This window comes from Colwellia sp. MB3u-55, from assembly GCF_014076785.1.
Classification (GTDB): Bacteria; Pseudomonadota; Gammaproteobacteria; order Enterobacterales; family Alteromonadaceae; genus Colwellia_A.
On the sequence record NZ_JACGUS010000077.1, the window covers coordinates 1 to 115343 of the forward strand.

The 115343-nt window shown below is 37.1% G+C and carries 101 protein-coding genes, 1 tRNA gene and 1 riboswitch (1 of these 103 running past the window's edge); of the genes, 48 read left to right on the forward strand and 54 right to left on the reverse strand.

From position 1 onward, the window contains the following. Nucleotides 1-14: 14 nt before the first annotated feature. Nucleotides 15-629, forward strand: coding sequence for a NapC/NirT family cytochrome c (locus H4J66_RS04175; RefSeq protein ID WP_182171360.1), 615 nt, complete (start codon nucleotides 15-17; stop codon nucleotides 627-629). Between the two features lie 176 nt (nucleotides 630-805). Here the strand turns inward: H4J66_RS04175 and rimI are convergent, their stop codons facing one another. The 10 genes from rimI to aceK all read right to left on the reverse strand — a co-directional run bounded on the left by rimI (nucleotide 806) and on the right by aceK (nucleotide 7089). Further along, nucleotides 806-1255, reverse strand: coding sequence for a ribosomal protein S18-alanine N-acetyltransferase (rimI, locus tag H4J66_RS04180; RefSeq protein WP_182170995.1), 450 nt, complete (start codon nucleotides 1253-1255; stop codon nucleotides 806-808). Nucleotide 1256: 1 nt separating this feature from the next. Further along, nucleotides 1257-1607 carry a DNA polymerase III subunit psi gene (locus H4J66_RS04185; RefSeq protein WP_182170998.1) on the reverse strand — a complete coding sequence of 117 codons (351 nt, stop codon included), beginning with the start codon at nucleotides 1605-1607 and terminating at the stop codon, nucleotides 1257-1259. 152 nt (nucleotides 1608-1759) lie between these two features. Then, nucleotides 1760-2212: an EAL domain-containing protein gene (locus H4J66_RS04190; protein WP_182171000.1), complete on the reverse strand. Its 453-nt coding sequence runs from the start codon at nucleotides 2210-2212 to the stop codon at nucleotides 1760-1762. A gap of 2 nt (nucleotides 2213-2214) precedes the next feature. Continuing rightward, complete coding sequence (locus H4J66_RS04195) at nucleotides 2215-2994, reverse strand: diguanylate cyclase domain-containing protein (RefSeq protein WP_182171010.1); 780 nt, start codon at nucleotides 2992-2994, stop codon at nucleotides 2215-2217. A 19-nt stretch (nucleotides 2995-3013) separates the two neighbouring features. Beyond that, nucleotides 3014-3241: a PAS domain S-box protein gene (locus H4J66_RS04200; RefSeq protein ID WP_182171363.1), complete on the reverse strand. Its 228-nt coding sequence runs from the start codon at nucleotides 3239-3241 to the stop codon at nucleotides 3014-3016. Between the two features lie 3 nt (nucleotides 3242-3244). Continuing rightward, nucleotides 3245-3970: a hypothetical protein gene (locus H4J66_RS04205; RefSeq protein WP_182171013.1), complete on the reverse strand. Its 726-nt coding sequence runs from the start codon at nucleotides 3968-3970 to the stop codon at nucleotides 3245-3247. A gap of 12 nt (nucleotides 3971-3982) precedes the next feature. After that, complete coding sequence (locus tag H4J66_RS04210; protein WP_182171016.1) at nucleotides 3983-4483, reverse strand: tetratricopeptide repeat protein; 501 nt, start codon at nucleotides 4481-4483, stop codon at nucleotides 3983-3985. A 175-nt stretch (nucleotides 4484-4658) separates the two neighbouring features. Further along, nucleotides 4659-4931, reverse strand: coding sequence for a hypothetical protein (locus H4J66_RS04215; RefSeq protein ID WP_182171019.1), 273 nt, complete (start codon nucleotides 4929-4931; stop codon nucleotides 4659-4661). 195 nt (nucleotides 4932-5126) lie between these two features. Continuing rightward, a tRNA-Trp gene (locus H4J66_RS04220) sits at nucleotides 5127-5203 on the reverse strand. A 152-nt stretch (nucleotides 5204-5355) separates the two neighbouring features. Then, the gene (gene aceK, locus H4J66_RS04225) at nucleotides 5356-7089 is read right to left on the reverse strand and encodes a bifunctional isocitrate dehydrogenase kinase/phosphatase (protein ID WP_182171022.1); all 1734 of its coding nucleotides are present in this window, start codon (nucleotides 7087-7089) and stop codon (nucleotides 5356-5358) included. A 238-nt stretch (nucleotides 7090-7327) separates the two neighbouring features. Here aceK and queA point away from each other — a divergent pair, with 238 nt between their 5' ends. The 5 genes from queA to secF all read left to right on the forward strand — a co-directional run bounded on the left by queA (nucleotide 7328) and on the right by secF (nucleotide 12921). After that, the gene (queA, locus tag H4J66_RS04230) at nucleotides 7328-8380 is read left to right on the forward strand and encodes a tRNA preQ1(34) S-adenosylmethionine ribosyltransferase-isomerase QueA (RefSeq protein WP_182171025.1); all 1053 of its coding nucleotides are present in this window, start codon (nucleotides 7328-7330) and stop codon (nucleotides 8378-8380) included. 126 nt (nucleotides 8381-8506) lie between these two features. Beyond that, nucleotides 8507-9622, forward strand: a complete 1116-nt coding sequence (gene tgt, locus H4J66_RS04235) for a tRNA guanosine(34) transglycosylase Tgt (RefSeq protein ID WP_182171367.1) — start codon at nucleotides 8507-8509, stop codon at nucleotides 9620-9622. Nucleotides 9623-9680: 58 nt separating this feature from the next. Continuing rightward, on the forward strand, nucleotides 9681-10016 hold the full coding sequence (gene yajC, locus H4J66_RS04240; protein WP_182171028.1) for a preprotein translocase subunit YajC: 336 nt from the start codon (nucleotides 9681-9683) through the stop codon (nucleotides 10014-10016). A gap of 96 nt (nucleotides 10017-10112) precedes the next feature. Continuing rightward, nucleotides 10113-11960 (forward strand): protein translocase subunit SecD, encoded by a 1848-nt coding sequence (gene secD, locus H4J66_RS04245; RefSeq protein ID WP_182171030.1) that lies wholly within the window; start codon nucleotides 10113-10115, stop codon nucleotides 11958-11960. 13 nt (nucleotides 11961-11973) lie between these two features. Continuing rightward, nucleotides 11974-12921, forward strand: coding sequence for a protein translocase subunit SecF (gene secF / locus H4J66_RS04250; protein ID WP_182171033.1), 948 nt, complete (start codon nucleotides 11974-11976; stop codon nucleotides 12919-12921). A gap of 321 nt (nucleotides 12922-13242) precedes the next feature. Here secF and H4J66_RS04255 read toward each other — a convergent pair whose 3' ends face one another. Further along, complete coding sequence (locus H4J66_RS04255; protein WP_182171036.1) at nucleotides 13243-14442, reverse strand: HD-GYP domain-containing protein; 1200 nt, start codon at nucleotides 14440-14442, stop codon at nucleotides 13243-13245. A gap of 139 nt (nucleotides 14443-14581) precedes the next feature. On the opposite strand from H4J66_RS04255, the gene H4J66_RS04260 reads away from it, so the two are divergent. Next, nucleotides 14582-14953: a DUF2750 domain-containing protein gene (locus H4J66_RS04260; RefSeq protein WP_182171039.1), complete on the forward strand. Its 372-nt coding sequence runs from the start codon at nucleotides 14582-14584 to the stop codon at nucleotides 14951-14953. Nucleotides 14954-15004: 51 nt separating this feature from the next. Here the strand turns inward: H4J66_RS04260 and H4J66_RS04265 are convergent, their stop codons facing one another. From H4J66_RS04265 to can, 5 genes are all read right to left on the reverse strand, one after another. Further along, entirely contained in the window at nucleotides 15005-15655 is a 651-nt protein-coding gene (locus tag H4J66_RS04265; RefSeq protein WP_182171042.1) for a sulfotransferase, read from the reverse strand. A gap of 7 nt (nucleotides 15656-15662) precedes the next feature. Next, a complete protein-coding gene (locus H4J66_RS04270) occupies nucleotides 15663-17261 on the reverse strand; it encodes a PH domain-containing protein (protein ID WP_259369056.1) in 1599 nt (532 codons plus the stop codon). Beyond that, entirely contained in the window at nucleotides 17254-17817 is a 564-nt protein-coding gene (locus H4J66_RS04275) for a PH domain-containing protein (protein ID WP_070376041.1), read from the reverse strand. Before H4J66_RS04275 ends, H4J66_RS04270 begins: the two co-directional genes overlap by 8 nt. 138 nt (nucleotides 17818-17955) lie before the next feature. Further along, nucleotides 17956-18762: a uroporphyrinogen-III C-methyltransferase gene (gene cobA / locus H4J66_RS04280; protein ID WP_182171049.1), complete on the reverse strand. Its 807-nt coding sequence runs from the start codon at nucleotides 18760-18762 to the stop codon at nucleotides 17956-17958. Between the two features lie 3 nt (nucleotides 18763-18765). Further along, nucleotides 18766-19365 carry a carbonate dehydratase gene (gene can / locus H4J66_RS04285; RefSeq protein ID WP_182171052.1) on the reverse strand — a complete coding sequence of 200 codons (600 nt, stop codon included), beginning with the start codon at nucleotides 19363-19365 and terminating at the stop codon, nucleotides 18766-18768. Nucleotides 19366-20045: 680 nt separating this feature from the next. Between can and H4J66_RS04290 the strand changes: the two genes are divergently transcribed. Both H4J66_RS04290 and H4J66_RS04295 read left to right on the forward strand, forming a co-directional pair. Next, complete coding sequence (locus H4J66_RS04290) at nucleotides 20046-21212, forward strand: methyl-accepting chemotaxis protein (RefSeq protein ID WP_182171053.1); 1167 nt, start codon at nucleotides 20046-20048, stop codon at nucleotides 21210-21212. A gap of 728 nt (nucleotides 21213-21940) precedes the next feature. Beyond that, nucleotides 21941-24136, forward strand: a complete 2196-nt coding sequence (locus H4J66_RS04295; protein ID WP_182171055.1) for a penicillin acylase family protein — start codon at nucleotides 21941-21943, stop codon at nucleotides 24134-24136. A gap of 388 nt (nucleotides 24137-24524) precedes the next feature. Here the strand turns inward: H4J66_RS04295 and cobO (H4J66_RS04300) are convergent, their stop codons facing one another. Continuing rightward, on the reverse strand, nucleotides 24525-25130 hold the full coding sequence (cobO, locus tag H4J66_RS04300) for a cob(I)yrinic acid a,c-diamide adenosyltransferase (RefSeq protein ID WP_070376046.1): 606 nt from the start codon (nucleotides 25128-25130) through the stop codon (nucleotides 24525-24527). Between the two features lie 122 nt (nucleotides 25131-25252). Then, a riboswitch (cobalamin riboswitch) is annotated at nucleotides 25253-25397 on the reverse strand. 152 nt (nucleotides 25398-25549) lie between these two features. Beyond that, nucleotides 25550-27622, reverse strand: coding sequence for a M13 family metallopeptidase (locus tag H4J66_RS04305; protein WP_070376047.1), 2073 nt, complete (start codon nucleotides 27620-27622; stop codon nucleotides 25550-25552). A gap of 330 nt (nucleotides 27623-27952) precedes the next feature. Between H4J66_RS04305 and H4J66_RS04310 the strand changes: the two genes are divergently transcribed. Genes H4J66_RS04310 through lolE form a run of 3 tightly spaced genes read left to right on the forward strand, consistent with a single transcriptional unit; the run spans nucleotide 27953 to nucleotide 31167 of the window. Continuing rightward, nucleotides 27953-29191, forward strand: coding sequence for a lipoprotein-releasing ABC transporter permease subunit (locus H4J66_RS04310; protein WP_182171057.1), 1239 nt, complete (start codon nucleotides 27953-27955; stop codon nucleotides 29189-29191). Continuing rightward, entirely contained in the window at nucleotides 29184-29867 is a 684-nt protein-coding gene (gene lolD / locus H4J66_RS04315) for a lipoprotein-releasing ABC transporter ATP-binding protein LolD (RefSeq protein ID WP_070376049.1), read from the forward strand. Before H4J66_RS04310 ends, lolD begins: the two co-directional genes overlap by 8 nt. Before the next feature lie 10 nt (nucleotides 29868-29877). Further along, nucleotides 29878-31167, forward strand: a complete 1290-nt coding sequence (lolE, locus tag H4J66_RS04320) for a lipoprotein-releasing ABC transporter permease subunit LolE (RefSeq protein ID WP_182171059.1) — start codon at nucleotides 29878-29880, stop codon at nucleotides 31165-31167. A 64-nt stretch (nucleotides 31168-31231) separates the two neighbouring features. Here lolE and H4J66_RS04325 read toward each other — a convergent pair whose 3' ends face one another. Beyond that, nucleotides 31232-31744 carry a DUF2062 domain-containing protein gene (locus H4J66_RS04325; protein ID WP_182171061.1) on the reverse strand — a complete coding sequence of 171 codons (513 nt, stop codon included), beginning with the start codon at nucleotides 31742-31744 and terminating at the stop codon, nucleotides 31232-31234. A 61-nt stretch (nucleotides 31745-31805) separates the two neighbouring features. Between H4J66_RS04325 and H4J66_RS04330 the strand changes: the two genes are divergently transcribed. The 5 genes from H4J66_RS04330 to kdsB all read left to right on the forward strand — a co-directional run bounded on the left by H4J66_RS04330 (nucleotide 31806) and on the right by kdsB (nucleotide 38249). After that, nucleotides 31806-34271 carry a DNA internalization-related competence protein ComEC/Rec2 gene (locus H4J66_RS04330; RefSeq protein WP_182171063.1) on the forward strand — a complete coding sequence of 822 codons (2466 nt, stop codon included), beginning with the start codon at nucleotides 31806-31808 and terminating at the stop codon, nucleotides 34269-34271. Nucleotides 34272-34363: 92 nt separating this feature from the next. Next, the gene (msbA, locus tag H4J66_RS04335) at nucleotides 34364-36124 is read left to right on the forward strand and encodes a lipid A export permease/ATP-binding protein MsbA (protein ID WP_182171065.1); all 1761 of its coding nucleotides are present in this window, start codon (nucleotides 34364-34366) and stop codon (nucleotides 36122-36124) included. A gap of 21 nt (nucleotides 36125-36145) precedes the next feature. Beyond that, entirely contained in the window at nucleotides 36146-37234 is a 1089-nt protein-coding gene (gene lpxK, locus H4J66_RS04340; protein WP_182171068.1) for a tetraacyldisaccharide 4'-kinase, read from the forward strand. Between the two features lie 33 nt (nucleotides 37235-37267). Further along, entirely contained in the window at nucleotides 37268-37447 is a 180-nt protein-coding gene (locus H4J66_RS04345; protein ID WP_070376055.1) for a Trm112 family protein, read from the forward strand. A gap of 22 nt (nucleotides 37448-37469) precedes the next feature. After that, on the forward strand, nucleotides 37470-38249 hold the full coding sequence (gene kdsB / locus H4J66_RS04350; protein WP_182171071.1) for a 3-deoxy-manno-octulosonate cytidylyltransferase: 780 nt from the start codon (nucleotides 37470-37472) through the stop codon (nucleotides 38247-38249). 80 nt (nucleotides 38250-38329) lie between these two features. On the opposite strand, the gene pepN is transcribed toward kdsB, so the two are convergent. Then, nucleotides 38330-41029 (reverse strand): aminopeptidase N, encoded by a 2700-nt coding sequence (pepN, locus tag H4J66_RS04355; protein ID WP_182171074.1) that lies wholly within the window; start codon nucleotides 41027-41029, stop codon nucleotides 38330-38332. Between the two features lie 465 nt (nucleotides 41030-41494). Between pepN and H4J66_RS04360 the strand changes: the two genes are divergently transcribed. Then, nucleotides 41495-42934, forward strand: a complete 1440-nt coding sequence (locus H4J66_RS04360) for a hypothetical protein (RefSeq protein ID WP_220463201.1) — start codon at nucleotides 41495-41497, stop codon at nucleotides 42932-42934. A 181-nt stretch (nucleotides 42935-43115) separates the two neighbouring features. Further along, nucleotides 43116-44513, forward strand: coding sequence for a hypothetical protein (locus H4J66_RS04365; RefSeq protein WP_182171076.1), 1398 nt, complete (start codon nucleotides 43116-43118; stop codon nucleotides 44511-44513). Nucleotides 44514-44580: 67 nt separating this feature from the next. Here H4J66_RS04365 and H4J66_RS04370 read toward each other — a convergent pair whose 3' ends face one another. Continuing rightward, a complete protein-coding gene (locus H4J66_RS04370; protein WP_182171079.1) occupies nucleotides 44581-45684 on the reverse strand; it encodes a 1-acyl-sn-glycerol-3-phosphate acyltransferase in 1104 nt (367 codons plus the stop codon). 313 nt (nucleotides 45685-45997) lie between these two features. Here H4J66_RS04370 and hpf point away from each other — a divergent pair, with 313 nt between their 5' ends. Together hpf and arfB are read left to right on the forward strand one after the other, a co-directional pair. Beyond that, nucleotides 45998-46354, forward strand: a complete 357-nt coding sequence (gene hpf, locus H4J66_RS04375) for a ribosome hibernation-promoting factor, HPF/YfiA family (RefSeq protein ID WP_070376060.1) — start codon at nucleotides 45998-46000, stop codon at nucleotides 46352-46354. Between the two features lie 123 nt (nucleotides 46355-46477). Continuing rightward, on the forward strand, nucleotides 46478-46891 hold the full coding sequence (arfB, locus tag H4J66_RS04380) for an alternative ribosome rescue aminoacyl-tRNA hydrolase ArfB (protein ID WP_070376061.1): 414 nt from the start codon (nucleotides 46478-46480) through the stop codon (nucleotides 46889-46891). Between the two features lie 10 nt (nucleotides 46892-46901). Here the strand turns inward: arfB and H4J66_RS04385 are convergent, their stop codons facing one another. Beyond that, nucleotides 46902-47678: a peptidylprolyl isomerase gene (locus tag H4J66_RS04385; protein ID WP_182171082.1), complete on the reverse strand. Its 777-nt coding sequence runs from the start codon at nucleotides 47676-47678 to the stop codon at nucleotides 46902-46904. A 298-nt stretch (nucleotides 47679-47976) separates the two neighbouring features. Continuing rightward, on the reverse strand, nucleotides 47977-48639 hold the full coding sequence (gene lepB, locus H4J66_RS04390; protein WP_182171085.1) for a signal peptidase I: 663 nt from the start codon (nucleotides 48637-48639) through the stop codon (nucleotides 47977-47979). A 432-nt stretch (nucleotides 48640-49071) separates the two neighbouring features. Between lepB and H4J66_RS04395 the strand changes: the two genes are divergently transcribed. The 4 genes from H4J66_RS04395 (at nucleotide 49072) to H4J66_RS04410 (ending at nucleotide 52327) form a co-directional block, all read left to right on the forward strand. After that, a complete protein-coding gene (locus H4J66_RS04395) occupies nucleotides 49072-49620 on the forward strand; it encodes an RNA methyltransferase (RefSeq protein WP_182171088.1) in 549 nt (182 codons plus the stop codon). Nucleotides 49621-49902: 282 nt separating this feature from the next. Then, entirely contained in the window at nucleotides 49903-50109 is a 207-nt protein-coding gene (locus tag H4J66_RS04400; protein WP_070376065.1) for a cold-shock protein, read from the forward strand. Nucleotides 50110-50428: 319 nt separating this feature from the next. Further along, nucleotides 50429-51352 carry a cell division protein ZapE gene (gene zapE, locus H4J66_RS04405; RefSeq protein WP_259369058.1) on the forward strand — a complete coding sequence of 308 codons (924 nt, stop codon included), beginning with the start codon at nucleotides 50429-50431 and terminating at the stop codon, nucleotides 51350-51352. A gap of 165 nt (nucleotides 51353-51517) precedes the next feature. Next, complete coding sequence (locus tag H4J66_RS04410) at nucleotides 51518-52327, forward strand: DUF2884 family protein (protein ID WP_182171091.1); 810 nt, start codon at nucleotides 51518-51520, stop codon at nucleotides 52325-52327. A 131-nt stretch (nucleotides 52328-52458) separates the two neighbouring features. Here H4J66_RS04410 and H4J66_RS04415 read toward each other — a convergent pair whose 3' ends face one another. Continuing rightward, complete coding sequence (locus tag H4J66_RS04415) at nucleotides 52459-53685, reverse strand: EAL and HDOD domain-containing protein (RefSeq protein ID WP_182171094.1); 1227 nt, start codon at nucleotides 53683-53685, stop codon at nucleotides 52459-52461. A 255-nt stretch (nucleotides 53686-53940) separates the two neighbouring features. Here H4J66_RS04415 and putP point away from each other — a divergent pair, with 255 nt between their 5' ends. Beyond that, nucleotides 53941-55434, forward strand: a complete 1494-nt coding sequence (gene putP / locus H4J66_RS04420) for a sodium/proline symporter PutP (RefSeq protein ID WP_182171097.1) — start codon at nucleotides 53941-53943, stop codon at nucleotides 55432-55434. Nucleotides 55435-55991: 557 nt separating this feature from the next. Here putP and H4J66_RS04425 read toward each other — a convergent pair. From H4J66_RS04425 to H4J66_RS04460, 8 genes are read right to left on the reverse strand one after another with little or no spacing between them, the layout of a single operon-like run. After that, complete coding sequence (locus H4J66_RS04425; protein ID WP_182171100.1) at nucleotides 55992-56705, reverse strand: DUF3379 family protein; 714 nt, start codon at nucleotides 56703-56705, stop codon at nucleotides 55992-55994. Continuing rightward, nucleotides 56698-57213 carry a sigma-70 family RNA polymerase sigma factor gene (locus H4J66_RS04430; RefSeq protein ID WP_310650621.1) on the reverse strand — a complete coding sequence of 172 codons (516 nt, stop codon included), beginning with the start codon at nucleotides 57211-57213 and terminating at the stop codon, nucleotides 56698-56700. The genes H4J66_RS04425 and H4J66_RS04430 overlap by 8 nt, the downstream gene beginning before the upstream one ends. 58 nt (nucleotides 57214-57271) lie before the next feature. Beyond that, on the reverse strand, nucleotides 57272-58948 hold the full coding sequence (locus H4J66_RS04435) for a BatD family protein (RefSeq protein WP_182171106.1): 1677 nt from the start codon (nucleotides 58946-58948) through the stop codon (nucleotides 57272-57274). Between the two features lie 5 nt (nucleotides 58949-58953). Further along, on the reverse strand, nucleotides 58954-60867 hold the full coding sequence (locus H4J66_RS04440; RefSeq protein ID WP_182171109.1) for a VWA domain-containing protein: 1914 nt from the start codon (nucleotides 60865-60867) through the stop codon (nucleotides 58954-58956). A 1-nt stretch (nucleotide 60868) separates the two neighbouring features. After that, nucleotides 60869-61867 carry a VWA domain-containing protein gene (locus tag H4J66_RS04445; protein ID WP_182171112.1) on the reverse strand — a complete coding sequence of 333 codons (999 nt, stop codon included), beginning with the start codon at nucleotides 61865-61867 and terminating at the stop codon, nucleotides 60869-60871. Next, nucleotides 61864-62373 (reverse strand): DUF4381 domain-containing protein, encoded by a 510-nt coding sequence (locus H4J66_RS04450; RefSeq protein WP_182171115.1) that lies wholly within the window; start codon nucleotides 62371-62373, stop codon nucleotides 61864-61866. The genes H4J66_RS04445 and H4J66_RS04450 overlap by 4 nt, the downstream gene beginning before the upstream one ends. Then, complete coding sequence (locus tag H4J66_RS04455) at nucleotides 62361-63389, reverse strand: DUF58 domain-containing protein (protein WP_182171118.1); 1029 nt, start codon at nucleotides 63387-63389, stop codon at nucleotides 62361-62363. The genes H4J66_RS04450 and H4J66_RS04455 overlap by 13 nt, the downstream gene beginning before the upstream one ends. A 59-nt stretch (nucleotides 63390-63448) precedes the next feature. Next, nucleotides 63449-64414: a MoxR family ATPase gene (locus H4J66_RS04460; RefSeq protein ID WP_182171120.1), complete on the reverse strand. Its 966-nt coding sequence runs from the start codon at nucleotides 64412-64414 to the stop codon at nucleotides 63449-63451. 246 nt (nucleotides 64415-64660) lie between these two features. Between H4J66_RS04460 and fadI the strand changes: the two genes are divergently transcribed. The 3 genes from fadI (at nucleotide 64661) to H4J66_RS04475 (ending at nucleotide 68544) form a co-directional block, all read left to right on the forward strand. Then, a complete protein-coding gene (gene fadI / locus H4J66_RS04465; protein ID WP_182171123.1) occupies nucleotides 64661-65968 on the forward strand; it encodes an acetyl-CoA C-acyltransferase FadI in 1308 nt (435 codons plus the stop codon). Nucleotides 65969-66027: 59 nt separating this feature from the next. Continuing rightward, complete coding sequence (gene fadJ / locus H4J66_RS04470) at nucleotides 66028-68169, forward strand: fatty acid oxidation complex subunit alpha FadJ (protein WP_259369060.1); 2142 nt, start codon at nucleotides 66028-66030, stop codon at nucleotides 68167-68169. A 174-nt stretch (nucleotides 68170-68343) separates the two neighbouring features. Further along, nucleotides 68344-68544, forward strand: a complete 201-nt coding sequence (locus H4J66_RS04475) for a hypothetical protein (protein WP_083278040.1) — start codon at nucleotides 68344-68346, stop codon at nucleotides 68542-68544. Between the two features lie 226 nt (nucleotides 68545-68770). On the opposite strand, the gene H4J66_RS04480 is transcribed toward H4J66_RS04475, so the two are convergent. The 3 genes from H4J66_RS04480 to H4J66_RS04490 all read right to left on the reverse strand — a co-directional run bounded on the left by H4J66_RS04480 (nucleotide 68771) and on the right by H4J66_RS04490 (nucleotide 76741). After that, complete coding sequence (locus tag H4J66_RS04480; protein ID WP_182171127.1) at nucleotides 68771-68914, reverse strand: hypothetical protein; 144 nt, start codon at nucleotides 68912-68914, stop codon at nucleotides 68771-68773. A gap of 177 nt (nucleotides 68915-69091) precedes the next feature. Continuing rightward, entirely contained in the window at nucleotides 69092-73597 is a 4506-nt protein-coding gene (locus H4J66_RS04485; protein WP_182171130.1) for an EAL domain-containing protein, read from the reverse strand. 360 nt (nucleotides 73598-73957) lie between these two features. Continuing rightward, entirely contained in the window at nucleotides 73958-76741 is a 2784-nt protein-coding gene (locus tag H4J66_RS04490; RefSeq protein WP_182171133.1) for an insulinase family protein, read from the reverse strand. A 218-nt stretch (nucleotides 76742-76959) separates the two neighbouring features. On the opposite strand from H4J66_RS04490, the gene sixA reads away from it, so the two are divergent. After that, a complete protein-coding gene (sixA, locus tag H4J66_RS04495; RefSeq protein WP_182171136.1) occupies nucleotides 76960-77433 on the forward strand; it encodes a phosphohistidine phosphatase SixA in 474 nt (157 codons plus the stop codon). 8 nt (nucleotides 77434-77441) lie between these two features. On the opposite strand, the gene smrB is transcribed toward sixA, so the two are convergent. After that, a complete protein-coding gene (smrB, locus tag H4J66_RS04500) occupies nucleotides 77442-77999 on the reverse strand; it encodes an endonuclease SmrB (RefSeq protein ID WP_182171139.1) in 558 nt (185 codons plus the stop codon). Nucleotides 78000-78281: 282 nt separating this feature from the next. Between smrB and prmB the strand changes: the two genes are divergently transcribed. Genes prmB through H4J66_RS04515 form a run of 3 tightly spaced genes read left to right on the forward strand, consistent with a single transcriptional unit; the run spans nucleotide 78282 to nucleotide 81564 of the window. Continuing rightward, nucleotides 78282-79226: a 50S ribosomal protein L3 N(5)-glutamine methyltransferase gene (gene prmB / locus H4J66_RS04505; protein WP_182171143.1), complete on the forward strand. Its 945-nt coding sequence runs from the start codon at nucleotides 78282-78284 to the stop codon at nucleotides 79224-79226. Between the two features lie 53 nt (nucleotides 79227-79279). Further along, nucleotides 79280-80371 carry a chorismate synthase gene (gene aroC, locus H4J66_RS04510; protein WP_182171146.1) on the forward strand — a complete coding sequence of 364 codons (1092 nt, stop codon included), beginning with the start codon at nucleotides 79280-79282 and terminating at the stop codon, nucleotides 80369-80371. Nucleotides 80372-80400: 29 nt separating this feature from the next. Continuing rightward, complete coding sequence (locus H4J66_RS04515) at nucleotides 80401-81564, forward strand: MFS transporter (RefSeq protein WP_182171149.1); 1164 nt, start codon at nucleotides 80401-80403, stop codon at nucleotides 81562-81564. 94 nt (nucleotides 81565-81658) lie between these two features. Here H4J66_RS04515 and H4J66_RS04520 read toward each other — a convergent pair whose 3' ends face one another. Both H4J66_RS04520 and suhB read right to left on the reverse strand, forming a co-directional pair. Beyond that, nucleotides 81659-84526, reverse strand: a complete 2868-nt coding sequence (locus H4J66_RS04520) for a pitrilysin family protein (RefSeq protein WP_182171152.1) — start codon at nucleotides 84524-84526, stop codon at nucleotides 81659-81661. A 172-nt stretch (nucleotides 84527-84698) separates the two neighbouring features. Beyond that, a complete protein-coding gene (gene suhB, locus H4J66_RS04525; RefSeq protein ID WP_070376083.1) occupies nucleotides 84699-85502 on the reverse strand; it encodes an inositol-1-monophosphatase in 804 nt (267 codons plus the stop codon). A gap of 351 nt (nucleotides 85503-85853) precedes the next feature. Here suhB and trmJ point away from each other — a divergent pair, with 351 nt between their 5' ends. The 13 genes from trmJ to H4J66_RS04590 all read left to right on the forward strand — a co-directional run bounded on the left by trmJ (nucleotide 85854) and on the right by H4J66_RS04590 (nucleotide 98002). Next, entirely contained in the window at nucleotides 85854-86660 is an 807-nt protein-coding gene (gene trmJ / locus H4J66_RS04530; RefSeq protein ID WP_182171155.1) for a tRNA (cytosine(32)/uridine(32)-2'-O)-methyltransferase TrmJ, read from the forward strand. A gap of 114 nt (nucleotides 86661-86774) precedes the next feature. Further along, complete coding sequence (cysE, locus tag H4J66_RS04535; protein ID WP_182171158.1) at nucleotides 86775-87581, forward strand: serine O-acetyltransferase; 807 nt, start codon at nucleotides 86775-86777, stop codon at nucleotides 87579-87581. A gap of 172 nt (nucleotides 87582-87753) precedes the next feature. Further along, a complete protein-coding gene (gene iscR / locus H4J66_RS04540; RefSeq protein ID WP_182171161.1) occupies nucleotides 87754-88266 on the forward strand; it encodes a Fe-S cluster assembly transcriptional regulator IscR in 513 nt (170 codons plus the stop codon). Nucleotides 88267-88298: 32 nt separating this feature from the next. Further along, complete coding sequence (locus H4J66_RS04545) at nucleotides 88299-89513, forward strand: IscS subfamily cysteine desulfurase (RefSeq protein ID WP_182171164.1); 1215 nt, start codon at nucleotides 88299-88301, stop codon at nucleotides 89511-89513. 69 nt (nucleotides 89514-89582) lie between these two features. Continuing rightward, complete coding sequence (iscU, locus tag H4J66_RS04550) at nucleotides 89583-89963, forward strand: Fe-S cluster assembly scaffold IscU (protein ID WP_182171167.1); 381 nt, start codon at nucleotides 89583-89585, stop codon at nucleotides 89961-89963. Nucleotides 89964-89978: 15 nt separating this feature from the next. Continuing rightward, nucleotides 89979-90302 (forward strand): iron-sulfur cluster assembly protein IscA, encoded by a 324-nt coding sequence (iscA, locus tag H4J66_RS04555; RefSeq protein WP_070376089.1) that lies wholly within the window; start codon nucleotides 89979-89981, stop codon nucleotides 90300-90302. Between the two features lie 106 nt (nucleotides 90303-90408). Further along, complete coding sequence (hscB, locus tag H4J66_RS04560; protein WP_182171170.1) at nucleotides 90409-90939, forward strand: Fe-S protein assembly co-chaperone HscB; 531 nt, start codon at nucleotides 90409-90411, stop codon at nucleotides 90937-90939. Between the two features lie 115 nt (nucleotides 90940-91054). Beyond that, nucleotides 91055-92917, forward strand: a complete 1863-nt coding sequence (gene hscA / locus H4J66_RS04565) for a Fe-S protein assembly chaperone HscA (RefSeq protein ID WP_182171173.1) — start codon at nucleotides 91055-91057, stop codon at nucleotides 92915-92917. A 21-nt stretch (nucleotides 92918-92938) separates the two neighbouring features. Beyond that, nucleotides 92939-93277 carry an ISC system 2Fe-2S type ferredoxin gene (gene fdx / locus H4J66_RS04570; protein WP_070376092.1) on the forward strand — a complete coding sequence of 113 codons (339 nt, stop codon included), beginning with the start codon at nucleotides 92939-92941 and terminating at the stop codon, nucleotides 93275-93277. Nucleotides 93278-93524: 247 nt separating this feature from the next. Further along, entirely contained in the window at nucleotides 93525-95912 is a 2388-nt protein-coding gene (locus tag H4J66_RS04575; protein ID WP_182171176.1) for an EAL domain-containing protein, read from the forward strand. Nucleotides 95913-96028: 116 nt separating this feature from the next. Continuing rightward, nucleotides 96029-96658, forward strand: a complete 630-nt coding sequence (gene cobO, locus H4J66_RS04580) for a cob(I)yrinic acid a,c-diamide adenosyltransferase (RefSeq protein ID WP_182171179.1) — start codon at nucleotides 96029-96031, stop codon at nucleotides 96656-96658. Between the two features lie 160 nt (nucleotides 96659-96818). After that, nucleotides 96819-97382, forward strand: coding sequence for a cytochrome b (locus H4J66_RS04585; RefSeq protein WP_182171376.1), 564 nt, complete (start codon nucleotides 96819-96821; stop codon nucleotides 97380-97382). Nucleotides 97383-97417: 35 nt separating this feature from the next. Then, nucleotides 97418-98002: a YceI family protein gene (locus tag H4J66_RS04590; RefSeq protein WP_182171182.1), complete on the forward strand. Its 585-nt coding sequence runs from the start codon at nucleotides 97418-97420 to the stop codon at nucleotides 98000-98002. A 210-nt stretch (nucleotides 98003-98212) separates the two neighbouring features. On the opposite strand, the gene H4J66_RS04595 is transcribed toward H4J66_RS04590, so the two are convergent. Next, complete coding sequence (locus tag H4J66_RS04595; protein ID WP_182171184.1) at nucleotides 98213-98947, reverse strand: EAL domain-containing protein; 735 nt, start codon at nucleotides 98945-98947, stop codon at nucleotides 98213-98215. A 220-nt stretch (nucleotides 98948-99167) separates the two neighbouring features. Between H4J66_RS04595 and H4J66_RS04600 the strand changes: the two genes are divergently transcribed. Then, on the forward strand, nucleotides 99168-99500 hold the full coding sequence (locus H4J66_RS04600; RefSeq protein WP_182171187.1) for a PBPRA1643 family SWIM/SEC-C metal-binding motif protein: 333 nt from the start codon (nucleotides 99168-99170) through the stop codon (nucleotides 99498-99500). 132 nt (nucleotides 99501-99632) lie between these two features. Continuing rightward, entirely contained in the window at nucleotides 99633-101033 is a 1401-nt protein-coding gene (locus tag H4J66_RS04605; protein ID WP_182171190.1) for a hypothetical protein, read from the forward strand. Nucleotides 101034-101111: 78 nt separating this feature from the next. On the opposite strand, the gene H4J66_RS04610 is transcribed toward H4J66_RS04605, so the two are convergent. The 15 genes from H4J66_RS04610 to leuS form a co-directional block, all read right to left on the reverse strand. Then, nucleotides 101112-101975, reverse strand: a complete 864-nt coding sequence (locus H4J66_RS04610; protein WP_182171192.1) for a hypothetical protein — start codon at nucleotides 101973-101975, stop codon at nucleotides 101112-101114. Between the two features lie 10 nt (nucleotides 101976-101985). Next, nucleotides 101986-102366, reverse strand: a complete 381-nt coding sequence (locus H4J66_RS04615; RefSeq protein WP_070376099.1) for a GntR family transcriptional regulator — start codon at nucleotides 102364-102366, stop codon at nucleotides 101986-101988. 247 nt (nucleotides 102367-102613) lie between these two features. Then, entirely contained in the window at nucleotides 102614-103582 is a 969-nt protein-coding gene (gene lipA, locus H4J66_RS04620) for a lipoyl synthase (protein WP_070376100.1), read from the reverse strand. Then, nucleotides 103572-104195, reverse strand: coding sequence for a lipoyl(octanoyl) transferase LipB (lipB, locus tag H4J66_RS04625; protein WP_220463210.1), 624 nt, complete (start codon nucleotides 104193-104195; stop codon nucleotides 103572-103574). The genes lipA and lipB overlap by 11 nt, the downstream gene beginning before the upstream one ends. A gap of 142 nt (nucleotides 104196-104337) precedes the next feature. Then, nucleotides 104338-104601 (reverse strand): DUF493 family protein YbeD, encoded by a 264-nt coding sequence (gene ybeD / locus H4J66_RS04630; protein WP_070376102.1) that lies wholly within the window; start codon nucleotides 104599-104601, stop codon nucleotides 104338-104340. Nucleotides 104602-104773: 172 nt separating this feature from the next. Beyond that, entirely contained in the window at nucleotides 104774-105961 is a 1188-nt protein-coding gene (locus H4J66_RS04635; RefSeq protein ID WP_182171195.1) for a serine hydrolase, read from the reverse strand. Nucleotides 105962-106063: 102 nt separating this feature from the next. Next, on the reverse strand, nucleotides 106064-106858 hold the full coding sequence (locus H4J66_RS04640) for a septal ring lytic transglycosylase RlpA family protein (protein WP_310650622.1): 795 nt from the start codon (nucleotides 106856-106858) through the stop codon (nucleotides 106064-106066). Nucleotides 106859-106888: 30 nt separating this feature from the next. Then, entirely contained in the window at nucleotides 106889-108004 is a 1116-nt protein-coding gene (gene rodA / locus H4J66_RS04645; RefSeq protein WP_182171198.1) for a rod shape-determining protein RodA, read from the reverse strand. Then, nucleotides 108004-110001 carry a penicillin-binding protein 2 gene (gene mrdA / locus H4J66_RS04650; RefSeq protein WP_182171201.1) on the reverse strand — a complete coding sequence of 666 codons (1998 nt, stop codon included), beginning with the start codon at nucleotides 109999-110001 and terminating at the stop codon, nucleotides 108004-108006. The genes rodA and mrdA overlap by 1 nt, the downstream gene beginning before the upstream one ends. Nucleotides 110002-110003: 2 nt before the next feature. Further along, nucleotides 110004-110474, reverse strand: a complete 471-nt coding sequence (rlmH, locus tag H4J66_RS04655) for a 23S rRNA (pseudouridine(1915)-N(3))-methyltransferase RlmH (RefSeq protein ID WP_182171204.1) — start codon at nucleotides 110472-110474, stop codon at nucleotides 110004-110006. A 28-nt stretch (nucleotides 110475-110502) separates the two neighbouring features. Then, nucleotides 110503-110820 (reverse strand): ribosome silencing factor, encoded by a 318-nt coding sequence (rsfS, locus tag H4J66_RS04660; RefSeq protein ID WP_070376106.1) that lies wholly within the window; start codon nucleotides 110818-110820, stop codon nucleotides 110503-110505. A gap of 70 nt (nucleotides 110821-110890) precedes the next feature. Further along, complete coding sequence (gene nadD / locus H4J66_RS04665; protein ID WP_182171207.1) at nucleotides 110891-111559, reverse strand: nicotinate-nucleotide adenylyltransferase; 669 nt, start codon at nucleotides 111557-111559, stop codon at nucleotides 110891-110893. Beyond that, on the reverse strand, nucleotides 111546-112589 hold the full coding sequence (gene holA / locus H4J66_RS04670; RefSeq protein ID WP_182171210.1) for a DNA polymerase III subunit delta: 1044 nt from the start codon (nucleotides 112587-112589) through the stop codon (nucleotides 111546-111548). Before holA ends, nadD begins: the two co-directional genes overlap by 14 nt. Continuing rightward, complete coding sequence (gene lptE / locus H4J66_RS04675) at nucleotides 112589-113110, reverse strand: LPS assembly lipoprotein LptE (RefSeq protein ID WP_259368541.1); 522 nt, start codon at nucleotides 113108-113110, stop codon at nucleotides 112589-112591. Before lptE ends, holA begins: the two co-directional genes overlap by 1 nt. A gap of 29 nt (nucleotides 113111-113139) precedes the next feature. Beyond that, a protein-coding gene (leuS, locus tag H4J66_RS04680) for a leucine--tRNA ligase (protein ID WP_182171213.1) crosses the window boundary here: on the reverse strand, nucleotides 113140-115343 show its 3' portion. The gene runs 400 nt beyond the window's last position; 2204 of the gene's 2604 nt are visible here — the last part of the coding sequence; its start codon lies off the right edge, out of view; its stop codon occupies nucleotides 113140-113142.

Genomic DNA, 115343 nt, shown 5'->3' on the forward strand with positions numbered 1-115343 from the left:
ATCAAAAATCAAAAATCAAAAATCAAAAATCAAAAATAAAAAGCTTACTTTCGTATTTAAAGTCGCCAAGCAGTGCCGCCTTATGGTTTATTTTAGCTATTGGCTTTGCTGGCGGAGTTATCTTTTGGGGGGGATTTAATACCGCGCTTGAAGTGACCAATACCGAAGAGTTCTGCATTAGTTGTCATGAAATGGAAAATAATGTTTATGAAGAATACAAAGAAACTATCCATTACTCTAATCGTTCGGGCGTTCGTGCTACTTGTCCAGACTGTCATGTTCCCAAAAAATGGACACATAAAATTGTTCGTAAAATTGCGGCGAGTAAAGAAGTTTGGGGCATGCTTACTGGCTTGATCGACACGAGAGAAAAGTTTCAAGATCATCGCCGCGAATTGGCTGAACGTGAATGGAAACGGATGAAAGAGAATGATTCACTGGAATGTCGTAACTGCCATGATTTTGAGTACATGGACTTTTCAGGACAAGGTAATCGCAGTGTTAAAATGCATTCAAGTGCGCTGGCTTCTGGCGAAAAAACCTTTATAGATTGTCATAAGTATATCGCCCATGAATTACCAGACATGAAGGTGTTGAAAACTGGTGGTTTACTGACTTTCTGTGAATAGCTCAAACGCTTGTTCGTGAATCCGTGATATGTAAAAGCCTCTTTAATTGTCATGATTAAAGAGGCTTTATTTTGTTTCGTGTATGATAGTTTTAACTCTTATTGCTCTAATTATTGCAGCAGATTTTTACTGAACTCTATTAATTGAAAACTTATTTATGCCTGTTTTATTAGATATTAGAGCACTTTCTTCATGACGATAGCGTCTTCATAACCGAAACCAGAGGCACTTGGGTAGTAACCTGTTCTTCTGCCAGTTTCAATAAAGCCATTATTGATATACATCATTTGAGCACTGATGTTTTTTGCCCGAACTTCTAACCAAATAACGGTATTGTTTAGTTTTTTTGATTGCATAAAAAAGTGTTCTAGTAATGCTTTACCATAACCTTTGCCCTGCAGTGTAGGTAATACACAAACATCCATTAACGTTGCTTCACCAGCGACATGCTCGCCAATATAAAAACCCACTAACTCATTGTCCACTTGTAAGTAATGACCATAATAGCGCGCGCCAATACAGCCGTTAAAGGTTTTTTCACTCCATGGGTGAGAGTGACAAGCATTCTCTATAGGGATTAATAAGTCTAAGTCGTTGTTTAATATTTTATGGTAGCTAAAAGTCATATCATTGAATTTCTTGTAGTTTTTGCCAAAGTGTTTGTTTTAATAGCGGAGAATTTTTCAAAACGTTAATCGACGGGGTAACCAAGTGATGCTTTGTGAGTGATATATCAGTCTGTTCACTAAATTGCCAAGTTAATAAACCTATCGATAAGGCGTTATTATTGCAACTTACTTCACCAATGGAGCAACCTAAAGAGTGCAGGATGTCGGTAAATATATGAGTATCAACTAATGTAGCAAGTTCAATGTCTAGATAAAGAGGGTGGTCGCTATCGTTCGTTTTATCACTGTTCTTTAACTGCCAAAGTTCAATACCCATAGCCTGCAAGTGCGAAAACTGTCTTTTAGTCATGGTCATAAATTAAGGCGATAAAGCATAGCGTAAGTAAGAAGCACATAATGACAGAATTTTCACTTAATACCAAATATACCCGTTAATATAGACGGTGTATTAATTCTCTGATTCTGAATTAATCGCAAATTTAAAGATAAAGCCACTGTACTTTATAGCGTTTTAATTTGAGTCATGACTAGTTGTTCTAACTCTTTAAAACTAATGGCTTTACTGAAATAATAACCTTGATACTCCTGATACTCCTGATAGTTTAATTGTTGGAGAAACGCTAAATGTTCACTTAATTCCACCCCTTCTGCGATAACACTTAAATTTAAATTATTAGCCAAGTTAATAATAGAGTGAACAATACTTTGATCAATTGAAGACTCATGCATTCCCATAATAAACGAACGGTCAATCTTGAGAATGTCGAAAGGAAATTGTTTTAAGTAATTTAAAGAAGAAAAACCTGTACCAAAATCATCTAATGAAAGCTTAAAGCCAAGTGCCTTAAGTTGTTGCATAGTTAAAATAGCGATATCTATTTTATCCAGTAACATACCTTCAGTAATTTCAATTTTTATCCTGGCGGGAGGGATGCCATATTGGTTTAGTTTCACTTTTAAAAGTGCAATAAGGGCTGCTGAGTCAGAAAAATTTTTGCTGATAAATTAATGGCAATAGGTCCAAAGTATAACGCTTGTTTTTGCCATAAAGCAACTTGAGCGAAGACCTTATTTATTGCGATTTCATCCAGTTGATCTATTAGACCAAGCTTTTCAGAAAAAGGAATAAAACTGTCAGGGTAAATAATATTACCGTCCGCTTCAACCCAGAGAATTAAGGCCTCTGCACCCGAAATTAAGCCAGACTTAGTATCAACAAAGGGTTGATAATAAAATTCAAAGGTCTCATCTTTTATTGCTGTGAGTAGCCTTTGTTCTTGCGCTAATTGTTCTGCAACTTCACTGTTCATGCGCTGTTCAAAAAATTGATAATTATTCTTTTTTTGAGCTTTTATATCAAAGATTGCTAACGCTGCTTTTCTTAATAGCTCTTGAGGAACATCAGCATCTTCAGGGTATCGTGTAATGCCAATGCTTGCGGTAACAGTCAACTGGTGGTCATCAAAGGCATATGCAGTGTCAAAACAAGACAGTATTTTCCGTGCAACAGCGATAGCGCCATAATTAGGGTCAGAAAGCTCAACTAAAATACAAAATTCAGCACCATTAATACGTGCAATAACGTCTTTTGGGTATAATACCGCACTTAAACGATGGGCAATTTCACAGATAACTTCATCACCGGCACTATGACCATAAGTATCATTAATTTTTTTGAAACTATTTACATCAAGTAATAATACGGTTGGTGATTTTTGAGAGCGCTGAGAGTTCAAAGAAGATTGGACAATCAATTCATGCAGTAGGGGTTCTATTAGGCAATTTGGTTAAATCATCGTGGGTAGCAAGCTTACTCAATTGCTGTTGTATTTTTACTTTTTCAGTAATGTCTCTAAAAACACCAAGATAATGGATGATTTCATTATTATCGTTTGATATCACTTCAATCTCTAATTCTAAACTATAAATTTCACCGGTAGATTTTTGATCAAAAAGCTCCCCTAACCAACTACCATGTACTATAGCCTAAGCGCGTAATTTTTCAGATAAATCAGTAGGCTGGCCATTTATTTCTGCAAAAACTACCTTTTGACCTATTACTTCAGATTTATGCTTGTGGGTATGTGTCACGTAAGCATTCTTTACTACTTCAATTTCGAAGTCTTTATTGCTTATCCATACCGCATCAGCCGTATTCCTAAAAGCAATAGACAATAACGCCAACTGTTCTTCATTGGCTCTAATTTCATTATTATGACGTGTTAAACGTACTTTTTCTTTTCGTATATAATGACGATTTACCGTAAGTAATAAAATGACTAAGGAAAATAGACTAATTACAATCGTCACAATACTCTGACTTATTGCTGACTGTAACTCTAATGTTTGTAATTGATTTTCAGCTTGTAATAAGTTGATTTTTTTCTGTTTTACTTCTGCTCTATATTGATTTTGTAGAACCCTGATTGATTTTTGCTGTGCTTCGCCATTAAGTTTATTAATGAATAGGGTATGTTTTTCATAAAAATTAAGGACTTGTTGCCACTTTTTCTGCGCTTGATAAGCTTTGCTGATGCGTTTATAGGTCTCTGGTTCAAGTTGCTGAAGTTTGGTCTCTTGATAGTAAAGTAATGCGCGATTATAAATAGCTAAAGCTCGAAGAGGCTCTCCCTGCAGTAGATAGATATCGCCAATAAAGCCTTCCGCACTAATTTGTGATTTTTTATTCTTGGTTGCTGCAGTTAATTGCAACGCTTCTTCTAATTACTTTTTTGCTAATGTTAATTCATTAATTGTAATGTAGGCATCGGCGAGACCAATAATGGCACCTAATGTCTCTTTAGGAAAATATTTACTGTCAGGGTGATTAATCACTTTTTTATAAGATACGATTGTATTCTCAAACTGTTTAAGATCAGTATAATAGATACCTTGATTTGAAATGTTAATGATATATAGCACACTGTCGTTAAGTTGTTGTGATATATCTATAGGTCTCTCTAAATATTTTAAGGCCGCATGAAAATCTTTTTGTGCCCAGCTAATTAGCGATAAATTATTAAGCGCCGCTGCGAAACCCTGTAAAGCCTGCAAGTCTTCATATAAACGCAAACTAGTAATAAAATACTGTTGTGCTTGGTCATAGTCGCCAATTGAGAAATACGAAATACCGGTTAAATTATTAATTTCAGCAACATCTAAGTTGGTCAGGTGGGCATCATCATTTAAAAGACTGTTATTTCTTTTTATTATTAGGTTGTTCATCTGATTAAATAACAGCAAGGAAATCTTTAATGCTGGCAGATGTTGTTGATCATTTTGTAACTCAAGCAGCTGATTTTTTTAATAGAAGATTTAATGCTAATAAGGATTTTTTTGAAATAATTTGATTAAGGTTTTTTTTATAGCGGTCTAACCATCTTTGAGCATTAATAGTATCTCATTGAAAAATAGCATTGTAATGCAACTGATTAATAATTAGTGCTTCAAAGCGCTTGTTTTTAAACGGCGTTAGTTGCTCAAGCAGTTTAGTGTAGCTACTTTCTTTTTCTTGAAATGAAATCGACGTATTATTACGGTTAGACTGATAATCGGTGTCTAAATTTACTTCGCTGGTTAGCGCTGTTGCAACAGTGCTAAATATTATGAAATATAAAGAAAAAAATAATAAATAGGGTGATTTTATTTGGGGCACAGTACTAAAAAGTGTCAAATTATTCCAGTCAGATATTATTAGAAGTAATAAATATATTATAGGTTATATTTTTATTTCTTCACCTAAAAATAAATTATACTTTAATAAGTATAATGACTGCTCTTATTTTGAGAGAACTGAGTTACTATTAAGTTTTCGGTGATTTATAAAGATAGATATTTTATCATAGCTAGAAATAGCTAAGAAAAGAATTGGCAGGGGTGGAGAGATTCGAACTCCCAACCGTCGGTTTTGGAGACCGCTGTTCTACCAATTGGAACTACACCCCTGCAACGGATTCGAATTATACGCAAGCAATAGCAAAGGTAAAGCGCTAAAGTCAAAAAAAATGAAATAAATGACTGTTTGCTTAAAATAACAACATTGCGTTTGTTTTAAAATCAATTGTTATCAGGTAAAGCAAACAATCACAGATACACTATTAATTATTACAAAAACGAAGTGCCTCTGGGTAGGGGAATACATCTTCAAATTTACCCGTAGCCACACTTTTTTGGCATTGTTGCCAAAAACTGGCTTCTAACAAATCTGCATGATGTAATAAAAAAGCATTGCGGTATTTAGTATTTGCCAACGCAAAAGTCGCAATTTCTTCTGGAAACATGTCGCCAGGTGCTACCGAGTACCAAGGTTCTGCAGCGTAAATTTGTTCCTCGGTAATCGCTTCTGGTTTCACCCTAAAGTTAACTTCATCCATATAGGTTATTTCATCATAATCGTAAAATATGACTCGTCCATGTCGGGTTACGCCGAAGTTTTTGAGTAACATGTCGCCAGGGAAAATATCGGCAGCAATTAACTGTTTGATCGCGCTGCCATAGCCATACATTGCTTCTTCAATTTCCTCATCACTTGCTTTAGCTAAATATAAATTGAGCGGTGTCATACGACGCTCAATATATAAATGTTTGATGATAATTAATTCATCTTCAAAACGAATAATAGATTGAGCAACATTGAGCAGCTCTGTTAATAATTCTTCACTAAAACGGTCTTTGGGAAAAGCAACTTCAGAGTATTCCATGGTGTCAGCCATTCGGCCAACTCGGTCATGTAATTTAACTAAGCGATATTTCCCTTTAACTTCTTGCTTAGTCATGGTCTTACTCGGGGCAAATTTATCTTTTATAATTTTAAAAACATAAGGGTAAGAGGGTAAGGTAAATACTGACATCACCATACCTTTAATACCTGCAGCTAATTCAAACTTGTCATCACTTGCGTCGAGGTGATTAAGAAAATCACGATAAAACTGTGTTTTCCCTTGTTTATGAAAACCAATGGCTGAATATAAATCGGCTAAGGTTTTATGAGGAATTAAGCGTTTTAAAAATTGCACTAAAGCAAAGGGATGCTGACAGTCGACAAAAAAGTAAGCGCGGGCAAAACCGAAAACCACCGCCATATTTGCCCCTTCGGTTAATAACGCATCTATGTATAATCCTGCTGCTTTTCCTTCTTTTTCATTATTAACAATAGGGACAATAAAGGGGGTTTCACCGCCAGGAGAAATAACTCGACCAATAATATAAGCCCCTTTGTTACGATAGAATATAAAATCAAGAATATCGAACTTCAATTCGCTAAGTTTATATCGTGTTTTATGAGCTTGAACGCGAAAAGACTTTATAAGACTTTTCATGTCTCTTTCTAAGTTAACAAAGGGAATGTTGAAGTTGGCATTATTCATAATAGCCGCAATAGTTTGTTCTAGGCCTAACTCACTTGGCAAATAGCGCGTGTATATAATAGGATTGGCAATGTTTTCTATTTTTTCAACGGTACTTTTTACAAAAATAAAAGCATTGTGGTAGTACTTACGTTCAAATAAATGACAAAAGATAGAGTTATAAAAGCTCTCTGCTAGCTCTGGTTGATGGTGTTCTTTTAATAAATCGACGTAACTTACCTTAACGTTTTGCCATAAAAGTTCGTCAAGATTTGAGACAAAAAAATCTTTTTTAATGGTCTCAAGTGTTTCTTCAACACGTTTATCATAAAAGTCTGTTCTACTTTTTGCTGCATCTTGAACCGCTTGCCATTGGCAGAGCTCAAAGCGTTTTTTTGCGGATTGAGTAATTTCACTAAAAAGATAGATATGTCGCTCAAAGCCATTAAGGATGGTTTTAGCGAGAGCAAAAGAAATATTGTTCATGATATTTTCAACTATAAATTTATCGATAATCTCAGCATACGGTAAATTGTCAAAAAGGGGAGATAAAGTTTCCAATATGATGATTATAAACAAGGTAAATACTAAGCTGTTTTATATTTAAGGTCTCTTGACCCTTTATTGCCACCGTATCGGCGTTATTACTTGCTATTGTTGGCGCTGAACACTAAAATTACGCGTTTTTTATTCTCTTAAAATAGATATTCTAATTGGTATTTACATGCGCGTAGCTGACTTTTTTTTTGATTTACCCGAAGAACTTATTGCTCGATATCCGAAAGCGGATCGTACCTCAAGTCGTTTAATGTCTGTTAACGGTAATAGTGGTAAAATCCTTGATCTTGGATTTACCGATATTATTGAACAACTTAATGCTGGTGATCTACTTATCTTTAATAATACCCGCGTAATACCAGCGCGTATGTTTGGACAAAAAGAAAGTGGGGGGAAAATTGAAGTTTTGGTTGAAAGGATCCTCGACGAAAAACGTTTTCTTGCTCATATTCGTGCCAGTAAGTCACCGAAAGTCGGTAACAAACTTATTTTAGAAGGCAAAGTCTCTGCGACTATGCTTGGTCGACATAGTGCTTTATTTGAATTAGAAATACAGGGTGATCAATCAGTTTTATCCGTGCTTGAAGAAATTGGCCATATGCCATTACCTCCTTACATCGACCGTCCTGATGAAGACAGCGATCGTGAAAGATATCAAACTGTTTATAATGAAAAACCTGGTGCGGTTGCTGCACCTACCGCAGGTTTACATTTTGATGAAAATTTATTAGAAAAAATAAAAGCTAAGGGTGTTGATCTCGCTTTTATTACCTTACACGTTGGCGCAGGTACTTTTCAGCCAGTAAAAGTCGATGAAATAGCCGACCACATTATGCATGCTGAGTATGTTGAAGTATCTGACGAGGTTGTTCAACAGATAGCCCTGACAAAAGCGAATGGCGGTCGTGTTATCGCTGTTGGTACAACTTCGGTACGTTCGATAGAAAGTGCTGCTAAGGTGGCTAAAGATAAAGCATTACCGCTTAGCGCTTTTTATGGTGACACGGATATCTTTATTACCCCAGGATATGAATTTCAAGTAATTGATGCCTTAATCACTAATTTTCATTTATCAGAGTCAACCCTGTTAATGCTCGTTAGCGCTTTCTCGGGTTACGAACACATGATGTCTGCGTATCAACATGCAGTGCATGAAAAATATCGTTTTTTCAGTTATGGCGATGCGATGTTTTTAACGAAAAAAGATTACAATATTTAAGATGATGTATAAAGCGTTTAATAATTTATAATAAACAACCGCTAGCCTGTTTCGCTAGAGGGTTTGGAGAAAGTCTATATGACAGATAAAACAGTAGCACCAGTGACTAAACCAGTAAAAAGCAAGATGAAGTACCAATTAATCAATACTGACGGTAAAGCACGTCGAGGCCGTTTAACGTTTGATCGTGGCACAGTAGAAACGCCAGCGTTTATGCCAGTAGGGACTTATGGCACGGTTAAAGGTATGAAAATGGAAGATGTTGAGGCAACAGGTGCTGAAATTATTCTAGGCAACACTTTTCACCTTATGTTACGTCCTGGTACTGAAATTGTTGAACAGTTTGGCGGTTTACATAATTTTATTAATTGGCAAAAGCCAATTCTTACTGACTCTGGTGGTTTTCAGGTGTTCAGTTTAGGTAAAATGCGTAAGATTACCGAAGAAGGGGTTAAGTTTAGTTCTCCTATTAACGGTGATAAAATAATGCTAACTCCTGAACGTTCAATGGAAGTTCAGCGCAGTTTAGATGCCGATGTTGTGATGATTTTTGATGAGTGTACGCCATATCCTGCATCACATGAAGAATCAAAAAGTTCGATGGAATTATCACTACGCTGGGCACAGCGTTCTAAAGTTGCTCATGGCGATAATCAATCAGCTTTGTTTGGCATTGTACAAGGCGGCATGTATGAAGACTTACGTGAAGTTTCTGTTAAAGGTCTAAAAGACATCGAGTTTGATGGTTATGCGATCGGTGGTTTATCGGTAGGTGAACCCAAAGAAGATATGATCCGCATTCTTGATCACACCACCCCCTTGATCCCTGAGAATAAACCCCGATATCTTATGGGTGTTGGAAAGCCTGAGGACTTGGTTGAAGGTGTGCGTCGTGGTATTGATATGTTTGATTGTGTTATGCCAACACGTAATGCCCGAAATGGTCATCTATTTGTGACTAACGGCGTTATTAAAATTCGTAATGCTAGCCACAAAACAGATACAGGGCCATTAGACAGCGAATGTGACTGTTATACCTGTAAAAATTATTCACGCGCTTATTTGCATCATTTAGATAAGTGTAATGAAATTCTAGGCTCACAATTAAATACCTTACATAACTTACATTTTTATCAACGTGTTATGAAAGGATTGCGTGCGGCTATAGAGCAAGGTAAGTTAGACGACTTCGTGAGTGAGTTTTATGCGTTACGCGGATTACCCGTTCCAGAACTAAAATAGCTATTTACACAAATTAAAAGAATTATCCATTTATTAACAATAAAAATCAGAGGAAATTATGAGTTTATTTATCAGTGAAGCACACGCAGCAACCGGCGCACCAGCAGGTGCCGATGGCACATCAATGTTGATCATGCTAGCCGTTTTTGGTTTAGTTTTTTACTTTATGATTTACCGCCCACAAGCTAAGCGTGTAAAAGAGCATAAAGGCCTAATGTCAGCATTATCAAAAGGTGATGAAGTTTTAACACAAGGCGGCATCGTCGGTAAAATTGTGAAAGTTTCAGACGAAAAAGATTATATCGTAGTAAGTGTTGCTGAAGGTACTGAAGTTGTTCTTCAAAAAGCAGCAATCAATGCGGTATTACCTAAAGGCACAATGAAGTCATTGTAATTGTAAGTCGTGGTAGGTTAGTTACTTGCTAAACAAGTTGACCATTGTGACTAACCTGCAACGATTTAAAAGAACGTTAATAAAAAGGATGAACTTGTGCTAAACAAATACCCCTTATGGAAAACACTGATGGTGCTATTTATAGTCGCTTTTGGTGCTTTATATGCTTTACCTAATTTATACCCTGAAGACCCTGCTGTGCAGGTTTCAGGTTTACGTGGCGTTGAAGCCAATGCTACAACGCTTGATAGCGTAAAGAGCGATTTGACTGCAGATAATATTTCATTCTCAAGTATTGTGCTTGAAAATGGCCAATTACTTGTCCGTTTTAGTGATACCGAGCAACAACTTCGTGCCCGTGATTTGCTTGAGGAAAGTTTAGGCGATAAATTTTCGGTGGCGTTAAATCTTACGCCGGCAACACCTGCATGGTTAGCAAGTGTTGGTGGTACACCGATGAAGTTAGGTTTAGATTTAAGTGGTGGTGTTAGCTTTTTAATGGAAGTGAACATGAGTGAAGCGATAGTTAAAGCGCAAGACGCCCTAGTTGATGATTTTCGTACCGATTTACGTGGCGAAAAAATTCGTTACCGTAGTGTCAAAAAATCGAATGATTCCATTAATGTTCAGTTTCGTAATGCAGAAGACTTAACTACAGCCCATGACTTTTTGAAGAAACGCTACCGTGACTTTTTAATGTCAGAAAATGCAGATAATTTAACCTTGTCTGCAAAAATGACCGATGAAAAAATTAAAGAAGTTCGCGAATATGCCTTGCAACAAAACATTACCATTATTCGTAATCGTGTTAATGAATTGGGTGTCTCTGAGCCGCTTGTGCAACGCCAAGGTAAAAAACACATCATCATTGAATTACCCGGTGTGCAAGATACAGCTAAAGCAAAAGAAATTTTAAATGCGACGGCAACTATCGAATTTAGACTCGTTGATACTGATGGCGATTTAAGTGCGGCACTCAATGGCAGAGTGCCAGCGAGCTCTAAGTTATTATATGAACGTGACGGCAAACCTGTTTTATTGAAAAAACGTGTCATGCTAACTGGTGATCATATTGTTGATGCAGGCTCAAGCTTTGACGAATATAGCCGCCCACAAGTCAATATTTCGCTTGATTCTGCCGGCGGTGGAAAAATGTCCAATGGGACTAAAAGCAATATTGGTAAGCCAATGGCGACCGTATTTATTGAATATAAACCCACTGACCGTAAAGATGCTGAAGGGAATACTATTTTTGAAAAAATAGAAGAAGTTATCTCAGTAGCGACTATTCAAGCACGTTTAGGTAAAACCTTCCGCATTACAGGTGCGGGTAGCCAAAGTGAAGCACATAATTTAGCCTTATTATTACGTGCCGGAGCGCTTGTAGCACCGATTCAAATTGTTGAAGAGCGAACGGTTGGCCCTACATTAGGTGCTGAAAATGTTAGGCTTGGTTTTGAAGCTATTTTAATGGGCTTTGGCTTAGTGTTTATTTTTATGATTATTTATTACCGTGCTTTTGGTGTGGTAGCAAATCTAGCGCTTGGTGCTAACTTAATCTTAATTGTTGGGATTATGTCGTTAATTCCTGGGGCAACGTTAACGTTACCCGGTATGGCTGGTATTGTTCTAACAGTTGGTATGGCAGTAGATGCAAACGTACTTATATTCGAACGTATACGAGAAGAAATACGTGAAGGTAAGTCGATTCAACAATCTATTCATCAAGGATATGAGGCAGCATTTTCAACCATTATTGATGCCAATATTACCACGCTTATTGCGGCACTTATTTTGTATGCTATTGGTACAGGTCCGATTAAGGGTTTTGCGATTACCTTATCTATCGGTATTCTTACCTCAATGTTTACAGCGGTTGTGGGTACACGAACCGTAGTTAATGCTGTTTGGGGCGGAAAACGTCTCGACAAACTTTCAATATAGGGCGAAGATATTTATGCAAATTTTACAATTAAAAGAAACTGTCGCCTTTATGAGTTACCGCAAGGGAGCATTGATGTTTAGTGTTATATTGATGCTTGCTTCTGTATTTTCTTTAATGACCAATAAATTAAACTTTGGCCTAGATTTTACGGGTGGAACATTAATTGAAGTGGGTTTTGAAAAAGCGGCTGATTTAAACAAAATTCGTGCGGTAATGGACAGTAATGGCTATCCAGATGCGGTAGTGCAGTTATATGGTACTAGCCGTGATGTGGTTATTCGTTTAGCCGAACGCGAAGGTTTAAACGTTGAAATGCTCGGTAATGAAGTACTTAGTGCCTTACAAGAAGGTACAGGTCAAACCATGGAAATGCGCCGTATTGAATTTGTGGGTGGCAGCGTCGGCGATGAATTAGCAGAGCAGGGCGGCTTAGCTATGTTAACTGCGCTAATTTGTATTCTCGTTTACGTAGCATTCCGCTTTGAATGGCGTTTCGCTTTAGGTTCGGTGTTTGCTTTATTTCATGATGTATTGTTAACACTGGGTTTGTTCTCGGTATTAAAACTTGAGTTTGACTTGACGGTACTTGCAGCGATATTGGCGGTTATAGGTTACTCACTCAATGATACGATTGTTGTGTCTGACCGTATTCGTGAAAACTTTCGTAAATTACGTGAAGGCGGGCCAGCAGATATTATCAATATTTCGTTAACACAAACCTTAAGTCGTACTTTTATAACGTCAATAACCACGTTATTAGTATTAGCTGCACTGTTTTTTAGAGGTGGTGAGCTTATTCATGGTTTTGCAACCGCGTTATTGTTTGGAGTCTTTGTTGGTACTTATTCATCTATTTATGTAGCAAGCTCTGTTGCACTCGCTTTTGGTATTTCTAAAGAAGACTTAATACCAGAAGTAATTGATAAAGAAGGCGCAGATCAAGAAGAGATGACGCCTTAACGCATCAAGCTGACAATAAAAGTTGTTAACTAAAAGCCGAGTATCCTTATTCGGCTTTTTATTGTCTTATCAAAAAGATTATCTGATACCCCCGTTTAAAAAGGACTTATTAATGACTATTAAGATGATATTTGTAATAAAGTTGCGCTAATGCTGAATTTTATTAGTGTACTGTGTTTACATTAAATCATTTATTAGTATAATTACTCTAGTTCTTAAGGGCGATGCTCTTACCAAACTTTTGTTATTCCATTACAAATGTTTTTATGCCGCGTAACTTACGCGGCTTTTTTTTGCCTAAAAAAGGACATTTAAGGTACGTTAGGCTTTATTGGCAATGTCGTGTATCACTTTAGCAATGTTAATATTATGGTCTTCAGCTCGTGCCGAGCCAACGATGGTAATAGCGACAAGTGAAAGATCGCAATCTTTTGAATTAATATAATTTTGAAGTTTTAAGCTATAAAAAGTTTTTACTTTAGGTTTTAGCGGCTCAGCTCTGTTACCTTCAACCACAATGGCTATTTTATCATTAGACAGTTTAACCAGTGAGCCCACCGGATGGACACCTAAATACTTGATAAACTGTTGAACAAGTAGCTGATCAAACTTGCCTTTTTCGGCTAATAAATAACGTAACGCGTTAATGGGTTGTTGACTTTTTTTATAAGCTTTATCACCTGTTACGGCGTCATAAACATCAATAATTGCTGTAATACGAGCAAGTTTAGAAAGTTTTTCTTTTTTTAAGCCCCTCGGGTAGCCAGAACCATCTAATCGTTCATGGTGATTAATCAACATATCCATAATGATAGGATCATTAAAACCATCTTTTTTACAAAGCTGATGTCCCCATGCAAGGTGTTTTTTAACAATATCCATTTCATTAACTGTCAGTTTATCTGGTTTTTCAATGATGCCTTTGGGTATTTTTGCAACACCAATATCATGTAATAAAGCGCCCAATGTCATTTTTTCAGCGGTTTCTTTATTTAAGCCAAGGAAAAGTGCAAAGCCGCATATTAAGATGGCGCAGTTAGTGGCATGCTCCCATTGATAGGTAGAGTGATGGCGAATACGCGTTAAAATAGTTATGGCATATTGATTACGAATAACCGAGCTGGCTATCTCTGAGGCGAGCAAACTGATTGCCTGCGGTGATAGACTTTTTTGACTTTTCGCTTGGTCGAACAAATCCTGAATTTTTTTATTACTATCATCATAGATTTCACACGAACGTGAAAATTCTTCATTTAATGAGCAAGGTAAAGTCACTGACTCTGCAGTTGATAATTTCTCTTCTTTAGCTGTTAAATTTTTATTTTGTTCCTTATCAGACTCAAGTTTGATAATAACTTGAGTAACGCCTTGTTTTTTTAAAGACATTATTGTGCTTTGAGAATTAACTCTGCCTTGGTTTTTTACTTTTGTTTTACTGTGTTTAAGCATTACGGTGGTAACGAACATACCAATTTCTAGTTCATCAATGCTTAACGTCTTCAATCTAACTTCTTCAGTCATATAGTATTTTTATTATTATTGTTCCATATCCGTTCATACTTGCTTATTTTTTATACTTTTACAATAAATTGTTATATTAGCAAATGAGATGGTGTGAGATAATTGAAGACTGCTCATTAATTAATTGATACCAATAATCATGAATTCAACAATCTTAAGCACCTTTTTAGTCGACGTTAAAAACAATCAATCGTTCTGGGCTCTGCAAGAAAAATCAGCAGAAGATTGGGTAGTACTTGATTCTATTAATTTTGAAAACACTGAAGTTATGCCATTATGGTCAAGCCAAGAACTCGCTCAGAAGCATTGTGTTGATGAATGGCAGGAATATGTTCCGACTAAAATAACCTTAAGTGACTGGTTGGAATTTTGGTTAGAAGACCTTAGTGAAGACGGTGTTATCGTTGGCATTAATTGGCAAGAAGAAACTAGTGATACCAATGATAATACATATGTTGAGTTAGATTTAGCCGAATTTAGTCAAGCACTCGCTGAAATTGAAGCTTTGTAACATTTAGAAAAGCAGTATGTTGACTTTATTATAGAGCTCAACGTGCTGCTATTATTCGCCTGATACATCTAAATAAGTTAGTAAACTTATTCGACCATTCTTGGTAGACGCTATTTTATTTTTATTGATTAAATCCTTCCAGGCGGTCACTTTGCCACCCGTATTGAGCTGCTCAAAGCTTGCCGATTCATTTCCTTGCGCTAAAGATAAAAAATTGAGTAATTTCTGATAACTGTCTGACTCGCTAACATCTATAGTGAGTAAGTCTTTTGGGCGAGCAAGAAAATACTGTCCAACCTCACTCTTATGCCGCTGGTAGCATAATGATAAAAAATTATCATCTTCAATATTATCTAAGGTAAATGGTGAAAATGTACTTTGGTAACAGCGTTTAATAATTGTATTAAAGCCACCATCATCTCGGGTAACATTAATATACATTCGTTGTAGTAATTGCTTAATCGAAGGTAACCATTTTTGTGACTCACGGGACAAATAGATAAATTTACTGTCAGGGTAAAATGTATCTAGACGTTTAAAATCAGCAAAAATGGGCGTATCAGCGATGACTTGTGCATGATCAAAAGTTTTTTGCGTATAAGCTGTGTGTGCGACGGTATAGCCGAGTTCAAGCATAGCGGCACAAATACTGGTGGTGCCGGTGCGAGGTAAGCCGATAATGAATATTTTAGTGCTGTTCATATCTTAGTTACATCCAAGATTTGCGGCTACTTTCTACTTGGTAAAGTGCATTATCAAGTAATTGGTAGGCAAACTCTTGTTTGATAAAAGGAATATCTTGCGCGCCTGCCGCTAATACTATTCTTATTGAACTGAGTTGGTGGCGTTTTTGAAACCAACTTTGTTTAAACTGAACTTGTTGAGTTTTAAAAATAGGAAAACAGTAATAGTCGACGCCAAAATAACCTTTACGGATATAAATAAAATCTTCATCTTTAGCATAGCCCCAACGAAACCAACGCATAAAAATTAACAAACCAACAAATAAATAACCAGGAATTATAGCCATTAATAAATTAGTTTTATCAACAGTGATGAAAAAGACTAACAGTGAAATAAATATTGGGGTGAGGATATAGCCAAGATTACGCAACAGAAAGCGTTTACTAATGCTTTGATAATCAACCGTCATCATTTTATTAGTTGGGTATACGTTGTTAACCAACGCCAAACATTCGCTAGGATTAATTGATGGAACAATAATACGATTATTTTCTGCACTCGCTTGATATTGATTTAAAGCACTATTGCTTTGCTCAAATTTAAGGTTAATTCGTTTGAGTATCACATCAAGCCAATCTTGTTGACGAACTACCATTTGCAGGCGAGATAATCGCATGATCACTTCATACTTGGTTAACAGACCACTACGGCGAATATAACGATCGTCGACTTTACTTAAGGTGAACTGGTAAAAAGTAATAATAGAACCGGCGATAGAAAATAAGGTAAAAGGTAATAAAATAATAAAAGTTAAGGTTAGTGCGTATAAACCAACTTGCCACATGGGTTTATCAGCAAACGTTAAGAATTTTTCGAGGTCGATACCTAAGCCATTAAAAAATTCAACAATATAGCGACCAAAATCATCAAAAAATGGTGCTAAGCCACCAAGGAAAATCCAGATTCTGTTGTTAGTTAAGCCATGAATAATAAGGTCTGTAATACTGCGTGTGTTTAAAATAGTTTCGTTGTTTTGATCCTTTGATGCTAAGTCATTAACTGTTTCTGCATCTGCATCGGCGACTGTTGAACGGGCTATTTTATGCTGAGCTAAAATTTCTACTTTAAGTTGCTCGGCAAAGTCTACTTTTAAAGCGACGACTTTAGCTTCTTGCATAGCGGAACCTGCAGTATCAAGCTGGAGACAGGTAAAACCGAATAGTCGATAATACAACGGCTGCTCTAGTTTTACGTTTTGAATTTTAGCAAAGGGTAAATTAACGTATTTCTTTGAAATTACGCCAGAGCGTATTTCAATATGATCCTGATATAATCGATACTGAAAGAAGTAGAAACTTAAAAAGGTCGAGATCATAATAATGGCGAGTATGGCTAAACCTATTGGTAGCCACAAATGGGGATGTGCAATAAAATTATCGTAACCTAAATATAATGCGGGTAAAAAAACGACGATATTACTTAAAAATCCCATCACAAATTTTGCTAAAAAATAAATAATAGCGATAGGTGATATACGCTGCCAGTCTTTGGTGTTTTGTTTCGAGCCAAGAGGGGGAATTGTTACTTCGCCATCGCTCTCTAGCGTCGGTGTTGATTTATCCATGATGGTTAACATCTTTGTGATCAAGAATAAATTGGCGAATACTCTCTGCTTTCTCTAACGGTAAACCTGGAATTTCAAAAGTGTGCAATGCACCACCAGCGCTGAAAACTTGCAGTTTAGCCAAACCTATTTTTCGGTCAATAGGACCACGCTTTAGCTCTACATGTTGAATACGTAGCATGGGTTGACTAACAGTTTTTAGGAAAATAACGCCACTTTGATAACTAAGATCTTGTTGGCGAAGTGCGTAAAACTTTCTTTTATCGGCAACTATAGTGTAAAGGGTACTCATAAAACCAATCAGTGCTATTACCCAAATAACATAACTTACAAAGTTATTTACTGCAGTAGTTAAGGTAATAAAGTGTTGTAGTTGAACGATGAATAAAATACTTATAATAAACAGGGTGATGAATAAGGTGATATAGCGGTTACTTTTTGCATAAAGCGGCGATAACATTTCAAATTTTAGTGAGTCTAATCTTGGTAAATCGTTACTTGTTAAATCTGTGTTTGAAAAGTTAACCGTTCCTGGGATATTCTCAGTGCCCTGCATAATCGCTATTCCTATTATTTTTATTATCAAAAGAGTGGGTAATTGTTATTATAATTCTTAATATAAACCGAACAATATGATTAATATTGGCGCAGTGCAGAGCTTGATTTTCTTAAACGATTTTTTAGGTGTTTAGTATTATTCTGGTGATAAATAACCTAAATTCATCAAGCGCTTCTCATCAAAGGTGTTAATAACATCACCAATAATGACTAATGTTGGTGGTTTTATATCATGTAATTCAACTAAGTGGTTCAATCCCACTAACGTACCTCGGTAAACTTGTTGTTCTGGATTTGTTCCTTTATAAATCAATGCTGCGGGTGTTGAAGCCTTACGACCCGCCTTAATTAGTTGATCACTGATGATGGGTAAGCTTTTGATCCCCATATAAAAGACAACGGTTTGTTTATTATCGTTAAGCGTGTGCCATGGCAGTGATAATTCACCATTGTCTTGGACGTTACCAGTAATAAATGTGCAACTTTGTGCGACTTGTCTATGCGTTAAAGGGATACCTACATAGCTAGTGCAAGCAGAGGCCGCGGTCATTCCTGGTACAATATGACAAGCGATACCATTTTTTAAGGTATATTGTGCTTCTTCACCTCCTCGACCAAAAACAAAAGGATCGCCGCCTTTTAAGCGTAAAACTTTTTTGTTTTGTTTAGCATAATCAACTAATAACTGATTAATTTTGTCTTGGGGGACTCTGTGTTCTGCTTGTTTTTTACCGACATAAATTCGCTGACAATTTTCGGGTAATAACGCTAATATTTCAGCACTTACTAATCGGTCATAAATGGCGACTTCGGCTTGTTTAATGAAACGAAAAGCTTGTAAGGTGAGTAAATCAGGATCGCCAGGACCCGCGCCAACTAAAGCGACTTCGCCACGAGCAAAAGGTTGTTTACTGTTTGGTGAGTCAGGCATCATTAGGGTCATTGGTTATTTACCATTAGAAGAAACGTTTAAGTTCTTCAAAATACCGTCGTGTATATTATAGACAAAGCCGTGTACGGTGACATCTTGATTGGCATTCCAGGCACTGACTAATGTAGTGGTATGACAAACATTGGCTACCTGCTCAATTACATTGAGTTCACAAAGTAAGTTGACCTTTGTTTGCTGGTCTTCAACGGCATCAAGGCGCTCTTTGTGAAAACGATAAACATCTTTAATATGGCCTAACCAATTATCGATTAGCCCATGACGCTTATTATCAATGGATGCTGTAATACCGCCACAGCCATAGTGACCACATACTATTATATGTTTAACTTTTAGGTTTTCTACAGCAAATTGAATAACAGAAAGGCAATTTAAATCGGTATGGATAACTTGATTAGCAATATTACGATGAACAAACACTTCACCTGGTGACATACCGAGCAATTCATTGGCTGGTACTCTTGAGTCAGAGCAACCTATCCATAAATATTTGGGTTTTTGTTGTTCTGACAAGCGTTTAAAAAAATCGGGGTCTGCTTTTTTTATCTTTTCAGCCCACTGCTGATTATTGTCGAACAAATGTTGAATTGAAGTCACGGAATGCCTTGTTAAATAATCTATTCATTGATTTTATGAGAATACACCAAGAAGTGAAAGATAAATGTGATATCAATTATTTATGATGTATATCCATTTAGTTGGGCACTTAGCCATAACTGGCGATATTATGAAAACTTAACTAGGCAGAGTCATCTCAACCTTATGTGAGCGAAAATTTTAGTAATACAAAAACGAAAGCCGTTGGACGAAAAAGAAAAATAACCAAAGTAGCTGAGTTTGGTGTCCTGACTAAGAAGAAATCAACTTATCTATTAGCTAAAAAAGGGCGATTTAAGTGAATTTAAGCAAAGCAAATAGCTAAGACTTTTAATCATGTCGTTTTAAAGGAAAAATTAAATGGTTTATGTCCCAATAAAAATAAATTTTGGCTTTGATTTTAGCCAAACTCTTTATTGTCATGAATCTACTTTATTATCTTTCTCTTTTTATTTATCCGCCAACACTTAGCATAATATTATAAGTGTTGGCAGATAACATTGAATGTTCCACAATCAATTGTTACTCAGTATCATTAAAATAACAGCTGATTTTTGTTGAATGGCATAAATTAGTAAATATTATTAGCAAAACTGCTAAATAATAGGTAATTTATAAGGAAATAAAGACAAGTAGCTTTAATCTCAGCTATTTTTTTAAACTAACATCATGGATACTCTATGTTTACTCGCTTAAGCGTGAAATTACTTATACCGACTGCTGTTTTTGGATTATTAGCTGTATTATTTATTTTGCTATTTACAGATGAGTTAAGTAAGCCGTTTGTTATCGGTATATTATCTCTATTAGTGATTGCCCAATTAATATCAGGTTATATATTTACTCAAAGTCAGCTGTCGTCTCGATTAACAAACTTACTTCATTACTTAACGCTTGTTGTGAGTACTAAGCAGGCGCCTCCTGGCCCATTAGTCGATGATGGTAATGATGAGCTCGCTCAAGTCACCAATGAGCTTAGTGCTTTTATTGGAGATTTATCCGATGTGCTTGCTGAGTTGCGAACCGAGTCTGAATCGTTAAAAGAGGGGTCATTTTTATTGGCCACACAAATGACAGATTCAGTGAGAGCCGTTGATGATTCTGCCCGTCAAATAGAACTTATGGCTCACTCTATTGATGAAGTCGCGTCAACGTCTAGTATACTTTCAGAGAGTGCTTCACAGGTAAGTGAGACGACTAATCAAGTTATTGACATTTTATCGCACGGGACAACTTCTTCAAATACCAGTCAGCAAACCATTGAAGCTTTTTCTAAAGAAGTGACCGAAATGGCGACAGACTTAGCGCTACTGCAAACAGAGTGTTCTAATATCGGTTCTGTTCTGGATGTTATTCGTGGCATTGCCGACCAAACAAACTTACTCGCATTAAATGCAGCGATAGAAGCAGCGCGAGCGGGTGAGCAAGGACGTGGTTTCGCGGTTGTTGCCGATGAAGTAAGAGCACTTGCGCATAGAACACAAGAAGCAACGGTTGAAATTCATTCAATGGTTGAAGGTTTGCAAGAGAAATCAACGAATGCTGTAACGGCGATTTCGCGTGGTCAAGCATTGACGCAAGACAGTCTGACACATTCAGCCGAAGTGGTTGAAGCGTTAGAGCAAATAGGTCGAGTCTTTAAAGAGGTGAATGCCTTAACCTCTCAAATTGCTAGTGGCACTGAACAGCAACAGCAATCAACTGCAGCGGTTAATACCAATATGGCTGAAGTTGCCTCTTTGAGTCGAGATATCACTAATGGCTTAAGTTCTGTTGCCCAGCATGCAGAGCAACAGCAAAAGGTATCTGTTGATGTTGCTACGACCTTAAATAGGATTTGTGTTTAGAAAGTAGCATGTAAAAGCACCGAGAGTAACGTTTTATCATAAGCCCATTTAAACATGGGCTTTTTTATGTTCAGGATAAACGGTGATGATTTTTTCATAAACATCTTAAGTACATCCTTGCATATCGACATAAAGGCGTGACGATGTTTACACAGCAAGACCATTCCTAGCAATCCATGGCATTATTACTTTCGTGTATGTCGATGCGAGTGAAGCTGCACAGACGTCGCATAATGTTTGATATTGGCATCATTTTCAACAGTTGCCTTTTAAAAGGCGATAAACAGATTAACTTGTTTTTTAGAAATTGCATTTCAGTCAAAATCTCTGATCTTCAGCAAGCAATATTAATGATCACTTTATATGCATTATAGTTAGCAATTCATTAATTTCTAACTCCACTTTAAGTCTATAGCCTCTACAAGCTCTATGAACTAGACGGTGTGTGTGATTTTCCCCGATGATTAAAAGCCTATAGTCCTGAATCATCGGTAGTAAGTCTGATCCAATTAACGCTAAGACTTCATGATAACAATCGAATCAAATTTAGTTGGATCATTTTTGATTTTAGATCTTTCAGGTTGATGTATACCAATATGCGTGGCAAGCTGACTTTGATTTCAACTATTCTCTTTTCGACCTTTTGCAATCAGTTTGCCTAGGTGTTTTGATCAATATATTTTACTTTTATCTTCGTTGGAAATAATCATTTTATTTTAAGGTATCACATGAAGAAAATTATAATCGCTGTCACTATTTTTATTTCAGCCTGTTCTCAAAATCCAAAAGAAACAACAGAAGTAGAACTTTGGCAAGCAACTGCTGATAAAGTTACTATCACGCGAGACAACTGGGGAATACCACATATTTATGGCTCTACAGATGCCGATGCTGTCTTTGGAATGATCTACGCGCAAGCGGAAGATGATTTTAATCGTATAGAAATTAATTTTTTAAACGCTATGGGACGTTTGGCTGAGGCAGAAGGTGAGTCGGAAATTTATCGTGATTTACGGATGAAATTATTTATTCGCCCTGATGAAATTAAAGCCATGTATGAAACAAGCCCGTTATGGTTAAAAAAACTGATGAATGCTTGGGCTGATGGTTTAAATTATTATTTGCACACCCACCCACAGGTTAAACCTAAAGTACTGAAACGTTTTGAACCTTGGATGGCATTAACTTTTTCTGAAGGCAGTATTGGTGGTGACATTGAACGCGCGCGCCTTAACCGCTTAGAAAACTTCTATGGTGATAAAATAATCAATATTCCTGATGAAAAGCTCGACTTAACCAAAGAACCGCAAGGCTCCAATGGTTTTGCTATTGGTCCTAAAAATACAGCCTCGGGTAATGCAATGTTACTTATTAACCCTCATACTTCATTTTACTTTCGTGCAGAATTGCATATGAAAAGTGACGAGGGTCTGAATGCCTATGGTGCTGTTACTTGGGGGCAATTTTTTGTTTATCAGGGCTTTAATGAAAGAAATGGTTGGATGCATACCTCGACAGGCTCTGATTTTATTGATGAATATTTAGAAACTGTAGAAGAGCGTGACGACGGGGTTTATTATTTTTATGATGATAAGTGGCTCAAAATGGCGACATCTGTTATCAGTATACCTTACAAAACCTTTCTAGCGAATGGAGAAGAGGGCATGGCAACCAAGCAAGTCACTGCTTATCATTCCCATCATGGTCCTATTGTACGGGCCGAAGGTGATAAATGGGTGGCTATGGCTATTATGGAAGAGCCAATGAAGGCGCTGATACAATCTTACGAGCGTACTAAAACAGATGGTTTAGCAAGCTATAAGAAAAACATGGAATACCATACTAACTCATCGAATAATACGGTTTATGCTGATGCTGATGGTAATATTGGCTTTTTCCATGGTAATTTCATCCCTAAACGAGATCCTACGTTTGATTGGACTAAGCCTTTAGATGGCAGTACCTCAGCGACAGAGTGGCAAGGAATTCACAGCGTTGATGAATCAATAAATCAGTTTAACCCTAGTGTTGGTTGGCTACAAAATACGAATAACTGGCCATTCTCTATGAGTGGGGCACAAAGTCCTAAAAAAGCAGATTATCCATCATATATGTCTACTTATACTGAGAACCCTCGAGGTCTACATGCCCTTCGCGTTTTAGAAAACAGTAAGGATTTTACCCTTGATAGCCTAATAGCTGCTGCTTACGATAGTTATTTAACCGCTTTCGAACCATTAATTCCGAGCTTATTGAAAGCTTATGACAATGCTAAAGCTGAGGATAAAGTTGATTTAGCCGCTGCCATGAAGAAATTAAAAGCATGGGACTTACGCTATGCTGTTGATAGTGTCGAAACGTCTGTAGCAATTTATTGGGGACGTGAGTTAATGCGAATGTCTTCAGAACCTGCTCGTGCTAATAAAATAAATATTTATGAATATATGGAGAATAAAACCTCAGCAACTGAGAAGCTAGATGCTTTACGTGCAGGTCTTGCTAAATTGACCGCTGATTTTGGTCAATGGGATATGGCGTGGGGGGAAATTAATCGCTTTCAACGAATAACAGGAGACATTGTACAGCCGTTTGATGATAACAAACCTAGTGTTCCTGTGGCATTTACTTCTGCGCGTTGGGGAAGTTTAGCGGCTTATGGTCAGCGTACCTTTAATGACTCAAAGAAAAACTATGGTACACGCGGTAACTCATTTGTCGCAGTTGTTAATTTTGGTAAAAAAATAACGGCAAAAGCCATAACGGCAGGTGGGCAGAGTGGTGATGTAAATTCGCCACATTTTGCTGATCAAGTAGCTGATTATTCCGATGGTGTTTTACGTGACGTTTATTATTATGACACTGACATTAAAGCGAATACTGAGGAATATTATCGCCCTGGAACTAGAAAAAAGGTTAATAAATAACTATATTGAAACACTTAAATTCAAAACATGAGGCAAAACTTTGAATGACTCGCCACATTTGATGAATAAAAACGTCGAGTAAGAATACAGTGTGATATACATTTTTTATTGGTTGCGGATGGTGATAAAAACAATCTGTAAAACGTCATTTATCACTGAAAATGCAACCATCATTTTTAATCTTGTGACTGGCAGCAATGGTGGCTAAGCGGACTACTTATTAAAATAAATTAAGATAGGCCGGCTTTGTGGTAAATGTGATCTGAAGGGATCAATCGGTCGTGATATCGTCATGCTGATACTGAAATAAATTCAGCATGACGGAGTTGGTATCAGCATGACGGAGTTGGTATCAACATGGCTGAACTGCTATCTGGGTGCTGAGTTATTACCAATCAATACCTTTTTGTGCTTTTATATTATTATCAAAAGCATGTTTAATCGATTGCACTTCACTTACTGTATCAGCTAATTCTAAGAGTGAACGGTGTGCGCCACGGCCTGTGGCTATTACATGTTGCATAGGCGGGCGATTAGCGATGGCGTCTAGTACTTCATCAAGATCAAGGTATTTAAACGACAACATATAAGTCAGTTCATCAAGTAGCACAACATCAACGGTTTCGTCAGCTAATAGTTTCTTTGCTTCTTTCCAAACAAGTTGAGCAGCGGCAATATCGGTTGATTTATCTTGTGTATTCCAAGTAAACCCTGTTGCCATCACGTGAAAAGGTACGCCGAGCTTTTCTAGGACATTTCTTTCGCCACAAGCCCAAGTGCCTTTTATAAACTGAATGGCTGCTGCGTTTAGACCGTGTCCTACTGCGCGAGTTAGCGTGCCAAATCCTGATGTTGACTTACCCTTACCGTTACCTGTAATTACAATTAATATACCGCGTTCATCAGTGGCAGCATCAACTCTTGCATCAACTTTGTCTTTTACTTTTTGCATGCGTGCTTGGTGTTTTTCACTTTTTTGTGTTTCGTCAACCATGAGTATTCCTATGGGTAATTATAGTTTTTTTAAAGAGGAGAAAAGGCAAGGCTAACGTTAAGGGGGTCCCTTAAAAAATAGCAATTTACCGTGTATTCCCGCACGATTTTATTGATGTTAATGGTGGTAATCTTATTGTGGATAGGTATGCTGACTCATTGGCAACTCTTAAGTCACTACAATTTACAGTTGCGGGAACAGTCAAGGTTTCTCACCTTATTCCCTAAACACGTTTACGTTGCGTTAGTTTACGAGATTTATAATTATTTACAATATCTAGCGGTATTAAACATCATTGATTTTATGTTTTTGATAAATAGAATCTAAGGCAAGGAATTTTCAGTAATAAAAATGCCAACAATAGTTGTTGGCATTTTAGTATTTTTCTAATAAGAACGTTATTTAACTAAGCCATTGGCTTACCAAATTTTTACACGTTTCTCAGGGGCGATATACATAGCATCACCTTCTTTAACGTTAAACGCTTTGTAGAATTCAGGCATGTTAGATAAAGAACCTAATGCACGGAACTCACCAGGTGAATGAGGGTCAGTTGCTACTTGATTACGTAATGATTTCTCAACCTTTTTTCCACGCCATACTTGAGCAAAGCCCATGAAGAAACGTTGATCGCCAGTTAGTCCGTCAATTACTGGTGCTTCTTTACCATTTAATGAAGCAATATAAGCTTTATACGCGATAGTTACCCCTGATAAATCACCAATATTCTCGCCCAGTGTTAAAGAACCGTTTACATTTAAGTCTTCAAATACTGAATAGCCATCGTATTGTTTTACCAAGTCATCGGTGCGAACTTTAAAGGCCGCTAAATCTGCTTCAGTCCACCAGTTACGCATGTTACCGTCGCCATCATACTTACTCCCTTGGTCGTCAAATCCGTGACCCATTTCATGACCGATAACCGCGCCAATACCGCCATAGTTAACCGCATCGTCAGCAGCTAAGTTGAAAAATGGTGGTTGTAATATGGCTGCAGGGAAAACAATTTCATTCTTAGTTGGATTGTAATAAGCATTAACAGTTTGCGGCGTCATGCCCCATTCTTGCTTATCAATTGGACCACCTAACTTAGCGACTTCTTTTTGATGAGAAACACTACCAGAACGCATTTTATTGCCCACTAAGTCATCACCTTTAATAACAAGTGCGGAGTAGTCTTCCCACTTATTTGGGTAACCAATTTTAGGATCAAAGCTTGCTAGTTTAACATGGGCAGCTTTTTTAGTTGAATCAGACATCCACTCTAGTTCATCAATACTTGCACCATATGCTCCGCGTAAGTTTTCAACAAGTTGTGTCATACGGGTTTTAGCTTCAGGCTTAAAGTGACGGCTCACATAAACTTTACCAATAACCTCACCTAAATTGCTGTTAACTACGCCAACACCACGCTTCCACATTGGACGTTGTTCTTTTTGTCCTCTTAACTGCTGAGAATAAAAGTCAAAGTTTTCATTATCTAAGTCAGCGGTTAAAGAACCAGCAAAGTTACTTAAGGTATGGAAAGTTAAGTAAGTTTGCCAATCAGCTAATGGGGTTGCTGCAAATATTTCGCCAAAACCTTTAACAAATGAAGGTTGGTTAATAATGATGTCTTTTTGCGCTGATACGCCTTGAGCAGCAAGGTAAGCATTCCAGTTAAATGCATCAGTAACTGTATTTAAGTCAGCGACATCGAATTTATTGTAAGTTTTACTGCTGTCACGAGTTTCAATTTTTGTCCAATGAAAACCTGCTAATTTAGTTTCAATTGCCATGACCGTTTGCGCAGCAGCTTTACCGTTCTTCAAACCAGCTAAATTGAACATATTTTCAATATGAGCAACATAACCTTTACGCAATGCGGCAAAGCGTTCGGTTTCATCAAAGTAGTAATCTCTGTCGGGTAAGCCTAAACCTGTTTGCCAAATATGAGTGGCATAGCGAGTTGAGTCTTTACCGTCAACGCTAATATAAAACGCTAACGGACTACCGACACCATTTTTTTGATTTTCACCAAAAAATGTTGCAAGTTCATTCTTGTCTTTTAAACCATTGATGCTATCAAATAATGGTTGAATAGGAGCCGTACCTGCAGTATTACGTGCATCCATGTTCATATATGAACGGAATAAGTCAGCTACTTTTTGTTCGTCGCTGCCCATTTTTAAATTTTCTGTTGCTGCTAATTCTTCAATGATTACTTTTACATTGTCATCAGCTTCGTCACGTAAGTCATAAAAGGCACCAATTGACGTTTTGTCTCCAGGGATTTCATTAGCGTTCAACCAAGCACCGTTTACATAACGATAAAAGTTGTCTTGCGGACGAACGGATAAGTCCATTGTTGCTTTGTCGATACCTGAAGCTAATGCAGTTTTTTGCATGATAGGCATTTCTTGCTTAGTTGTCTCAGTGCTTTCTGGATTGTCGTTGCAAGCGGCAAGCAACAATAACGAAGAACAGACTGCACCTGTTATTATTTTTTTCATGGTAATCTCATTATTATTAAGTAAAGAATATGGTTATAAAATGGTAAACGCATTGATACTAAAGGGTTACAGGGCTTTTTACTAGATTTGGACATGAATTTTTACATAATGTATCAGCAGTGCCGTATTTTATTTTGTACATTAAGCCTGATGACTTTTTTATTTTTTTATTTAACTAATTGAAAATAATCGTAATATTTTTAACTTTGATTTTTATCAATATTAATTATTGGCTTTTTTGCTGCCAAATAAAACATTGACTGTGCTATGCTGTGGCTACTTATAGAGTAATAGTTCTCTTACTGAATAACATAAGATGAAGTTTAATTAATGTTTCAACCCGTCAGTTTTTTCATTGGGCTACGCTATAGTCGTAGCCGTAAAAGTTCTGGATTTGTATCCTTTATCACTTTTTTCTCCATTGTCGGTATCGTCCTGGGTGTCGCATCATTGATCACAGTTGTTTCCGTTATGGACGGTTTAGAAGGTGAACAAAAACGGAGAATATTGGGTCTAGTTCCCCATATTGTCGTCGCCAATCAACCTCTGCAAAACAAAAACAATGCTTTACCTACATGGCAAATCCTACGTGAACAATTATTACTTACGCCTAAAGTTAAAGAAGTTACTCCTTTGTTGGAAAGTGAAGCACTCATACAAGCTAATTCTGGCGCATTACGCGGTGTACTCATTCAAGGAATCATGCCTGAATTCGAGCAGCACAATATTGTTAACAACTCTATGGTATCAGGACATTTAGATAATCTATCGACACAGAGCTTTGCCATTGTTATCGGACAGTCGTTAGCAAGACAACTTGATGTCGATTTGGGTGATAAAATACGTTTAACACTGCCTAATAAAACCGTTTTTACCCCAATGGGGAGAATTCCGGTGCAACGCACTTTTACCATCGCTGGTATTTTTAGTGTTGGCTCACAAGTTGATGAAGGACTGGTCTATATTCACAGTAAAGATGGCGCAAAACTTCATCGACAAAGAGGTGATGGCGTTGAAAAACTTCGTTTGTATCTTGATGATGCTTTTGCTGCTGAGCAAGTGGTCAAACGTTTAAAACAACAATATCCACAGTATGATTTTACGACATGGCGCGATACTCAAGGCGCTTTATTTTCTGCTGTGCGCATGGAGAAAAATATGATGTGGTTGATGTTGAGCTTAATTATTGCCGTTGCCGCGTTTAATATTGTTTCCGCTTTAGTGATGGTTGTTATCGAAAAAAAGGGTGAAATTAGTATTTTACAAACACTTGGGCTAGATCGCCTTGGCGTGGTAAAAATATTTATTACTCAAGGTTTAGTTAATGGTTTTTGGGGCGTCACTATCGGTACTGTGGTTGGCGCCATACTAACCTTAAATTTAAACACTATATTTACCCTTCTCGGTGTTAATTTATTGGGAGCAGGGCAGTCTTTGCCCGTCGAACTATCAGTGAATAATGTGTTTAGTATTGTTTTATCAGCGTTAGCGATGAGTTTTATTGCTACATTATATCCCGCTTATCAGGCTTCTTTAACAGAGCCTGCCGAGGTTTTACGAAATGAGTAAAGGTTTACTTTGTCAGCAATTATCAAAGTCATATTATCAAGGTAGCATTGAAACCAAAGTCTTAGACGGGCTTGATTTGTCAGTAGATGCGGGTGAACTTGTTGCTATAGTGGGCAGCTCTGGTTGTGGTAAAAGTACTTTTTTACATATAGCTGGAGCACTAGATTCTCCGTCTTCAGGGCAGGTCTTTATTAGCGGTGTTGATATCCACCAGTTATCTGACAAGCAACGTGCTAAATTTCGCAATAAACATATTGGTTTTATTTATCAATTCCATCATTTAATGATGGAGTTTTCAGCACAAGAAAACGTGGCAATGCCTTTACTGATTCGCGGGGATTCACCTAAAGCGGCCTTAGCTGCTGCACAAGAAATGCTCACACAGGTTGGGTTAAGTCATCGCTTTGAGCACCGGCCCTCAGCGCTTTCTGGTGGTGAACGTCAACGTGTAGCTATTGCTCGGGCATTAGTGACTAAACCTTCGTTAATATTAGCTGATGAACCAACAGGGAATTTAGACTTTGATACTGCAGAGCAAATATATCAGTTATTACGTGACCTTAATAAAACAGTAAACACCAGTTTTGTTATTGTTACCCATGACTTAATACTTGCTGCCAGAATGGATCGCCAACTACGTTTATCGCACGGCCGGTTAGCGCCCCTTGAAAGTTAAGGCTTTTTAAATGACCCAATCATTAAGTTTATTTTTAGGCTTACGTTATGTGCGTAGCCGAAACGGTAATGGCTTCTCTTCGTTTATTTCAGCATCTTCCACTATCGGTATTGCGCTTGGTGTAATGGTATTGATTATTGTGCTCTCAGCAATGAACGGTTTTGAGCGAGCATTAGCGCAACATTTGCTGTCGGTTATCCCTCACGGCGAGCTAATTGCTATTAATACGCCGATAGATAACTGGCAAAAACACGTGGCGAAAGCACAACAACATCCACAAGTGATAGCCGCTGCACCTGTGATAAAACTTACCGGTATGATGCAACATGGTAGTGAACTCAAAGCCGTTGCTGTGCGTGGTGTCGATGTAAAGTTAGAACAGCAAGTTTCTACTATTGCCGATTATATGATTGCCGGCAGCTGGCAAGCGATCGTCGATAATGAAAATACCGAAACCCCTACGGTCGGTGTTATTATCGGATCCGGAGTTGCAAAAAAATTACAACTTGAGTTAGGTGACTCACTACAATTGTTACTATCGAATGTCATCGCCCAAAAAAGTAACCAGCAAGCGAGTGCTAAATTTCCGGTGCCGGTTAAGCACCAAGTCAACGTTGTTGGCATTTTTAAATTTGGCGGTACGATTGACGAAAACTCTGTATATCTTTCACTTGAGCATGCCGAAAAAATGGTAAATCTCGATAAGGGGCAAGTTCAGGGAATTCGCATAAAAGTAGCTGATGTTTTTCAAGCGCCGCAGGTAACACGTGATGTTGCTTATAGCTTTGATGATACTTATGTTGCCATTTATGATTGGACACGAAGTCACGGGCATATTTTTAATGATATACAGCTTGTGCGCTTAGTGATGTTTATTGTCTTAATATTAGTCATAGCGGTAGCAAGTTTTAATATTGTTTCAACGCTGATCATGGCGGTCAATGAGAAAAAAGGTGATATCGCTATTTTAAAAACTATGGGGGCACCAGCGAGTGTTATAATGATGACCTTTATGTTTCAAGGACTGGTTAATGGAGTCGTGGGTTGTCTAGTGGGGACAGTGTTAGGTATTGTTATCTCATTAAATTTAACTGATATTGTTACCGCAGTAGAAACACTTCTTAATGTAAAAGTGTTATCAGGCGATATCTATTTTATCGACTTTCTTCCCACTCACTTAAGCCAAGCTGATGTTGTAATCACTGTTTGTACGGCTTTACTGATGAGTCTACTGGCGACTATTTACCCCGCATGGCAAGCAACTAAAGTTGAGCCAGCGCAGGTGTTAGGACAAATGTAGCGGGTTTCACTTTTATATTATTAACCGATAATTTTTATAACCAACGCGAGACTAGAGCAGATTTTTACTTTCTACTTTTACGTTTATTCCATTGTTTGATAACAGAATATCGCCATAGACCATGTATGGAAAAATAACCTATTAGCGAGAAAAGTACCGCTAGCACGCCACAGCCAAGTAAAAATGCTGGTCCAATAGTTGATAAACTATCAACCAGCCATTGCCAATTCGCTTCAAATACAAATTCTTTTTCAGATCGGCCTAGTAGCCAGATGCCAACCATATAACAGCCATAAAAAATTGCGGGTATTGTGAGCGGATTAGTTATCCAAACGAGTGCAACAGAAAGTGGCAAATTCGAATGTACTATAATAGCAACACCAGCAGCTAAAACCATTTGAAAAGGTACCGGGATAAAGGCAAAAAATAAACCTACGGCAAAAGCTTTTGCGACAGAATTACGGTTTAAATGCCATAAGTTGGGGTTATGCAATGACGCACCAAAAATTTTTAAATGTTTATTATTTTTTATGGTGTTGTGATCCGGCATATAACGCTTGAAGAGTTTTTTAGGCATATACTTACTTATATTATCTAGGCTTTATTTATCGATTAGACAGATACGGAAATTAATCACTATGGAACGGTGGCTATTTACATTTTTTATCGGTGCTATTTTGTCACTATTCTTACCGATAGTACCAGACATTTCGCAAGTTTATATTTGTTTTTGTTTTGCTGTCATTTTTTGTCTCATCAAAAGGTTACGGAGTTATAGTGGGCTCTTTTTTGGCTGTGCTTGGTTACTCTATGCTGGCTTCGTTTATCAAAATATATGGCAAGTTAATAGCCTAATTACAGATGATTTTTTCGGTACAACCTTAACGGTAAAAGGTGTGATTGCTAATATTCCAAAGTCATTAACGCGTAAAACAAACAAGGATGAAACGACCAAACAAGTATCACGTTTTAATTTTGTTGTTGAAGAAGTCAATCAACAAAAACTTCAATCAAAGATAAATATTCGTCTCCGCTGGGATCATAAGTCTGTTAAACCGTATCACTTAAAAAAAGTTACTAAGATTAACCAAGGCCAGAAATGGCAACTTATGGTGCGAGTAAAACCTGCCCATGGTTTTGCAAATGTTGGCGGTTTTAGCTATCAAACATGGTTAAGACAAAAGGAACTCCATGCTACTGGCTATGTAAAACATTCAGCAAAAAATAAATTAATAGCAGCGCAGCCTAGTTATCGTCAAAATTTGTACCTACAACTCAATGAATTAATAGACTCATTGGCTTTGACAAACGATCTGCACCATTTTATTTTTGCTCTTACCTTTGGCGAACGTGGCAAAATTACCGCTGAGCAATGGCAAGTTTTACAAGCAACAGGAACACAGCATTTAATGGCTATTTCTGGCTTACACTTAGGCTTAATTGCCAGTGGTGCTTTTGGATTCATCTTGATGTTTTTTAGCTATAGTCCGTTTTACTTACTGTTATCTGAAAAAGGCAAGTTATGGGTGGTAAAAAAGAACAGTCGTATCGTGGCTTTCGTTTTTAGTAGCTTAATTGCACTATTTTATGCTTATCTCGCCGGCTTTTCTTTACCTACATTGCGTGCCTTGATCATGATGCAAATATTTATTTGCGCTAAGTTATTGGGGGTTAAATTAACAATAATACGTTGGTTATTACTGAGTATCGTTTGCATTATATTAATATCACCTTTTAGTCTATTTAGTGTCAGTTTTTGGCTAAGTGTTTATGCGGTATCACTGATATTATTGGTTATCTGGCGATGTCGAAAGTTACTGTTAACATCTGGTGATGGTAAAGTTGAAAAAATAAAAGCTTGGCTCCTTTCTTTAATGATTATACAGCTAGGTTTAACATTATTTATGTTGCCTGTGGCGGCTTTATTAAATCATCAACTACCTCTTTCTGCATTACTTGCTAATATTATTGCCGTGCCTTGGATGAGTTTTACCGCTATTCCGTTATGTTTATTGGCTGTGGTTGCTATGCCTTTTAGTGAAGCGCTGGCTATATTTTTTCTTGAGTTATCGTTAATATCATTAACATTTATTTGGCAGTGGCTACGTTACTTATCGAGCCAACAATGGCTGTTTATCGACGTTAACCATCAGACGTTAGTGGTTGTTTTGATAATCACCGGTTTATGCTTCATCAGTTATTTTCTAGCCTTACCCAAAAAAATACTGGTTGTTGCAGTATCACTTACTTTTTTATTCAGTTATGTGTTTGTTAATGACCAACAAAAAAATGATGACTGGCAAGTGAGTGTCCTTGATGTGGGGCAAGGGTTAGCGGTTGTTATTGAAAGGCATGGACAGGCTATTTTATACGATACAGGGGCAAGTTATCCTAGTGGATTTAACTTGGCAGAAAGTGTGATTTTTCCTTATTTACAGTATCAAGGCTTGACCACTCTTGACTATTTACTGTTAAGTCATGCTGATAACGATCATGCTGGTGGCTTGGCTTTTATCGATAAAAAAGTGGCGCTAAATAAAATTATCGTTAAGCACATCAAGTATAATCAACCGGTAGAAGATGTTGGCAGGTATAGTTTTGTTAACATGCACAGTTGTAAACAAGGCGATGATTTCTCTTGGCAAGGTCTCACTTTTTCTGTGTTGTGGCCGGTGGTTATTGAAGATAAAGAAAATGATAATTCGTGCGTGATCCATATTTCTGATGGTAAATATAAGGTGCTATTAACGGGTGATATTCCTCATAAAGTTGAAAAAATACTGGTCGCTAATACTGAAATCGCTAATACTGAAATCGCTAATCAGTTAAAAGCTGATGTTATTGTTGCGCCGCACCATGGCTCTAAAACCTCATCAAGTACGGGGTTTATTAAAGCGGTTTCACCCGAGGCCGTTATCTTTAGCGCGGGTTTTATGAATCGATGGAAGATGCCTAATAAAGCGGTACTTAAACGTTATCATCAGCTCAATGTAACGCCGTATGCAACTGCTGAACATGGAATGATCCGCATAAACATTACCGAACAAGCTCTTGAAATTCAATCTTATCGTCTGCATATCAAGCCATATTGGTTTGCTAATTAACGTTGTAAATATTATTAGTTGGTTGCAACTAAGAAATAACGCTAAAATGGCTTGGATATGAATAATTAATCGCGAAGTCACAGAGAGACTGAATGTTAGCAAGTAAAAGCAAAGTAGCCGCACAAGCCACAACGTGGCAAAATTTTAAACGCTTAATGAGTTATGCTAAACCTTACAAAGCAGGGTTTGTCATCGCTATATTAGGGATGCTTGGCTACGCCGGTATCGACACTTTATTTTTCTCGCAGTTACAGCCATTAATCGATGATGGTTTAACTGATGCTAATCCTAACTTTATGAAGTGGGCCCCCCTTTTTGTTATTGTTTGTTTTATTATCCGAGGTATCTGCCATTTCTTTGGTAATTATTGTTTAGCTTGGGTGGGTAATAATGTCGTTACCGATTTAAGACAAAACTTATTCGAACACATTATGGCGCTACCGGTGACTTTTCATGATAAAGAGTCTACTGGAACGTTAATCTCTAAACTGACCTTTGATACCGAACAAGTCCTTAATGCAACCAGTAAAGCATTACTTACCTTAGTGCAACAAGGCGCTATGGTGATTGGTTTTCTCGCGGTTATGTTTTATAACAGTTGGCAGTTATCAGCAATATTCCTCCTTATAACTCCTATCATCGCTATTATTGTTACTGTGGTTTCGAAACGTTTTCGCCAAGTTAGTAAAAAAATTCAAAATGCGATGGGTGAAGTCACTTCTGCTGCCGAGCAGACCTTTAACGCGCATAAGGTGGTCTTAACCTTTGGCGGACAAGAACGTGAGTTCGAACGTTTTGGTCAGATAAATAAACATAATCGTCAACAGCGCATGAAGATGGTGGCCACTAAATCTTTCAGCGTACCCTTGATACAAATTATCGCCTCTTTTGCGTTAGCGTTTGTACTTTACGTTGCCAATTTAGAAAGTATGAAAGCCAGTTTAACGCCAGGGATTTTCATAACGGTGATTACTTGTATGACTATGCTACTGAGACCCTTAAAGTTATTAACTACGGTTAACAGTGACTTTCAAAATGGTATGGCGGCTTGTGTTAGTATTTTTGCGGTGCTTGACCAAGAAAATGAAAAAGACACGGGCCAACAATCACTTGATAAAGCCAAAGGAACACTTGCTTTTGAACAAGTTAATTTTTCTTATACTAATGACGAAAAATTAGCGCTTACTCAACTAAGCTTTACCGCGAATGCTGGCGAAACAGTGGCTTTGGTTGGTCGCTCGGGGAGTGGAAAATCAACCGCCAGTGCAATTTTGCTGCGCTTTTATGATGCAACAGCGGGTAAAGTATTAATTGATGGAAAAGACATTACCTCATACAAGTTGAAAGACTTACGTGCTCAGTTTGCTTATGTTTCTCAGCAGGTGGTGTTATTTAATGACTCTATCGCTAATAATATTGCCTATGGTAAACCCAACGCCAGTCGTGACGAAGTTTTAGCTGCGGCTAAAAGTGCTCATGTGCTTGAGTTTGCAGAAAATATGGTTGACGGAATAGATACTAACATTGGTGACAATGGTGCTTTACTTTCTGGTGGACAACGCCAACGTGTTGCTATCGCTCGAGCATTATTGTGTGATGCACCTTTTTTAATTCTTGATGAAGCAACCAGTGCATTAGATACCGAGTCAGAACGTCATATTCAAGATGCTTTGCAAGTTTTACAAAAAGATCGTACCTGTATTGTTATTGCTCATCGCTTGTCTACCATTGAAAATGCCGATAAAATTATTGTTATGGAACAAGGTAAAATTCTTGAACAGGGCGATCATCAAACGTTATTAGCAAAAGAAGGTGCTTATGCAAAATTACACAACTTTCAATTTAGCGAATAAAATGACGGTTGAGATTTTGCTATGCGCTTAATTGAAAAGGTTTGGTTTTTTCAACACCCAGCTAAATGGCTGCTCGTGCCGTTATTGTTACCGTTAACTGTTATTTTTTGGTTGCTATCCGCGTTGCGACGAAAATGCTATCAACTGTATTTTTTTAAATCTTTTGGTATCGATATCCCTGTGGTGGTGGTGGGTAATATTGGTATTGGTGGTAACGGTAAAACACCGGTGGTTTTGTACTTAATTAAGCAATGCTTTGCACAAAACATGAAAGTTGGCGTTATTAGTCGAGGTTATGGTGGACAAGCACCGCACTATCCCTACTTACTCAATGCAAGCAGTACCGCAGCTGAAACAGGCGATGAGCCTTTATTAATTTATCAACGCCATCGTATTCCTGTTGTGGTTGGCGGCGATCGAGTGGCGAGTGCCAGGTTGTTAATGCAGCAAGGCTGCGACGTTATTATTGCTGACGATGGTTTACAACACTATCGCTTAGAACGAGATTTTGAGCTTATTGTTATTGACGGTAAACGCGTGTTTGGAAATGGCTTGTTATTACCCGCAGGGCCATTACGTGAAGGTTTATGGCGTTTGAAAACAGTCGACGCGCTTATCTTTAATGGCGCAACGCCAACCGATAATAAAGTTTATCCAGTTGGTACACCACAAATAACAATGACCTTAATGGCAAAAACGGTGGTTAATGTTAAAACCAAGCAGCAGCTATCATTAACTGATTTTTATCAACAGTTTAATGATAACGAAAGTCACACTAAGCGTATCAATGCTATCGCCGGTATTGGTGACCCTAGTCGTTTTTTTAAAACTTTAGTTGATAGTGGCTTTAGTCTTGAATCATCAGTAGGCTTCAAAGATCACCAGCATTACAATGAAGCGCAATTTGTCAGTTTTTCTGACGATATTCCACTTTTGATGACAGAAAAAGACGCGGTAAAATGTACGTCTTTTGCTAAAAATAACTGGTGGTATTTACCGGTTGATGCCCATATTGAAAATAAACAAATAACGCCATTTTTAGACGCGCTATTTGACAAAGTAAAAGCAGATAAACTGAGCCGTATTAAGGCTAGATTCACGCTAAGTTAACTAATCAATAAACTGATAAATAAGAGAATAAACATGGCATTTGACGTAAAACTAATGGAAATATTAGCTTGTCCAGCATGCAAGGGCAAACTTGATTACAATAAAGAACAACAAGAATTAATCTGTAGATTCGACCGCCTTGCTTACGCTATTGAAAAAGGCATTCCGGTCTTGTTAGAAAGTGAAGCGCGCCGTATTACCGAAAATGACTAATTAAATGTATTTGGAGAATTAAATGTCTTTTATTGTTGTAATACCTGCTCGGTTTGAGTCGTCTCGTTTACCGGGAAAAGTCTTAGCCGATATTAATGGTAAGCCGATGATCCAATGGGTTGTTGAAAAAGCCCAGCAAAGTGGTGCTAGCCAAGTGATTGTCGCCACTGATAATAAGCAGGTTGAAGAAGCGGTATTAGCATTTGGTGGCGAGGTTTGTAAAACTCGTGCCGATCATCAATCGGGTACCGAACGTTTAGCCGAAGTGATGAACATTTATAACTTTGACGATGATCAGGTTATCGTTAATGTTCAGGGGGATGAGCCTTTTATTCCCGCTGAAAATATTGCGCAAGTTGCCAGAAATTTAGCAGACCAGCAGAGAACAAATCAGCAACAAGCTAGAATGGCGACACTTGCTGTGCGTATTCATGACGTCGATGAGGCTTTTAATCCTAACGCGGTTAAAGTGTTAACAGATAAACACGGTTATGCGATGTACTTTAGCCGTTCGACGATCCCTTATGACAGAGATCGTTTTCTTAATGAGAAAAGTGTCGCCGCTATTGGCGATTTTTACTTACGCCATATTGGTATCTACGCATATCGAGCTGGGTTCATTAAAGATTACGTGCAATGGCCGGCCAGTCAATTAGAGCAAATTGAGTCTTTAGAACAACTGCGCGTATTATGGCAAGGTGAAAAAATTCATGTTGCGGTAGCCGAAACTCGTTTAGCGGTTGAAGGGGTTGATACGCCAGAAGACCTAGAAAAAGCTAGAGCTTACGCTTTAACGCTTTAATTTTTTATAAAATAAAATAAAATAAAATAAAAAAGGCCTTATGTTTTCACATAAGGCCTTTTTATTACGCTAATGAAATATTATTTTAATAGTTCAAGCGCTTTAACACAGCGACCAATTTGTTGATGGCTAGCTTTGACTGTCTTTAACACTTGTGGCTTCATACCACTGTAGTCTTTAATCAGTTGTGCTAATTCTGCTTCACTGGCTGCATTACATTGTGTCGGTAACATGCTATCAGCAAAAGACTCTAATAAACCTAAATCACTTCCTTCATTTAATTTAGGGATGTGTGCGAGAATTTTAGCTTTATATGGCGCTTCTAAAGCTTGTTGCTCACCAGGGAATAAACCCCACATAATATAACGAAGGGTAGAAAGTTTTAGTTTGTCAGGGTTATTAATAACGATGTTAAACCATTTTTCTTTAACTTCAGCCTCAGGTCGAATAACTTCTGCATAAATAGCACTTTTAACACCTGAATCGGTAATGTCTTTTTTGGCTTCAGTGCTCAATAATGCTTGGTAATTACCATGTAGGTAACGGTTCATTTTAGCAATTAATGTCCAGCGCTTGTCTTGATCTATGGTAATACCATCAAAACTTTTTTCACCGTTCAAAATATTTTGTAAGCGATTTAAATGCTTAGTTGTTTTCGTTACACCAACATAACGACCATACCAAAGTTTTTGGAAATCTGAACCCGCTTCGGCATTTTCTAATAAACGTAAGTATAAGTTTTCAACGTCCATATAAAGTGCCGTATAATCTTTTTGCTCTAAGCGTGTTGCAACAGTTAGAAAGCCTAAAGCCGAGGTTAAGGTACTCGCAATTTTACGCGATACGTTATAATCGCTTTCACCCTCAATATTAGCCATGGCAAACGTTACCAACTGGTCAGCGGCTAAGTTTGCATCGTTGACGCTGTCAGACAAACTCTGCCATAGCATTAAGCGCATGGTGGCATTATCAATAGCATTAATGTGTTTTTGTGCTGATGCCAATGACTTTTCATCAAGATCTACTTTTACGTAACCCCAATCGGCTTCGTTTGGATAAACCAAATCAGGACATGCTTGACCTATCACAGCCTTGATCTCAGTGGTTGCACCTTTATACATAATAGGTGTTGCAGAGGTTAAGTTAATCGCAGTGCCATCAGCACTAACATTGTATAAACCAATTTGAACACGTTGTTCACGTAATGTTGGGTAACCATCTGGTGCTGTTTGGTTTATCGCAAACTCACTAATTTTACCATCACTACATTGGTAATTAACTTTGATGGTGTTTAAACCTGCATTATATAACCAGTCTTGTGTCCACTGGGTCATATCTTTATCTGCAGCTTTGCCAAGTTCACCAATGAAATCGTCTAAATCAGTATTTTGGTAAGAAAACTTTTTCAAGTAATTGCTAACACCAATGCGGAAGTTCTCTTCACCTAAATAATAAGGCAACTGCTTTAATACTGATGCGCCCTTACCGTAGGTAATACCGTCAAAATTTGACAAAGCAACACCCGTAGAAGCAACCGGTAATTCTATCGCATGAGTGTTCACTGAGTCATCAGTGCGGTAAGCCCATTGTTTAGTACCAGAGTAGAATACATCCCAGTTGTTCTCAAAGTCGCTGGCTTCTGCAATAGCTAAGTTGGCCATATAAGTAGCAAAACTTTCATTTAACCATAAGCCGTTCCACCAGCGCATGGTAACTAAATCACCAAACCACATGTGTGCCATTTCATGAGCAATAACATTAGCAAGACTCATGCGAGCACTGGTTGATTTCTCTCCACGTGCAATATAGCCTTCATTGAATGTAACCGCAGCAACGTTTTCCATAGCACCGGCATTAAAGTCAGGTGCAACAATTTGGTCATATTTGCCAAAAGGGTATTTCACATCAAAGTACTTATTGAAGAAGGCAAAACTTTGTTTGGTTGGGATAAACCATTCGTCAGTTTTAACGTATTCGGCTAAACTTTGACGAGCAAATAAACGCAATTTCATCCCTTCAAAATCATCTTCCCATACAGCGTAATTACCTGCATGAAGAGAGAAAACATAAGAAGAGAATCTTGCTGAAGCAGGGAATGACCATACTTTGTTATCACCGTTTTCGCTAATCGTTGTTTCGCGAGTTGCGCTAATTATTTGCCAATGAGCGGGAGCGGTTACTTGTATTTCGTAGCTGGCTTTTAAATCAGGTTGATCAAAATGAGGAAATAATCGGTTCGCGTCATAAGGTTCAAAATCGGTGTATAAGTAAACTTCACCATTTTTAGGGTCAACAAAACGATGGAAACCAGAGCCGTCAGTAGAGTAAGGACGTTGGTAATCTATAGTAATACTTTGCTTACCCGCTGTTAATTCGCTAGCAGGAATAGTGATAAACCATTTTTCATAGCTAAACTTAACTACTTTACCATTCACTTTTAATGAGTTTATGGTGCCTTCATCAAAATCTATGGTTAAATCATTTTGATTGTTCTCTACTAAATCAAAGAGTAACTCGGTAGAGCCAGAAAAACTTTCGCTTTTATTATCAATCGTCACACTTAACTTATAGCTAACGTTGCTGACTTGTTTAGCACGCATCTCAGCATAAACTGCTTCAAGTGATTCACTTTGAGTACGTAATAAACTTGTTTGCTGTATGGTTTCAGCGACTGCTGAGTTGCTTGCTGTGTCTGCTTTTTCACAGCCCATCAGTACAACACTTGAGCTTATAATAGCAATGGACAGCGCCTTAGCTATTTGAGATTTATTTAATGTCATTTACCCAGATCCTACTTTATTATTTTTAAGATTTCCTAGTGGAAACACTTTTCATTTAAAATACCTCAGTATTTATATCATATAAGCGGGGGAAATCTACTTCAGTCATCGCGTAAATAATGGAGTTGATCGAATTTCAACTGATTTTTAGCAAGGCTTGCTTTTATTAACTTATTTTTATCTACTTTTTTAATTAAAACATTGTGGTGCCAGTATTTTATTAATATTTAGTCATGTCAAATAGGTGCTGTTTGTTATTCACTTTTTATTGTTTTTGTTTGCTACATTACGTCAAAAATTAATTGTGTTGAGTAATATTGATCAAAGCGATGAGCATTTATTGTAATATGGAGATTAAAATGTCGACGTTCATCTTATTTTCTATCGGTTCAAACGAATAAACCTTGTAAGGAGACGTTACTTCTCTTTATTATAATCAGGAGCTATTAATTAAAAGAAATAATAATGAACATAAAAAGAACCCTAACAAGCATCGCAATAATAAGTACTATGGCCCTTTCTGGTCAGAGTTATGCAGATACAGCTGAAAAAGATCAAGCAAAGAAAGTTTCACCATCAACCTGGTTAAATTTATCTGAAAGTGAGTTAGTTGCCGTTGAAAAATATGCGACCGATTACAAAACTTTTATTTATCAAACACCAACAGAATTGACCTTTGTTACAGAAACTATAAAACGTGCTGAGAAACAAGGTTTTAAGCGTTTGTCTGAAAAAAGTAACTTAAAGCCAGGTGCTCGTTTTTATGACGTCAATCGTGACCGTACTATTTCATTAATTGTTATTGGTAAAAAAGGCCTTGAGCAAGGTACTCGTATTGTTGGCGCTCATATTGATTCACCTCGCCTAGAACTTAAAGGACGACCGCTTTATGAAAAAGAGAAGTTTGCTATGCTGCAGACTTATGTTCATGGTGGTATTAAAACCTATCAATGGGTCAATATCCCTTTAGCGCTGGTTGGCCGCGTTGACAAAAAAGACGGGACAGTTGTTAATATCTCTGTTGGCTTTGATGAAAACGATCCCATCTTTATGGTACCTGATTTAGCCCCGCATGTTGATCATCCAAACAGGGATCGTAAAAGTCGTGATGTGATCAAGAAAGAAGAACTTGATGTTATTATCGCAGCTAAGCCTGACTTAGATAAATCAATAAAAGAATTGATCACCGATTTCTTAAAAACAGAGTATGACATTTCAGTCGAAGACTTAGTGTCTGCTGAATTAGCCTTAGTACCAGCAACTAAACCTCGCGATGTTGGCTTTGATCGCAGCATGATCGCTGCTTATGGCCAAGATGATAAGGCAAGCTCTATTGCCGCTGTTACTGCCATCTTTGAACAGAAAATTCCAGAGTATACCTCGGTTGCCTTTTTAGTGGATAACGAAGAAGTGGGCAATATTAATAATACCGGGGCAAGCTCAAGTTATCTTGTTGATATGTTAAGTGGCTTGTTATACAACCAAATGGGTGACGATTATAACGATTACCAGTTACGTAAAGTTTTGCGTAATACCAAAGTTATTTCAGCGGATGTTAACCCGGGTGTTAATCCTAATTGGGCTGGTGTTTGGGAATTAGGCAATGCGCCACGTTTAGGTAACGGTATTAACTTGAAACTGTACGGTGGTGGTTTTAATGCTAACTCAGAGTACATGGCATGGACACGTAATTACTTAGATAATAATAAAATCAAATGGCAAACATCGACCTATAAAGGTAAAGCTTCTGGCGGAACTATTGGTAGCGATTTGTCTAATGACAATATGGAAGTAATTGATTTTGGTGTACCCATTTTGTCAATTCACTCTCCTTATGCGGTAGGTTCAAAAGTTGACTTATATTCATTATATAAAGCCATGTCAGCTTTCTATCAGCAAAAATAAACTTAACACTTAATTTCAATATCAAAAGATCAGCATTTGCTGATCTTTTTTCTTTATATAAAGCTAAAATATCATTTTTTATAATGAATACAAGACTCGATGATATTAGTGCTTTAAGTCTTAGTGGTGATTACTTTATAATTACTGTAATGGATCGCTAAACTTAGGAAGAATTCTTGATATGCTATTAAAATTATTTCAGCTACAAAACCGCCCAATAAACTCATTGTTAAACAATTATAAAAAAACACTTTTATTACTGCCTATCTTTTTGGGTATACAAGCATGTGGAGGAGGTGGTGGCAGCGATAATACGACCCCAACAGCGCCAAAAAGTTATGCTTTTTCATTAACGTCTACACTGACCAATAAATGTGGCGAAAAACTACCGTTTGTTGATGCTGAGTTGTTTATTCAAAATAATGATTGGAGTGTTGTTACAAAGTTACAGCCAAACGCTGATGGACTTTTTAGTTTTTTATCAGACAATGAACTCATAAATTACACACTTGTTGCTAAAACTCAGCAAGAAGGAAAAGTGGAAGGTTTAGATTTTGTTAGTTTTCATCAGGTAAAAGCAACAACGCCCGCCATTTATCAGGCAGAACATATCAGTAAAGTTGTTGATGCTAATTGTGAATGTATCACTCGAAATGTTGAAGTGTCACATACCCCTATCTCTGATATTACTCAAGTAACTAGCTCCGCAACATTTACCAGCACTGAAGCGATAGACTCACAACGCACTGACTTTATTAATGTTGAAGCTTGCCGAGTAATTGATGGCGCCTGGCCACTACATTCTTTCTCGCTTGTTGGTACCGGAAATAACAGTAACGTTTTGGGTGCTGCTGGCTTTATTGATGATTTTAGTCAAACAGTCGTCAATAGCGACAATCAAGCTGTATGGCAACTCTCAGCTTTCGCCGCCATTGAACAAATTGGCTTAAATAAAAATCATCAGCCTTTTACAACACAACAGTTATTTTTGGGGCAGGCACATTTTGCAACAAAAGTGCTTGAAGATGATAACTCAGTTGATTTATTTAATAGCCATTTATACGTTTCAGAAACTGTTTATCAATCAAATGCAGAGGTTATTTTATCTGAAACTGATTCTGCTTTTGGTCAAATAAAAATATCGAGCCAGCATCAAGTTATTTCTTCAGCTTTCAACACTAGTTTTGCCTTAGCCGCGACGACTAAAAAACCAGATGTTGATGATATTTATTTCTCAGAGATTAAATCAGACTGGAGCTATAATTACAGTAATGTTGCTAATTATCCTTTGGCTATAATTACTGTCAATTATCAAGCTTACCATCCCGAAAAAAATACACCTATGCCAGCTAAATGGACAAGTTATGGACGAATTACGGGGCAATTACCGGTAACTATGGCTTTATCTGGTTATGACAGTATTATTAATGATGACACCCTTGTATTGGGTACCAGTACAGATTTGGTACAAAGTGAAGATACTGATAAATATGAAAATTATTTATTGTACTATCAAAATAAAAATAATAACTCTTTTGCTAATAATGTAAAAAATTATCATATATCAATAAAAAAATAAGTTTACTTTTATATAAAAACGGCGCTATAAAGCGCCGTTTTTTATTCATACCCGTTTCTGTTAGCCATTAATCTACTGCTTGTTTCGCTCTAACAGGATTTGCATACATAGTTAATAACCAATGCTGTTGCTGTTCAGTTAAATCAGACATCCGGCTATTTAACTGATTCATCACGCTTTGCTTAATATCATCTTGCTGGTGAAGCTGGGCATAAGCCGTTAAGTTGCTGTCATATAATTTATAGTTACTGATAATTTCTTTATCAATAGCTTTTGCAACGGCTTTACTATCGGCATAGTCGCCTTGAATAGTGTGGCAGAACTCAACATGAACACGCCCTTTTTTCCCCATTAACCCTTGTGTAATACTATTTAAGTCTTCGTTTTCTTTCTTTTTATAACACCCCGTTGCTTCTCGTTCTGCAAGTTCGATGGCTTTATCTCTATCACAGGGATCAAATTCATACGAAATTGAAACAGGTACAATATTAATTTCACTTAAATAGTCTGCAAGCGGTGTTTGCTTGTCTTTGTTGAGTAATAACATTGAAATTAAAGCCGAGTTGGTTTTGTCTATGCCGTCTTTAGCACGACCTTCTCGCTGCGCTATCCAGATGTTTTGTTGGCGCTCATAAACTGTATGGTGAATATAGGCTGATAATTGCTTTGACGCATTGAGCATGGCACGTTTTGACTCTTCACTGCGTTTAACAATGAAGCTTTTGTTAATACGCATTAAGTCAGCAACCCAAGGTTGATGCAATAAGTTGTCGCCGACTGCTGCCTCAACGGTATTAATGCCGCTGTTGTACAACGCCCAATTAATTAATGCGACATCAAGTACTATGTCTCTATGATTACTGATAAACAGCATAGGTTTACTTGTATCAATTTTCTCTAAACCATGAAAAGTAAAACCATCGGTACTTTTTTGTACTAGGTGATGCAAGTACTTTGCTACTTCACGTTGAATGTCTTCGATGTTATGAAACTTACTCACGCGTAACTTTAACGTCCATTTTACCATTGAGCGACAAATTACGGGTAGAAGCTTATACAGTCGAGGCATTTTAAAACTAGCAATAGAAGAAAGTAGCCCTTGGTCATTAATCAGTTTTCGGATCACAGTTACAACCTCATCGTCACGATAAGGGCGAATATCATCAAACATGTAAGGTCTCTTTACTGCTTAACAGCGATTAATTAACTTAAAAATTGGCGGATATTATAACCGTTTTTTAAATGAAAAGGCTCCTATTGTTTATGCTTTACTTTTTTAAATAATATAATTTCATTAACTTAGGGATAAATATTAATAATAATATAAAAAATGAGGCAAAATCCAAATAAAATGTATAATTTTTGCTACAGTTAATTGTGTAAGCTCTTTTATGAATTAATTTCTATTTTTTTCATACTAAGGCCTTGCGTTTTTCGACTTTACCCTCAAGTCTTAAATAGAGCAATAAACAAAAGGAATACCTATGAAAATAAATCTTTCAGGTCACCATGTAGATGTTACCGATGGTGTAAAAGAACATATCGATGAAAAATTCTTAAAAATTTCTAACCATTTTCCAACGCTGATCTCATTAGACATTATTCTTTCAAAAGAGCATGGAAAATATGGCGCAGAAATAACAACAAATTATGAAGGTGGTCGTATTGCTGTATCAGCAGAAGACGATGTTATGTTTCCCGCGATTGCTAGTGTAGCCAAAAAGCTTGATGCCGCACTTAAACATAGAAAAGGCCAATTAAAAGCAAATTTACACAGTAAACCTGTTTCAGTTACGCCTGAAATTGCCCATGAGAAAGTTCAAGAAATGAATTTGAACTAATTTCAAAGTAGTTATACTTAAATGTTTACGGGAGCTATTGCTCCCGTTTTAGTTTCTAGCTTATTATTATCATTATGAATGGTATACTTAACGTGTGAATAAATAAGGTAGTAGAAGTAAAATATGTTGGCCCTTTCAAATAATGTCTGGTTAGATCAAAATGAACTCGAGTTAACCGCTATTCGTGCACAAGGGGCGGGAGGACAAAATGTCAATAAAGTATCATCAGCGATTCATTTACGCTTTGATATTAAGGCATCGTCTTTACCTGATTTTTATAAAGAACGTTTATTAGCATTAAAAGATAAACGTATCACTAAAGAGGGAATTTTAGTTCTCAAGGCGCAACAGTATAGAACACAAGAGAAAAATCGTGAATCTGCACTTGAGCGTGTTGTTGAAGTAATTAAATCAGCAATGGTTATTCAAAAGGTTCGAAGAGAAACTAAACCATCAAAAAACTCCAAAAAAAGACGTTTAGCGGGTAAATCTCACCGCGGTAATGTTAAAGCACTCCGCGGCAAGGTCACTGACTAGTTAATATCGTTTAAGATATTTTCATTTTACGTCGTAAGCCGACTAAAGATAATGTCAGTAATGCAAAGTAGGATAAGCTACCGCCACCGCCACCGCTACTATCACTTGAACTGCTCTCCTGATTAATCAGCGTATTTTTTACCGGAGATAGGCTTTCAGCCGTTGTTGTTGAACTATTTGAAATGGTAACAGCACGAATGGTTACAAAATTCTCATCTGCAGGTACAAAATTACTATTAGCACATTGCTCGTCGGTATAATCTGGCATTGGTATACTTTGACAAATGGGTAATTGGGCTATTTTATCGATATTATCCATACCTTCAATAACTTCACCAAACACCGTAAAACCACCATTTTGTATATCTAAGTTAGCGCTATTATCTTTATAATTAATATACCACTGACTGGTTGCGCTATTAGGACTGTTTCCTACTTTAGCCATCGCGACAGTTGCTCTAACATTTGAATACAAGGGTTCATTTTTTATAGAACTATCGACATCAATGGCCGTTAATGGAAAGTTTCCGTTAAATTCAAAGCCTCCCGCTTGCATAATAAAGTTAGGCACTAAACGATGAACAACAGTATTGTTGAAATCCCCGTCATTAATGTACTTTAAAAAATTTTCTACTGTTGTAGGCGTGGTTTGATCGTGTAAGTTAATTTTGAAATTCCCTTGAGAAGTTTCAAATTCAACAATTGTTGCATTACTCGATACTGATAATAGTGTCGCAATAGAAAATGCACCCGCTAGTACGAGTGACTTAGGAGAATTTTTATACATAGTAACCTTAAGTTTATTAGGGATAATAATAGTTGAATACAATGCTAGAGATACTAAAAGTATTAGTCTAAAACAACAAGAGCTTTTCTTACCTGTAAATTTGAGTTTGTGGTTGTAGCGTTTTTTTTCAGCATATCAATGAGGCTATAAAAGTGGTGAGAGCTGATAACGTATATCGTTATTAACGACATACGTTAAATAAATACCAGTATCATCAAAATTTAAATAAAAACAGTTGTCTGAATTTATCTAATGTAATTTAAGATCTGAGGCAAAAGTACTAGCAGTTGACAAATATTTAAAGTGAATGAAAAAAACGATTAGTGCGTGGTAAAAAGTTATTATTGTAATCTAGAGAAAAAGCGACTTGACTAGATCTACCAACAATTTCCTTCCTTGGCACTAAGCCAATTACCCGGGAATCTGCACTATTATCTCGGTTGTCGCCTAGAACTAGATACTGATCAGTAGGCACGATAACTTGGTTGAAGTTATCAAGTTGTGAAGCCAACTTACTGGTTCGAATAAAATGTGGTTGGCCATTTATCGTCTCAACCTTGTCGTGGTAATTGTTCGATGGAAAGTTTGTTGTTGATTCTTTTTTGTAGCTAATGACTTGGTTGTTTATAATTAATTTGTTGTTTTTCATGGTAACAGTATCACCTGGAACACCAATTACACGTTTTACTAAACGTTTATCTGATACCACTGAATCAAAAATAATGATGTCATTGGTTTGTGGTTCAGAAAGTGCAACAAGAGAAATATGTGTGAAGGGTAAGCGAATATCATAAGCCATTTTATTAATAAAAATCCTATCGCCTTCAACAATTGTTGGTTTCATCGAACCAGTAGGTACGTCACTCCAGTCAGCGACAGCGCTACGAAAAACCAACATTAAACCAATAAAAATAAATAATAACTTATTTTCTTTCCATAGTTTTTTGAGACTATTTTTCATTATCTTTCCTTTTAAATATTGATGACACAGGTATAGTTATTGATAGAAAACCCTAGTTTATTATGACCATTATTTTTTGATTTGTTGCTTATGAAATGTAACGGATTATGACAACTTTACTGTTTGATAAGAATAGATCTCATGAATAATACGTTATTAATAGCTTTGTATCATTTTTAAAAAATAAATTTAGTTGGTCACTTTACTTACTAGTGTGAAACTTACTTAGTGCTCATATCACTATAGGTTTCGAGCTTAAACTATAGGTTTCGAGCTTAAACTATAAGTCGCTAAGGTCGAACAGATAAATTAAATGTTAACTGTAGAACAAATAAAAAATTATTATTTACTTGAGTTTTTTATTAACGCTAAGGAAAATTACTGTAGAATTTAGCTGTATTTGTAAAGTAACTAACCAAAACGATTATATTAATGACTAAAAAGATAAAAGTACCGTTAAAACATAAAAACGCTGAATCAGCTGAGATAACATTAGGTTTAACCGATCCTAAAAGCCCAAGTAATGTTGGTGCTGTAATGCGCGCAGCAGGATGTTATCAAGTTGATAGCGTACTCTACAGTGGTGTTAGGTATGCAAGAGCCGCGAAATTTCATACCGATACACAAAGTGCCAGTAAAAAAATACCTTTAATTGGTGTTGAATCTTTGGTGGAAAGTTTACCCGAAGGGAGCAGGCTAATATGTGTTGATTTAATTGAAGGAGCGGTGCCATTGCCGGCTTTCATTCATCCTAAAAATGCTATGTATGTGTTTGGCCCTGAAGATGGCACTATTAGTCAGGCTGTTATCGATAAAGCTGATGCTGTGGTATATATTCCAACGAATGGTTGTATGAATTTGGCAGCAACAGTAAATGTTTTGCTATATGACCGCTTAGCAAAGTCTGCAATAGCTATTGGTGACAATGAACTTATCCGAAAAAGTAGAGATACAAATAACACGGTAAAAGTGAAACAGTAAAATGGCTTGTTGATAGTGTTAATCTTACGGTTTGTTCATAAAACAAACAAAAGAATTAATAAAGTCGATAAAAAACTTGACTCTTTCTGCCAACGATATACAATGCACGCAGCTAGAAAGTACTACCTATATTTATGTACCAAGTTTCGAAGTTATGTTAGTAGCTCGTCCTGTTTAATAAGTCATAGCAACACTCTCAGCATCATCGTTTTAGCGGATTAAATTTATTTAATTGCTAGAAAAAAATTAAGATTAATTATATTAAACAAATAGGATACTATTATGTCTACAACTACTGGTACAGTAAAATGGTTCAACGAGTCTAAAGGTTTTGGTTTCATCGAGCAAGAATCTGGTCCTGACGTTTTCGCACATTTTTCTGCAATCTCTGGCGACGGTTTTAAAACTCTAGCTGAAGGCCAAAAAGTACAGTTTACTGTAACTCAAGGTCAGAAAGGTCCTCAAGCTGAGAACATTCAAGCTCTTTAATTTTGTATCTTGAGCTAACTTAGGTTACCTCATACAAATAAATTGCTAAAAAGGGTAAGACTTATGTCTCACCCTTTTTTTGTGGGAAAAATTTAGTTTCAACGTTTAAAACTTAAGATATGCTTTCAGCTTACCAAGCTCTATCTACTTCGAATAATTTTAAATACGATTATGCACAAGTTAATGCCGTTGCCAAACTTGATGATCTTTCTGAACAAATCTATCAACATGAGCGTAAATCTTGGCTTGCTAAACGACTGAAAAATCGTCTGCTATTCGTGGTATTTATCTTTATGGGAGAGTCGGTCGTGGTAAAACCATGCTTATGGATCTCTTCTTTCAAAATTTAGCCGTTACTGCTAAAAAACGTATTCATTTTCATCGTTTTATTGAAGAAGTACATCAACAATTAAATTTATGTACAGGACAAAGTGACCCATTAACGTTTATTGCTAAGCAATGGGCTAAAAAGATCAAAGTACTGTGTTTTGATGAGTTTTATGTTTCAGATATTGGTGACGCTATGTTGCTTTCTGGCTTATTTCAGGCGTTCTTTCAACAAGATATTATTTTAATCGCTACCTCTAATTGTCGACCCGAAGAACTTTATCGTAATGGGTTACAGCGTGAAAGATTTTTGCCAACCATCGATTTAATTAATCATTATTGCCAAGTGTTATCGGTTGATGGTGCTGCAGATCATCGCTTAGAGCATTATGATGAAACCGCAATTGCATATCGTGATTATACTTACCCATTAAATAACAAAACGCTTAGACAAAGGTTTTTAGATATTACGGGCATTGTGGGTACTTCAGGTAATATAACTGTTAACCACCGTAAAATCCCTTTTCAAGCGAAAACAGACACTATTATACTTTTTGATTTTTATGCACTATGTTCAGGCCCTAGAAGTCAGCGAGACTACATTAGCCTAGCTGATCATTTTAAACTGGTATTGCTTGGCCAAGTTCCTCAATTTGACGGAGAGCGCATAACGTCTGTTATATCGGGTGTAGAAGATGACTATCAACGCGACGGTAAATTATTAAGCCAACTTTGCCATTTAGATGACGAAGCTCGGCGCTTTATTGCTGTTGTTGATGAATTTTATGATAGAAATATACGACTTATTATTAATACTGAAGTTGATATAATTGAGCTTTATCAAGGACAGCAATTAAGTTTTGAATTTGCTCGCTGCCAATCCCGTCTCATTGAAATGCAACAATTAGCATATTAACCAAAAATGTGTTTATTTCACTAATAATTAGTATTTAATTTTTAGTTTGTTTTATGGATTTATTATATCTTATTGAATTTTATTGGTTTTACTAGTTGGCACTAGTTTTGTAATGTCTATATTAAGTTAGGCATTATTTAATCGATAACAATCGAAGGGCATAATATGAAAACACTCATCGCAACATCACTTATATTGGCAAGCAGCACTACGTTCGCTTCCACCGCATCTTTTACAAATGACTCATGCAATGCAACAATATCTGGTGGTATTAAAATTACGCCAACCGCTATTGAATTCTCTAAAAGTAAACTGCCACTCTATAAAATTGTTGATAATGAACGATTATATGTCAATGGTGTTCAAGTTGACTTAACAGATAATCAGCAATCCTTGATTCATGATTATTCGTCTGGCATTAGGGCTGCAGTTCCACAAGTAAAAAGTGTTGCATTGGATGCTATCGATCTTGCGAATGACGGCATTAACTTAGCGTTTAATGAGTTACTAGGTCAAGATAATACGCTGAGTGCTGAAATTACTAGTCAACTTTCAGAAATACGTAAAGAAGTTGATCTGGGCTTAACCAGTGATAATGACATTTATTTTGATGAGGATGGTTTTTCAGGAGAAAACTTTTTCAACGAAGATTTTGAGCAACGTATTGAAAGTGCGATAGAAAAGACGGTGCAAAATTCGATTGGTAGTTTAATGATAGCGGTAGGTCAACAGATGCTTTTCTCTGGTGGCGATATGAACGCTTTTGAATCTCGTATGGAGGATTTCGGTGAAAAAATGGAAAACGAAATGGAATCTCGTGGTGAACAAATTAAAAAAAGTAGTAAAGTACTTTGTCAATCTGTTGTCGACATCGATGCACTTGAAGACAGGTTAACTAACGAAATAATAGTGTTAAAAGACTTTAATTTATTAACCACTACTGTTTCATCTAAAAACACTAAAGAACTTATGTAATGTTAACTAAATACGGATAAACTTCTCTAGCGCCGATTATAACATGGGCGCGTTATTCTCTAATTATTGACAATAAAAAACGAGTAAACAATTTGGTTACTCGTTTTTTGTCAATTGAACCACTGACTTAATTAACTGCCATTGGTCATTTGTGACTGCTCGTCAGCCCATGAAAGTGCTTGGTTGTAATCTCTAATGACTTTTTCTTTTTCTATACCTAACTTATTCATAACAACAATGGTTTTATCCCATTGTGCATGCTCAATGTACTCTAATAACTGGATTAATTCAGCCAATACACCTTTCTTAGTGAGTAAAGAGTCCTTTATCTCTTGTGCAAGTGGTAACTTTTCTAAAACAGTTTCAAGTTTTTCATCTAAAATGGCATCAATTAATGATAATAAGCCCGTTAAGAATGCAATCGATGAATCTATTGGAGCACTAATATCCTTTGAGAGAAGTTCACAAAATTTAGCACGAGCCATCGCTGAATTAATTAACTCTGAAGGTTTGTCAGGGTTAACATTTATAGCAAACATCAAACCTAAAAATCGTTTTAATTCTTGTGATCCTAGAGTTACAAGTGCTTGTTTTATTGTTGATATTTCATTGCGTCTGCGAAATGTTGCCGAGTTAACATATCTTAATAGTTTATAAGAAAGTGTTACATCGCGTTCAAACACAGAAGTAATACTGATTAAATCTAATTCGGGTTTTGATGTTTCATAAAGTAACTCAGCCATGGCAATCTGTGATGGAGAGAGACTTTTAGTTTTTATCATCTCAGGCTTAGCAAAGAAAAAACCTTGGAATAGTTCAAAGCCTAATTCTAGTGCTTGATTATACTCGTCGTAAGTTTCAACTTTTTCTGCAAGCAACTTAATATCAGGGAAATTAGCAATCGCTTGTTTAACTTCTTTAATTTCTTCAATAGTGGATATTTTCCAATCTATTTTTATTATTTTGATATAAGGGAAAAAATGTATCCATACTTTTTGATGTTCATAATCATCGAGCGCTAATGTATAACCTTGTTCATAAAGGTCTTTGCAAATAGCTAATAACTTTTTACCCGGTTTAACCGTTTCAAGAATTTCAACGACGACTTCATCGGTGGTCAGCATATTTGCGTAACCAAGACTCAATGTTTCAAGGGTAAAATTGATAAAGGCGGGCTTATTACCAGTAAACTCTCCTATACCTAAGTTAAATTTACTTGCTTCAATCATTTTTGTGGTGGCTTCATCGCCATCAATATCAGGAAAAACGTTGTCAATGCTGTCTCTAAATAGTAATTCATAGGCAAAAAGATTTTTGTCTTTATCTAGAATGGGTTGCCTGGCGGCATAAAAATACATAAAAATTCCTGATATTTTCGTAACTATATTGAATATATTGGAAAAAGGATAAATTAGCATCAACTATTTTTATATATTAGTTGCTGGCATAAAAATATTACATGGATAATACCTTTAATATAGTTGAAAAAAATAAAAGTATAGTAATAGCAAAATATCTAGTCATACTAGCTTAATCCATTTTTTGCTTAGTAACAGAATTTTTTAACATTTTTTTTACTTAGTAAAAATATAATAATACTTTCGGAGGTTAATTTGGCATTTGGTACATTATTTTCTTTAGGTTTATATTTTATTGTGATGATCGGTATAGGTTTATATGCCTTTAAAAAATCGACCAGTGACGCAGCAGGTTATATGCTAGGAGGGCGCAATCTAAGTCCTTCAGTGACGGCTCTTTCCGCTGGGGCTTCTGACATGAGTGGTTGGATGCTAATGGGCATACCAGGTGCTATGTATGTGACAGGTTTAAGCAGTATTTGGATCGCCGTAGGTTTAGTGATTGGTGCTTATTTTAATTATTTAATTGTTGCGCCTCGTTTGAGAACTTATACTGAAGTAGCAAATGATTCGATAACTTTACCTGATTTCTTTGAGAACCGTTTTAATGATAAGCGCCATTTGCTACGCGTAGTTTCATCAATTGTTATTATTGTCTTTTTCACGCTTTATACTTCATCAGGTATTGTTGCTGGTGGTAAATTGTTTGAAAGCTCTTTCGGATTAGATTATGAAGTTGGGCTCTACGTTACCGCAGGTGTTGTTGTACTTTATACTATGTTTGGTGGTTTTTTAGCCGTAAGCTTAACCGATTTTGTGCAAGGGTGTATTATGTTCGTAGCACTTGTGCTGGTACCTTTTGTGGTCATAAGCGACATTGGTGGCGTACAAGCAATGAATGATGTAATTCATTCTATTGATGCTGAAAAGTTTAATATGTTTAACGGTGTTAGCGCGCTGGCGATTATTTCAGCGATGGCTTGGGGCTTAGGTTATTTTGGCCAGCCACATATCATCGTGCGCTTTATGGCAATTCGGTCAGTTAAAGATTTACCTGCTGCTCGTCGTATTGGTATGACTTGGATGATCGTTTCTATTTGTGGTGCTATGGCAACTGGTTTTGCTGGTATTGCTTATGTGGCGAAAACGGGCACAGAATTAACCGATCCAGAAACTATTTTTGTTTTATTTTCTCAGGTCTTATTTCACCCTCTCATTTCTGGCTTTTTATTAGCGGCTATTTTAGCTGCAATAATGAGCACCATTTCTTCTCAATTATTAGTGACATCAAGCTCATTAACCGGTGACTTTTATCAAGCGTTTCTAAATAAAGACGCTACTGATAAACAGCTTGTTTTTGTTGGCCGTTTATCCGTACTTCTAGTTGCTATTGTTGCGATATCTTTAGCTTATGACCGAAATAGCTCTATTTTAAGTTTGGTTAGTAATGCTTGGGCAGGATTTGGCGCCGCATTTGGACCACTAGTTATCTTTAGTCTCTACTGGAAAAAAATGAACAAACAAGGCGCTTTAGCAGGAATGTTAACAGGCGCTATAACCGTTCTTATTTGGATTTATGCCCCGATAACTGTCGGTGGCGAACTATTGAGTTCAGTGATGTATGAAATTGTTCCTGGCTTTATACTTTCAACAATAGCGATTGTTGTGGTGAGTAACTTTACTGCGGCACCTGATGAATCTGTTGAAAAAATGTTTGATGACATGATAGAGCAGCACAATATCGATTAATGGTATTGTAAACTCTCTCAAATAAAGCCCGTTATTGATATTCAATAACGGGCTTTTTATGTTCAGGATGAACGGTATAGCGTGGTGCCAAGGATGGCAATGAACGTATATGTTCAGGATGAACGGTCATGATTTTTGTTCCTGACAAATCATAAGTACCTCCATCCATGGAGGCAATAGCGTGGTGCTAAGGATGGCAATGAATGTATATGTTCAGGATGAACGGTCATGATTTTTGTTCCTGACAAATCATAAGTACCTCCATCCACGGAGGCAATAGTGTGGTGCCAAGGATGGCAATGAATGTATATGTTATTTTAATCTCTATTTTATTGAGGTCAGTACTAGATACTGAAACTAGTTCAGTATGACGACTATGGCTTCTGTGGTTTGAGAGGTGTGTACTCGATACTGAAAAGAGTTCAGTATAGGGGGTGTGGTATTAAGATGATGGTTTTAGTGCAAAAGGAATTAGGCTTTGATAAGAGGGGATTAAGAACTTCGTCGCCATGGTTTCATGTACGACGAAGTTAACAGTAAAATATTATTTTTATGACTTAAATAGACCAGCTAATATTTTTATCAATCGCTGTTTGCCACTGTGTCAGCGATTCACTTTTGTCAGCAACGACAATAATATTATTGTTTTTAAAGTGTTGGGATTTTCCTATTAATTTCTCTGTTGAAAAATCAGCGGTAAATTTAAGCTCTTCATTATTTGGAACAATAAAAACAGTGACCATGCTTGTTGTACCTTGAAAAACTAAGTGTAGGCTTTTCATGCCATCAAACCGGCAATAATTAGCAAACATTAATTTGCCTATGCTATCAGTAAAACTGGCATTAAACGTCGCCATTTTATCGTTAAGAGAGGCTAAGCTAACATTTGCAGTTGAAGTGTTAGAAAAATGTCCTTCTTCATGGGCAATATGAGCTATCGCGTAATCCCCTAGGTTGTTATAGGCATTAGAAAACTGCATAAAATTAATCGTTAAACCCATCACAAAGGCAACAGACGCAGCTAAAGCTAAACGAACACGACTTTTACGTTTTTGTTCCTGATGACTGGCCATGGTTTGACGTAAAATAAGTTTATCGCTTAAGCCTACAGGTACTTCAATATTTAACGCTTGAAAGAGTTTACTGTCTAAACTTTCAAGTTCTTGTGTAAAATTTTGCTTGGCAGGATCACTATGAATTGCAGCAAGCATATCTTTATCACGTGTATTTGGATCTGCATAAATACGACGTCTAAATTGCAAATCATCCATTGTACTGACCTCTAACTTTGGGAGTATTATCTAAAGCTTCTTTTAATTGATTACGCGCTCTAAACAACCTTGTCATCACGGTATTCTTATTTAAATCGAGCTGTTTAGCTATTTCTTCACCTGAAAATCCACCAATAATTTGTAATACTAATGGCTCACGGTATTCTTCTGGCATTTGTGCTATTTTTTCACGAAGCCAATAGTTTTCAATTTCTTGTTCGCTACTTGTTGATTTAGTATCGGTAACAGTGGCTTCTTCATATTCACTCATATCAAATCGTTTACGTTCGAAACGACGAGAATTTTCTCGTCGTAAAATTGTGATCAGCCATGACTTAGCCGCTTTTTCATCTTTTAATGAATCTAAAGCTCGCCATGCCCGTAAAAATGTCTCTTGCACTAAGTCTTCAGCCACATGTTTGTCGTGACATAGCCAATAAGCATAACGGAATAAATCGCCATGCAAAGCTTTAACTAGTGCTTCATATCTAACTTGTTTTGTTGCCATGTTGTAAGAGACCTGAGCTGACATTATTTTATTTCGCTTTTAAAAATATATTTCATTTTTATCTTGGATTCAGAGTTAAAACCTTAGCTTTATTTGCTTTTAATCCTTGCTTATTAATAGCTTGAATTAAGCTTGTTAAGGCCTTTCCTTGCCAAGTTTTTTGCTCTTTCCCATAATAACATTGCTGTAACAACTCAATTTCGTCCTGAAATTTATTATCATTAATCTCGATTAACGCATCATCAAGTGTTGATGTTATTTTGTTACCTGCTTTTGCTTGTAAGGTATTTATCCATGGCGATATTAAAGCAAGCACTTCTAAACCCTGATTTTTTTTACAGGCGGCTAATAAAGATAAGTAAGGATTATTATTTCTATTATCAATCTTTGTTGGTTTTACTGCTAATGGTCTAGAGCGTTTTGCACTGATAAACCACGCTAAAGCAGTAAGTAGCCATAAGGTTAAAAATAGCCATTGCAGCCAGGATGCCTGAGTAACAACAATTGTTTCCGTTGGAATAAGTACTTTGTTTTGCTGATTTTTCATGACAGCTGGAGCTGAGTTAAGCTCGCTATTAGGTAAAACTGTAATTTTTTGAGCAGCAATTGTAGCGACTTGATAACGGTTAGTGACGGTGTTCCACCAAGGAACACTTATCTCCGGTAGTTGATATTCGCCTGGCTTACTGGCAACAATGGCAAAATTTCTAACTTTTTGGCTAACCAAATGGCCACTGCTCATGCCTGTATGTAATTGAGCTTGGTCTGGGTAGACTTTCAGGCCTTTGGGCACTGTCATCTCTAAAAGTGGCAATTGTTCTTCGGATAAACCTGCTGCAGTTAAGGTAATGGTGCGCGTAATAGGCTCGCCTACTTTGAATGTTGCTAAATCAGGTTGCCAGTCTTGATGAATAGCAAGTAAATTACTCGGTAACCAAGTGCCTTGAAATGTTTCAGGGATAGGACGAACTAATAGTTGAATTTCATCGCCAATGACACTAACAGGTTTAGTTTCTGAAAAGCTAAACATGTTATTTCTTCGCGTTGATGGCACTAAAATTTCGCCAGAAAATAGCGGTGACTTTAACGTAAATTCACCGCTATTTTTAGGACTTATTGCATAGGTTCTTTCAATAACTCGATAGCGACGACCATTAATAATAGTATCTTCTTCTTTATCTTTTCCAATTTGAGTAATGCTGGCGCTTTCTAACGTTGGTTCGCTTAAGCTGCCACGTTTTAATTCTGCAGCAAAGTGTAGCTTAACGGTTAAGGTTAATTGTTGTTGAACATAGACTTTTTTGGTCGATATTTCAGTGGTAATGAAGATGTCTTGTTGTTTGTCAGCAAGCGGATCATTTTCAGCTAATATCTGTACTTTTATGGCTTGAGAGTTTATGCCCGCAATGGTGAAAGGAGGAATAATAAAATCACCTGCTGATTTACCTATTAGCAAAGTACTCCAGGTTGTCGTTTGTGTTGTTTTAAAATTAATCATACTAGTTTGCGAACTCACCGATGTTCTACCAACGACAAAGTCTTTTAATAACGCGGAGGTATTTAAAGCGTTGGTGTCGACATCGTCATCTATGGTGATTTTTAAAATAAAGGACTCATTAACCACGATAGGATTTTTATCAATAGTTGCACTAATTTGAGTTGCCGCAAGCGCATTAGTGGTAAAAAGCGTATTACTGAGCAAAATAGTTAGTAGGGCTATTATTGTTTGGGTCATTATTTTTACCATTGTTTTTTTCCTTTTGCGCGACTACTTCGACTATTACGGCGCTTTTGATATTCGAGCTGCATTTTGTTTCTCAGTAACATATAGGGATCATCAGTTACTTTGTTGAGTAATTGTTGGTGTTTTTGTTCGGTCTCTTCTGCTAATTGTTCGGCGGCACGAAGCTGAGCAGGTGTTTGCTCGGGTTGGCTTGGGTCGTCTTCTTTACCTTCCTCTTCTTTAGCTTGTCTTTCTTGCTCGGCTTTATCTTTTTGTTCTTGCTGAGACTTTTCTTGTTCGGTCTGCTCTTTGTCAGTTGCTTCTTTTTGATCATCTTGTTGCTCAGATTCATTTGGCTGAGCTTGATCTTCACTGTCTTTCTGTTCTTGATCTTTCCCCTGATTTTCTTGCTTGTTTTGTTCTTGCTGCTCTTGATTTTTGTCGTTGTTTTCTTCGTTGTTCTGTTCTTGGTTTTCTTGTTGCTGCTCTTGTTGTTTTTTTAACTCTTCAAGGTAAGCTTTATTGGCTTTTGCATCTTGATGCTGCGGATCTTTTAATAACGCTTGTTCATACGCTTTAATTGCTTCATCAATACGTTTTAATTGCGCTAGAGAATTACCTTGGTTATACAGAGCTTCCGCAGTGTCTTGGCGTTGGAATGCCTTTAATGCTTGCTCGTAATTTCCTGAGCGATAATAAGAGCTCCCCTGCCAAAATGAATCCTCAAAACTAGTTGCGGCCTGCTCAAAAGCTTCATTGTTGAACTGTTGTTGTCCTTGTTGGTCTTTGGTTTGCCATAAATTTTTCCAAAAATTATCAGTTACCTGTTTATCTGGTACTGATTCTTTTGTTAGCACTGCATTGGGTTTTATTGTGCTTGGTAATGTTGTGCTTTGCGCATAGCTTTTATCAACGGGTGCCATTAATAATATTAATGGCACTATCGCTAATAAACGGCCTCGACGAAAGTAGGGTAATAACAAGGCTAAGACAAAAAATAATAGATAGGGACCAGCTTCTTGCCATTGATCACCCGTATTTGAAGATTCTTTTTGTTGTTGATCTTCAACATCACTGGGTTGTCGAAGTAACGCTTCAATATCACTATTATTGTTAGCAAGTGTTGCATAATAACCACTGCCTCTTTTTGCTGCGCCTTTTAAGGCCGATATTGATAATTTAGGGACGATAATAGAACCACTGTTATTTTTCATCAGTTCACCATTATTAAGCTTTATTGGTGCTCCAGCTGATGTGCCTATGCCTAAAATATTCAATCGATGATTATTGCTTCTACTCCAATCGGTGATGTCTTGTATATCATAATTATCGATACCATCAGTAAACCAATATATATCACCTTTACTATGACCAGCATTAACCAGCATATCGTGAGCGAGTGTTAGCGCCGCTAGAGGGTTACTGCCAAGTTCTGGCATTAATTCAGGGGACAAAGATGGTAATAACAATTTAATGTTATTAATGTCGTCTGTTAGAGGGCTAATCGTAAAAGCATCACCGGCATAGGCGATTAAGCCTATTCCACCTTCATTTAATTGTTCGAGTAAATCAATCGCTTTGTATCGCGATCTTGTTAATCGATTAGGCGCAATATCAGTAGCATACATAGAATACGACATGTCCATGATTAACACCGACCCGCGTGCTATTTGATAAACGGGTTGTGGCAATTTTTTCCACGTAGGCCCAGCTAAAGCAACAATTGCTAATAAACCTATGATAAAAGGGAAAGTAAGCGACAACTTCTGCAGGCTGTCTTGCTTATCAACCAATACGCTTGCTAAATGTTTTGGAAGTAATTGTTGCCAGCCAGATTGGCTCAACCGGTATTTTTTGAGGAGTTTTAATGCAAAAAATAAGGCGATGATAGCTAATAACCACCAAGGACGAATAAAGTGAAAGTCAGCCATTTTAATTATTCGCTCCTTTTAATGTGATAGTGGGTAGGTTCACCCAAATTAGATAAAAAAATGATAATAATAATGCTGTAGATAATGGCCAATAAAATAATGCCGTAAGGGGACGCATTTGTTGTTGGTCTTGCTCTATCGGTTCTAGTGCATCGAGTAATTGATATATCTCACTCATATCTTTACTGTCACGGGCTCGAAAATAATAACCACCCGTTTCGCTAGCCAATTGTTGCAATGACTCTTCATCTAATTCGCTAGATGGGTTAATGCGACGTTTACCAAAAATTGAATCTTGAATCATTACATCAGCGCCAATGCCTACTGAATAAATGGTAATATTTTTGGCGACTGCGAGTTCTAATGCTTGTTCTGGGGTTATTTTACCCGCCGTATTTTGACCATCAGTTAACAGTAATAACACACGATTTGATTGTTTTTTTGCATCAAAGCGTTTTACTGCCAAGGCAATAGCATCTCCAATTGCGGTTTGTTTACCGACTAAACCTAATACGGCTTCATCAAGCATCTGCTGCACTGTTTTTCTATCAAAGGTCATTGGTGTTTGCATATAGGCATCATCACCAAAGAGAATAAGACCTAAACGATCACCGGTGCGACGTTCAATGAACTCGCCTAATAACACTTTTAACATATCTAGGCGGTTAACGGTGCTGCCATTTATTTGCATGTCTTCAACTTGCATACTGCCAGACAGATCAACAGCTATCATCATTTCGCGCCCTTCGGTGGGTACATTTACTGCCTCACCGAGCCATTGCGGTTGACTGGCAGATAGAACAATTAAGCTCCAAATCAGTAAAAACAAAATACGTGGCGACTTTTTAGTTTTAGCTGAAAAACTTTGACTAGAGGCATTTTGAATTAATATTGGCATCTTTAATGCTGCCGCTTGGTTTTGATTCTTTGCTGGCAATAGATACATTAATAAGGGTATTGGCAGCGCTAACAATACCCAAGGTAGTAGTAGATTAATCATGATTGATTCTCATGTTTTGTTACCGAATTTTGCTTTTGTAACTGCGGTGGAAGCGCTTGACTGAGCCAAAGATGAGCGGCTTCCTTCAACGTTTCACTTTCTGAGTTTTTAGTGATTTGATATTTATGACTAAACTGCTGTTCAGATAAGGTTAGAAATCTTTCTTGATGCTTAACTGCTAAGGTATTCTTGAAAAAATCTTTTAATTGCTCACCATGTAACGAGGCAATTTCCTTTCGTGGAAAGTACTGAAATGCAGCCCATTTTAATAAAGTGATTATTTCGTCATTATTATCGGTGCTTTGAAGTTTTGATAATGCTAATTTTTTAGCATGAGATAATTTTCGGCTTCTTTGCCATTTTACAATAACGAAAACGAGCGCTATTAATATAGACGCAAGTAAGATCCACCAGCCATAAGCGAATGGGTAATTATGAACCTGCTCTGGTAAGTGAATATCTTTTAATTGAGCTAATTGCTCAGACGGTTTTTTCAACGCTTCCATGAGGCAACTCCGTCAGTTAATTGTTGCTCTAAAGTTTGACCTGATGAGAAGTGCAATACTCGAGCGCCGGCTTTCAGTAATAAGTCTTTTTTCAATTGAACTCGTTCATTGGCTTGTTGATGATAATTTTCAGTTGCCTTTTCATCACCAATTAATAATTGCTGTCGTGAGTTTCCATCGGTCACCGTAACGTTCATTTTATGTTTACTATTAGGTAAGTCGTGCTCAAGAGGATCACTTATCAAACAGACAACTAGTTCACAATGACGACTGATATGGGATAAGTGGCGGATAGTTTCTTGGCTAATATAATTACCATCGGTGATTAAATAAACCAAACTTCCTGGGCGAGCAAGTTGTCTTAGTCGTGCACAATTCTCTTCAAAAGCAGCATTGGCAGAATCATGCTGCTGCTCAATAGACAAATGTTCTAGGTGTTTTTGCTGTTCGATAGATAACGTATGCTGATGAGTTTCTACTAAACTGTGTAAATAATGAAGCACACCTTGTTTGCGACTGCGCGGTTTTAATTCACTATGTTTATGCTGATTAAAAACAATACCGCCGACTCTATCGCCTCGGCCTTTAGCATGCCAAGTCACTAATGCCGCTAGGTGTGCAGCTTGTACTGATTTAAATAAAAACTGACTACCAAACAACATTGAATTACTGAGGTCGGTTACTACGAGTACTGGACGCTCAACTTCTTCACGAAAAATTTTAGTATGGGTTTTACCTGTTCGTGCTGTTACCCGCCAATCGATGGCACGTATATCGTCACCATTTTGATAATGACGCACTTCGTCAAATTCCATACCTCGCCCTTTACTACGAGATAAGTAATTACCTGACATTTGGCCATGCTGACTTTTTCGCGCAGCGAGATCAATGAGTCTAGTTTTGTTTTGGTATTGAATTAATTCATCGATTGATAATTCAATACCATTACTTAAAACACTACTAAGCAGATTTGCAATGTCTTGCTGGTTTTTTTCTTTTTTTTGATTAAGCCACATAAATTTACTTACAAGATTGATCGTTCATTATTTAATGTTGTTAAAGCAATTGCTGCTATTTAAGCAACAGCGACTAAGCTTAGTAAGTGATCAAGAAGTTGATTACTGTTAATACCTTCAGCTTCAGCTTGGTAAGTCAGCAAAATGCGGTGACGTAATACATTATGGAATACGGCTTGTACATCTTCAGGGCTAACAAAATCACGGTTATGTAACCAAGCTCTAGCACGTGAACATCGGTCAAGTGCAATGGTTGCTCGGGGACTTGCGCCATAAGCGAGCCATTTTTTTAATTGGTCGTCATATTTTTCTGGAGTACGCGTCGCCATAATTAAATCAACAATATAATTTTCAATGGCCGGTGCCATATGAATTTCCATCACTTGGTCGCGAGCAGCAAAAATATCACTTTGCGATATTTCTTTTACCGGTTTTTTACTTTCTTTGTTATGTTGAAGTGCTTCACCGCGGTTGAGCTTTAAAATAGCTAATTCACTTACAGCATCAGGATAATCAATTTCAATGTGCATTAAAAAGCGATCCAATTGTGCTTCAGGAAGAGGGTAAGTACCTTCTTGTTCAATAGGATTCTGTGTTGCCATCACTAAGAATAAGTCAGGAAGAGGATAAGTATTGCGTCCAACCGTAATTTGTCCCTCTGCCATCGCCTCTAATAAAGCGGATTGTACTTTTGCTGGCGCGCGGTTGATTTCATCAGCGAGTACTAAATTTCTAAAAAGAGGACCTGGCTGAAAAACAAAAGTACCATCTTCAGGGCGATAAATATCTGTGCCGGTTAAATCAGCAGGTAATAAATCAGGGGTAAATTGCACGCGGTGAAAATCAGCTTCAATACCTTCAGCTAATGCATTTACGGCACGAGTTTTTGCTAAGCCGGGAGGACCTTCTACAATTAGGTGACCATTGGCAAGCAATGCAATAAGTAAATTTTCAACAAGGGCGTGTTGACCTATAATTTGTTGAGATAAGTATTCTTTTAAAGATGAAAAATGTTCAATTGCCATGCTAACTACCACTTACTTGTTTTTATTGTTAAACCTGAGGGTATATATATAAGGTTCAGGTACCATAAAACAAGGATTTTTTACAATTTGACATGATTTTTAACAATTTATTTTTGAATGAATAGCTCACGTTTTAGCTGGGAGTTGTATTTATTTCATTTGAGGTTAGAATAAAGCAATCAATAAGTGGTCAGACCTCTTGGTTTGAAGACGATAAAATTAGATATTACGATGGAAGGGTAAAACATGACAAAAATGAATTTAACGACTCGAAACGGAGAACGCATCGCTGTAGTGGCTGGGTTGCGAACACCTTTTGCAAAACAAGCCACTGCTTTTCATGGTGTACCAGCAGTAGATTTAGGAAAAATTGTCGTTAATGAATTGCTAAAAAAGCATGATATTGACCCTACTATTATAGATCAATTGGTTTTTGGCCAAGTGGTACAAATGCCTGAAGCGCCAAACATTGCCCGCGAAATTGTTTTGGGTACTGGCATGAATGTAAATACCGACGCCTATAGTGTCTCAAGAGCTTGTGCAACAAGCTTCCAATCAACGGTTAATGTAACAGAAGCTATTATGGCCGGTTATGTTGATGTGGGTATCGCTGGTGGTGCTGATTCTTCATCAGTTGCGCCTATTGGCGTGTCAAAAAAGTTTGCACGTATCTTACTTGATTTGAGTAAAGCTAGAAGCTTGGGGCAAAAAATATCACTTATTCGTCAGTTGGGCCTAAAAGATATTATGCCTGTTCCACCTGCTGTTGCTGAATACTCTACGGGTATATCGATGGGTCAGACTGCAGAGCAGATGGCAAAAACCCATAATATCTCTCGTGAAGCTCAAGATGAATTAGCGCACCGTTCGCATACTTTAGCCACAAAAAGTTGGCAAGAAGGTAAGTTAACCGGTGAGGTGATGACCGCCTACAGTGAACCTTATAAAAGCTTTATTGAAAAAGATAACTGTATTCGTGAGAACTCAGAACTTGCCAGTTATAAAAAATTACGTCCTTGTTTTGATAGAAAACACGGCACAGTGACTGCAGCAACAAGTACACCATTAACAGATGGTGCCTCTGCCATTATTTTAATGCGTGAAGGGCGTGCAAAAGAATTAGGTTATAAACCGCTTGGTTATATCAAAAGTTATGCTTTTGCTGCCATTGATGTTTGGCAAGATATGCTTATGGGGCCAAGTTATGCGACGCCATTAGCACTTAAGCGTGCAGGTATGGAATTAAAAGATTTAGATTTAATTGAAATGCATGAAGCCTTTGCAGCACAAGCGCTTGCTAATATGAAAATGTTTGCCAGTACAAAATTTGCCCGTGAGCAATTAGGTCAAGATAAAGCGATTGGCGATATTGATATGGCTAAATTTAACGTGATGGGTGGTTCGTTAGCTTATGGTCATCCTTTTGCAGCAACAGGTACTCGTTTAATTGTACAAACCCTTAATGAGTTAAATCGTCGAGGTGGAGGTACTGGGTTAACTACCGCATGTGCCGCTGGTGGTTTAGGCGCTGCAATGATAGTGGAGACTGACTAATGACTGCACCTAATAACACTCAAGCAAACGATGAAGCGCTTAAACAAGAGAGTAACAATATGAGTACGTTTACATTAATTCGCCAAGACAATGGTATTGCTCATTTAGTGATGGACGTGATTGGCGAATCCATGAATACCTTAAAAGCTGAGTTTTCTGAAGAAATTGATACGGTATTAAAAGAAATACGTAATGACAATACGATTAAAGGTGTTGTCTTAATCAGTGGCAAAAAAGATTCTTTTGTTGCTGGCGCAGATATTAATATGCTGGCGAGCTGTCAAAGTGCGAGTGAAGCAACGGCTCTTTCTCGCAATGGGCAAATGATTTTTGATCAAATTGAAAACCTCTCAATTCCTGTTGTTGCTGCTATTAATGGTGCTTGCCTAGGCGGCGGACTTGAACTTGCTATGGCGTGTCATGCTCGTATTTGTAGTGATAATGGCAAAACAGCCTTGGGTTTACCTGAAGTACAGTTAGGCTTATTACCGGGGAGCGGTGGTACGCAGCGTTTACCAAAATTGGTTGGTATTCAAAAAGCATTAGATATGATGCTAACAGGAAAACAATTACGCGCGAAACAAGCCTTGAAGATGGGCTTGGTTGTTGATGTTGTGCCAAACAGTATTTTAATTTCTGCTGCTGAAAACTTAGTGCTAGCGGCGCAAGGTAAAGCGAGTAAAATTAAAAAGAGTCAACGCAAAATCAGTGTTTTAGATAAAGCACTTGAAGGTAATGCGGTTGGCCGTAAAATAATTTTCAATCAGGCGACTAAATCTGTATTAGCTAAAACCAAAGGCAATTATCCTTCACCCCTCAAAATTATTGATAGTGTACGCATTGGTATCGAAAAATCATCGGTTATTGGTTACCAAACTGAAGCTGATCATTTTGGTGAACTTGTTATGTCACCAGAATCAGCTCAATTAAGACAAATATTTTTTGCTACTACCGACATGAAAAAAGAGCAGGGCATCGAAGGTGTTAATGCTAAGCCAATTAGCCAAATTGGTGTTTTAGGTGGTGGCTTAATGGGCGGTGGTATTGCTTTTGTTAGTGCAACTAAAGCGAATGTTGATGTACGTATTAAAGATATTGCGCCGCAAGGTATCAGCCATGCGATGAAATATGGTTATGACATACTCAACAAAAAAGTTAAACGTCGCTTTATGTTGAAAAGTGAAATGCAAAAGCAATTGGCTAAAATTACGGGTTGTGTTGATTATAGCGGTTTTAAAAACGTTGATATGGTTATAGAAGCTGTTTTTGAAGACTTGTCATTAAAGCAAAAAATGGTTGATGACATGGAAAGTATTTGTGCTGAAGACACTATTTTTGCGAGTAATACCTCAAGTTTACCTATCGGACAAATAGCAGCAAAGGCTTTACGCCCCGAAAATGTCATTGGACTGCATTATTTTTCTCCGGTAGATAAAATGCCGTTAGCTGAAATTATTGCACATTCAAAAACCTCTGATCAAACTATTTCAACGACAGTTGCTTTTGCTAAAAAACAAGGTAAAACGCCGATAGTTGTTAAAGACAAAGCGGGTTTCTATGTTAATCGTATCTTAGCGCCTTATATGAATGAAGCCGCCTTATTATTACTCGAAGGCGAATCGATTGGTAAGTTAGATAAAGCACTGGTTAAGTTCGGCTTTCCCGTCGGACCGATACAATTACTAGATGAAGTCGGTATTGATATAGGCGCTAAAATTGGTCCTATTTTACAAGCTGAATTAGGCGAGCGATTTGCTGCACCAGAAGCATTTAATAAACTTATTGCTGATAAACGTTTAGGTAAAAAAGTGCAGAAAGGCTTTTACCTCTATAAAGATAAAAATGGTAAAAAAGTCACCAAAAAACTTGTTGATGAATCTGTCTATCCATTATTAAACATCATCATTAAAGATCAAAAAACAAATGATGAACTTGTCCAGCGCTGTGTTTTTATGATGTTGAATGAAGCTGCTAGGTGTTTAGATGAAGGTATTATTCGTAATGCTAGAGACGGTGATATCGGCGCTATCTTCGGTATCGGATTCCCACCATTTTTAGGTGGACCATTCCATTATATCGATACGTTAGGTGCAGAAGTAATTGTTAATAAGTTGAACCTGTGGAGCAGTGAACTAGGCGAACGATTCAAGCCTTGTCAGGCATTAATTACCATGGCTGAAACCGGTAATAAATATTATTAGTAACAGGCAATGTTATGCCACCTCGGTGGCAATTTAACGAAAAAGAGGCAATTTAATGCCTCTTTTTTTTATGCTTTTTACCCTTTAAAAATAAGTTGAATAAATACTCTAAATTAGTTATATTTTGCCTATAAAGTTTTAGCCATTCTTTTAGTCAGTTTAGCGGTAATTATTATGTTGTTATTTTTAGCGGTTGTCAGTGTTGTTTGTTCGATGTTCTTTTACTGCCAGGCATTACGAAGTGGTTTAGGTTTGAAGCGTTGGGCATGTGCAGGATTAGTTTTTGGGCCTTTCATTTGGCCAATGTTCTGTATGAAAAAACGGATGAAAATGAATGAAATGTTTGGCTTCAACACACTAATTTTAAAAGCTTAAAGCTTTTAAAATAAATTTTTCTTTACCATTCTAGGTAAAATAAGACAGCTACATTCCTTGTAGCAAACAGTGTCTTTCTTCAAACTAACCATTGATAATAGTGGTTCAATGATTATTACTTCCACCACTTACTGGCTGGCATTTCTTTAATTTCAATGCTAGCAGCAATAGGGTTTGCTTTAGTTGTTACAAATAGAGCTTTAAATAAGTTGATCATATTTATTTCCTATATACGAACTTCTGCTTTAGACTTTCCAATACGAACTTCTGCTTTAGATTTGCCAACTTCATTGAGTATTAATGAATTTGACTCAATAATTGGTGTTGGTGATGCTGACATTGCTAGAGATAAAATAAGTGAGCTAATCATTTAAAATTTCCTTAATTTATTATTATTAATTTCATAAATGATAAAGCACGTACTGTGCCAAAAAGTAAAAGCCTTATTAAATAAGGCTTTTAGGATGGTTTTTATGGTGACACATGCGTGTCAATATTTTGTAAGCTGCAGAGAGGTTACTTTAGTCTTCTAAGCTAAAATATGGCATTAAAATGACGGTTTGCCAAAACTTGTCGATGCCTTGGTAATTTGATAAGAAAGTAGGTACTTTTGAAAGTCGCCTTCGGGTAATGGTTTACTGTATAAATAACCTTGTAGTTGCTCACAACGTAAACCAGAGAGGAATTTAAGCTGTTGATTGGTTTCTACACCCTCTGCGACTACCTGCATACCTAAGTTATGTGCAATAGTTACTATAGTGGCAACCATATTACGACCTTGCTCTGACTCTTCAATATCATCCACAAAAGCTTTATCTATTTTTAAGGTATTAAGCGGAAACTTCTTTAAATAAGCGAGCGATGAGTAGCCAGTACCAAAATCATCTAACGATAAGTGAATACCCATAGCTCGAATTTGCAACATAATATCAATGGCTTTTTGGGGTGAATCCATTACCGTACCTTCCGTTATTTCTAATTCAAGGTACTTTGCGGGTAATTGGCTTTCTTTGAGAATATCAGCGATCATGCCCACTAAGTTAGGTTGTGTAAATTGCACCGCAGATAAATTAACCGCAACACGACCTGTAAATAAGCCGGCATCAACCCACTTTTTTGTGGCAAAACATGACTTTCTTAAAACCACTTCGCCAATGTCAATTATTTGGCCTGTTTCTTCCGAAATAGGGATAAACGTTATTGGGCTAATGATGCCTTTTTTAGGGGTTTCGAAACGCACTAAGGCTTCCATACCGGCCACTTTACCGGTAGAAATTTCAATTTTAGGTTGATAGAAGACTGAGAAAGAATCTTCTTTTAAACCATGGCGTATTAAGCTTTCAACTTGTAAGCGCTTAACTGCTGCCTTATTCATCGAATCACTAAAGAACTGATACTTATTACCACCATTATTTTTAGCATGGTACATGGCCGTATCTGCGTTTTTCAGTAGCTCTTGCGGGGATATGCCATCTTCAGGATAAAGTACGATACCTAAGCTACTAAAAAGAACCACTTCTTGATTTCTCAGTTTCAGCGGCTGAGCAATGGTCGTTAGCACATCTTTAGCAATACTGGTGATTGTATGGATATCGTTGGTGTTTTCAATAATAATACTAAATTCGTCACCACCTAAGCGGTAAACCGTATCTTGCTTTCTGCCAACAGCTTGCATTCTTTTTGCTACCTGACATAGAAGTACGTCTCCTACTTCGTGTCCCATAGAGTCATTAATCTTTTTAAAATTATCTAAATCAAAAACCAGTAGAGCATGAGGGGCTTTTTTATTAACTAGCAGAGTTAAATTAGCTTGAAAATATGAACGATTAGGCAGGCCTGTTAAGGTATCGCTATTGGCGAGTTTTCGCAGTTCCGCTTCTGTTTCTTTGCGCTTAGTTATATCAGAAAATACGCCAACAAAATGTGAAATACTTTTATTCTCATCAAGTATTACGTCTATATTCAGGTCTGTTAAATACACTTCGCCATTATCACGTTTACTTTCTATTTCATCGTGCCAACTGCCTTTGGTTATTAAGTGCTTTTTTACATCTTTGGTGAAACTTTTTGGATATTGGGCAAATTCTAAGGTTATACCAAGCATTTCTTTACGCGTTTTTTGTGTAATACGCTGGTAAGATTTATTGACATCAACAATATTAAAAGCACGGTCGTATATAACAACCGCATCTGAAATATTTTCAATACACTTGGCAAATAACTTTAAACGTTCATCAGCTTTTTTTATGCGGCTTATATCCTTTAAAGTACCTGTCATACGCGTTGGGGTGCCTTTTTCATCACGTTCAACTATTTTTCCGCGATCGAGTACCCATATCCATTTATCATCTTTATTTTTAACACGATAGGTCGCTTCAAAATGGTCGGTATCGTTATCGAAATGGTCGTTTATTGCATCGCGAACTCGCGCGATATCATGTTCGTTAATATTGGTTTTATCTGAGCCGACGTTACGTTTACCATCTTGTGGAAATTCTAAGATCCCCCAAATATTTGAGCGATATATCTTGCCAGTGATTATATTCCAATCCCACATTTCATCGCCACTGCCCCATAAGGAAAGTTTCAAACGCTCTTCACTTTTTTGAATTTGTAAGTGAAATAAACGCTTATGACGTATTTGCTGAACCACATAACCAATCACTAAAAAGCAAAGCATGGTATAAATACTAATGGCGGTTTTCGATAACCACCAAGGAGCGAGAATATGGATGTTTAAGGTAATTTTTTGACTTGGAACAGTACCTAGTAAATCATAGACTTCAACTTCAAAGATATAATCACCGTGACTCAGGTTGGTATAGGTCGCTCGGTAGTTGTTTTTACCCGCATCAATCCAATTTTCTTCTAAATTTAATAAACGATATCGGTATCCTATTTGGTCAGGATATTTTGCATTTGGCGAAATAAATTCAATGGTAAAGGGTGATTGTTCATGTTTTAAGGTTAAGTTGGATAACTGACTTAGCTGTCTACTTAGATAAAAATCACCCTCTTTTGAAGAGGCTTCTTGATCGTTTACTTTGATTTTTTTATTGGCGATTAATAAATTTGTTAATACTGGAATATTTAATACTTGTGTTATTTGTATAACTTTTTGTGGCTGAAATTTAAAAACCCCTTTTTGACTACCGAAAATAAACTCATTGTTGATGGTTTTTAAAGCAGAAAATTCTATGAAATCTTTACCTGAAAGGTGTAGGTCTTTACCAAAATTTTTAACTTCTTTTGTAAAAGGGTTAATTAAAGTAATAGCTCCATTTGTCGCAAACCACGCATTTTCTTTATTATCTAAAAGAATAGCTTCAATAGCATTGCTCAATAATTTGTGACTATTATTAAAATAAGTAGTCGTCTTTCTTTCCTTATCATAGAGCAAAATACCTTGCTGAGAGGTTAACCAAATCCATGAATCAGAGACTTTTATAGAAGTTACCCCTATTGTTGACAAATATTTAATGTCGTTAATTTCATGATAATTAGTACTATTTTTATTATAAGGTGGACTTGATAAGTCAATCGAGACTAATTGATTATCCGTTGATGTTGCCCAAAGAGTATTGTTTTCAATATCGATATCAAAAGTTTTTAAGCGCTTATTTGCTTTCAGATCATAACGGCTAAACTCATTTTTAGACATGAGGTATGTTGTTAGTTTGCCATTGATATCTATAAACCAAACTTTATTATTAAACACTTTGAAAGGATAATTCCTCCCATAAGCTGATTTTTCTTTCCAGTCTTTAATTTCTACCGTTTCTTCAGAGGTAACTTTATATACAAATAACTCGTTTGATTTAGTGCTCAGCCATAAGTTATTCTTATTATCTGCTTCGATATGGTAAATTTCTTTGTTTTCTGTGGCCTTTATATAATTACCTGATGTTTTATTTCTTATATAGTTTATACCGACATCTACTTCATTAAACCAAATTTTACCATCAGTAGTTTCTACCAATCGACTAATGTAAGCATTGAGGATTCCATTTGAATAATGCTGAAAATGAAGCGAGTCATTAAAAAATACATTTACCCCTTTTCCATATGTACCCAACCATAAATTTCCGGTCATATCCTTGATAATACTGTGAATGCTATTATTGGAAATACTGTTTGTATGATCTTTTTGATATGTTCTTACACTTTTTGATAGTGGATCAATAATATTTAATCCATTTTCGGTGCCAATCCAAATTGTTGAATCATCACTGAGCACTATACTTCTGACTTTATTGGAAATAAGTATATTGGTTGGATGAGTTGTATTGTAACTGTCGATTTGATTATAGTTTTCATCTAAAACATAAATACCATTGTCTGTACCTAACCAGTATTTACCATTAATTTCTTTTATATCAAATAATGATTTTGCTGAAATAGTTATATGGAACTTATTGTTTTCTTTTTGTAATGATGCAGCATAATTTAGATTTTTATTCACTAAAAAAATGCCCTTATCGTAGCTGCCAAACCAAAAGTTTCCTTTCAAATCTTGATAAATAGTTTTTATTTCTCTTAATTCATCTTCAAGCCCATGAATTTTTATTTGTTTAAAATTATTATTTGTTATGTCAAATTTATGAATGCTATCTGTGGTAGAAACCCAAATGTTATCAGCATTATCTTGATATATATCCCAAATCATATCGTCTTTTAATGATTCATTATTTCCGTCTTGATGGTAGAAACTCTCAAAATTATCAAGTAGTACATTATACTTGCTTAACCCTTTTGCAGTTCCCACCCAAAGCACACCATCCTTATCAACAAAAACCTTACGGATAAAGTTATTTGCAATGGAGTTAGGGTCTTCTAAGTTTTTTCGATAATGTACAAAGCTCTTGCCGTCATACCTATTAAGGCCATCTTCTGTCGCTATCCATATAAAACCATCAAGATCTTGGGCGATATCAAAAACATTATCTTTGCTTAAGCCGTCAGCAGATAGTAAATGCTTGAATTTTAAAGTGGCTTGGCTGGATAGTGAGGTGTTTTCTGCAATGAGGTTTTCTGTTGTTTTTTGTTCAGCCAAAGCACTTTGGGTACCAAATATGAGCGTGAGAGTAAGTAAACATAAAATGCGGAAGAATTGTTGGAATTTTATCAGATGAGTCTTGGAAAAAAAATTAAGCACAAATACAACCTTGGATAGAAGCTTCAATTAGGCTCATTTACACCACTCATAATATAAAATAGAAAAAAATATTTATAATGAATTGTTGGACCGTTTGAACGGTATAAATTAAGCAAGCAATTTTATTATTTTTGTTATTTATATTGCATCAAGCCACATTAAAAATCATGGCTAGAGCTAAGTCAACTTATTTACCCTTATATGAATAAGATACTCAGATAAGTTAATATCATTAGCCCTAATATTTTATCGGCAGGTTTAGTATTTTCTTTGACAATTTTTTAATTTTTTTTCAATACTTTCATTGTGCTGCAATGTTTTCTCATCATTTTCCGCCATGTTTTCTTGGTAACTCGCTAAGGTTATCCTGTCGGTATTGTTGTTAAATAAAAGTTGTTGAGTAAAGAAGCGACTAATATCATCAATCGCCAATGACAAAATAACGTTGATCAATTTTTGTTTCTCGTCGAAATTCGTTTCTTTATTACAAATAGCGGCCCAAAATCGTTGGCTCTTTATTCGCAAACTAGAGTCTTTTTCTTGTAATTGACTCGCCAAGCCTTGTTGAATATGTTGCCAATCTTGCTCAGATAACAGTGTTAAATTGTCCTGTGCTCTATTAATAAACTCGTTTATTTCTTTTACTAAAACAGTGGCGTCAACGTGCGGTGACTGTATATAGAAAGCGATACCTGGATAACGATTAATAGGAATGAAGCCAACCCCTACCAGATAACCAAATTGTTTTTCAGTGCGCATTTCTTGAAAAAATAGGGGTGACAATATTTGGCTGGCGATCATCGTTATCGCTATTGTTGTTAAATCTTTTCCTACGAACGGGTAATACACCACGGCAGCATGATCATGTTCTGGTAAATGCAAAGGAAGGTGAATGTCACCTTGGTCTTCAATATCAAGAACAGGTACATTAACGGCATACTTATCTGAATAATGATGACTAAATGCTGCCTTTAATTGTTCACTAAATTTCAACGCATGTTCAGGTAACCAATTGCCATGCATTAACGCCTCAATAGTTATCTCATCAAACAAGTGTTCTCTAAAGGAGACAAACTCTTCAAAAGAAGTGTTTTCTAGCGCGTTAGCGAGAGAACTACTGGTTGGGTTTTTAGGTTGCATTGTTGAGCTAAGAATCGAAAATAATTGTGAAATAGATTTACTGGTTTGCGCGTTATGCCAGTGGTTAATCAATTGTTTTTTAAATAACTCAAACTTTTCTTCAATGAAGTTCTCAGTGACTAGACTTATCAATAACTGTTCGAGTAACTTGTCTTGTTTAGTACTAACCCCTGATAGTTGTAAGGTAATACCACCTTGGTGCGAAAACAAATGGTAATGAATTCCAGCTAATTCAGCATCATAATGCTGTTCAATAACAGCATCGCTATACAAATCAACAAATAACCGTGTCATTGCAATATGTTTGCTGTCTTTTATCGTTAAGGGTGCATCAATACCAATGTAAATATAGCCCTTGGGGACAATAAAAGTACTGTCTTGTTTAAACCAAACAGATAAACCATCAATTTTTTCAATTAATTTGGGGGTTTTATTACTCTGCTTAGCAACAGGTTTACACGGATATATTTTGGGCTCTTTGACAATATAAGGATTACTTAGTGGCAAAGAAAAGTTAGCTGTTAATGCTTCATTTTCCCAAGTGTTAATTTGCAGTTGAGTTATTTTTTCAATACTGAAAGGGACTTGGTACCAAAAACTATTTTTATCAAATTCATTTTGCGCACTAATATGAATAATGCGCATATTACTTGCTGATAAATAGCCCAACAAGACATTGATTTCTTGTTGTTGCATACCATCCATTATGTAGTCACCGTAAATATAATCTTCGGGTCCGTAATGCTGCATGTTAATAACTAACTGACAAACAGAATCTAAGGGTTTTAGTTTTTCTTGGTAACTGAACGATAAATTAGCGATTGCCTGCTTTTCTTGATAATAAAACTCATCAACAGGTTTGCTCTTCATTAAATTTAGGTAAGAAAAAATACTGCTAATGATTTCGTTAATATGCTGCTCACCTAATTCAGTAAGCGAAATACTTAAATTGAAATCTTTAAAGTTTGAACCATTTACTCCTGAACCAGCGGTTAAGCTAAGTGCCCAACGCTGCTTTTTCAGATAAGACAATATACTGCCTTTACCCTCATGGCCCAATAAATAGGTCAAAATAGATTCTGGTTTGTTGCGGTAGTAGGGGTCAATGCTGGGCATTGCAAAACTAACAATAAGTTGCCTATCATTCTTTACCGGTTTTACATTGATTTTTATTTGTTGGTGCTCAGGTAAATAAAGCGGTGTATCTATTGCTTTTGGGGGTGAGGTTGCAGCTTTTATATCGGTAAATTTATTCTTTGCTAATTGCGATAACTCATCAAGTGACTGCGGGCCTTCTAAAACAAGTGTCATTATATTGGCACGATAGTGTTGTTGAAAAAAGTCACGTATTTCGGTTGTTAGGTCACTTTCTTTTCTGTCGGCTAGAGTATCAATTGAACCAACCGAGAATTTTGAAAAAGGATGAGCTTGATTGATAGTTTCTTTGTGAACATCGTATAAACGACGAATATCGTCTTTAAGTTTAAGTTTAAACTCAGCATCTACATTTTGACGTTCTTTTTCAACAAACTCTTGTGAGAGTAACGGACTGATAAAGAATTGGCTAAAACGATCTAAAGCAAAAGTAAAATGTTGATGTTGAATATCAAAGAAAAAACAGGTGTGCTCAGTTGCTGTCCATGCATTATTACTGCCGCCATGTTGACTAATATATTTTTGATATTCACTGCCATCAGGATAAGACTTAGTGCCTAAAAATAGCATGTGTTCTAGAAAATGGGCTAAACCTTCACGGTTGCTGGGGTCACTAAAGTGGCCAATATTTACTGCCAATGCTGCAGCTGATTTATTGGTTTGTTCGTTGTGAACTAATAGAACACGCAAGCCATTAGCTAATGTTAAGGTTTTATATTGCTTGTTGTCATTTGGGCTTTGTTTCAATATCGGCTCCGGCAAACACTGCAGCAACCTCATTTGTGACGAACACTGGAAAGGTAAGCGTTTGTTTCTAAGATTATTTTAATTATCTAGTTAAATTACCTGAAGCACCAACTAGAGTCTATTGTATTCTTAATTTATCTATTAATTATCTATACTATAGACTGAAATAAGCGCTAAAATGCCATCGATTTGAAAATATGATGTTATTTGGAAAATTTATGCGAATATTTGTAATGCGACATGGTCAAGCTCAAGCAATGGCTCCTTCTGATAAAAGTCGTGAATTAACTGCGGTTGGTCAACGTGAAGCTGAAATGATGGCAAAGAAATTGGTCCATCAAAAAGAGCACTTTGATGCTATTTTTGTTAGCCCTTATGTTCGCGCTCAACAAACCGCAAAAATTGTAAAAAACATCTTAGCAACTACAACAACTCTAACTACGCTTGAATTTATAACGCCAGAAGACTCAGCTCAACAAATGCATAATTATATTGATGTTGCTTTCATCGATAATGCCCAGGCAAATGTACTTATTGTTTCACATATGCCTTTGGTCTGCTATTTAGTGGAGGAGTTTACCTGTGGTCAACATGCGCCGTTATTTGAAACCGCCTCTATTGCGGTTATTGATTATGATATTAGTTCAGCGAAAGGGCGGTTAGTTTCGCATACGACACCCAACAGTCTTTAGTGCTCTGGTTAGATAATATCAGCGAAGCGATCATTAAGTTCAACTAAAACCAATAATGCGCCATTACCACCCCACTCAAGTGGTGCTTGATGAAAAGCCATTACGTCAGGGTGTTGCACTAGCCAATGTGGGACTTTATTTTTAAGCACCTGTGAACCTAAGCCATGTACAATACAGACACACTTCGCATGTTCTTTTTTACAAGCAAACATTAGCGCGGCAATTTCTAATTTGGCTGTTTTCTGATCTAAACCATGTAAATCTAAAATTAAATCGGGTGCGTACTGACCGCGTCTTAAATTTTTAGCCTCAAAGCTGTCAACATCTTCACGCACATATTTCATCGGCCCTTGCTGATTCAGATTTGGTTCAAACTCATCAGAAAAGTAGAACTCAGCATGTTGTTTTTTCTTCGCATCTCCTTTGTTTTTTCCAAGATGTAAAGATTGATTTTGGCTTTGCTTTTTTATAGGCGCAATTTTATCTTGCACAATTGGCTTTACTTTACCAATAGCCTGCATAAATAAATCTTTCTCATCGGGTGTCAATGCGTCTTTAAATTTCATATTGGAAACTACATTCTTACTTTAAGAGGGAAAACAATTCAAATTCTAAAAACATCTGTGGGCAATAACAAGCAAAAGGTTATAATACTCAGTAAATTAACTCAATGATCAATGTTAATGCTCTAAATATCCAAAAACAGCGTTGCTTTTAATCACAATAGCCAGCTATTAGTCAATCAATCGTCTTGTTCTTGAAAATTTATCTTCATTTAAATTTGCACCATTAATTAATTTAATTGTTATAATACCCCTTATAAAACTTGTTAAATAAAGAGAGTAAATGTGAACGAAGTTGATTTTTCACCGATTAAGGATGAACTGTTTACCATAGGTGATTATCTACGGTTTGCCACCAGTGAATTTAATCAAGCCGAGCTTTTTTTTGGTCACGGTACTAATAATGCGTGGCATGAAGCTATTACTTTAGTGATGTTCGCTTTAAACTTGCCAGTAGAACTAAATGAACAAGTGTTTAATTGTCGTTTAACATCCACTGAAAAATCAGCGGTATTGGCCTTAATTGAACGCCGTATCGTCGAACAACTGCCGGCTGCATACTTAACTAATCATGCTCAATTTGTTGGCTTACCCTTTTATGTTGATGAGCGGGTTTTAGTACCACGTTCACCTATTGGTGAATTAATAGAGCAACACTTTTCGTCAAATTTTTCACCAGAAAATCCACCTAAACGTATTCTTGATTTATGTACGGGAAGCGGCTGTATTGCCATTGCTTGCGCTGTAGCATTTCCTGAATCCGAGGTTGATGCGCTCGATTTATCAATTGATGCATTAAATGTTGCACAAATTAATATTGAAAATCATGGTTTAACAGAACAAGTTATTCCAATTCAATCTGACGTTTTTTCTGGGGTTGAGGGGCTAAGTTATGATTTAATCGTAACTAATCCACCTTATGTTGATCAAGAAGACGTTGACGCATTACCGCAAGAATACTTACATGAGCCAGAAATGGGCTTAGGTTCGGGTGTCGATGGCTTAGATATTGTTCGTGAAATTCTTGCTCAAGCGGCGAGTCATTTAAATGAGAACGGTGTTTTAATTTGTGAAGTAGGTAATTCTCAAATTCATGTTGAGCATGTTTATCCACAGGTGCCTTTTACGTGGTTAACCTTTAAAAATGGTGGTCATGGTGTATTTATGTTGACTAAAGAACAGTTAACAAGCCATCAAAATAGTTTTACGCAAGCATTTGAACAAAAGTAATTCAGCTTATTTACCGTAATCGTGTATTCAAATAATAGAGAGAAGATATATTCATGTCAGGCAATACCTTTGGAAAATTATTTACCGTAACATCATTTGGTGAAAGCCATGGTTTAGGCTTAGGTGCAATTATTGATGGTTGTCCGCCAGGACTCGCCTTATCAGAAGCTGACTTACAAGATGATCTTGACCGTCGTCGTCCTGGCACTTCTCGTTATACTACGGCACGTCGTGAAGCCGATCAGGTTAAAATAATGTCGGGTGTTTTTGAAGGCAAAACCACAGGAACGCCTATTGGGCTGTTAATTGAAAATACCGATCAACGTTCAAAAGATTATGGAAATATCGCGCAAAGCTTTCGTCCAGGTCATGCCGATTATACCTATTGGCAAAAATATGGTATTCGTGACTATCGTGGCGGGGGAAGATCGTCAGCACGTGAAACAGCTATGCGAGTTGCCGCAGGCGCCGTAGCTAAAAAGTACTTAAAAGAAAAATTTAATGTTGAAATTCAGGGGTGTGTTACCCAAATAGGTGATGTTTACGCAACTAAAATTGATTGGGATATTGTAGAAAATAATCCATTTTTCTTTCCTGACGAAACTAAACTTGAAACCTTAGACGAATTATTGCGTGGTATTATTCGTGAAAAGGATTCCATTGGCGCTAAAATAATGGTGCGAGCCACTAACGTTCCTGTTGGTTTAGGTGAACCTATTTTTGATCGAATGGACGCTGATATCGCTCATGCGCTTATGGGCATAAATGCTGTTAAAGGTGTTGAAATTGGTGATGGTTTTGCTGTCGTCAATCAAAGAGGCTCAGAGCACCGCGATGAGTTAACACCTGAGGGTTTTGCAAGTAACCACAGTGGAGGCATTTTAGGCGGAATTTCATCAGGACAAAGTATTGTTGCAAATATTGCGATGAAACCAACTTCAAGTATTGGTGTTAGTGGTAAAACCATTGATTTAGATGGTAAAGCGACTGACTTAGTAACTAGAGGTCGCCATGACCCTTGTGTGGGTATTCGTGCGGTTCCTATTGCTGAAGCTATGTTAGCACTAACCTTGATGGATCATTTTTTACGTCATCGCGGACAAAATGCTGATGTTGTTTGCGTAACACCTGATATTGAAGCTTAAGTAGTGTTTATAATTAAAAACCAAAAGTGATGACATCAGTCAAGTTTGTCAGGCTGTCTTCGAGTTACTTTTGGTATTTTGCTATTTTAGGCTTGATCATTCCCTTCCTACCTGTTTTTCTTGATGCTAAAAGCTTTAGCTCAATTGAAATAGGTGAAATTCTGGCTATTATTACAGCCACTAAAATTATTGGTCCAACTTTTTGGGCTTTTGCCGCCGATAAATCAGGTAAACAATTAGCCATTATTCGCAGTGGAGCCTTGTTGGCATTATTGAGTTTTTCATTACTTTTTTGGCTAAACGGTTATTGGCCTGTTGTTTTTTGTTTAGCGATTTTTAGCTTGTTCTGGACCGCTGTTTTACCTCAGCTTGAAGTGCTTACTCTTAACTCCATTAGACGTAGTGCTAAAATTTATGCGCGCATACGCTTATGGGGCAGTATCGGTTTTATTTTCTTAGCTGTGATAGCAGGGGATTTAATTGAACGATATTCCGCAGATGCTTTTACCTATTTAGGTGTAATGGTGCTGGCGGGACTATTTCTTTCAAGCATGAAACTCACCCCTGCAAAAAAGACTAAGAATCCTGTGCAGCAGGTCGAAAAAATTAGTGATAAAATATTCAGTCGCTCATTTATATTCTTTTTTCTTGCTGGCCTGATGTTACAAATGAGTTTTGGTCCTTATTATGGTTTTTTTGCCCTCTACCTTCGAGAGCTCGGTTATCCAGGATTTGCGGTTGGTATCTTTATTACCATCTCGGTATTGGCTGAAATTCTTATTTTTATCTATGCGAGTATATTCTTTCGATACTTCCGACTAAAAACCTTGCTGGCCATCAGTATATTACTCACCTCGTTACGTTGGTTTATGACGGGTAGTTTTGCCGATGTCATTTGGGTACTTGTTTTAGTACAGTGCATACATGCGCTGAGTTTTGGTTTGTACCATAGTGTTTCTATCCAATTTATCCATCAACATTTTAATCACGACCAACAAAATCGTGGCCAAGCTATTTATATCGGTGGTGTTTATGGTCTAGGTGGTGCGATTGGCGCTTATATTGCTGGTATCGTTTGGCAAGGAGGGCAAGGCAGTGAACTTGCCTATAATCTAGCGGCTTCTGCGGCATTTATTGGCTTTGTGTTAGTGTTATTTATGCAAGATAGGCAACAAGTCAATGTCAATGGTTAAGCCCTAAACGCGCTGTCACCCTTTATATCTTTTTGAACTCTATATATTTGTCAGCCTAGTGGTTAATCACTAGGCTGACATTCATCTTTCTTAATTAATTAACATTTAAAAGAATCGGCTCTCCTAACCCTAATGCCTTTAAACGTGGTAGTTGTGATTTTGCATCACCTACCACTAAGTAAATCATTTGTTGATGGTGTAAATGTTGATTGGCTAAAGACTTGACGTTAGCCAAAGTTAAGCTTTGAACTGATTTTGCTCGTGCTAATACATAGTTTATCGGCAAGTTGTATTGGCTAATATTTTCTAACATGGTCAGTTTAGCGTTATATGTTTCGAATTTTCTCGCATTACTCTTTAAATAATAGCTTTGAGTGGTTGCTAAATCTTGCTCAGTAAAATCAGTTTGATAATTTTCTACCAGCGATTTTATTAATGCTGTAGCCTCTAATGTGACATTGGTGCGCACACCACTGCTAATGATAAACTCGCCACTTGATTTTCTGCCACTAAAACTTGAACGCACGCCGTAGGTATAACCTTTTCCTTCACGTAATTCTTGGGTGAGTTTTGAAGCGAAACTACCACCGCCTAAAATATAATTCATCACTTGAGCACTATAGAAATCTTTATGCATAGCATTTAAGGCTGGTAAGCCAATTCTCAACTGCGATTGCTTAGCATCGGGCACATCATAGAAATATAGGGTTGATGCTGTGGGTAGCGCTGCGGGTAACATCTTAGGCAAAACAGCCTTAGTATTAAGCCAATTATTTTCTAATTTTTTAAAAGCCGTTAATACGCTTGTTTCATCGATATCGCCAACAATATGAATATCCGTTAAATTTGGCGACAGTTTTGTTTGATAAAATATTTTTAAATCAGCTAAAGTGACTTCCTCAACAGACAATAATGTCCCTAATAAGTTATTCGATAAAATATGATTTTTACCATAAAGTAATTTATTCATTTGGTTATTAGCCAATTGGTTGGGGTTGGTTTGCTGTTGTATTATTTGACTAATAATATCTTGCTTGGTGAGAGTAAACTCTTTTTCATCCCAGCGAGGCGCTAAAAGCATCTCTGTGATCAAGTCGACAGTTGCTTGATAATTTCTTGCTAAAGTACTGGCTGACAGTTTTATTGACTCTTGAGTCGCATAAATACTAATGGTAGCGCCAAGTTTATTAATCGCTTCTTCTAGTTGTTGAGGACTTTTATACTTAGTCCCTTTATTCATCATTTCAGCGACCAAGTTGGCGACACCAACTTTTTGTATATTATCAAGTAATAAGCCACCAGCAAACGTTATCTCAAGCTGTACTAAAGGGACTTCGCTATTTTTTATCCCGTAAAAATGTAGCCCATTGCTTAACTGACTTTGCCAAACGGTAGGTACCGATAGCGTTGGGGCTTCACCATATTTAGGTTCACTGGCTCGATTGAAACTTGAAGGTGTATTTACATAACGTGATTGCTGGCCAGCATCAAAACTTTGTTCGGCATTAGCGACAATTTTTTCTTCAATGATTTGTGCTTTTATAGAGTTTTTTAATGCCAAGTTTTTTTGACCTCTCGGTACAAAGCTGGTGGCAACAAAACTTTTGTCTTTAATATATTGATGATAAACACGTAAAACATCTGCTTTGTTGACGGCTAAAATATTTTTAGCTTCTTGGTTAATAAAACCAGGATCTTGAGTAAAGATATTATATTGTGCTAATTTAAAGCCTTTACCTAATACACTTGAAAGCCCACGATAGAAGGCTGTTTCTTGACCTGCCTTAATCGTAGCAAGATCTTCATCACTAAAACCTTTTGTTTCAAACTCGTTCAGTGCTTGACTAATTGCTTGGTCAATCTGGTTTAAGTCAGTTTTCTCAAAGCCTCTTACCTTTACCATTAATTGGCCAGCCAACTCTGATTGGTAGTGATACATGGTTACTCGAGAGGTCAAGGTTAATTCATCAATTAGCTTTTTATTGAGTAAGGCTTTCTTACCCTCACTGAGCAATTGAACTAAAACATTTAATGCGTAACTGTCTGAGTGATATTGTGGGACTGTTGGCCAAGTTAGGCTGAGTTCGGGTAACTTAGCAAAATTATCTTCATGATAAATTTTCTTGGTTGTTGTTAGATTTGCCGCTTGCTTGGCAAGGGGCGTTATTTCATTACCCGCCTTAATCTCATCAAAATACTGATGTACCCAAGCTTTTGCTTGTGCTTCATCAAAGTCACCGGCAATAACCAAGGTAACATTATTGGGTACATACCAGCTTTTAAAGAAATCTTTAACATCTTGAAGTGTTGAGTTTTGTAAATCAGATAATGAACCAATCACTTGCCAGTTGTATGGGTGACTCTCTGGATAAAGATTTTTATCAATAACATACTGTGTATGACCATAAGGTCGGTTGTCATAACTTTGTCTTTTTTCATTTTTAACCACTTGTTTTTCTTTGGCGAGTACTTCTTCGGTCACCGTATTAATAAAAAACCCTAGTTTGTCAGCTTCAGCCCAGATCATTTTTTCTAAAGCATCATTGGGGACAGTTTGATAGTAATTTGTTCTATCGCGGCTAGTGGAGCCGTTTGCACCCGAGCCGCCAATACGGGCACTCATTTTGTCTAACCCACCTTTACCCAGATTTTCAGACTCAAGAAAGAGCAAATGTTCAAATAAATGAGCAAAGCCTGTTCGTCCTTGTGTTTCACGAGCAGATCCAACATGTGCCGTTAATGCAACAGCAACAACTGGGTCTGAGCGGTCTATATGAAGTACAACTTCTAAGCCGTTAGCTAAGACGAACTTGCTATATTCAATATTGATGGCGTTATCAACCACATCAGTCTGATCAGATGGTTGGCTGATTTTTACTGAGTTAATTGATTTTTCTGCTGTATTACAGCCAGTGTTCGCAAGAACAGTTAATAATGAAAAGCTTAGCGCTGCCCACTTCATGAGAGAAACCTTATTTTAATGATTAAATAAATATTGCTGATATTGTGCCTTTTATTTATCCAAACACCAATAAAAGTAACGTTACAAAGTAAATTTAATGTTAATAAGTATTACCAAGGTATAAAAAAAGCGCCGTAAGCGCTTCTTTCAAATCTATTTATCTAAATGGTGACTATTTATTTAACGCTTCACCTAAGTGAGGGCGGATATCTTTTAGAATAGTTTTTAATAAACGTGGACAAGCAGCAACAATATTACCTGAAACAGTATGGTTGTGATCGCCAACGAAATCAGTGACTAAACCACCGGCTTCAATAATTAATAATTCACCAGCAGCAGATTCCCAAGGTTTTAAACCAATTTGGAAATATCCGTCAACACGTCCGGCAGCGACATAAGCTAAATCTAAAGCTGGAGAGCCCGAGCTGCGAAGATCTGATGATTTAGTAAATAATGTTTTAAACATTTCTAAGTAAGCGTTGCTGTGTTGCTTGTGCTTAAATGGGAAACCTGTGGCAACAATGGCACCAGAGAGTTCTTTATGTTGTTTTACGCGAATACGAAAGCCATTAAGTTGTGCGCCTTTACCACGACTAGCAGTAAAAAGTTCACCGCGAGAAGGATCAAAGATGATGGCTTGATCTAATTTACCTTTGACTTTCAAAGCAATAGACACTGAAAAATGTGGAATGCCTTTAATAAAGTTCGTTGTACCGTTTATTGGATCAATAACCCACTGGAAGTCGTCATCTTTTCCTTTGATCACACCACATTCTTCACCAATAATTGTATGGTTAGGGTATGATTTTTTTAATGTTTCAATAATGGCTTCTTCAGCGCTTAGGTCAGCACTAGTGACAAAATCATTTGTCCCTTTTGCTTGAACTTCAACTTTATCTAATTGTTCGATGGCACGAACAATAACTTTACCTGCGTTACGCGCAGCGCGAATACCAATATTAAGCATAGGATGCATATAGAGACTACCTTTTACATATTTGTAAATAGAATTAAACAGTATAACAACTTTTATAAAGAACGAGGCTTGCCGCCGAGCGGATTTTCAAGCGCGAAAATTATAGCAAAGTTATCGGTAATTAGCGACATTGTTTTTTATATAAAATATCAAAGAAAAAATTTCATAGATGTTTAATAACTAACACATAATTTTTCGCACTAACCATTCTCAATAAATTTGATGATTTTTTCTCAGCACAAGGTTAATGTTCTATGATAATATTATTATCAATTTTAGCCATCTAGATAGTTAATACCAGTAGGTATAATTTATTTTATAAATTAACTATAAATTGAGTAATTTAAGATAATGTCAGAGCAATCATCACTTTTAAGTAATGTTCGGATTGTATTAGTTAATACTTCCGATTGTCGTAATATTGGTTCAGCCGCACGCGCCATGAAAACAATGGGGCTAAGTGAACTTATATTAGTTGATCCTATTGAAATGCCAAATGGTCAAGCACAAGCTTTAGCAGCAGGGGCTACTGATGTACTAAAAAATGCCAAGGTTGTTGCTACTTTAGCGGAAGCTATTAGTGATTGTGGTTTAGTCGTTGGTACCAGTGCACGTTCTCGTACTTTACCTTGGCCAATGTTGGAGCCAAGAGGCTGTGGAGAAAAACTTGTCGAAGAAGCCTATAACTTTCCAGTTGCTTTAGTTTTTGGTCGTGAGAGCAGTGGTTTAACTAACGACGAATTACAACTTTGTCATTTTCATGTGCAAATTCCAGCAAACCCTGATTACAGTTCGTTGAACTTAGCGATGGCGGTTCAAACCTTAAGTTATGAAGTGCGGACTAGTTTTTTAATTGATCAACAAAAAGCATTTCAAACGAAAGGCGAAAATTTAAGTAAAAATTTACCAAAAAAGACGCTTGATGAAGACGAGTATCCGATTATGGACGAAACTGAGCGCTTTTATCAACATTTTGAAGATGCTTTAAAAGAAACTGGCTTTATAACGCCGAGTCATCCAGGTTTAGTGATGACTAAGTTACGCCGCTTATTCAATCGCGCCCGTCCCGATGTTAAAGAAGTCAAAATGATGCGTGGAATTTTAGCTTCAGTGCAAAGAGCCGCTAAAGCTAATAATAAAGAAGCAAACAAAGAATAATAAAAGTAAGCAATCATACCCGTTTCGTGCAAAGTGCCTTCTAAATTCAGCATGTTGGCCGATAACGGGTATATATTGGTACTTGCCTTAACCAATATATAGAAGGATAGAAATATGTTCAGCCGTATCAGAGAAGATATTAAAAGTGTCTTTGATAGAGATCCCGCCGCTCGAAATACACTAGAAGTTCTCACCAATTATCCTGGTATGCATGCCATTTGGATCCATCGCTTGAGCCATAAGTTGTGGAAAAATAACTGGTATTTACTTGCGCGTAGCTTATCTACATTTTCACGTTGGTTAACTGGTGTTGAAATTCATCCAGGAGCAACACTTGGACGTCGTTTTTTTATTGACCATGGCATGGGGATCGTTATTGGTGAAACCGCTGAGATTGGCAACGATGTTACCTTGTATCACGGTGTTACTCTGGGAGGCACAAGCTGGAATGCCGGTAAACGTCATCCAACATTAGAAGACAACGTGGTTATCGGTGCAGGAGCTCAGGTCCTTGGCCCCATTACTATCGGTAAAGGCGGTAAAGTTGGCTCAAACTCTGTGGTGGTGAAAGATGTGCCTGCTAATGCAACAGCTGTTGGTATTCCAGCACGTATTGTTAATGAAAAAAGCCAGTCAGAAAAAGAACAACGTGACCAAGTGGCTAAAAAGTTTGGTTTCGATGCCTATGCGGTATCTGCAGATAATCCTGATCCTGTCGCTAAAGCCATTGGTCGAGTACTTGATCATATGCACTTAATGGATAAAAAAGTCGCTGATTTATGTAAAGAAGTCAATCATCTTGGTGGTGAAGTATGTCTAGAGGATTTACCCGAGCTACGAGTTGGCGAATTTATTGAAGATGAAATAGCGGCGGCTAAACGTCGAGAAAAACGTGTAGAGTCATTTGATCCTGAAATATAATAGAAAATAATTGATGAGTTAACTGATGTTTGTCCCTATCAAACTTAGGTATCGCGCTATTAATTGCTTGTTTTTACAACAGGTGTAGAATACTTGAGTAAAACAGTCGGGTATTTAGTTGACTATTTTATAAGGTTATGTAAAATTGATAACGATTCGACAGGGGCACACAATGAAACTGACTTCAAAAGGGCGTTACGCTGTAACTGCTATGTTAGATGTAGCAATACATGCAGTAACTGGACCCGTACCTTTAGCCGATATTTCAGAGCGACAGGGGATCTCGTTGTCATATTTAGAACAACTATTCTCTCGGTTAAGAAAATATGGTTTAGTAAATAGTATTAGAGGTCCTGGCGGAGGTTATCGCTTAGGGATGTGTTCTGCAGAAATTTCGATTGCTGATGTTATCAATGCTGTTGATGAATCTATTAAAGCGACGAGATGTGACGGTAAAGGTAATTGCCAAAACGGTGACGAATGCTTAACCCATACGTTGTGGGAAGGTTTAAGTGACCGAATCGAAGATTTTTTAAAAAACATAACGTTGGCCGAACTTGTTGAGCAACGCAATGTGAAATTAGTGTCTAGACGACAAGACAAAGCACATGCGCGAGCAAACAAAGTTATGCCGTCATTAGAAACATTAATTAAAACCAAGAATATTATGCACGACATGCACTAAATGCGTGTTGTTAAACTGGAGAACGTTAGCGAATGAAGCTTCCTATTTATTTTGATTACTCAGCTACAACACCTGTAGACAAACGTGTTGCAGAAAAAATGATGCAGTATATGACTACTGACGGTTTTTACGGTAACCCTGCATCTCGTTCACACAAATTTGGCTGGCAAGCTGAAGAAGCGGTTGATATTGCACGAAATCAAGTCGCAGAGCTTATTAATGCCGACCCTCGTGAGATTGTTTTTACCTCAGGAGCTACCGAGTCAAATAACCTAGCCATTAAAGGCGCTGCCAACTTTTATCGTAAAAAAGGTAAGCACGTTATTACCTGTAAAACAGAGCATAAGGCTGTTTTAGATACTTGTCGCGAACTAGAGCGTCAAGGTTTTGAAGTGACTTATTTAGATCCTGAGAGCAGTGGTTTGATTGATCTTGATAAATTAGCAGCAGCTATGCGTGATGACACTATATTAGTTAGCATTATGCATCTTAATAATGAAATTGGTGTTATTCAAGACGTCGCTGCAATCGGCGAAATGTGTCGAGCACGTAAAATTGTTTTTCATGTTGATGGTGCACAAAGTGTTGGCAAAATCGAAGTAGACATGGAAAAGTTGAAAATTGATTTAATGTCAATTTCAGCACATAAATTCTATGGTCCAAAAGGTATGGGCGCTATGTATGTACGTCGTAAGCCTCGTATTCGTCTTGAAGCTCAAATGCATGGCGGAGGACACGAACGCGGTATGCGTAGTGGTACATTGCCAACGCATCAAATCGTTGGTTTAGGTGAAGCTTGCCGTATTGCCAAAGAAGAAATTACTCAAGACATCGCTCACGTAACTGAAATGCGTGATCGTTTATGGGCTGGCTTGAACACCATGGAACAAGTTTTTGTTAACGGAGATTTTGATAATCGTTATCCGGGTAACTTAAACGTAAGTTTTAACTTTGTTGAAGGTGAGTCTTTGATTATGGCGCTTAAAGATTTAGCGGTTTCTTCTGGCTCAGCATGTACTTCAGCTAGTTTAGAGCCTTCGTATGTTCTACGTGCTTTAGGTTTAAATGACGAAATGGCACATAGCTCAATTCGTTTTAGCTTTGGCCGTTTTACCACGACTGAAGAAGTAGACTACGCGATTACACTTATTCAAAAATCAATTGGGCATTTACGTGATATGTCACCACTTTGGGAAATGTTCCAAGACGGTATTGATCTAGACTCAATTGAATGGGCTGCTCACTAAGCATCCCCACTAAAAATTTTACTGATGAGCGGGCATTTTGTTTCGTTCATCGCTATTAGGAGAGAAATCATGGCTTATTCAGAAAAAGTAATTGATCACTATGAAAACCCACGTAATGTTGGCTCAATGGATAAAAACGATCCACAAGTAGCAACAGGAATGGTTGGCGCACCGGCATGTGGTGACGTAATGAAGTTACAACTAAAAATCAACGCTGACGGTATTATTGAAGACGCTAAATTTAAAACTTATGGTTGTGGTTCTGCAATTGCATCAAGTTCATTAGTGACTGAATGGGTAAAAGGTAAGTCAATTGACGAAGCAGGGAAAATTAAAAATACTGCTATTGCCGAAGAGCTTGCTTTACCGCCTGTAAAAATTCATTGCTCTATTTTAGCTGAAGATGCTATCAAAGCAGCGATTGAAGATTACCGCAGTAAAACTGTTTAAACATCGGAGTTATTTATGAGTGTTACAATGACGAAAGACGCAGCAGACCGTGTTCAGTCATTTATTACCAATCGAGGCAAAGGTCTCGGTTTACGTCTTGGTATTAAAACAACGGGATGTTCTGGTTTAGCTTATGTGATGGAATTTGTTGATGAGTTAAATGAAGATGATACGTTGTTTTCAATCTCTGATGTGAATATCATTATCGATGGAAAAAGTTTAGTTTACCTTGACGGTATTGAAGTTGATTTTGTTAAGGAAGGTCTAAACGAAGGTTTTAAATTCACAAACCCGAATGCCAAAGGCGAGTGTGGTTGTGGTGAAAGCTTTAACGTTTAATACCAAGTCTCTAAGCCTTTTAAATATTGCTGAGTAGCAAATAACTTGGTCGCGGTGGTATATATTTTGTGAACGACTTAATGTTAAGTCGTTCGCTGGAGTTTTTGTGAATTATTTTCAGATTTTCGGTTTTACAGAGCAATATGAACTCAATGTTCATAAATTAGCTGATATTTACCAAACACTACAAAAAAAAGTACATCCAGACAAGTTCGCTCATGCTTCTAGTCAAGAGCAATTAGTCGCCGTTAAAAGATCCACCTTAATTAATGATGCCTATCAAACACTAAAACATCCCTTAAAACGTGCACAATATCTATTAACATTGCGAGAAAGTGATCAGCCAAATGAACAAGCTTCATTTAGTGATAACAGTTTTTTAATGCGCCAAATGGAATTACATGAAATGCTTGACGATGTTAAGCATGCTGACGACCATGAAGCTGCCATTCTAAGTTATGCTGCAGTATTAAATACCGGCTTTGAAGAACTCGCTTTAGAGATGCATACCTTGCTTGATGAAAACACCATCCAGTCAAACTTATTGGCGGGTGATAAATTACGAAAGTTAAAGTTTTATCAAAAGTTACGTGTCGATCTCGATAAATTAGAAGATCAACTTTTCAATGACGACTGATCGTTAGTTCATATGAATTTTAGTTTAATAAAATAACAGCAAATCGATGTTTTTTTATTTACAATGAAATATCATACCGCCCGTTAATCGTAATCGAATATAAAAGAGTCTAAAAATGGCGTTATTACAAATAGCTGAACCTGGCCAAAGCACGGTTCCTCATGAACATCGCCTCGCCGCAGGTATTGATTTAGGTACAACTAACTCTCTTATCGCCAGCGTTAAAAGTGGTTTATCTGAAACCTTAGTTGATGACGAAGGTCGAGATATATTACCCTCAGTGGTGAGTTACCAAGCGAATGAAGTCTTGGTAGGCCATGCTGCTAAAGCACATTCGGTAAGTGATCCAGAAAATACAATTGTCTCAGCTAAACGCCTAATTGGTCGTTCATTAGCTGATATCCGCAAAAAATACCCTTCACTGCCATATTCCTTTTCAGGTGACGAAAGTCATCCGAGCATCACTACACGTACTGGCGAAGTAAACCCAGTGCAAGTATCGGCAGAGATATTAAAAAGCTTAAAGCAACGTGCTGAACATACATTAGGTGGTGAGTTGACCGGTGTTGTTATCACTGTGCCTGCTTACTTTGATGATGCCCAGCGCCACAGTACCAAAGATGCGGCAAAACTTGCCGACCTTAAAGTTTTACGTTTACTTAATGAGCCTACTGCGGCTGCGGTCGCTTATGGTTTAGACAGTGGCAAAGAAGGTATTGTTGCCGTTTATGATTTAGGCGGTGGCACCTTTGATATCTCAGTATTACGTCTCAATAAAGGTGTCTTTGAAGTATTAGCGACCGGTGGTGATTCAGCGCTAGGTGGTGATGACTTTGACAATCTTCTTGTTGACCACATTATCGAACAGACGGGTTTGCAACGACCATTGTCAGCAACAACAGAGCGTCAATTGTTACAGCAGGCCTGTTACGTTAAAGAACAACTTACAGAAAATGAAGTTATTAATTTCTCATTAACGCTAGAAAATGGTGATGAAAAACATGGTGAAGTTAATCGTGTGATGTTTGAATCTTTAATCAATACCTTAGTAACTAAAACATTACGTGCCTGTCGACGCGCATTAAAAGATGCTGATATTAGTGTTGATGAAGTCATTGAAGTGGTGATGGTTGGTGGTTCAACACGTGTTCCTATCGTTCGCCAACAGGTTGAAAAATATTTTAATCGCTTACCGTTAACGTCTATTGACCCCGATAAAGTGGTTGCCATTGGCGCTGCGATTCAAGCCGATATTTTGGCGGGTAATAAGCCCGACAGCGATATTTTGTTACTTGATGTTATTCCTTTATCACTCGGCCTAGAAACGATGGGTGGATTGGTTGAAAAAGTTATTCCTAGAAATACGACAATTCCTGTTGCTAAAGCACAAGAGTTTACGACCTTTAAAGATGGCCAAACGGCTATGGCTGTTCATGTGTTGCAAGGTGAACGTGAGCTTGTTGAAGATTGTCGTTCGTTAGCTCGATTTGAATTGCGTGGTATCCCAGCGATGACTGCTGGTGCTGCTCATATTCGTGTTACGTTTAAAGTTGACGCTGACGGTTTATTAGAAGTGTCAGCCATGGAGAAGTCAACAGGGATTGAAACAGGTATCACGGTGAAGCCCTCTTTTGGTTTAGAAGAGCAGGAAATTACTCAAATGCTCAGAGATTCAATGAGCAATGCTCAGCAAGATATACAAGCGCGTATGTTGAAAGAACAACAAGTTGAAGCCTCACGAGTTATTGAATCAGTACAATCGGCACTGATTAATGACAGCGCATTACTAAATCATGACGAAATTACCACAATAAACAATGCAATAACCGCTTTAGCGAAGATTGCCCAAAGCACGGTTGCCGATGATATTGAAGCAGCTATTGAAATATTAAATGAAAGTACCGCTATTTTTGCTGAACGTCGTATGGATTCTTCGATAAAAACAGCACTAGCAGGACATTCAGTAGACGAAGTTTAAAAACTTTTAGGAGCTAAGAAAATGGCGAAAATTATATTCCTTCCTAACGAAGACTTATGCCCAGATGGTGCAGTGGTTGAGGCAGAAAAAGGTGAAAGTGTACTTAATGTTGCACTGCGTAATGATATTGGCGTTGAGCATGCTTGTGAAAAAGTATGTGCTTGTACTACTTGTCATATGATCATACGTGAAGGTTTTGATTCAATTGCAGAAAGTGATGAACTTGAAGATGACATGCTAGATAGAGCTTGGGGATTAGAGCCTGAGTCTCGTTTAGGCTGTCAAGCGCTTGTTGGTGATGAAGACCTAGTTGTTGAAATCCCAAAATATACGGTCAATATGGTTTCTGAAAACCACTAGTCATTTTTCTCAATTTGATAGATAGGGCAGTAACATGTTAATGTTACTGCCCTTTTTTGTTGTAGCACCCTATAACTATTTTTTAGGGGGGACTTTAGTCAACCTTTCCGTACGGCTAAATCAACTGTATTACTGAGATAAATAGACAGGACATTAAAAATTTGCTCTACTCACCATAAATATTTACGTGTTGTAATCGCTCAATAATAGTCAATATATTTTAAAAATAACTTTAGGCATAATGAATTTGTCCGAACTATCTAAATCAGAAACGATAAAAAGCTTAACCATCACTAATCAGTTTGCGACTGATATATTGTTATTAAATACCCCAAGTGAAATTTGGCAATATTTAGCTCAAAATATTGTCGAAAAATTAGGTTTTGAAGATGCCGTTATTTACACTTTAGATTCAGGGGGGATGACGTTAAGTCGAATGTCGGGCTTTGACAAAAAAAAATCCTTCAATGAGGGTGAAATTAGTACTAGTTCAATAAGAGATACTTCGTCTAACTCTATGATTATACCTTTTAATAAAGGTGTTATAGGGAAAGTTGCTGCGACTAAACAACCGATATTGGTAAAAGATACCCGTGAGTTTGAAAGCTATATTGTTGAGGATGAAACAACTTTATCTGAGTTAGCTGTTCCTATTTTATTTCAGCAGCAATTATTAGGTGTTATTGATTCTGAACATGCCAGAGTTAATTTTTATACTGAGTATCATCTGAAAACACTCACTGCGTTAGCAACAATTACCGCAATGAAAATTTCTCAAATTATTAAAGTCGATGGCCTAGAAGAGGTCATCGAAAATTTAGAGTATGCCAATAAAATTCAAGATGCACTGTTTGAAATAGCAGAAATTATCTTTAAAACTAAAAATATTGATGAGTTTTATCAATATTTGCACCAGTGTATTGGCAGACTGACCTTGGCGAAAAACTTTTTTGTCGCACTATTAAAAGATGATGGTCAAACAATAGATTTTCCTTATGCTATTGATGAGTTTGATGATAGCTCAACGTTTACTAGTATTAATATCGATCCTAATTTTTTAAGTATTACTGGTTATGCGTTAGCTAAAGACCAGCCTTTTCTATTTTATGAAGAAGATATTCAAAAGATGCTTGATGAAAAAGCCATCTATATTCGTGGTAACATCCCCAAAGCCTGGTTAGGAGTGCCTTTTGGTAGTGGGATAAATAAGGGCATAGTTGTCGTACAAAGTTATAGTACTGAATTCTTATTTCAAGAAAAAGACAAACAATTGTTAATGTTTGTTGCTAAGCATATCAATAATGCCATCGAAAGAATGGAGGCTAAACAAAAGTTACAATTTTTAGCCTTACATGATCCTTTAACCAATTTACCGAATCGTTCGCTATTCAAAGACAGAACCCAACATGCATTTTTACATTGCCAGAATAATCGCCAAGACAATATAGCGATATTATTTATTGATGTAGACAGGTTTAAGCAAATTAATGATACTTATGGTCATCATGTTGGCGACAAATTACTGATTGGTATAGCGCAAGCAATAATGACTATATTAAGAAATACTGATACGTTAGCTCGCTTAGGTGGCGATGAATTTGCCATACTACTTGATGGGAAAATTGATTATGAGACTATCTGCCGTATAACTGAAAGTATTCTTGTCGCTACGGCCTCTGCCTTCAATATCGACAGTTTGAATATCTTTAGCAGTGTCAGTATCGGTATAGCGACTTATAACAATTCAAGTGAAAGCGCCGAACAATTATTGATTGATGCCGATCATGCGATGTATCAAGCTAAGTTGAAAGGGCGCAATCAGTATGTTTTCTTCGAAGCGCTCGAAGAACAAAATAAATCAACCAATGTCAAAGTTGAGTATGATTTTGATAATGCGGTTAAAAATTCAGAGTTTGTCGGTAATTACCAACCCTTGATTGATTTTGACAGTGGCAAGGTTATTGGTGCTGAAATACTAGTACGTTGGCAGCATCCTAAATTAGGGCTTTTGTATCCCGATTTTTTTATTCCCATTTTAGAAAAATCAGGTCAGATAGTACAGCTTGATCTTTATATGCTCAAGCTTGCGGTCAGTAAATTAAATTTATGGGTTGACTGGTTACCAAAACAATTTAAATTGAGTGTTAACGTTTCAACATCAGGTTTTGCATCTAAAGACTTTATTGGCTATTTACAAGACCAGCACCTGATATCTGCCGATATTACTGATCGATTATGTGTAGAAATCACTGAAGAAAGCCTCATCCTAAACGTTGACGCGGTCAAAAACCATTTAGACATTTTGAAAAGTATTAATATCTCGGTTGCCCTAGATGATTTTGGAACCGGCTTTTCATCGTTAAGTTATTTGCACCAATTTTCTTTAGACTTTTTAAAAATAGATAAAAGCTTTGTTGACGACTTAAATGCAGTCAATAGTAAGGTCTTGATACTGGAAGCTGTGGTTAATTTAGCTAAATCCTTAAATATTAAAACTACCGCAGAGGGGATTGAAACTGTGGAACAATATCAGAAGCTTAAAGAGATTGGTTGCGATTTAGGCCAAGGATATCATATTGCTAAACCATTACTTGAGAGCGACTTTAAGCGCTTCTTCTTAAACAGAGTAAGCTAAGGTTTGTTGTTAAATTAATATACCTTGACTTTAAGCCTTTCTGTCAATTATAAATAATGTATAAAAATATTAAAGCGCCGGGTACTTTCAATCGTTACCGTTAAATAGGAAATAATATGTGTGATTTACCCTCGGCGGCTGATAAAGCAGCGGCCAAAGAAAAAAAGCATATTGAACGTCAAAAGAAAATTAAAGCTAACGTTGACCAACGAATTGCTCAAGCAACAGAAGAACGTGGTGTTTTTGTAGTAATAACGGGTAATGGCAAAGGTAAAAGTACCTCTGGTTTTGGTACGGTATTGCGTGCTATTGGTCACGGCCAAAAAGCTGGTGTGGTACAGTTTATTAAAGGCACTCAATGGGAATGTGGTGAGATGAATATTCTCAAACAATTCGCTGTTAAGCACCATGTTATGGGAACCGGCTTTACCTGGGAAACACAAAGTACTGAAACTGATGTAGTAGCAGCAAAAGTTGCTTGGCAAAAAAGTAAGGAAATGTTGAGTGATGAAACGCTTGATATTGTTTTACTTGATGAAATGACCTACATGGTGACTTATGGCTATATTGAACTAGACGAAGTCATTGAGGCATTGAATAATAGACCTAAAATGCAGCATGTACTTATAACAGGACGCGCTTGTCATCGCCGTCTAATCGAGTTGGCTGATACTGTATCTGAAGTTCAACCAATTAAGCACGCTTTTAAAGCTGGCGTTAAAGCACAAAAAGGACTTGACTGGTAAAGTAGGTAATCTACTAAAAGCACGGGTCTCGTTATATTATCGACTTAATTAGAAGCTATATGGAAACAATGAATCACGCTTTAGCGACTTAATCTGTTCACGAAACCCCTGTAGTATTATTAACAGTAAACTAAATAGTAATATGCTAATGAACATCCAAATTAACATCAAAAACACCACAAAGCACTATGGCTGGGTCAGTATCTTTTTACACTGGTTCGTTGCGTTAACCGTTATTGGGCTCTTTGCTTTAGGCTACTGGATGGTTGATCTCGATTATTACAATCCTTGGAATAAACAAGGGCCTGATCTTCATAAAAGTATTGGTATACTCTTGTTCTTTGTAATGATTTTTCGTTTTATTTGGCGCAGCGCTCAGATAAAACCAAAAGCGCTTAAAACACATAGCGATACAGAAAAAAAACTTGGACATTTTATGCATGTATTTTTGTATACTGCGCTGTTTATTTTAATGATCTGTGGTTATTTAATTTCTACGGCTGATGGACGTGCAATTGAAGTTTTTCAGTTGATATCAATAATGAGTTTTGGTGAACTGTTTACTAATCAGGAAGACCTTGCCGGTGCGGTGCATAAATATCTTGCTTACCTATTGATGTGTTCTGTTGTTTTACATGCATTAGCAGCGCTAAAGCATCATTTTATCGATAAAGATAACACATTAACAAGAATGCTTGGTTATCAGCGTTTAAACAATCAATAGACTTTATTCATACGATTAAATAAAAAAGGACTCACATGAAAAAATTATTACTTGCCTCAATATTGCCAACGCTACTTATGACGTCTGCTTTCACACCCACAGTTAATGCAGCAGACTACATCGTAGATTACAAAGGCGCGCATGCTTCCGTTAACTTCAAAATTAAGCATTTGGGTTACAGTTGGTTAATGGGACGTTTTGATAAGTTTAGTGGCAGTTTTAGTTATGATGCAGCTGATTTATCTACGGCTAAAATTGAAATGTTGGTGGATACCACTAGCTTAAATACTAACCATGGCGAACGTGATAAGCATGTTCGTAGTGATGACTTTCTTGATGTGGATAAGTTTGGAAGTGCAAAATTTGTTAGCACTAGCATTACTGATAATGGTCAAAATAAATTAGCAATTAACGGCACTTTAACCTTACACGGTGTTAGTAAAGACATTATTATTGACGCGATAAAAATTGGTGAGGGTAAAGATCCTTGGGGTGGTTATCGTGTTGGCTTTAGTGGAACAACAAAAATTGGTTTAGTTGATTTTGGTATTCCAGACACGTTAGGACCTGCTTCATCACATGTTGAATTAGAATTACATATAGAAGGCATCAGAAAATAGTCATTGGTTAAACGTCTTACCGATGTTTTTATTTTTAGACACTATCAGATAATCATATTAATTTACTTGATAAAAATAAAGCCAGCATCAGTGCTGGCTTTATTTTTATAAAATTACAGCGATTTTATCGGTGATATTTATAAACAGTAATAGTTTTTATTGTGTTTATTTATATTTTTATTTAAAATAATACAAGAAGATTCTTATGGATTAACTTACCTTTTTAAATTTTTTTCGGTAAAAGAAGCCTTGAACAAAATCAACATTTAACTGTTTTGCGAAGCATAAATCTTCTGCGGTTTCTACGCCTTCTAAGATAACCTTTTTACCAGTATTTCGCGCATAGTTGATCATCGACTCAACGAGTAACATAAAGTTACGGTTAGACCTATTAGTGACGACATATCTGTCAAGTTTGATATATTCAACAAGCTGAATCACAGCCATCGACACCATAGACTGTGGATTACAGAGATCGTCTATAGCGGTATGAATGTTATTTTTTGATAGGTTATCAATCATCGCTAAGCTCATAATAGCGTCATTTATTTCTGAATTTTCGATGAGCTCAACAATGATTTTAGATTTTTTGAAATCTTTAAATAATTTCAAAAATGGATTGTCATCCTTTAAAGTCCCCGTTGAAAAATAAGAGTCTTGGTCTAAATTAACAAAAATGTCTATCTTACTGGGAGCATAGGCGAGTTGTAATTTTTTTTGTTGGTATTCTACTTGAAACAAACTGAGTGGACTGTCATGTAAAGAAGAATAAACAAGATCAGGTCGTATCGCTAAGTTATCTTTAGTAAAAAACCGTGATAAACATTCATAGGCAAATATTTCTTGGCTTTTGATGCAAACAATAGGTTGATATTCAACGCCATAGCGCTGACTTTCCATCAGATCTATCAAAGTGGAGGGTGGAAGATGAGTTTTATTTTTCATAAATGTTCAGGTTGCCATAGGACTAACCTGTCCTACAGCTTAAATATAATCTCCATTGTAAATGATAATTATTATCATGTGAAGCTGTTGGTTATATTGCTAATAAGATTAGCGCTATAGAAACATATAAATTTAGCTAAAATTACGTTTAGCTGTTAAAATTCGCGCGAATTTTTTAATGGCTGATTATTCGGCACTCACATTCAATTAAGGTGCTTTTATGTCTAAATTTTTTTATCGCGGTACTCCTGATGTTATGGGCACTCACGGCAGTGCAGGTTATAAACCTAATCGTGGCGTTAAGCTCGGTAGTGCAGCAAAACCATTAATGCTTGTTGTTGCATCAAAAGAAAGACAGCAAGAAGTTATCGCTATTGTTACTGAGCACAATTTTATTGCTAACATTGAAATTAATGCTGATGTAAAAGAAAATATTGTTGAGCTAGAAGCGGCATTAAATGTCCCTAAAACACAGCGTTTTGATAAAACACCGAACAGAAACGATCCTTGTTCTTGTGGAAGTACTAAAAAATATAAAAAATGCTGTGGATAAATGAGTCATAGCTTTAATAAAAAAGGCTGAGAAATTATTTCTCGGCCTTTTTTATTAAAGCAATTATGGTAAAAAGAGTAAAATTGACAGATACTTACCCCTCAGTTGTTGTTAATAGGAGAGGATCATTAAGTGAAAAAAATCAGCTTAACGCAAGATGAAAATTTATCATTTAAAGTTAGCCAGCAATTATCACCACAAGAATCACAACGTTTTGATCTTTATTTTTCTATTCCCGAAGAAATGGGCATTAATGCTATTACCCTCAGTGAAGATAATTACTTTCACAGCAGTATTCGAAGCCATAGTGCTTACTTTTCTCGCCAAGTGCATTTACCTTTAGTTCGTAGCCGATTTATAAGCCAAAAAAAGGGTGAACAGGGCGACTATCGCAGTAACTTAAACTTATTTTCTTATCAATTTAGGGTCGCACTCGAAACAGATATTAAGCAAGCCTTACAAAAAAAAGATATCGAAATTTTTTATCAATATGCACTTGAATTGGTTGAGCAAACACAAAGCTTGTTAAAAAAACTGCGCCGCTATACTCCTTTAGATCAAAAACTAAGTTCTTACTTTGAAAATGTAGATAATTACTTAAGCTGGTACACCGAACAGTCATTTCTTAATTTGCTTGCCAATGGACCAAAAAGCTCAGAACATGCAGAAACCCGAGAGGTGTTGTTTGCCTTGTGTCGCCAAGAAAATAATTACCGAACAGAGCGCCAGTATAATTCAAAAATTACGCTAGCAGACCCAAATCGTATCACTAACAAAATGCGCTTGTTGCAGCGATTAAGTGAATTCGGTGTGGTCTTTAAAAGAACCACTCATGACCTAGACAATAATCTAAGACGCTTAGTTCGTGGTAGCATTACCGCTGTCGTTATGGCGTTCGTGATGTCAATTGTGCTCAACGCTCGCTCAGCATTTAACGAAGTAACTTTAGTACTGATCACTTTTTTAGGGGTGATTTATGGTGTCCGTGAAATATTTAAGGATGATCTCACACGCTATCTTTGGCGAAAAATTCAGCGAGGACGACCCAAGTGGCAGCATGTATTTACCGATAGTATGTCTAAAAATAAAATGTCTATGCAAACCCTATGGCTTGATTATATTAAGAACAAAGACTTACCTGATATTGTTAATAAACATTTTCAACAACGCCGTCAACAAAACAAGCAAGCGGCACAACTTTTACATTTTCGCTGTAATTCAAAAGTTATTGCTAAAGAGTTTATCCCTGGCTTTAAAGAGATTCAGCACCAGATGTTTTTTAATTTAACACCTTTTGTGCGTTTTTTGAAAAAAGGAGAAGGGCGTTTATATGCCCTTGATGGCAGCAAGATATCTAATCAAGGTGTTGAACGACGTTATCAGATAAATTTAGCGGTTGTGCAAGAGCAAAAAATACCGGGTAATAAAACTAAACAATACATTCAGCGTTTTAAAATAACAATGAATCGTTCGAAAATCATTAACATCGAAGGGATGAAATCAGAACAAAATTTTGAAGGAAATCCACTTTAGTATAAGTTGGCCAGTTTATTTGCAAATATATTATTTGTCGTTGAACTGGCCATAATAAAATTAGCGGTTAATCAATCGCTAAACTATCGAATTATCGGCCTTATAAACATCAAAATCAATCGTCTCTATTTTAACGGTTCTAAGCATACCGCCAATACCAACAAAGGCAATAACTTGAAAGTAGATACTGTTAATAATTATCTCCATATAACCTAGTTGATAAACATCAACTGCTGTATTTGCCATTAAAAATAAGCTTAAGAAAATACTCACTGAGCCCATTGATTGTAAAGCAAATTGAGTTTGACTACTTCTATCTTTCACGGCTTGGTGGGGATCTAAACGTTTGCCGGTAAGGTGCCAAACGGCTAAACCAATAAAGAGTGCATGTACTAAACTTAGTGTTACTATTTTAATCATCAAGTCGCTGGTAATCGCAAAATCATGAATATATAAATCAAATAAAATATAAGAAAATAATAACACCACAGCTGAAATAACCAATAAAGGTGAAACATAATTGAACAAGTGACGTGGGGTCAAATCTGCGGTACGACTGGTACGCTTATTGGCTTTTCTCATCAGTTTAAATTGTTTACACCCAGAGACTTCTAACAACATATAGGGGATAAACTGCACCATACCAAACATTAAGGGTAACCCTTCTGCAAATTTCTGCTTATCATTATAATCTTTTGACATCAAAACATAGAACCCCAGTAATATCAGACCAATAACCAGTATTATTTGATTAAGTAATCGATAACGAACCTTAGCTACGTTCACCTGTTCAGTTGACTCAGGGTAAAGTTTTGGATAACTCTCCGGCGGAAAATTTTTTAAAACCCCATCAATTTTTTTAATTATTTGCTTAGGGTAATAGTATGAAATGAGTATAATTTGGCTTAAAAATAATGTGTAAAATAAAATGTTAATAGACATCTTCTGCTCCTTAATTGTTTTTACTGTTCATTGCACTACTAAAAGCAATACGTATTTCTGAGTCGGTTACCCCTGCCGTTTTACAGGCAGAAATAGCATTATCTAACTGTGCTAAAACATCAGCATTTAAATCCATCTTACTATTTACGATTGCATCAGGGTGAACAAAGGTACCTCGATAACCTTTGCTTTGAATGACTAAGTCTCGTTCTAATAATTTGTAAGCTTTAGCAACAGTTTTACTGTTGAGCTCTAAATCATTAGCCAATTGTCTAATCGAAGGAAGTGGGTCTCCCGGTCTAACCTTATCGCTAATAACCGCTGATTTTATTTGTTCAACGAGTTGTGTAAATAACGGCATCGGATCTTCTATATTAATGGTAATTTCCATATTTCTTTGTCTGCTCCAGTTGTTCCGTGTGTGGTGATGGTACAACTATAACATCGATCAAGGCAAGTAAAAATAGTTTGTTTTTTGAACTATTGAGGTATTAAGAAAAGTGTTTTTGATTTATATTAATAAAATCATGTTCTTGCGTGGATGTGTGGGTACAGAGGTCGTATACAATAAAGCCTGAATATTTCGGTGATATCAGTGATATCGAGATATTCAGGCTTAAGGTTATTTACAAAGGGGATTACTTAACTTCTTCTCCTGCGGCTTGTTTATCAGCATGATAGCTTGAACGCACTAAAGGCCCACAGGCTGCATGGTTAAAGCCCATCTTAATAGCTTCAGCTTGATACATATCGAAAACATCAGGGTGAACGTAGCGTTCTACCGGTAAATGATGTTTACTCGGCTGTAAATACTGACCAATGGTAAGCATAGTGACGCCATGGCTTCGGAGGTCGCGCATAACTTGTAAAATTTCTTCGTCTGTTTCACCTAAGCCAACCATTAAACCTGACTTTGTCGGAACTTCTGGATTGGCTTCGCCAAATTTTTTCAGTAAATCTAACGACCATTGGTAGTTAGCGCCTGGACGTGCTTTAGTATAAAGACGTGGTGCTGTTTCTAAATTATGATTAAATACATGTGGAGGATTAGCATTTAAAATTTCTAAGGCACGGTCCATACGACCACGAAAATCAGGGACTAAAATCTCAACTTTAGTATTTGGTGCATGTATAGCTATTTCAGTAATACAATCAGCAAACTGTTGAGCGCCACCATCACGTAAATCATCACGGTCAACCGAAGTGATCACCACGTATTTCAGTTTCATATCTTTAAGTGTTAGTGCTAACTTTTTAGCCTCATCGACTTTAGGGGCTAAAGGTCGACCGTGGCCAACATCACAAAAAGGACAACGGCGTGTACAGATATCACCTAAGATCATAAAAGTGGCGGTACCGTGGTTAAAACACTCGGATAAGTTTGGACAAGAAGCTTCTTCACAGACTGAATGTAAGTCATGTTTACGTAGCGCTGCTTTTATACTGTCAATCCGTTCTGTCGTACGAGGTAGTTTAATACGTAACCATTTAGGCTTTCTAAGCATGGTTTCACGCTCTGAGGGCACAATTTGAATAGGGATATGCGCCATTTTTTCTGCATCACGCATTTTTGTGCCAGGGATAACTCGAGTTGTTTTAGTGGTCATTCATTTCGTCCCAACCAGTTTTATAACTGATATTATTGGTATTTAATAATTTAGCGAGGTGTTTTACTAAGGATTCACCTGCTTGAGCAGTATCTGTTAATTGACTGATATCGGCTGTTTGCACCATTTCTAGTCCTTGATAACCACAAGGATTTATCCGAAGAAAGGGTGATAAGTCCATATTTACATTCAGTGCCAAACCGTGAAAAGAGCAACCTTTACGCACTCGTAAACCTAACGATGCAATTTTCTTTTCGCCAACATAAACCCCTGGTGCGTCAGGTCTAGCTTTGGCGATAATGTTAAAATCAGCTAATGCGGCAATTAAGCCATTTTCAAGTAGTGTTACTAAATCACGCACGCCCATCTTTCGTCGACGTAAATTTATCATAAAGTAGATAACTTGTTGACCAGGGCCGTGATAAGTCACTTGTCCGCCACGATCTACTTTTACTACTTCTATATCACCCGGCATTAACAAGTGTTCTTCTTTACCTGCTTGCCCTTGTGTGAAAACGGCTGGATGCTCGACTAACCAAAGTTCATCTTGAGTGTCTTCGTTACGATCATCGGTAAATTTTTGCATCCCTTGCCAAACTTTGGTGTAGTCCATAGTGGCAAGTTGTCGAATGATTAACGAATTTTTCAAGTTTATACTTCACTTAATTCTATTGATGTCGATTATATCCAAATAATAATGGGAATACACCGGACAAATACTAAGGTTATTATCGTTACGCAAAAGCGTCATTTTTTTAAAGAACGTAGCGGACGATATCAATAGCCGTTAATTCTGTATAAATTGTTTCGATATGCTCTTTACTGGTAACCGTCACCGCAATTGAAAGCGAATGGTAAGTCCCTTTCGAACTGGCTTTAATTTTAGGAGAGTAATCACCGGGTGCATGCTTTTGTAGTTCATTAATCACTAAATCAGGTAATTCGTCGCAAGCAACGCCCATAACTTTAAAGTTAAGTACGGTCGGAAATTCTAATAATTCATCAAACTTGGTTTTCATTTTCTCTCTCTAAATAGTACTTGGTCAGTAGTCAATCTGGGGGTATTTTATCATTAATCAAATAAAATGTGATCATTGTATTTACCGCTTTTATTATTAATCACCATTTTGTCTTAATAATAAAAAACTCGGCATGAGCCGAGTTTAAAATGACACATTTTTTATTTGCTAACTAGTTCACAAATTGTAGTTTCACATAGTCGACTAACTTGCTGAACATGCCGCCTTCATTAACTTCTTGCAAAGTTACTAATGGGTATTCTGCAATGTCTTCGCCGTCTAAGCGTAAAAATAGTTTACCAACAACGGTTCCCTTAGCTAACGGTGCTTTTAATTGTTGGTCAAGTTCGATACTGGCTGCTAAATTTTTACGTTGACCACGCGGAACTGTAATAGGTGTATCGAGTAAAATACCCAAGTCGACTTCTTTTACATCGCCCATCCAAACTCTATTGGTAGCAAATTTATCACCCGCTTTATAAGGGGTATAGGTTTCGAAGAAGCGAAAGCCATAATTAAGTAACTTTTTACTCTCAACTTTTCTTGCTCGTTCGCTTTCCGTCCCCATAACGACACTAACTAAGCGCATTCCGCCTTTGGTAGCGGATGAAACTAAACTGTAACCTGCCTGAGCGGTATGACCAGTTTTTAAACCGTCAACATTCATGCTTTTATCCCATAATAAATTATTACGGTTGTATTGTTTAATATTGTTATAGCTAAAAACTTTTTGGCTATAAATTTTATATTCTTCTGGTACATCTCGAATAAGTGCCATTGCCAGTGTTGCCATATCACGGGGTGTTGTCTTGTGTTCTTGGCTGTCTAGACCGTGGCTGTTTTCAAAATAACTAGAACTCATTCCTAGTTCTGCCGCATAACCATTCATTAACTGAGCAAAGGTACCTTCGCTACCGGCAATATGTTCAGCCATAGCAACACAAGCATCATTACCTGAAGCGACAATAATCCCTTGATTTAATAACTCTACAGAAACTTCAGTACCAACTTCAATAAACATAAGCGATGAACCCGGGAAGTTCTTTGCCCAAGCTTTTTCACTGACTTTAACTAAGTCAGTGTTGTTGATATTGCCACTGGCTAATTCTTTACCTATGATATAACTGGTCATCATCTTTGTTAAGCTAGCGGGCGCTAACAAAGCATCGGCATTACTCTCTGCAAGAACTTTACCTGTATTGAAATCAATAAGGATATGACCTTTTGCTTTAACTTCTGGTGGTGAGGGAATAATGGTTAATGCTTGGGAAAAAGATGAAAAAGTTAAAAAAATTGCGCCTAAAAGGCAGAGAAGTTTTGTTGAGGTTTTAGCCGTTTTTTTAGCTAATGGGTAAGTCATAATATTCCTACGAAACTGAATGATAAAAGAAGAATTTTTTAGGAGTATACCATCTTTGTTACTGATTGCTATGGTGCTATCGTGGCAAATTGTTACGAATGATTACTTCAGACTAAATGCTTTTGGATAACCTGATTTTTTTAAACTGGTCAATAGTGTGTTTAACGCCTCTTCATCGTTGATTGGGCCCATTTGTACACGAAAAAGGCTATCATTCATTGGGATTATGGTATTTATTTGATATAAATTCTCTAGGGCTTGGGCTGTTTTATTGGCAAGCACTTCATTCTTAGTGGCGAAAACTTGAATATATTTACGTTGTTCACTATCTGTAGATAAGTTGTTTTCAGTCAGTTTTTCATTTATCTCAGTAACAGAAAAATCAGTAATAGCAGTGATCGTTACATTAGCCACCCCTGTTTTCATCATACCCAGTTTATAAGCCGCACTGTACGATAAATCAATAATTCGGTTTTGATGAAAGGGTCCGCGGTCATTTACTCTAACAATTACTGATTGACTATTGGCGTTGTTAGTGACTTTTAAGTAAGTGGGTAGGGGTAAATTTTTATGAGCCGCACTCATAGCGTACATATTATAAATTTCACCATTTGAGGTTAAATGACCATGGAATTTTTCACCATACCAGGAAGCAATACCCGTTTGGCTAAAATTTTCAGCACTTTTTAATACCGAATAAGTTTTGCCGCGCACTTGATACTGGCTTCTATTACCGCCTCTACTATGGGGTTCTGCTCTTGGCGTAATATCAATAAGCTCACTTGCGGTAGGGGCTCGGCTGGGCATACTATCTTTGTGTTGTTGATAGCGTCCGGTATTGACACTGCAGGCAGAAATCGAGACTAAAAGCGTGATTACTAATAATTGTATTTTCACTGGCAGATTCTTTTTATGTTGTTAATCAATTTAAGCAATAAAACGCTTGTGGGTACTAATCGCCATTAGCATGCCAAAACCTGCAAGTAATGTCACCATCGATGTTCCACCGTAACTGACTAAGGGCAAAGGAACGCCAACAACAGGCAATAATCCAGACACCATACCTATATTGACAAAAACATAAACGAAAAAGGTTAAAGTTATACTACCGGCTAAAAGTTTTGTGAATGCATGGTCGGCATGGACAGAAATCCATAAGCCTCGCATTACTATTATTAAATAGACACTGAGCAGTACGGCGACACCTACAAAGCCAAATTCTTCACTAAACACCGCGAAAATAAAGTCGGTATGGCGTTCAGGTAAAAATTCTAGTTGCGACTGTGTACCTTGTAACCAACCTTTGCCATGTAAACCACCTGAACCAATGGCTATTTTTGATTGAATGATATGATATCCAGAGCCAAGTGGGTCTTGCTCTGGGTCAAGAAAAGTTAATACACGCTGCTTCTGATAGGGCTTCATCAAAAACATCCAGAGAATGGGTGCAAATGCCGATGCTAAGCCAATACAAGCGATAATGAGTTTCCAGCTTGCTCCGGCAAGAAAAATCACAAAAACACCTGAACTGGCGATTAACAGTGATGTACCTAAATCAGGTTGCTTAGCAATTAATAAGGTTGGCAATAACACTAAAATAAATGCAATGGTGATGGTCGATATTTTAGCGGGTAAGTCATATTGGCTAACATACCAAGCGATCATAATGGGGACAATCAGTTTCATTATTTCAGAAGGCTGAAATTTCATAAAACCCAAGTCTAACCAACGCTGTGCGCCTTTACCTATATGACCGAATAAAAGTACGGCGATTAAGAGCAGCAAACCTAAAATAAATACGGGCACCGCCCATTTTTGATAGGAAAGGGGAGGGATTTGAGCAACGGCGAACATCACCAACAATGCTATACCTAAGCGGGTTATTTGACGGTAAACAATGGCAGTTTCTTGGCCACCTGCACTATAAACAACAAATAGCCCTAAGGTCATTAATGCTAAAATACCCAAAAAAAGAGGCAAGTCAATATGAATTCTTTGCCAGAGACTTCGCTGCTTTTGTTGATCATGGCCAATATTACGCACTAGTTACGTCCTGTGTTTTTGTCAACACCATAAACATTATTGTGTTGTGGATGCTTACTTTTATCGGTACTAATAATGACTCTATCACCAAAATATTGATCCATAACTTGGCGCGCTACCGGCGCAGCATTAAAACCACCACCGCCTTCTAAAACATTTTCAACGACAACAGCAACCACTATTTCTGGATTCTCATAAGGAGCAAAAGCGACAAACATAGCATTGTTTCGCTGCCTTTCTTTAGTGGCTTCTGCATCATATTTTTCATCTTGTTTTTTTGCAATAAGTTGTGCTGTACCCGACTTTCCTGCGGCGTCATAGCGAGCACCTTTAAATGCAGGATATTTCTTTTGTGCCGTGTTATGCATAGCATCAAGCACTAAATCCCAGTGTTTATTGTCTTTTAAAATAATCGGAGGTTTATCATCATATTCTGCCATCTTAGTGACCATTTTATTGACCATATCAGCATCACGCTCAGCGGTAATGATCTCCTCATTGATTTGAACTTCTTCCACGACTAACTCTGTAGTAGCACGTAAAAAATGTGGGATTTTAATGTCGCCTTTATTCGTTAAAATAGAAAAAGCTTGAGCTAGCTGTAACGGTGTTACTGTCCAGTAGCCTTGACCAATACCAACCGCGATTGTATCGCCGGTATACCAAGGTTTATTGTATCGACTACGCTTGGTTTCTCTACCAGGCAAAATAGCGCGTTTATCTTCCCAGATATCAACACCCGTAAGATCGCCAAAACCAAATTTTTCCATCATGTCAGTAATCGTATCAATATCTAATTGGTACGCTAAATTATAAAAGAAAACATTACATGAGTGTTCAATGGCTTGATTAAGATCTACCCAGCCATGACCGGGCGCCCACCAATCACGGTATTTACGTTCAAGACCTTTTAGCTGAAACCAGCCAGGGTCGTAGAAGCGTGATTTATTGGTGATTACACCTGCTTCTAATCCTGTTAATCCGAGCAAAGGTTTGACTGTTGAGGCGGGTGGGTAACCTTGTACACTTCGATTAAGTAAGGGTCTGTCGTTTTTAGGATTAAGTAATTTACGATAGTTCTTACTGCTAATGCCATGAACAAATAAGTTTCCGTCATAACTTGGGTTTGAATACATGGCCAATATTTCACCACTTCGTGGATCAATTGCTACTACAGCGCCACGCTTACCAGCTAAGGCACGTTTAGCAATCATTTGTAATTCAATATCAATACTTAGGGTTAAGTTTTTGCCTGATATTGGGGGCGCATAATCAAGCGTTCTTATAATACGACCTTGATTATTTATTTCAACTTCTTGATGACCAATAGTGCCATGAAGAATATTTTCATAATATTTTTCTAAACCAAGCTTACCTATGTTACGGGTTGCTGCATAATCTTCATCTAAATTTTCTTCGGCCAAACGAATTGAATCTTTAAGGTTAATGCGGGCAACATAACCCAAAGAGTGGGTCGTTAAATCACCAAATGGGTAGTATCTTTTAAGACGAGCATCAATAAAAAAACCAGGGAATTTGTGTTGATTGACAGAGAATAATGCAACTTGCTGTGCGCTTAACCGCGAGTGCAGTTCTACCGGTTTAAAGCGTCGTTTACTTTTTAGCGCTTCAAAAAGCTTTTGCTGCTTTTCTTCACTGATATCAAGCAACTCACTGACTTCTACAATGTGTTTCTTCAAATCAACCGTTTGCTCAGCAATAACTTCCAGCGAATAAACGGGTTTGTTATCAGCAAGTAGAATGCCATTACGATCGTAAATTAGGCCGCGATTAGGTGCAACGGGAAGGAGTTTTATTCGATTGGAATTAGAGCGAGTTTGATATTTTTCATAAGAATTAATTTCTAACTCGTAGATATTGCTAATTAAGGTTAACAATAAAGCGAGTATACCGATAAAAGCAATAAAGGTTCTGCGTGCAAATAAATTAGCTTCTGCCGAATGGTTTCGAATAGCAACACGTTTGTTCGATGCCATTATTACTCTCGGTGATACGGGTGGTTATTGTTAATGCTCCAAGCTCGATACAGACTTTCAGCGACAACAATACGCACCATTGGATGTGGCAGGGTTAATGGCGATAAAGACCATTTTTGTTCTGAAGTTTTAATACAAGCGGGGGCTAAACCTTCGGGGCCACCAATAAGTAAAGCCACATCGCGACTGTCTAATTGCCAACGCTTAAGTTGTTGAGCAAGCTGTGGTGTTGTCCACGGTTTACCTTCCACTTCAAGCGTAACAATACGGTTACCCTTTGGGATTGCGTTTAGTAATAATTCGCCTTCTTTTTCTAGAATGCGAGCTATATCGGCGTTTTTACCACGCTTACCTGGCGGGATTTCTACTAAATGAAACGACATGTCGCGCGGAAATCGACGACAATATTCGTTAAAGCCTTGAGTAACCCATGCTGGCATTTTATTGCCAACAGCATATAAGGTAAGTCGCATAATAGTTTAGTTTACCTTCACTATTAGCTTAGTTCCACAATTCTTCTAACTGGTAACGGTCACGAATTTCGTCTGTCATTACGTGAACAATTAAATTGCCTAAATCAACTAACGCCCATTCGCCAACATCATTACCTTCAATACCTAACGGCTCAATACCTTTAGCGCGGCATTCGATGGCAACCGATTGTGCAATAGATTTAACATGGCGATTCGAGTTACCTGAACAGACAACCATATAATCAGCAAAGCCTGATTTTTTTCCGATGTCTAAAGTCGTGATGTCACGACCTTTCATTTCTTCGATTTTTTCAATAACAAATGCGTTTAACGCTTCAACTTGCAAGGGAATTACTCTTAGTGTAAATAATAATGCGCTATAATATCATCATTTTTTCTGCAGGTTAACTAGCAAATTATTTTTGATAGAGTTTTTTTTCAATAATGTAATGATGTACGCATTCTGTTAGGTGATTATTCTGTTTTTTATTGCTTAAAAGTTGTTGGCGTATTTCACTTGAAGAAATATTAAGCGACTGGTTTTGATGGAAAATAATGCCGCCAGCATCTTGTTGCTTTATTTCTGCTAGGTCATCTATTTGATGGTTTTTTAATAGTTGTTGAGTGGCGGTATTAATTTGATTTAATTGATAGCCAGGTCGAATATTGACGACAATATGACAGAGTGACAAAATAGTTTGCCATTGATGCCATAGAGTAAAGTTAAGGAACGAGTCCATCCCTATGATAAAAAAAACCCGACTGTTGGGTTGCTCTTGTTTTATTTCACGTAAACTTTTGACGGTATAAGAAGCGCTATGTCGTTTTAATTCGCGATTATCAAGCTGAAATAATGGCTGCTGTTGGCAAACAAGGTTCACCATAGCTGTTCGGTGCTTAGCGCTGGCTGTTGTGGTGTTTTTATGAGGCGGCAAATGGGCAGGTAAAAAGAAGAGTTGTTCAACATTAAGCCATGTTGCTGTTTCTTTTGCTGTTTCAATATGGCCATTATGGATAGGGTCAAATGTTCCCCCCATTATGGCAATATTTTTCTTAATTTCGCTTACTCGCTTAGTCGAATTCATAATCTAAATTGAATTTTGTGGTGGTTTGCCCGTGATAGAGACTTATACAAACATCTGCCAGTAATATAAAAGGATTAAAGTCACTACTGGTTTTACTGATCAAGTCAGTTTGTGCTAAACGCGCTTGAGCTTGGTAAATATTGTCACGACTAATATGTTTAAGGGCATACTGATACAGAGGTTTCTTTTTATCCCATATTCGATATTTTTTATAAATACTATCGATACTCTCACCTTGTTCAATTTGCTCTAGCATAGTTGATAATTGCACTATCTCTTTGTGAATAAACCAAATAAGCTGACCGATTGCAGCGCCTTCGTGTTGCAGTTGATCTAACATGCCAATACATTTTTTCAAGTCACCACTAAGTAAGGTATCAACCACCTGAAAAGGGTTAAATTTTGCTTGTTTAATGAGTAATTTTTCTGCGTCTTCAGCAACAATTAGTTGTGTACCAAACAACAATGAAAATTTTTGTAATTCTTGTTCTAAAGCCGGTAAGTTACCTTCAAAAAGCTCTATCATCAATGGGGTGACATCGTGATGAATATTTAATTTATGCTGTTTGATTTGTTGATTTAACCACTGTTGTAATTGACGACCTTCAATATCATAAAGCGGGACAAAACAACCTAACTGTTCTAATGATTTAAACCATTTTCGTTTTTGACCCGCACTGTCGATTTTAGGGCCATGAAAGATTAGCTGTACATCAGGATGAAAGTTTTCACTGAGTTTAAGTAGTATTTTACTGCCGGCGTCAGCTATTTTCCCGTTGACTAGTTCTATTTCAATGATGCGCTGTGCTGAAAATAGGCTCATCGCTTGATACTCTTCAACCAAAAGGTTCCAGTCAAATTTATCGTCAGCACTAAAACGGATAACTTCACTAAACCCCTGTTGCTGACAGTGCTGTTTTATTGCGGTTAAGCTGTTGTTCTTTTGCCAAGGCTCATCACCAAAAACTAACCAAACAGGCTTAAACCCCTGATTGAGGGTATTAGATAGCTGGTTATGATAGATCCGCATTAGATTTTAATCGTAGAGAGGTCGCGTAAGATTTTATTAGCCGCTTCTTTACGCATTTCACTTAACATTAATTCCAGTTCCCGACTTTTAGCAAGTGCAATATTGGGATCATCTTGATAATCGCGATTAAGTTCAAAAACAAAAGAGCGAACATCATTTTGTGAAAGTACTAGCCGATATCTAACGGTATAAATCAATTCGTATTCTGCCACTTGCCCATTTGGAAATACGGATAAAGTGCGACGATTTAGGCTGTCTTTTGAAAGTTTAAGTTGCGGGACATTCTCTGTAGCTTGGCTTAGCAACTTTATTTTATTTATCGTTAAGTGTTGCTTAACTTGGCGAGTAAGCTCCCCAAATTTATCAGCGGAACTTAAGTGCAAAGTTTGCAGTTGCGGCGATAATAAGTAATCACCGCGTAAAGCAAAGCCACAGCTTGATAAAAACAAGGTGAGTAACACCAAAGTAGCCGTGGCTACCCGTGTTTGGTGTTTTGTCTTTTTTTTGTGCATATGGCTCATTCTTATTACCTTGTAGGACTCTTTCGCGATTAGTTAGCAACAATGTTTAAAAGTTTACCCGGTATATAGATAACTTTACGAATTGTCTTATCATCAATAAAGCGGACCACTGTTTCATCACTTAAACCTAAGGCTTCAACTTCTTCTTTGCTGGCGTTAGCTGAAACAGTAATTTTAGCACGTACCTTACCGTTAACTTGTACGATAATTAACTTCTCGTCTTCAACCAAAGCACTCTCATCAACGATAGGCCAAGATGCTTCTTCAATCGAGGCATTATTGTTATTCGCACCGCCTAATGTTTTCCAAATCTCATGACACATATGTGGTGTAATTGGCGTCAACATTATAATGACAGCGCGAACGGCTTCTTGCATAACCGCTCTGTCTTCAACACTAACCAAATTTGCTTTCGATAAATGGTTCATTAATTCCATAATTGAAGCTATAGCGGTATTAAAGGTGTTTCTTCGGCCAATATCATCACTGACTTTTGCTATAGTTTTGTGCAACTCGCGGCGTAATGTTTTCTGCGCTGCATTTAAAGTTAATGTGCTCAGTAGTGCCACTTCGCCATGTTCTTTGACTTGTTCGCTAAAATCAAAGGCGAGTTTCCAAACACGCTTTAAGAAACGGTGTGCGCCTTCAACACCTGAATCAGACCATTCAAGGGTTTGCTCTGGTGGTGAAGTAAACATAATAAATAAACGTACAGTATCTGCGCCATATTTGCTTATAACTTCTTGTGGGTCGATGCCGTTATTTTTTGACTTTGACATTTTACTCATACCAGCAGAAATAACTGGTTTGCCGTCAAGCTTGCTAACAGCCGAAGTAACTTGTCCTTTTTCATCACGCTCAACGTCTACATCTGTTGGTGAAATCCAATCTTGACCACCATTATCTGCCTCGCGGTAATAGGTATCTGCTAATACCATGCCCTGACATAATAACTTTTTAAACGGTTCATCACAGTTTACTAAACCGGCGTCACGCAATAACTTGTGAAAAAAACGCGCGTAAAGTAAATGCAAAATAGCATGCTCAATCCCGCCGATGTATTGATCAACAGGTAGCCAATAATTTGCCTTAGCGGGATCAATCATTTGGGTATCATCGTTCGGTGAACAGTAACGTGCGTAATACCAAGAGGATTCCATGAACGTATCAAAAGTATCAGTTTCACGGAATGCTTCTTCACCGTTATAAGTGGTTTTTGCCCACTCAGGATTGTCTTTAATCGGTGATGTAACGCCATTCATGATAACATCTTCAGGCAACTCAACGGGTAACTGGTCAAGAGGTACAGCGACAGATTCACCATTTGCTAGGTGCATCATAGGAATGGGAGTACCCCAATAACGCTGACGAGAAACACCCCAGTCACGCAAACGGTAGTTAACTTTTACAGATCCTTTGTTTTCACTGATTAATCTTTCTGATATCGCTTTAAAGGCCGCTTCAAAGCCTAAACCGTCGTATTCACCTGAATTAATTAACAAACCCTTTTCAGTAATTGCTGCTTTACTGAAATCGTCGTCTTTGCTACCAGCAATAACTTGGGTAATGTCCAAGCTGTATTTAGTGGCAAATTCGAAGTCACGTTGATCGTGGCCAGGAACAGACATTACTGCACCTGAACCGTAATCCATTAAGACAAAGTTTGCTGCCCATACTGGAACGATGTTACCCGTTAGTGGGTGAATCGCTTTAAGACCGGTATCGGCACCTTTTTTCTCCATCGTTGCCATATCGGCTTCGGTAGATTTATTGGTTTTACATTCTGTAATAAAGTCACTCAAAGCTGGGTTGTTTTTTGCTGCAGCTAAAGCCAGTGGATGCTGCGCAGCAAGTGCTACGTAAGTAACTCCCATGAGTGTATCTGGACGTGTAGTATAGATGTCAAAGCTTTCATTTGAATCTGCAACTTGGAAGGTCATTTCAATACCTTCGCTGCGGCCAATCCAATTACGTTGCATGGTCTTAACTTGTTCTGGCCATTCGGTAAGTTGGTCTAAATCTGTAAGTAACTCTTCAGCGTAATCAGTAATTTTAATAAACCACTGTGGAATTTCTTTACGTTCAACCGGTGCGCCTGAACGCCAACCGCGTCCGTCAATAACCTGCTCGTTTGCCAATACTGTTTGATCAACGGGATCCCAGTTGACCGTAGCATTTTTCTTATAAACTAAACCTTTTTCGTAAAGTTGCGTAAAGAACCATTGTTCCCATT

Excerpts from the sequence above, each read along its gene's own strand:
- H4J66_RS04395 (WP_182171088.1), top strand. The coding sequence starts at position 49,072 with ATGACTAAAAAGATAAAAGTACCGTTAAAACATAAAAACGCTGAATCA.
- H4J66_RS04360 (WP_220463201.1), top strand. The coding sequence starts at position 41,495 with ATGAACATAAAAAGAACCCTAACAAGCATCGCAATAATAAGTACTATG.
- lepB (WP_182171085.1), bottom strand. The coding sequence starts at position 48,639 with ATGAAAAATAGTCTCAAAAAACTATGGAAAGAAAATAAGTTATTATTT.
- H4J66_RS04450 (WP_182171115.1), bottom strand. The coding sequence starts at position 62,373 with ATGGAAGCGTTGAAAAAACCGTCTGAGCAATTAGCTCAATTAAAAGAT.
- H4J66_RS04480 (WP_182171127.1), bottom strand. The coding sequence starts at position 68,914 with ATGATTAGCTCACTTATTTTATCTCTAGCAATGTCAGCATCACCAACA.
- lolD (WP_070376049.1), top strand. The coding sequence starts at position 29,184 with ATGAGTAAAGGTTTACTTTGTCAGCAATTATCAAAGTCATATTATCAA.
- H4J66_RS04295 (WP_182171055.1), top strand. The coding sequence starts at position 21,941 with ATGAAGAAAATTATAATCGCTGTCACTATTTTTATTTCAGCCTGTTCT.
- nadD (WP_182171207.1), bottom strand. The coding sequence starts at position 111,559 with ATGAATTCGACTAAGCGAGTAAGCGAAATTAAGAAAAATATTGCCATA.
- H4J66_RS04330 (WP_182171063.1), top strand. The coding sequence starts at position 31,806 with ATGGAACGGTGGCTATTTACATTTTTTATCGGTGCTATTTTGTCACTA.
- H4J66_RS04410 (WP_182171091.1), top strand. The coding sequence starts at position 51,518 with ATGAAAACACTCATCGCAACATCACTTATATTGGCAAGCAGCACTACG.
- iscR (WP_182171161.1), top strand. The coding sequence starts at position 87,754 with ATGAAACTGACTTCAAAAGGGCGTTACGCTGTAACTGCTATGTTAGAT.
- lptE (WP_259368541.1), bottom strand. The coding sequence starts at position 113,110 with ATGAGCCATATGCACAAAAAAAAGACAAAACACCAAACACGGGTAGCC.
- ybeD (WP_070376102.1), bottom strand. The coding sequence starts at position 104,601 with ATGAAAACCAAGTTTGATGAATTATTAGAATTTCCGACCGTACTTAAC.
- H4J66_RS04440 (WP_182171109.1), bottom strand. The coding sequence starts at position 60,867 with ATGGCTGACTTTCACTTTATTCGTCCTTGGTGGTTATTAGCTATCATC.
- lolE (WP_182171059.1), top strand. The coding sequence starts at position 29,878 with ATGACCCAATCATTAAGTTTATTTTTAGGCTTACGTTATGTGCGTAGC.
- smrB (WP_182171139.1), bottom strand. The coding sequence starts at position 77,999 with ATGAAATTTAAAGACGCATTGACACCCGATGAGAAAGATTTATTTATG.
- rlmH (WP_182171204.1), bottom strand. The coding sequence starts at position 110,474 with ATGCGACTTACCTTATATGCTGTTGGCAATAAAATGCCAGCATGGGTT.
- H4J66_RS04290 (WP_182171053.1), top strand. The coding sequence starts at position 20,046 with ATGTTTACTCGCTTAAGCGTGAAATTACTTATACCGACTGCTGTTTTT.
- iscU (WP_182171167.1), top strand. The coding sequence starts at position 89,583 with ATGGCTTATTCAGAAAAAGTAATTGATCACTATGAAAACCCACGTAAT.
- H4J66_RS04260 (WP_182171039.1), top strand. The coding sequence starts at position 14,582 with ATGAATTCAACAATCTTAAGCACCTTTTTAGTCGACGTTAAAAACAAT.
- cobO (WP_182171179.1), top strand. The coding sequence starts at position 96,029 with ATGTGTGATTTACCCTCGGCGGCTGATAAAGCAGCGGCCAAAGAAAAA.
- msbA (WP_182171065.1), top strand. The coding sequence starts at position 34,364 with ATGTTAGCAAGTAAAAGCAAAGTAGCCGCACAAGCCACAACGTGGCAA.
- pepN (WP_182171074.1), bottom strand. The coding sequence starts at position 41,029 with ATGACATTAAATAAATCTCAAATAGCTAAGGCGCTGTCCATTGCTATT.
- H4J66_RS04325 (WP_182171061.1), bottom strand. The coding sequence starts at position 31,744 with ATGCCTAAAAAACTCTTCAAGCGTTATATGCCGGATCACAACACCATA.
- fdx (WP_070376092.1), top strand. The coding sequence starts at position 92,939 with ATGGCGAAAATTATATTCCTTCCTAACGAAGACTTATGCCCAGATGGT.
- H4J66_RS04635 (WP_182171195.1), bottom strand. The coding sequence starts at position 105,961 with ATGACTTACCCATTAGCTAAAAAAACGGCTAAAACCTCAACAAAACTT.
- H4J66_RS04185 (WP_182170998.1), bottom strand. The coding sequence starts at position 1,607 with ATGACTAAAAGACAGTTTTCGCACTTGCAGGCTATGGGTATTGAACTT.
- H4J66_RS04595 (WP_182171184.1), bottom strand. The coding sequence starts at position 98,947 with ATGAAAAATAAAACTCATCTTCCACCCTCCACTTTGATAGATCTGATG.
- H4J66_RS04275 (WP_070376041.1), bottom strand. The coding sequence starts at position 17,817 with ATGCAGGGCACTGAGAATATCCCAGGAACGGTTAACTTTTCAAACACA.
- secF (WP_182171033.1), top strand. The coding sequence starts at position 11,974 with ATGCAAATTTTACAATTAAAAGAAACTGTCGCCTTTATGAGTTACCGC.
- lipB (WP_220463210.1), bottom strand. The coding sequence starts at position 104,195 with ATGGACTACACCAAAGTTTGGCAAGGGATGCAAAAATTTACCGATGAT.
- H4J66_RS04545 (WP_182171164.1), top strand. The coding sequence starts at position 88,299 with ATGAAGCTTCCTATTTATTTTGATTACTCAGCTACAACACCTGTAGAC.
- kdsB (WP_182171071.1), top strand. The coding sequence starts at position 37,470 with ATGTCTTTTATTGTTGTAATACCTGCTCGGTTTGAGTCGTCTCGTTTA.
- H4J66_RS04455 (WP_182171118.1), bottom strand. The coding sequence starts at position 63,389 with ATGTGGCTTAATCAAAAAAAAGAAAAAAACCAGCAAGACATTGCAAAT.
- H4J66_RS04255 (WP_182171036.1), bottom strand. The coding sequence starts at position 14,442 with ATGACTGAAGAAGTTAGATTGAAGACGTTAAGCATTGATGAACTAGAA.
- H4J66_RS04590 (WP_182171182.1), top strand. The coding sequence starts at position 97,418 with ATGAAAAAATTATTACTTGCCTCAATATTGCCAACGCTACTTATGACG.
- iscA (WP_070376089.1), top strand. The coding sequence starts at position 89,979 with ATGAGTGTTACAATGACGAAAGACGCAGCAGACCGTGTTCAGTCATTT.
- H4J66_RS04365 (WP_182171076.1), top strand. The coding sequence starts at position 43,116 with ATGCTATTAAAATTATTTCAGCTACAAAACCGCCCAATAAACTCATTG.
- hscA (WP_182171173.1), top strand. The coding sequence starts at position 91,055 with ATGGCGTTATTACAAATAGCTGAACCTGGCCAAAGCACGGTTCCTCAT.
- aroC (WP_182171146.1), top strand. The coding sequence starts at position 79,280 with ATGTCAGGCAATACCTTTGGAAAATTATTTACCGTAACATCATTTGGT.
- holA (WP_182171210.1), bottom strand. The coding sequence starts at position 112,589 with ATGCGGATCTATCATAACCAGCTATCTAATACCCTCAATCAGGGGTTT.
- H4J66_RS04520 (WP_182171152.1), bottom strand. The coding sequence starts at position 84,526 with ATGAAGTGGGCAGCGCTAAGCTTTTCATTATTAACTGTTCTTGCGAAC.
- H4J66_RS04515 (WP_182171149.1), top strand. The coding sequence starts at position 80,401 with ATGACATCAGTCAAGTTTGTCAGGCTGTCTTCGAGTTACTTTTGGTAT.
- trmJ (WP_182171155.1), top strand. The coding sequence starts at position 85,854 with ATGTCAGAGCAATCATCACTTTTAAGTAATGTTCGGATTGTATTAGTT.
- H4J66_RS04370 (WP_182171079.1), bottom strand. The coding sequence starts at position 45,684 with ATGTTTGATGATATTCGCCCTTATCGTGACGATGAGGTTGTAACTGTG.
- rimI (WP_182170995.1), bottom strand. The coding sequence starts at position 1,255 with ATGACTTTTAGCTACCATAAAATATTAAACAACGACTTAGACTTATTA.
- zapE (WP_259369058.1), top strand. The coding sequence starts at position 50,429 with ATGCTTATGGATCTCTTCTTTCAAAATTTAGCCGTTACTGCTAAAAAA.
- hpf (WP_070376060.1), top strand. The coding sequence starts at position 45,998 with ATGAAAATAAATCTTTCAGGTCACCATGTAGATGTTACCGATGGTGTA.
- H4J66_RS04600 (WP_182171187.1), top strand. The coding sequence starts at position 99,168 with ATGTCTAAATTTTTTTATCGCGGTACTCCTGATGTTATGGGCACTCAC.
- H4J66_RS04385 (WP_182171082.1), bottom strand. The coding sequence starts at position 47,678 with ATGTATAAAAATTCTCCTAAGTCACTCGTACTAGCGGGTGCATTTTCT.
- H4J66_RS04460 (WP_182171120.1), bottom strand. The coding sequence starts at position 64,414 with ATGGCAATTGAACATTTTTCATCTTTAAAAGAATACTTATCTCAACAA.
- lipA (WP_070376100.1), bottom strand. The coding sequence starts at position 103,582 with ATGACCACTAAAACAACTCGAGTTATCCCTGGCACAAAAATGCGTGAT.
- H4J66_RS04475 (WP_083278040.1), top strand. The coding sequence starts at position 68,344 with ATGTTGTTATTTTTAGCGGTTGTCAGTGTTGTTTGTTCGATGTTCTTT.
- yajC (WP_182171028.1), top strand. The coding sequence starts at position 9,681 with ATGAGTTTATTTATCAGTGAAGCACACGCAGCAACCGGCGCACCAGCA.
- fadJ (WP_259369060.1), top strand. The coding sequence starts at position 66,028 with ATGAGTACGTTTACATTAATTCGCCAAGACAATGGTATTGCTCATTTA.
- aceK (WP_182171022.1), bottom strand. The coding sequence starts at position 7,089 with ATGAACAATATTTCTTTTGCTCTCGCTAAAACCATCCTTAATGGCTTT.
- H4J66_RS04430 (WP_310650621.1), bottom strand. The coding sequence starts at position 57,213 with ATGGCAACAAAACAAGTTAGATATGAAGCACTAGTTAAAGCTTTGCAT.
- H4J66_RS04305 (WP_070376047.1), bottom strand. The coding sequence starts at position 27,622 with ATGAAAAAAATAATAACAGGTGCAGTCTGTTCTTCGTTATTGTTGCTT.
- H4J66_RS04345 (WP_070376055.1), top strand. The coding sequence starts at position 37,268 with ATGGCATTTGACGTAAAACTAATGGAAATATTAGCTTGTCCAGCATGC.
- H4J66_RS04210 (WP_182171016.1), bottom strand. The coding sequence starts at position 4,483 with ATGAACAACCTAATAATAAAAAGAAATAACAGTCTTTTAAATGATGAT.
- H4J66_RS04265 (WP_182171042.1), bottom strand. The coding sequence starts at position 15,655 with ATGAACAGCACTAAAATATTCATTATCGGCTTACCTCGCACCGGCACC.
- arfB (WP_070376061.1), top strand. The coding sequence starts at position 46,478 with ATGTTGGCCCTTTCAAATAATGTCTGGTTAGATCAAAATGAACTCGAG.
- H4J66_RS04415 (WP_182171094.1), bottom strand. The coding sequence starts at position 53,685 with ATGTATTTTTATGCCGCCAGGCAACCCATTCTAGATAAAGACAAAAAT.
- H4J66_RS04425 (WP_182171100.1), bottom strand. The coding sequence starts at position 56,705 with ATGGATGATTTGCAATTTAGACGTCGTATTTATGCAGATCCAAATACA.
- H4J66_RS04270 (WP_259369056.1), bottom strand. The coding sequence starts at position 17,261 with ATGGATAAATCAACACCGACGCTAGAGAGCGATGGCGAAGTAACAATT.
- H4J66_RS04615 (WP_070376099.1), bottom strand. The coding sequence starts at position 102,366 with ATGGAAATTACCATTAATATAGAAGATCCGATGCCGTTATTTACACAA.
- H4J66_RS04435 (WP_182171106.1), bottom strand. The coding sequence starts at position 58,948 with ATGACCCAAACAATAATAGCCCTACTAACTATTTTGCTCAGTAATACG.
- cobO (WP_070376046.1), bottom strand. The coding sequence starts at position 25,130 with ATGGTTGACGAAACACAAAAAAGTGAAAAACACCAAGCACGCATGCAA.
- lpxK (WP_182171068.1), top strand. The coding sequence starts at position 36,146 with ATGCGCTTAATTGAAAAGGTTTGGTTTTTTCAACACCCAGCTAAATGG.
- sixA (WP_182171136.1), top strand. The coding sequence starts at position 76,960 with ATGCGAATATTTGTAATGCGACATGGTCAAGCTCAAGCAATGGCTCCT.
- fadI (WP_182171123.1), top strand. The coding sequence starts at position 64,661 with ATGACAAAAATGAATTTAACGACTCGAAACGGAGAACGCATCGCTGTA.
- H4J66_RS04610 (WP_182171192.1), bottom strand. The coding sequence starts at position 101,975 with ATGTCTATTAACATTTTATTTTACACATTATTTTTAAGCCAAATTATA.
- H4J66_RS04400 (WP_070376065.1), top strand. The coding sequence starts at position 49,903 with ATGTCTACAACTACTGGTACAGTAAAATGGTTCAACGAGTCTAAAGGT.
- mrdA (WP_182171201.1), bottom strand. The coding sequence starts at position 110,001 with ATGGCATCGAACAAACGTGTTGCTATTCGAAACCATTCGGCAGAAGCT.
- cobA (WP_182171049.1), bottom strand. The coding sequence starts at position 18,762 with ATGACCCTAATGATGCCTGACTCACCAAACAGTAAACAACCTTTTGCT.
- H4J66_RS04445 (WP_182171112.1), bottom strand. The coding sequence starts at position 61,867 with ATGATTAATCTACTACTACCTTGGGTATTGTTAGCGCTGCCAATACCC.
- suhB (WP_070376083.1), bottom strand. The coding sequence starts at position 85,502 with ATGCATCCTATGCTTAATATTGGTATTCGCGCTGCGCGTAACGCAGGT.
- tgt (WP_182171367.1), top strand. The coding sequence starts at position 8,507 with ATGAAGTACCAATTAATCAATACTGACGGTAAAGCACGTCGAGGCCGT.
- queA (WP_182171025.1), top strand. The coding sequence starts at position 7,328 with ATGCGCGTAGCTGACTTTTTTTTTGATTTACCCGAAGAACTTATTGCT.
- H4J66_RS04310 (WP_182171057.1), top strand. The coding sequence starts at position 27,953 with ATGTTTCAACCCGTCAGTTTTTTCATTGGGCTACGCTATAGTCGTAGC.
- cysE (WP_182171158.1), top strand. The coding sequence starts at position 86,775 with ATGTTCAGCCGTATCAGAGAAGATATTAAAAGTGTCTTTGATAGAGAT.